This is a genomic window from Brevibacillus sp. JB24b (genome assembly GCF_051713385.1).
Lineage (GTDB): Bacteria > Bacillota > Bacilli > Brevibacillales > Brevibacillaceae > Brevibacillus_B > Brevibacillus_B laterosporus.
The window spans coordinates 752,501-861,997 of record NZ_JBNVQV010000001.1 but is presented as its reverse complement, the minus strand read 5'-3'; the positions used below and the strand labels follow the sequence as shown (position 1 = coordinate 861,997).

Genomic DNA, 109,497 nt, shown 5'->3' with positions numbered 1-109,497 from the left:
CATCCAAACGATTCAAACATCAGATGGGGTTCTTGAGAAAAGAGGAAAAATACCAATAAAAGGAATGGGTATGTCACTTATTATTCTTCTTGGTATTTTCCTTATGCAAGTGGAGCAAGCGAAATTTCTTGCTGTAAAAGATATTCTGTTAGGCATTATACCTGTAATTGTTGCTTCTTTTGCTTATCCACTCGGTAATCGTAAAATGATGGAGATTTGTGGAGACCGTCTGGATGCTTATCAACGTGTACTCGGAATGACATTAGCTAGCTTACCTTTTTGGTTTTTACTATCCTTGTATGGACTTTTTACAACAGGGGCACCTAGTAAAGAGCAAACGATACAATCTATCTTAGTTGCCATTTGTTCAGGTGTAATTGCAACAATTTTATTTTTCAAAGCAACTGATATGGTAAGAGGAGATATGCAAAAACTAGCTGCTGTTGAAGCAACACAATCTATGGAAGTACTTTTTGCTGTTATCGGAGAATTAGTTTTATTACATTCTTCATTTCCTTCCATTTTATCTTGGGCTGGTATGTTTATAATAATGTTAGGAATGATATCACACAGCTATGTATCTCATAAAGGTGAAATGACACACAATCAAGATAGTAGTGCCTAAATCAATAAAAACCAGTATAACGCTGTAAAGTGTATATTGGTTTTTATTGATTCCTTTTCTTATTTTTGATCATTAAATTTCAAATTAATGGATATATGAAGGCTCTCCTTTTGAATATAGGAAAATGCATTTTTTAGGTATAAATTCTTCGTTCTAGGACTTATTAAAATCATAATTTAATGACAATGAGGTACTGTCAAGAGAGCGAAAAAAGTCCGTTTTTAAACCTTTTTTTGGGTTTATATCGGACTTTTTTGTATTAAATGAAATTTAATTATCATAAGTGATACAACATAAGTTCTATTATTAATTATTTATTCACGATGCTTAAGTATACTTTTATTACGGGAATAACTAAAATAAATAAGTAAGCCTACTGCTATCCAAGAAAAATAATAAATCCATGTTTTTACTGATAAATTAAAAGCTAAAAATAAGCAAAAAAGGATTGCCAGTATTGGGAGAATTGGTACAAAAGGCATTTTAAAATTACGTTTTAAATTTGGTTGAGTTTTTCTTAATACAATGACTGACAGTGCTACGAGTGCAAAGTTTAAAATGGCAGCCATATTGGCGATATCTGCTAATTCTTTTAAATCAATTAATCCTGACACTATTGCCCCTAATAAACAAATCATCCATGTAGAGGATGTAGGAACGTGAGTTTTACTATTGACTGTCGAAAATAATTTAGGTAATAATCCATCACGACTCATTGAAAGTAGAACACGTGGCACTGCAAACATATATGCAAATAAAACAGCTATAATTCCAATTACTGCGCCAACAGATAAAATAACAGCTGCCCAACCTTGACCTACACTTTCAAGTGCATAAGCCAAAGCGTCTCCAACATTTAACTCTTTATAGGATACCATTCCTGTTAAAATAGATCCTAAAATAACATAAATAATTGTACAAGCTAGTAAAGATCCTAAAATTCCCCGAGGTAAGTTTCTTTGAGGATCTTTCACTTCCTCAGCTGATGTTGAAATAGCATCAAAACCAGTGAATGCGAAAAATACTGAGGCTGCTCCAGCAAATACACCACCCATTCCAAATGGCATAAAAGGGTTCCAATTTTCAGGTTCGATGAAAAATGCGCCAATAATAATAAACAGTAAAACAATAGAAATTTTGATACCCACTGCAATATTATTTACTTTTTTACTTTCTGTTAGGCCTCTTGTTAATAAATAAGACATACATATTACGATAAATACTGCCGGTAAATTTATAAGCCCTCCTTCGCTAGGGGTAGTGATTAGCTTACTCGGAAGGTAAATTCCTACCTGTGTTAATGCACTATTAAAATAAGCTGACCATCCCCCGGCAACAGATGCTATTGACACTGTATATCCTCCCACAATAGACCATCCTACCAAGTAAGCTACTATCTCTCCTAGTGCTACATAGGTGTAGGCATAGGCACTTCCTGAACTTGGAATAGCCGATGCAAACTCCGCATAACATAAAGCTACTAGACCACATACAATTGCAGAGAGAATAAAAGAAAGAGATATGGCGGGACCTGAATTTCTTGCAGCTACTAACCCTGTAATAACTAAGACACCTGTCCCAATGGTTGCTCCCATCCCCATTAATATTAAATCAAAGGCACCAAGTGACCTTTTTAATTTTTTTGATTGGTTTGTATTTGAAATGTCCTCAATATCTTTTTTTCTGAATAAGTAGTTCATAATTTGTCTCTCTTTCTATTAATAGGAATACTTGAGTAATGTTGTTGAAATCAAATTCATGTTGTAACCTATTTTTAAAGGTCATCCATCTAAATTTCTGGTTTAAAAAAATGAATATTATATTAAGTATCGCCAACTCATACAAGTTTTTAATTATATATTATATATTACTTTTTTTGTTGTAGCAAAAGTAACATTAAACCAATAGAAATGAGAATGATACCTGTACCTTGCTGTAACGAGATAACCTCACCCAAAATGCAATAAGCTAGTATACAAGTTCTAATTATTTCTCTTAAAATAGGTTAACTTTTTATATAAAAAAAAGAGGATGCATCCCCTCTTTTTTACTAATCATTACTTTTTGTACCTTATCTACAGCTACTTCTATTTCCCCTAAATTAGAAATTAAGCACTATATTGTGTAAAAGTGAAACTTTGCGTATTCAGAGGGTAATCCCGCCTCAAAGGCTTTATTAAATTTGTTTTTCTTGTGTCAGTTGAACTCCTTTTTGATAGTACAATTTCATTACCTCTTTAGGAACCATACTACCACCTGTTCCCCAGACAATATGTGTCCCCTTACTCATTTTTTGTATCAAATTATTCTTCTGTAGATATTGAATTCTTGCTTTATATAATTGACTAGGTCCTAATATACCAGCTAGCGCAGATGGTTCAAGATAAATTCCTTCTGTATCAGCTAATCCCTTTAATAACTTATAAAGCTGATTGTCGCTAACTGTATAAGATCCACTTAAAAAAGGTTCTATGATTTTCCCCACGAATCCAGATGCTCTTCCGACTGCCAGTCCATCTGCATCTGTTACATTATCAATGCCGAAGTCTTGTACAGATATACCATCATGCAGTCCAGTCATTAAACCTAGTAGCATACACGGAGAATGGGTAGGTTCTGCGAAAAAAACGTGCACATTATCTTGGTATAATAATTTCAAACCAAATGCTACTCCTCCCGGACCTCCGCCTACCCCACATGGCAGATAAACAAATAACGGGTGATTTTCGTCCACTTTTATTTGAAGGTTATCTAATTGTTTTTGTAAACGGGAGGCTGCTACTGCATATCCTAAAAATAAGTGTCTTGAATTTTCATCGTCAATAAAATAACACATAGGATTCTCAGCTGCTTGCTTTCTACCTTCTTCTACAGCCTTACTATAATCAGCTGTGTATTCAATAACTGTAACATCTTTACTTCGGAGTAAATCTTTTTTCCACTGTTTTGCATCTGCTGACATATGAACTGTTACATTAAATCCTAATTTTGCACTCATGATACCAATGCTTAATCCTAGATTTCCTGTTGAACCCACTGCAATAGAATAGTTTGAAAAGAAATTACGAAACTTATTACTCTCAAGAATTAAATAATCATCTTGTACAGTTAATAAGTTATGTTCAAGCGCCAAATCTTCAGCGTGTTTAAGAACTTCATATACTCCTCCCCTTGCTTTAATAGACCCTGATATAGGAAGGTGACTATCACACTTTAGTAATAATTGACCTAATATTTCCTGTTCATACTCCTGTTCTAAATGTCGTTGCATAGAAGGAATTCTCACTAATGGAGATTCAATAATACCGTTCATCCCTTTTGTTTCGGGGAAAACGTTTGCAATATATGGAGCAAATCTCTTTAATCTATCTTCGGCATCTTTAACATCATCTTTAGTTAAAACGGTGTTTTTAATTCCTACTTCAAAATCTTTCTTATTTGGATTAATCCAAAATATTTCCTCGGTTGAAATTAGTTTTTTTATTAATGGGTATTTTTCATTCAAACTTTCTTTAGTTTTTGTTGAAATGTCGCTCATTTATAAAGCCTCCTTATTGTTCATATAATAAATGTAACTGTTTTATAATTAAGGTATATTTATTATAATTAAGTATAGATTAACACGAAATTAAACAAAATCAAATTCAGTTTAATTTTATTTAATTACATTTAATAAAGAACTCTAAGGAGAATACGTATATGAACGAAATAAGTGTTGCTCGAAAAATCACTGAATTCAGGAAGAGAAAAGGATTAACTAGTAAAGAATTAGCAAAATTAGCTGATATAACACCTTCAATGCTAAGCCAAATTGAAAAAGGCATAGCGAATCCATCTCTCCAGACTCTTAAACTAATTTCTGCAGCATTAAACATTCCTTTGTTTAATTTTTTCTTAGAAGATACAAATACTGAAGAATTGGTTGTAAGAGCTAATCAAAGAAAGAAAATCTCTTTCCCAGAAAGTGGGGATGTATCGTATGAATTATTATCCCCTAGTTTAAATGGTGCTCTAGAGTTGGCCCTTATGAATTTATTACCTCAAACCGCATCTTCCAAAGAGCCGATAGAACATAAAGGTGAAGAAGTAGCGTTCGTTATAGAAGGAGTTGTTAATCTTTATTTAAACAACGAAATGTTGACCCTTAATAAAGGAGATAGTGTAAAAATACCATCGTATGGCAAACATAAATGGGAAAATGTATCTTCTGAAAACGTCATTGTAATATTTGGAGTAACTCCTCCTTCTTTTTAATTTCTAATTTTTTTGTAGTTAATTGTAATCAAATGCAAACTAGTAGTTGCTTGATATATTGAATCTACAGATAAAGAATCCTGAATCTGTTATATATAGAAAGACTAATTATTTAAGGTAGTATACCTGTTGAATACAAGCTAAGAATCTTGTGAGTAAAAACAATTTCATAAGCAAACTAGATAACAAGTAAAATGAACCCTATTAATGGGATATAAACAACACCCTCCTACTTAATTCGCATATTAAATACAAATTAAGTAGGGGGGTTGTTTATTTAAAGAGAGGTACCGCCCCATCGCCATCAAGTAAAGAAATTGGGTTGTTCCCAAAATCAAAAAAATGAGCTGAATTGTCATAAATAACTGTAAAGATATAAATTTTTCGTTTTGGGGATACTTCACTTGATGGGCATGTGGTGCTACCCCTATTTCCCTTGATAATCTAGAATATATTTTATTTATTTAAATATTTACAAAAATTAGAAAATATATTAATATATGGTTACACCGAATATTAGGGGGGATTTAACATTGAAAAATAAATTTATAGTTTTAGCTTCTGCAATTACATTAGCTTTTAGTGGTCAAATTGCTTCAGCAGAAGAAGCGACTTCTTCTCCGAACCGAGTTGATACTGTTGATTCATCCATTTCTATTGCTTCTCAAGTTCCAATAACCTACTTTATGTATTGGAATGCATATGATGGAGCTAGCTACTATGAAGTGTCACTAAAAGACGTATCTGAAAATACTAAGCCTGTAAAGCTCGAACAAATTAAAGATCGTAAATTTAATCTTCCAGTATTAAAGTCTAATCATGATTATTCATTCTGGGTTGCAGCATACAACAGCAGTGGTAAGAAAATTGCACAAGGTACAAAAGACTTTAAGATGGGAAAAGTATACGCTGATAAAGATGAAGCAGTTGGTTATCAGGTAACACTGAATAAAAACTAGTAAAAGTAAGGATTTAACCTAATAAAGATAACAAGTAATATATCATAGAATCATCAAGAAACGTTACGAATATTCCTATAATTCTAGATATTAGAAATGCCGGTTACACCCTTAACGTTGTGAAAACCGGATTTTTCTGTGTTCGGAATTCCTTACCGTTGTAAATCAGCATTTTGTTGGCGGTACCTCTATAGGGAATGAGTGTAATGGCATCTTACCTACGTGGGGAATGCCTATTACAGCCCGTTCTGAATCAAATTGGTATGAAACAAGCTGAGTTAGCAGGACAAACAGGTTTTTCAGCTAGAATGATCTCGCATTATGCCACAAACACAAAACCAATGTCTTCAGAGGCTATGTAAACCATTACTACTATCATTCAAATGTACTTGCCAAACTTTCGCATGGAACACCTCTATGATTGGGAACGGGAACAATAGGCATTGATGAGTAGAGTCTCTACTCTCTCCTACAATTTTCAGGAACCTATAGGTACTTAATACTTTTAAAAACATTACTCATTTACTTTCATTTTTATTTACAATATTATCTAATTAAAGTATCATATGGGAAGTTACATTTTTTCCTTATATTTCCAACATTAAATAAGGGGATAGGTTAATGCAAGCTTTGGAATACAATTATCAAGAGGCACAAATAGAACTACGTCAGCATTTGCAAATGCACTTGATAAAAAGGAATGGAAACAAAAAGATTTGATTCTCGCCACTGGAATTGATTCAGTTACTTTGAGTCTAATAATGAACAACAAAAGGGGATTGACATTACCTCAATTAGACTCTATTACAGAAGCTTTAGGATTACCGAAAGATACCTTCTATGAGTATTTTATTGGGGAATGCTTTAACGAATCAGGAAAATTGTCACCTGTTAAAACTGCTGATTTTTTCACAAGTTGTATCAACGTAGAACGATATGACATTACAAAGAGGATCATAGAATTGATCAAAGATGATACAGATAGAAGAAGGCTTCTTGATAACACCTTTAAGATGGCAGAGCATATTTTTTCATCCGATCAAAGAAACTACAGTTTGCCCTTGTATGATATCGTGATCGCGAACAGTACAACACGTAATGAACGAGCAGCCATTTCTTATTTTAAACGATTTGTAATAGCTAGAGATATAGACCTTACTGTCTCTGGATATAAAACTCTTCGCCAACTTTTAGAATACCTTCCTCTACTTCCAGAAGAATATAAACTAGAAGCGTATTATAAAATATTAACGTTCTATAACACCGTGGAAAAATGGAATGAGCTACTAAAGTTTTCAACCGAATTAAAATCCTTAGCAATGAAAGAAGAAAACAAAGAATACATTGCCGTTGCTTTATTATATGAATTTTCAAGCTTAAAGGTATGAATGATCTGATAAATGGAATCCGTGTCATTAGGGAGTACGGTTCCTATGGTGATGCTATGTTAGCTCAAATTAATGAAACTCTACTTCTCATTGAAATGGGACATGTAGAATTTATAGACGAACATTTAAACCTAATTTCCTCTGATCCTCAAAAATTATTTGCATTTTTACCTGTAGCTATAGAGGTCTATCTTCAAAAGGAAATGCTTCAAGATATTCAGGTCCTTTTACAAAAGTACAAAAAGGAAATCGAACAGCTATCCTGCAAGACAGATAAACTTAGTCAAAAATATAAATTAAGGTTATTTCAAGCGTTCGCGACATATTATCTTATGAAAGGAGAAACCGACTTAGGGTTTAATTATAATATTGAGGCGTTAGAACTGGCACTCATGTTCAAAAATGTTGAGCGATTAAAAAGCATCATGCTCATGCATTATGAGTATAACCCTTCTGAAGAGCATAAAGAAAAGTTTATTAACATTATGGCAAGGGAAAACATCCATTATGAAAAGAATTTTAATGTCTTCACTCATGATTCTGTCCTTATTAAGTTTTATCGGAATGAATTTTGAAATACCAGCGTCACTTGTAACGGATAAAAGTTTATCAAGTACTTACACATACGGTGAAGGTTGGTAATTAGAGAGGGCATCCTCTCTTTTTTTTGAATGAATTGCGAAGCGAATCAAAAATAGACTTAATTAATTAACAGAAATTTCTATTAGGAAAATTTGTTCATACTGATATATAATTAAGTCAACAAATGGTAATTCATGAAAAATATAGAAAATTATATTATTTTTATTATTTTTGTGGTTGCCAGAGAAAGGAGGATAGCAAACAAGAAATACTCATAGAAAGGAGTTGAAAGATGTTAGCATGGGACGACGATAGACGTCGAGAGAAGGAATTTAAACAGGTAATAAAAACGGGATGTTCCCATAGGCCCGACGAAAGCTTTGGAACACCCCATAACAAGCATTTAAAAAATGCTCCATTCAAGTTTATCATGCCCTTGCGTTCAAAGGGGAAAAAATATTTTTTATTGGAAAAGTAGTTGTCGCACACATGTGAATAAGCTGTACTGAAAACCTTGTATAACAAAATAAAGCCGTGATTCAGCTATTCTTTGAAGACTGATAGAAGATATTGAATGACTCTTATCAAGATTTTGTTTATAAGCTAGGAGAAGGAATAACAAATAATTCGGAGGCTTAAATATGTTTAAAAAAAGATTACTTATGTCGTTGATGTCAGTCTCACTAATATTACTGGAGCTTTAGGTGTGTCAGCTTCTGAAATAGAAAGACAGAAAATCAATAAGCCAGAGGATGTTCCAGTCGAAGCAACTTATCCGAATTCAAGAGTTGAGATTATGCCAGGGGATATTCTTATAACAAACAATACCAGTTCTAAAGGACTTACTGGTCATGCTGCTATTGTTGTAGATACAGAAAATGTTGTTATACTAGGGCCAGGGTTTAATCCAGAAAAAAATCCAATTAAAAGGTTTTTTAGAAAAAATGTAAGTAAAAAATATGGGACGAAAGTAGTTCGATACAATCGAACCAAGATTCGAAATAAGGCAGCTGATTGGGCAGAGTGGTATGTAAATAAATATGACGATGCAGATTATGCCATCTCTGATTTATACAATTATAAGTACAAAACATATTGTTCAAAAATTGTATGGAATGCATACTATTTTGGTGCTGGTGTTCGATTGAATACATCTACGACATATGTACCTGGACCAGGGGGAACATCTCCAATTGAACTAGAAATCGCTGCTCCTTACGATCTGGAAGACAGTTCAGATGTGACCACTGTACTTACTCAAGGCAATTTCTAAAAAAGAGTACAAAAAGTTACCTGCCATTTGACAGGTAACTTTTTTATGGTTCCTTATGTTTTGGTTCCTTATGTTTTGTTTCATCACTTAAATCATCTTTTTTATACTTAGAAGCTCCATAACCAGTTTGCATGACCTCTCCATCAATTATGCTATAGCCATAGGTTTTATCTTTCTCATCGCTAAAAATGACTCTAGCACCATACGTACCGAACTTACTTAGATAATCAACCCTAATTTCTGTAATATCACTTTTTTTGTACTTTTTTTCATTTATAAGGTAGGCTTCTATTTGACTTTTCATTTCTTCTTTCTTGTATGAGTAACCGCCAATAAGCCACTCAAAATTATAAATAACTAAAAATGCAATCACTAAGGTTATAACAGACAAAAATATTTTTTTCAAACTCCACCCTCCTTCTTACACTACAACACCACCTGCTTATTATACCATTAAAGATAATTTTATCCAAATATTCTTTCAACTCAAATTACATCTATCAATGTTCATATTATGGTCATCACTTATGGCATAGACAAATTTATACACCTTCCTTATATTGTGAAGTTTTGTTGTTTATTAGCCACTTATCCCTTTTCATAAAAGATAAATTACTTATTCTGCGGCTCCTGTCCACTCGCAACCCTTACCCGATCGCTCCCCAAGGTACTCCGTTTGCTCTTTCATCCCCATTGCATCACTAACTTTCCATTGTGTTTTCAATACCAAAATAATTTCATCTGCTAGTACTCTATCCATAGTTGTTTCCTCCTTCATAATTGCATCCCAAAAATCTTTTTCCATACAGTTGATGTCCACGTTACCTTTAATACCAGCCACTTTCCCACAATCGGAATACTGGAATACCGCCCAGCGGCTCCATGTAGGGTTTTGCATAGGTTGGTTTGTATTGTAATGGGCCACCCATAATGGATAGCTAGCAAGAGCTTTATCAAGGTAACGTTTAGCAAAATAAGCACCTGTATAAATCATAGGCGTTTTTCCTGTGTGGCCCTTAACATGGTTAAGAAACGAAAGGCAGAACGTTGTAATCTGTGCAGGTGTTAACCCTTTGTCCGTCTCGATATCAAGCACTAGCGGCATATCACACGGTAGCCCTTTGACCGTTTGTACAAAATGTTCTGCTTATACTTGGGGCAGACCGGGCACATAAAAAGCGAGCCAACGCATCTACATCAAGATAGTCATGATGCCGATATGCAGCAGCTCGCTTGCAATCTTTTTAAATTCTTTTTTCAAGTCTTTCGGTAGGTAGCTAGGTGGCTTAACTTTGTCGTTTGCCTCCTTTATTTCTTGGGCCTTACGCTGATCTACTTCTGCTTTTGTAAGGTTTTTTTTCCTTAAACGATCTATACGTGTGCAGGTTCAGGTATTTCTACGTGAAGAGGTGGAGGAATTAACCAACCTTTTTCTTTGTTTATCCGTAGTAATCTTACACCATATTGTGCTTTTGTAATATGGAATTGTCCAAACATCACGCCAATGTCTTCTCTAATCGACTGCCCCATAACTTGACTACATGCAACTAATCCAGCCGCTATATCCTTAGTTACAGACGCAGCAATTTCAGGATCACTAAACCTAGCACCAACAGGAATACTTTCTAATGATGCTGATGGTCTTTCTGGTGGAGAAGGGGGTAGAACAATACCATTAACTTTTAACAAATTTTCGACTTGTTCAATTTCTTGCTTCATGGTTTGGATAGTATCTTCAAGAAATTTTTTAAGATCACTATCGCCAGTATGGTTAATGAATAGTTGGTAACCAGCTAATAAGCCCTTTGTAACAGATAGATAACTCCAAACACCAAACACTTCACCGTAGTGCATTGGTTCATTTTGTGGATTACCACTTAAAATTCCCATGATTGTCCTCCCTAGTTGAAAAATATCCATTAAGTGACCTTCCTTTCTTAACAATTGGTCACATCCTTATAGTTCCTAAAAAAAATTGACTCTATTCATCATTTCTAACGGTAAAAGGAATATGGTAATTTTAACCTAGTGGAATATTTTTTTGTTTTCACTAGACATCTTCTATCGAAGGATCATGCTTTCTCAAAAATCCTATTCTTGCTTTTCTCCACTTGGCATCATAACCACGTTGCTTAGCTGATCCACGTTCCCTATCATATTGCTGGACTGCAAAGGGCAATAAGCCTCGCGAGTTAATGTTGGACATCTGAAATACAAACAGGTCTTTGATGGCTTGCTGGGCATTGTTTCACCTTCCTTGTTAAATAGAAAAAATATCAATCAAAATGTAAACAAAAACCCCTATTACTGTTGCAGTAACTATAGTTCAAACAGAGTTATTGCAACCCGATATAAACAATATGTACGCAAAGAAATTTTATAGTTATCAAGAAAAAAAGCATCGAGATAGATGCTTTTACAGTTTAATTATTAAAGTTCTCTTTTTCATACCCCTTAATGATGTGAGGCATAGCCAAGTCTATCTCATAATCCCCCAATTGTTTTAAATATTTCTACATAAGTAGCTTGGATATTATTTTCATTTCTAACATTATTGTATAAATAATAGTGCCACGTTTCCTCTCGATTTTCTTCACCACCTATATATAGATAAGCTATTGCATACGATGTTGTTTCTAAATTAGGAGCTGTTTTAAATAACGGAAGAAATAAGTTTCTAAACCCCTAAAAAGTACCGCTTCAATAGAAACGGCGATATTACTACATTTATCTTTTAGTTAATTACGGGTCACTCATACTACCACTAGTATCCATCATAGCCAAAATTACAGCATTGGAATGGGGCTTCACAATCTCTTCCCAGGTTTTAAATCGTAAATCATCCATCGAGATACCTAGTTCCAGATCGGCATACCCAGCTAATGCATTCCGACGAATGGCGGAAATTAAGGTGCGTTTTTTATCAATATTACCCATCAAACCTTTTTTACGAACATCGTTAAATTGAATATCTTCTATGGTAATTTTCTGTTCGTCTTTTGTTTGAAGGTTAGGTAACTCCAACTCCGAAAACAGCATTTCCTGCAACTCTTCAACTGTAATCTCCGCTTCATAATAATCATTACCAGGTTGATCGCCAGCTCCTTGACCTTGACCTGCCCTAGCATCAGTCGGGTCACCGTCTTTAGCTATTACATCTCCTATCTTGGAATTGCCTTTACCTTGGCCTGTATGTTGTCCTTTATTAAAATTGTAACGAAAGCGATACTCATCAAGCGATCTGATTGGTATTTTAATAATTTCTCGACCATTAGACATTATGATATTTTCTTCGCTTACTAAATCAGACAGGTTTTTCTTGATCGCCTCTTTTACTTTTTCCTGATGTCTGCTCTGGTCCTGATGACCTTTTCTGTGCAGAGACCAGTCTTCTTTGGAGACGATAAACGATGAATCGTTCATCAAGCTCCCCCCTAGCGATTCAGCAAACTACCCACGTAACGCAGCAGTTCATTTGCTGAAATTGGCGTATATCCGTGTTCTTCTACTAAGCGACGTGTTACTTCATTAATTTTTTTCAATTGGTGCTCATCTGGCGTTTTTGTAGAGGTGGTTATTTTGACCACATCTTTTAAATCCGCGAATAATTTTTTCTCAATCGCTTCACGCAGACGATCATGCGTATTGTAGTCAAATCGTTTACCTTTACGTGCATAAGCTGATATCCGAATAAGAATCTCTTCACGGAATGCACGTTTGGCATTTTCAGAAATACCAATTTGCTCTTCAATCGATCTCATGAGGCGCTCATCTGGTTCCAATTCCTCACCTGTTACTGGATCACGCAAGCGATTAGAATTGCAATACGCCTCAACATTATCCAAGTAATTATCCATCATCGTTTTTGCTGATTCCTCATAGCTGTACACAAATGCCTTCTGTACTTCCTTTTTCGCAATATCATCATACTCTTTCCGTGCAATAGAGATGAAATTTAAGTAACGCTCTCGCTGTTCCTTACTGATGGAAGCATGCTGATCGAGCCCTTCTTTTAATGCCCGCAAAATATCCAGAGCATTAATAGACTCCGTATCACGACGTATGAGTGCGCTGGAGATCCTATTTATGACATAACGAGGATCTATCCCAAACATGCCTTCATCGGCATACTCATTCCGTAATTCCTCAATGTCCGAGCCTTTGAATCCTTCTACGGATTCTCCATTGTACAAACGTAATTTTTTTAAAAGATCGGCACCTTGTTTTTTGGACTCTTTTAAACGGGTTAAAATAGAAAAAATAGCTGCTGTATATAACGCATGTGGAGCAATATGAACATGGCCTAAATCGGATTGCTTAATTAATTTATCATAAATTTTTTCTTCTTCTTTGACTCGAAGATTATACGGAACAGGCATCACAATCATTCGAGACTGTAATGCTTCATTCTTTTTATTCCCGATAAAGGTTTTGTATTCCGTTTCGTTTGTATGAGCAATTATCAGCTCACTAGTTATTATCTCATACACCCAAAATAAAAAGGTCTATATTCATGCACTTCTTTCGATATCAATATACTGAACAAAAAAGAAGAGGCTCCTATTCGGAGACCTCCTTTTTTCTTTTGGCTGATTGAACTATTATGTTTGCTATTTCCCTATGTAGTTCAACCCATTCTTTGCGTGTTGGTTTTTCTTTAGGGGCTATAATGCCAATTCTGCCATGTTTACCATCAATCCATAGCGTAACCCGTTCTCTAATGTCTTTTAAAACTGCTGGATTTTCTGACTTAACAGAATGCATCTAACTCCCCCTTTTTATCTAGTTGTATATTTTATTCAAATTGTCTCCTTGACTTAACCGTTATAATGAAGAACTTTTTTCGACTTGGATATTTAATACCATAGCCAGTTTACGAAATGCTTTCTTTCGAATTTTTCTATAGGTGTCCTTACTAATGGGTGGATCAAACTTAAAATTATATACATTGTAGTCAGTGATATACTCAGCTTCTCTACACATGTACCTTTCTTCTATTAAATAACGTTCCTTACGTGGCAAGTTATTTACTGCACGTTCCACTAAACTACAATAGGCCTTTCTTGCGTTCAGAGTATCAACATTGTGTATTGCTATAGAAGCCGTTTGATCGCTGGTTACATTCGTTGGGCCATGAAACCTTTCTGTATATCCTGCTGTGGTATTTGCTTCTCGCTCTTCAAACATCAAATATTTATTTAACCGATATTGTTCAAATGCAGACTCTACAGCCCTATGAGTTTCTTTCTGGTCTATTTCTGCAAAAAAGCTCATCTGCATCGTATCTCCCCTTAATGCCTGGATTGAAAGATTTTGCCCCTGTTAGCAGCAGGGGCCAGGAACAATTTAGAATGGTAAGTCATCGTCATTTTCATTATTTGTGGAATTTACGTTAGATTCTTCTTGTTTCGTCTCTTCTAGCGGTTCCTTTTCTTCATTGTCATGAGCTTCTTTTGCCTTGTTAAACTCATCTATTGGAGTAGGAACGTCTTCAATGGTCAATTGCTCTTCCGTTACCTCAACGTTTCCTCCCGTATCTACGTTGTACCAAATGCCCTCATGTACGTTTGATTCACTGTCGTAATCGTAAATATCGAGCTGGTCGCTTGAAATATCCAGGAACACAATATTGCCTTTTAATTTATGCAAGCTTACAATTTGTGCATCTGTCAGATCGCCTTTAATCTCAAATTTTAAAATATCCTTTTTGGAACCTGCATTAAAATCTTGGAAGGTGGCTTTAATCTGTGTTTTCATATTCTATTCGCTCCTTGGTTTGTTATTTTATATTTGAATGGCGTAGTCTGTACTTTCTTACGGACTCCCGATATTGATGAAGAGCAATTCTAGCTAACACATAAGCGTCAATAACGTTATCACTTGCGTGACTATATCCGAACATTTCCTCGACAGCTACAGTCACCGCATCTTTTTTTGCCTTGCCTTGCAAGCGGACTTTACTGCCTGTTTCCCCAGTCCATCCCGTAACGCCGACAAAACTTTTTACGGTATTGGGAGCTATGTCTTTATAGTCGATTCCGTGTTTATCAAGTGCCATTCGAATACCCCAACCAATCCCACCGTTCTGTACGGCTTGCTGTGAGGCGTACCCGAATCCCTCTATGCAAATCAAGTCGCATGAGTGAATGTGGCACATTAAATCTTCAATCATGGTTCGCATACGGTAAGGGTCTTTACTTCCGGCCCCAGTAATCTCCTTAGCTCGCAATACTTTTCCTTGCTCATCTAAAGCAACAAATCCGGTCTTTGTTGATGGGTCAATGCCGACAAATCTCATTATTTCCCCCCATATTTTGTGTTATAGTTCAAGATTTATTGAACAATAATGTTTAGCTATGTTGTGATTTATGCTCATCTCTTATTTCATGTAAGATGGTCTACCGCCACCTATAGCATTTTCATTCGTTCTGCCAACTGAATTAGAAAGAGTAACAAAATCACTCACTTTTTTGTGAATCATTAAATCATTGCGCCACGGATGATTTTTTCTAGGTTTATGGGCCTTTTTGGGATTTACCGACACGTTATGCCTCCTATTCATTTAACCAATCAGATAGGTTCACTTTTTGTGCTTTCTCTGTTGGATAAAGCAGCTTTTCCAGGTCACGTTTGCGATATTCTATAACCTTTTCACTCACATAATCGTACTTGGCTATCAGCTCGGCTTTTGTCTTCTCATCCATTAGGGGGTGTTCTATTTGATACGCTTTTTCTACTAGCCATTCTACTGATTTCATAAACTGCTCATCATTTTTTATTTTTCTTACCACTGCCGCCGCCCCCTGTTAAGTTAGGAAGCCACTTAAAGCGCTGTATCCATCCCTTGAATAACAGTCTAAAGTCATTTACTCCGGTATCCCGTCCTTTAGCAATATAGGATTGAATTACCTTACCGCCAGTATCTACGTCATTCGGATCATGCCATAGAAATTCCACAACATCTGCATCCTGTTCAATGCTGCTTGATTCTTTTAGATGGGACAATTGGGGCTTAACTGCACTTTCTGAATCCCTTGTCATTTGTGAAAGCATGATAAAGCAACAATCTAATTCTCTTGCTATCCGTTTTGCTGTTGTTGTTACACGTCCAATCGCCTGATCTCTACGCTCCCCGTTTTTCTGAGGAATAGACATTATTTGTAGATAATCAACTGCAACGGCTGCAAGCTTGCCGCCTCTTCTAACAAAATTTTTAGCGGTTGAATATACTTCATCAATCGTTACACCCGAACTATCTTGGACGTAAATTGGTAGTTTTTCTAAGTAGTTGTAAGCTGAATTTATTTTCTCTTTGTCACCTGGTTCGAATTTCTTGCTAATGAAACGTTTATAGTTAATTTCACATGTGCTTGAAACTAATCTATCCATTATTTGTGTACGTCCCATTTCTTGTGACCATAGAAAAACTGCACCTTTTTCCTCTTCCGCAATGTTTTGTAACATCTGTAGCAACTTAGCTGTTTTACCCGCCGATGGCCTCCCTGCAAGGACGTACAGCCATCCTCTACGTACACCGCCAGCCCAATCATCAAAACCTATGAATCCACTTTTCAAGGAATCGGGTTCCTTAGAAAGATGCTCAAAATATTCGCCCCGAAAATCTTTTACATGCTGCATCTTCCCCGTGTCATTTGGTCTAAGATTAGACAAAACCGACTCTACCGCCGAATAATATTCCTCGTCCGACTCGTAATTCTCTTCTGAAAGTAGTAACGCCTTATTTAATGCCTGTTTACCTCTTCTTCGAATAGCTTTGGATTTAAGGAGCTTGGCATAGTGTTTTACATTAGTAGCAGTTGGGCAAGCTCCAGCAAGCTCCGTGATGTATGTTACAAAATTGGGGTCTGCTAGTTTGTTTAAATTGAGATATTCTGTAGTAACGGTAACGATATCAATTGGAATACTATTTGAATCCATGTAACGCATAACTTCAAAAAGCTTTTGGTGACTGTCTATTGAAAAATCTCGTGGTTCCAAGAAGGTGATTTCATCTAATGCACTTTGCTTTAGAAGAACTGCACCCAATATACTTTGCTCGGCCATGATATCAACGTTTGTATCATTCCCATTCAAAATCATCAGGATTGTTCCCCCTCTGTATCCATTGTTGCAATGCTGTTTCTTTATCCAAAGTTACTGTACTTTTATAAATGCCTTGGGTTGTTTGTACGAGATGATCTTTCCATCTATCATTTCGTAGAAACGTTGCAGCATGTTTGATAAATTGAATTTCTTTCCCTTGGCACTCCTGGGCATATTTCTTGGTGGCTGCCATTATGTCATCTATACTTGCACCAGACTTGATTAAGGCTGCCCATGCTTTTATAGCGTCTTGCTTTGAGGCCTTTTTAGGGTACAAACTCCAAAATTCATCAAATTGAGGAGGGATTGTTGTTTCTTTCGGTTTCTTTTCCTTCCTTTGCTTTTGTGTACTTTCTGTTGGCATAATGTCGTTTTTATCAGGGTTATTGTCAGCAGAAACTACTTTTTTTGTTGCAGAATCCTCTTCTATCAATTTATGTTCTTCCGCTATCTCAGTTCCTTTTCTCCTACCTGCTGCTAATAGATATCGTTTCTGAAAGCCCTTAGACGTTAAGATACCTTGCTGTTCGAACATTTCTTTATGAAAGAACCCCCATTTCAGACACTCATTTACTACCTCAACAACTACCTCTGCTGGTTCCCGTAGTTTCATAGAGAGAACAAGTTGTTCTCTCTCGCTCCATGGGTAGTAATAACCATTTCGGTAAATCTCCATCATCAATCTGATAAGGATACCGAAACCTTGCATACCAAGCTTTGCTACAACAACAATTATTTTCTCGTCTTGGTCAATGTCAGTATCTAGTGGAAAATACTCTAGTCCTTTCTTAGTTGGCCTCGCCATTAAACCACCTACTTATAAATTCAATTCCCTTTTTACCAGAGCATAGACTCGTTGCCCTAAGTCTTTTCCGTCTTCTTCATCATTGATGGATGGTACTGTAGTCCATTGATTATAAATTGCTTGTATCCCTCGTTTAATCCGTTCTTCTTTGGTTTCCTCGATCGTATAGCCTTCTACGAGAGCTGTAGCAAGATCGAGAAATTTATCGGGACGAAAATATCTTCTAATGATTTTCCCATTGTGATTTAAACTATGTGTTTTAGTAACAACGATGTTGAAAAATCCCCATTGTTTTTGGTCTTTTGATGCTTTCCCGAACTCCCTTTCTATCGCTTCTGCAACTTCTCGCGGCAATTTTATTTTCTTAGAACGGGTTAGATTGTTAATCTCACCTTGTAGCAATTCTTTTTCTTCTGTAAGAATTTTTACTTGGTTAGAAAGTCTATCAATTTCCCTGTGCAATACTGCGATCGGGTTTCTCATATATAAACATCTCCTATAATTTTTATTAGAACGGCAAATCTTCATCTTTTATTTGAACTTTCTGACCGGTACTATAGAACGGATCGCTTGGTTGAGCTGCGGCTCCCTGTCTATCTTGTTCGCCTTTGCTTCCACCTAAAAACTGCACATGCTCTGCTACAATCTCCGTGACGTAGACTCTCTTTCCTTCCTTGTTGTCATAGCTTCTTGTCTGTATTCGTCCATCAACGGCACATTGTCTGCCTTTAGCTAGATAGTTAGCGCATAGATCGGCTAATTGTTTCCAAGCCACAATCCCAATGAAATCCGCTTCTTTCCGTCCATCAGTACCAGCAAAATTCCGGTCAACTGCTAGGGTAAATGTAGCTACTGCAACACCATTGGGCGTATATCTCAACTCAGGGTCTTTTGTAAGTCTCCCAATAAGAAAAACCTTATTCATGAAACCACCTCAACGTTATATTGTTGGCCTATTACTAGGCCCTTTTTCTTCAAAAATTGTTTTACTGTCAACTCTGCTAGAGACGGTAAATTATTTTTACTAGATAAATGCACCAGATAGATTTTCTCACCGTTTCCCTGTACTAATCTCTGTAATGCTTTTGCTGTTTGCTCGTTGCTTAAATGTCCATTATCAGAAAGGATACGTGCTTTTACTTGGGTAGGATATTGACCTACTTCAACCATGTCTGGATCATGATTCGACTCGATAATGTAAATGTCTGAATCTCTCATAGCTTCTAGCATTTCCTTATCTACCTTGCCAGTATCTAAGCACACACTAACTTTCGTTTGACCGTCCGTAATAGAGAACCCTACAGGCTCGTATGCATCGTGATGAGTGGGAAAGGGGCAAATGCTCGCCCCCTGTATATTTATTGCGTGGTAAGCTCCGTAAATCGTTTCTATTGGTTTTTGTAGCTCCACATCAACTTTTGAAATACTTCTCCATTCGCCATAAGTGGCGAACACTGGAATATGGTACTTGTTCGCAAATGGTAAGCCTTTGATATGATCGCCATGTGCATGTGTAATGAATATAGCTTGTACAGCATTAGGATAGATACCCTGTTCTAGTAAAGCTTTTTCTATCTTTGTCTTAGCAACTCCGGCATCAATAAGAATGCACTTTTCACCGTACTGAATCGCTATGCAGTTTCCATTTGAACCGGAAGCAAGGATTCTAACTTTCACTAAAATTCCCCCTATTCCAGTTCATCATAGTTGTTGTTCATTTCTTCGATATGCTGATCCATGATTTTTAGTAGGCCCGTTAACTCTGCTAAAGTAGGAACGTTTCCATTGTTTGGGCAATGCTGTTGCATGTATGAATTTATTTCATCTTTGCTGGTAATGCCCAGAATTTCGAATTTAGCCTTTAGCTCCTTTTTGATCTTTTTAATTTGATCTTCTTCATGTTTTTCAGTAGTAGTAGATACACTGTCACTCTTATTTCTAACTTCTTCCCCACTCACTTCAACCACAACTTCACGTTGTTTAGGTTCGTAGTTAGGAGTATCAGAAATTGTATCTTTCAAGGTATCTTCTGTATCCCCAAAACTCTTTCCAAAGGCGGCTTTTAATGCTCGCTTGACCATGTGTTTTTTAAACATGTCATTAAAGTTTTTTGTCCACATAGTTTTCTGCATACCTATTGGTGATGATTTATAATGTTCTACTTCTCCTACTTCCATTGTTACGGTGAAAGGCTTCAAACCTTCTTTATAGGCGATAGCATAACCGCCTATTACCCTACCCCTAGGCATTGTCCAAGAGTGTTCATCAATGACGACATAGTACCGTCCATCCTCTGAACGTTCTTGATGCATTTTAAATTCATCATGTTCATGGATTAGCTGAACATCGTATCCTAGATATCCCTCTACCTCTCTTGCTTTTCTTACGTGAAAATCAATTCCAAATTGTACAGTTAATTTCCCACCGAATACACTAGGATGAATTTCACCTAGAATCGGATTAGCATTTGAACTTTTAGCAATTGCCATGAATAATTTAAACTGAGATTCATTGCAATCTTTCGCAATCGTTTCATGTATCGTTTTTACGTCACTTTCGGTTAATTCGCCAAAAGCAAATGGTTGATATTCCGCTAATTGTGTTGTCATGTCTAGTTATCCCCCGTCTCGATGATTAATTCTTGATCGGCTATTACTCTGGATGTAATTAACTGCCCTAAAGGTCTAGTAAAGCGTGTGATAGATTCTGCATTATCCACAAAGCAAGGGGCAACAATTCCTGATTGCCTACTTAACACGTCCCGTAACTCCAAGCCAGCTAGGATAGTTTCAGAAAGAGAAAGTTTTCGGTATGATTTTCCGTCCATTTCAATTTCAAAATCTGGTTTATATTCACAGTCACCTTTGTTTTGTTTAAAGAGGCGAACGGATAGGGTAGTAAATAATTCTTGTACCTTCACCGCCTGTAACTCTGCGACTTTAGCTTCATAAGCCTTGATTGCATCCAACACTAGAATGGAATCACTTCGACTTTCATGCGTTTCAGCTTCCGCACTCTCAGCCTGTTTAATCTGGTCTAGTAGCTGTTCTCTTTGATCTTGTGCAGCAATGTTAGCAAGTAATGACTTTTGTTTCTTTTCTAACTCCCGAATTTTTTCAATCTGTTCCGACACGTCAATAAATTCAAGTTGTGCAAGTTGAGATTGAAGTTCGTTTCTTTTCGTCACCAGCGACTTGTGGTTAGCCTTGTACTGTTCTACTCGCTTTCCTTTATCTGTCTCTACTGCTTCGATCGCTTCTGCATCTAATAGCCGCTTGCATGTGCGGCATGTATCCGCTATAGCCTCGTCACGTAATGAGGGCCACTTGGAAGCTGAGTCACTAATTTGTTCTTGTAGAGACTGGATTCGAGCATTCAGAGAATTGTATTGTTGATTGTTCTCACTTGCCGAAAATGTAGTCGCTTCTATCTCTTTGATTTGATCAGTGAGCCTTTCAATTTCTGTTTTCGTATCTTCCACATTAATATCAAGTTGAGGTACATGTTTCAGTTGTTTTTGCAAAGTTCTAGTACGACTTTCTTCTGATATAAGAGCCTTATCCATCTTGTTTTTATTGTCCCGATGAATCTTTTCTAAGTCTGATAATGTGTGTTTTCTTAATTGGTCAGACAGCTTTTTGGCTTGTGCTTTTGGTAGTTGTGCGAACACTTCTTTGTTTAGTGGTGGAGTAACGTATTGAAGCAACATACTTCGCTGTTTTTCCCAGTGAAGAGATGGGAAATAGAATGGATTAAATAGAGCTAAGAATAACTCTTTATCAAATAGAGACTTGACCAGTTCGTCAAACTCTGTGGATTTTGTGGGTACTTCATTTACATACAGTTTGTTCTTTCCTTTTTCGATCGAACGAGCAAGTAAAATTTGCTTGTTATCAACAGATAGTAATAACTCTGTGGATATGTGATCGTACTTATAATTGGTAGGTGTTGGATCGCTCTTGCTACCTAGTGTGTCTGTGCCGTACAATGTCCATGAGATGGATTCTAAAATACTAGATTTCCCTCTCGCGTTGTCACCTGTGATCTTGGTAAGGTCGCCAAACTCTACGACAAGATCACGGTGACTTTTAAAATTGTGCAGTTTAATAGATATAAACTTAATTTCCACGGTTTTTCTCCTCTCGTTGTGCGTTTCGTAGAATGATAGAACATTGCTTCTCGTTGTCTTTCCAAATTTCTGCTAACTCTCTAAGTGTCACAGAAAGCAGCCCCTTTCTAATGGATAACATTAGCCAGACAAATTAAACCCAATATGTTACTACTAATTAAAATTGTTTCATCATCTGAAACCGCACCAAGCAATATTTGATAATCATTTATGTGTTTGAAAAAAATGTACTCATCTAAATCCAAATTAAGCTCAGTGCCTCCTAAAGTAATCGCTAGATAGTCCTCTTTTGCTCCTTGAAGATATCTGTAATCAATTTCAGAATTAGAGATTTCAATAAACGGATTAGCCGTTACATTTTTATAGATTTCTAAGCCGCACTTAACACCAGACTCTTTCATTGTCTGTAGAAGGTGTATCATTTCATTTAAACTTGCTGTAGCCATTTGCATTTTCATTGTCTGCCGCCCTTTCTTATACAAAACTTAATTGATTGTTCGCCTCTTCGATCTCGCGCAACAGCTTCCCAGCGGGTTTCCATGTCTGAATGTACTCACGGGCCTTTTGATAATCCAAAGGAGAAGTATTGCGGTAAGACTCAACACTAAAATAGTTTTTATAATCTCTCCAGATCGATTTGAAAACTTTAGAACGTAGGTTTTTATCCTTATAAGCATTACTCTCATGACCGTTAATGATGTGCATAACTCGGCTTCTGCAAGTATTACTAATTTCTAGTTGTTGCCCGTAATCAATCGTTGACGTTTGCTCTAAATGTGTCACTCGTCTTTCAATCTCCTGATTTTTTTTATCCAGGAAGAAGATTGCTTGCAGCTCCTTGCTTAACCCAGTAACGTTGCTGCCATTTAGCTGTTTTTCCATTTCTTCAAATCGAGTAACATATTCGGCAGTAAAGAGAACACCTTTTTCGCCAGTCATTTTATTGGCTACCATGTCGCAACCTTTACGGGTTAGGAGATAGCATTTGTATCGTTTCCCTGTTCCAGATGTGTAGCTACTTTCAATGAAAAAATGGTCAGTCCCCAAATTTGGGTTTTGATCCAAAACAGCTACATACCCCTCAATATCTCTAATCAAATGATCGTGCCGTTTCCCTACCATTTCAGCCACTTCTCGGCTGTCCGCTAATAGTTGTCCATTTTGATTAATCACCCGTAGTTGTTTCATTTGATATCCCCTCTCTTATATGAAGTAATTGCTTATGGTCTTGTAAGAACTTAAAAACTGTATTTTTTTATATTGGTTCTATTGCGTTATTTAAAAACACAGTATATAATGATCTATGTGCATAAGATGCACATGTTAATCAAAAAAATATACATCACTAAACTACCCAATCATTAACTACCAAATCGCTAAACAAATCATCTACAGTTGTATTAAAGTATTTAGCGAGTCTGAATGCGAAACCAATCTCAGGATTACAACGACCGTGTTCAATATTACGAATAAAGCTCTCACTAACATTAAAATCAATTGAAACAGCACGTTGTGTTTTACCGTGTTTTAATCGAAGCTCTTTAAATCTAGTACGTTTAATAATTGGGCGTGGGTCTGCCTTTCTTCTGGACAAAACACACCACTCCTTTCACATATGTTATTTTTTGTCGTGTGCATTTAGGACACATGAAAATACTACCATGTGCATTATTTAAACGTCAACTACTTTTTTAAAAAAAGGAGATTAAATAATGAATAAGGTAACAGGAAACAGCGTAGATACTGACCTAAAGAAAAAAATCGGTGAAAGAATAAAAGCAAAAAGAACAGAGGCAGGACTATATCAATCACATTTAGCAGAAAGAGTTGGGGTTGATCGGGTTAGTATATCCAACTATGAAACAGGTAGAGCTATGCCTCCCTGGGATATAATTATTGCACTTGCAGAGGTTTTTAATTGCACGACTGATTATCTTTTATGCAAGACAGATATTAACTTAAATAACTGTACTCCCTTTGATAATCACTCAAGAGTAGCAGAGACAGTAGCAGTGTATTTACCCGACACAGAACGGCAAAAAAAAGAGAACCCTGATCCGTATAAAAACGAAAAAGGGTTCTTAGCGAATATTGATCTTTCCGATGAAGAATTACTAAAAACGTTCAAAGTAGTTGTGGATGGTCGGGAGTTGACCGAGAAGGAATGGAAAAAGTTAATTGCTTTTCTCCGTGTTGAACGTGAGTACCAATAATATTGGGTGTAGCATTATTTATCACATTCCGTAAATTGATCTTTATTACATTTGCTAATTTGTCTATATCTACAATCACGCGATCACGTACCATTGATCAATCCACCATCCTATTACTTTTTGTTTATATTCATAGTTGTTAAAACTTGTTAAACTATTATAACACAAAACAAGAACAATTGTTCCGATTTCAATAAATAAAATATTAACATCAGAAATATATTAAGCAAGGAGAACAGCTTATAAATTGACATCCTACAAGCCCTATACAATGAACATATAAAACATCTTTCAACCTTTTACGGGAATGAAGGGTGTTTTATTTTTTGTAGCTAGGAACATATAGAACTTAATATTTTTAAAAATAATACTCTTATACTTTTATTTTTATTTACAATATTATCTAATTAAAGTATGATGTAATGGAATATTTTTACTTATTTTTCCAAATACAAGAGGGGGATAGGTTAAATGTACGCCTTTGAATACAATCATCAAGTAGCACAAATTGAATTACGCCAACGTTTACAAGAATCACTTGATAGTAAAGGATGGAAACAAAAAGACCTTGTACAAGCTACCGGAATTGATTCAGTAACAATAAGCCAATTAATGAATAACAAGCGAAGAATGACATTACCTCAATTGGAAACAATTACAAAGGCTTTAAAAATACAGATGGGCACTTTCTATGAGTATTTTTTAGGTGAATGCTTCAACGAAACCGGAAAACTGTCACCAGCTAAAACGGCAGAATTTTTTATCGGTTGCATCAAAGCAGAAAGATATGATATTACCAAAAAAATTATGGATTTTATCAACGAGGATACAGATAGAAAACGGCTTGTTGATAATACATTTAAAATGGCGGAACACATTTTTTCATCTGAACAACGAAATTACAGTCTACCGCTATATGACATTGTGATAACCAACAGTACCACACGTAGTGAACAGTTAGCCATTGCTTATTTTAGACGATTTATCATAGCAAGAGATGTAGACCTTACTGTCTCTGGATATGAAACGTTGCATCAACTCCAAGAATATCTTCCTTTACTTCCAGAGGAATATAAATTTGATGCTTATTATAAAATATTGACGTTCTATAATGTCGTAGAAAAATGGGATAAGTTATTGAACTACGCAAAAGAATTAAAAGAATTAGCTACTGCTGAAAACCAAAAAAAATATATTACAGAGGCTTTACTATACGAAGTTGCTGGCTATGAAGGCTTGAAAGATTATAAAACAGCAATTCACGTCATAAAGGAATACGCTACCTATGGGAATGAGTATGCAGAACTAGCTCAAATTAATGAGACATTGCTCTTTATTGAAATGGGGTATGTTGAATACATTGATGAACATATAAAGCTAATTTCCTGTGATTTGAATAAATTATGTGTTTTTTTACCTGTAGCAATAGAAACATATCTTCAAAAAGAAATGCTACAAAACATCGAGGAGTTGTTACGTACATTTGAAAAAGAAATTATGGAAATATGTAGCAAAACGCATATACTTATTAAAAGACATAAATTAAAGCTATTTCAAGCTCTATCCGCATATTATTTTATTAAAGGGGAAAAGGATAAGGGATTCAAGTATACTTTGGAAGCCCTCCAATTAGCACTTATGTTTAAAAATGTAGAACGATTACGCAACCTTATTCTGCTCCATTACCAAAACGATCCGTCAGAAGAACAGAAAGAAGAGTTCGTTACCATTATGACAAGGAGGAATAATCAATATGAAGAAAACATGGATTTTATCACTGGTGACTCTGTCCTTATTAGGTTTTATCGGAATCAACTCGGAAACAGCTTTGTCAGCAACATATAATGAACAAAGCCTTTCTAAAACTTTCATTTATGGAGAAGGTTGGTAATGTCGTTAAACTTAATAAATTAATCTACATTTTGAAAAATCATTCATTTTGTTAAGAGGGATACCTCTTTTTTTTTTGAAAAAAATTAAATAAAAATATTTTTAGGAAATTTGTTTATCTTAATATATAATCAACCCAACAACTGGTAATCTATATAAAATTTAGGAAATTTCATTAGTTTTATATTTTGTGGATGCCAGAAGAAAGGAGGATAGCAAAGAAGGAATCTTCAAAGAAGGAGTTGACAGATGTTAGTATGGGGCGATCGCAGAGGTAGATGTCGAAAGAAGGATTTTAAACAGGTAATAAAAACGGGATGTTCCCAAATGCCCAACGAAAGCTTAGGAACACCCCCACAATCAGAGCATATTAATGATGCTCCATTCGAGTTTACCACGCCTTTGCGTTTAAATGGAAAAAAATATTTTTTTTCGAAAAAGTAATTGTCTTACATGTGAATAAGCTGTACGGGAAACTTTGTATAACAAAATAAAGCCGTGGTTCAGTTATTCCTTATAGGCAATTATATTGATCGAGAATAAGGAATTTTTGTAGGATCGAATGTAAAAATATCCCTTTATTGATAATATTCAGAAAAGAGGTTATACTTTATGATGAACAAAAAGTTAATTAAAGGAATTGCGATTTTATCTACTGTTGGTTTTCTAGGGACTGCTATCGCTCCGGCGACCAGCGTGTTTGCCCAAGAAAAAGTATCACAATCAGCTTCTTATCAAACTCCAATGTCGCAACAAGAAATGGATAAGATCATCAAAGAAACTGCTAAGGAAATTTTAGAAACTGCACCAAGAGTAGTAGTAGAAAAAGGGCCTGCCCAAGTTGAGGCACAAGGTTTTGTTTCTCTTGGAACAAAGCTAATGAAATATTTTGGTAAAGGGTATGTAAAAAGGGAGTTACCGAAAAAAATATATGCTAAATTCCCAGACATAGCAAAAGAAAAACTTACAGAGGAAAAATGGATTTTCGCTTGGAACACCTATATTTTAATGGGGCCGTTGGATGAAGTGAAAGATACTGTAACTAAAGCTTTGGAGCCATATGTCTGGGGTTGGGTTGCAAAATCTTGCGGAATTATTGCACAAGGTATCGTGTACGCTATACTTTAAAAACAGAAAGGAGATAAAATGAACTCAAAGACTTTAAAGTTCATTCTAACTATTTTTTCTGTATATGGTACTATGCAAGTTACAAAAGAAATGAATATAGCTGATAGTTGGCTTATTACAGAGTTTGTTCGTTTCTTAATTTTTGTAGTAGTATTCTTCGTTGTTTCTATCCTTTTGGATAAAATATACAAAGATAAAGAGGAATAGCCGTCCCTTTTAATCTTAACTGAAAAATCATTATGTAGAAACGTCCGAATCTCCCTCGTATTCGGACGTTTTCTCGTTCTCTAGTAACTGTTTACTTTTTTCTATTTATTCTGCGGCTCTTGCCCACTTGCAACCCTTACCCGATCGGCAAGCTCCCCAAGATATTTCACTTGCTCCTTCATTCCCATTGCATCACTAACTTTCCATTGTGTTTTCAATACTAAAATGATTTCATCTGCTAGCACTCTATCCATAGTTGTTTCCTCCTTCATCATTGCATTCCAAAAATCTTTTTCCATACAGTTCATGTCCACATTACCGTTAATACCAGCCACTTTCCCGCAATCGGAATACTGGAATACCGCCCATCGGCTCCATGTAGGGTTTAGCATAGGTTGGTTTGTATTGTAATGGGCTACCCATAATGGATAGCTAGCGAGAGCTTTATCAAGGTAACGTTTAGCAAAATAAGCACCTGTATAAATCATAGGCGTTTTTCCTGTGTGGCCCTTAACATGGGTAAGAAACCCAAGGCAAAACGTTGTAATCTGTTCAGGTGTTAACCCCTTGTCCGTCTCGATATCAAGAACTAGCGGCATATCACATGGTAGCCCTTTGACCGTTTGAACAAAATGTTCCGCTTGTGCTTGGGCAGATAAATCAGGGTGGGCAAAATGATAATACCCTACCTTGATTCCGGCTCTATTGGCTCCCTGAGCGTTTTCTTTCAGCTTCCTATCAACTAGGCTCGTCCCTTCCGTTGCCTTGATAAAAGCGTACCTCACTCCGTCAGATGCAACTTGATTCCAATTAATTTCACCTTGCCATTTAGACACGTCTATTCCCTTGATATTGGTTTCATTTTTTGCTTGCATTATTTACCCTCTCCTTTATCTTTTAGAACCTCTACAGCTCGTTTAACCACGTCTGGTACTGGTAAGCCGATACGTCCAGCGTTCTCTAAAATGGACAGCAGTTCATTAGCCATATAAAAAAAGATCGTTGCGCTACGGATTACATGCTGATCCCCTAAGGCAGTATCCAGCATGTGAGCTATAGCGATGATCCCAAAAATAAAAAGTTTTCTTGCTATCCCGATGAGTCCAATTTTGCTTTTTAGTTTCCCTTCCGCCGCTCCTGCCGCTATACCGCTTGCGTAGTCAATACATACAAAAAAAATTAATACCGTGAGTAGGTATGACCACCCACCAAAAAGAAACGTAACGACTGCACCTCCTACGGCTGAAAGAACTTTGAGTAAGTTTTCCATGTATCTATCCCTTTCAAATTAAGATAGGGAGCCGTGGCCCCCTGTTGTTTTTGGATATAAAAAACGCCTCTCTCAGATGAGAAAGACGTTTTACATTTCTGCTTGTTCAGCTAAATACTCGGCAACAGGGATTTGATATTCCTCTGGTATAGATTCAATTTCTCGGCGTCCAGCCTTCACCAGCAAGCCATATACAGGAATCATATATTGTTTAGTCATGTTTGTTCTCTCCTTCAAGTTTTAGAATTTTGCCTTCCAACAAGGCTATTTTTTCGTCTAACTTTGCTATAGCTTCATAGGCAGCAAGCAACTCCGGTGTAACATTATTCATGTCTTTTTCTTCTTTGATTTGCGAAAGCGGCTTTGCGTTTTGTAGCTCGATATTCATTAATCAAATGCACCTCCGAATCCTTGGAATGAAATAGGTTTTGTAGCCTCTCCTTTTTCAATATGGAATCGAATGTCAATTCCCCATTTGTCGGCTGTTTTCTTATCATTTGTATACAGATACCCACGCCCAAGCTTTACAACCAATGTGCAATCCTCCCATGTAGGGGATTCATCAAAAGCGTTATTGCACGTTTCTACCTTAACGACAGTTCCAAATGGAATAACCCAATCTGGAGTAACCAACACACGCTTGGCAGCAATATCTGTAGTAAATGGTACGGCAAACCCGTCAATCACAATTTTATTTTCGAATCTCTTGAATGTGTAGGATCGAGTGTACATCATGCCTTGCTTGTCTGTAGCTGTAACTGTAAGAGTGTGTACTACATCAGGCTGTAGAGTGAGCCATATATCAGGTGGAATTGTGGCCGTTTCTTCTTTACCTGCTATGCCTGGAAACGAACGGATCACAGTTCCATTTATCTTTTCAACAACAGTGAAACTGTCTCCTTCTGGATCGGTAACGCTATACGTTTCAGAAGGGGCTGCCTCAATTATTCCTAAGTCCTTATTCTGACCAGTAATAATGGGTGGTCGGTTGTGAACAACTCGAAATTTCCGTGTAAACTCAGTTGATTTACCGCCTTGGTCGTCCTCTGCCCAGATGGTTAGGGTATGGTCAATGTTTTCTGCTAAATCCAAACCCACGATATCTGTAGCCCCATCATAAAGCCGTTTGCTCTTAAATGTTAAAGTCTTGGCAAAAGAAATAGGCGTGCTACCGTTGGATACTCCCGATTGCAACGCCCTTACTGTCCCTTTATTGACTTGGTATTTTACTGTAACTACGTTATCTTTGTCGATATCAGACGCATTTCCTTGAATGCGTAACGTAGCATTTTCCGCAAGCTTTTGATTGTCGATTGGAGAGGATAGGTTCAGTGTTGGATTAGAGTTATCGGAATACTCGATAGTTACCGCATACCGATAGTAATAGGTATAGCTTCTTGTATCATATCCAGGTTTCGTGACAGTGCCACTATATAACTGTGTGTAACTATAAACCGCGGTGGATGGTCTTGTGACAGTGCCAGAATACGTTGCCGTTGCTGTCGTACTCCAGTATTCATCAGGGTTTCTTCCAGATCGTGTACAAGCCCCAAAAGACACGGAACCCGTTTGGTATAAAGTTCCGCTGTACCCACCCTCGTTATATGAAATGGAGCTAGGCAAAGCCCTCTCTGCATACCTTTCTGCTTCTGGGCAAGAGTTACATCTTCCACTTGATGCAGATTTGCTTTTCGATACAGACTTACTATCCCCGATAGAGCCACTTACAAGTGTTTTAGACGGGCTTCCACTCTTACTAAGATTTCCACTAAATCCACTTACTTTATACGACATACTGCTAGGAAAGGAATTTGTTTTGCTTGTTTGTGAAGAAGTTGCCACTCTAGTCTGGGTAGGTACATAGGAGCCTCCTGTTTGAGCTGACCGTGTGTAGGAGCCTCCACCGAAAGTAAACGTTACAGTGTTGCCGTTCACTTTATATGATACCGTCCCTGTATTGACCGTTACAGACTTAATACTTTTTAAACCTGGTATTGTTAAGGTGTGTGTTTGTGAGCTATATGATAATTCATCGAATTGCTTTTCTAATTTTTTTATCGTTGCCATCTACAAAATCACCAACCTTTTATTTCCCTTGTCATACCATCCAGATGAAACCTTGACCTTTTGTATCTCTTTAAAGTTGACAAAGAAAATATTGTTTTTAAAATCGTTCAGTAGTGAATCTTCTAGCGTTTTCGTTCTTGTTTCCAAATTTGAAACGGTATTTTTTAGTTGGTCAATGACTAGATGAGCTGATTCAATCCCTTCCTCCATATTGTTTAATCTATCGGCGCTAATTCCAGGAGAAGCACCATTATTCCAGATGGTTTTATGATATGGCATGTTACGTTATAACCTCCCAATCGTGTCGATCCGCTCGAAACGTAATGTAAATGGTACTGACTCCCTTGATTTATCAAAATCAAAAAGAATACGTGACACCATGATTCCGGTATTTTGGTTTTGGTCAGCATCTTTACCAGCGAATATCCCTAATTCCCGAATATGAAATAATGCTTCATCATCAGGAATGGCACAAACAGACCGCAAGACTCCTGTGCCACCATCTTCCTGAGCAGCAAACGCGATTCTAAATCGTTCATTAGCTAACTTCGTTTGATTCCTCTGTACCGAATCGGATGAATCTCCCAACGCCAGGTACTTTATTTTTAAATCGCTGTGTTTCCCTGCTAGTCCGTCTCTTAAAAAGTTTAATCCAGCGTCTGTAATCATATTTTTTATGTGCAGCTTGGTTTCTGTACCGTCACCTTTACATACAGTTACGTTGTACTCACCAGCCCAACCGCCACGTTCAATCATGTTATTTCCTCCTAACAAGGGTAAAGTTCGTCTGACGGGTAAAGCTCGTCATTCGGGATAGGACAACTAAAGCCAACGTGTGTAATGTTTTCCCCCCACCCTGATAACTCAGTGAAGTTGCTTAACGGTTGAAAATACATTCGTATTCCAGGGCCAGCAAGCTCTGAAAATGCATCCAGAGTTGTCTTGTTTAATTGCTCATATCCTTTGACTTTTACTAGAAAGGCTGCTGGTTCTTTTAGCAGATCACTATTGAATAGTTCTACAACCTTTACATCAGAAACAGGCACTTGCAAAGCATCAGCAAGTACCTGGATAATGGTATTTATTTCACCGCGAGAACGGTTCTTTGCCCTTTTACTTTTGATTAACATTCGATATACTTCGTCAGCAGCTTTTCCCCGTGGTTGTCCTACTTCTTTTCCAATGGTATCTAGCCATTCGCCCGCTGCTTGATTTTCATCCCGATTATCTGCAATTACACTAAATGACTGATCGAGTTGCTGAATTTGCTCCTGGAACAACCGGATGACTTTACCCATGTTGCTATCAGGGTTTTTTGCGTAGTTGTCGGTAAGTCTTGCAAGAAAATCCTTTAGGTTAAACATGGGTTGTCACCTTGATATTCGAGTGATGGACAACAGCTTTTTTATACTTTTCAATAGGGATATTTTGCGTATGAAACGTACTACAATCTGTACTTACTTTTATCTCAACATCCTCAACGCCCTCAACCTTCATTACAGCCCCAATTAACTGATTAATAATGACATTCTGCCCCGATTTCATACCTTCATAATTTATTCCGTCTTCATCCTGTCCACCGATCATTTGAATTATTTCGGTTCGAACTTTCTCAGCTCCATCAAGTAGGAACGCTGAAGAAGTAGTAAGAATAGCTTTGATCCAAACGGGCACGTTTTCGGTGCGACTAAATGTAATGATTTGCTTTTCACCGGATAGGTCTGTGATTTCTTGCGTAATCCCCCCATGAGTTTCTATTCCGGCAGGTTTGTGTTCGAAAATCGCTTGGGCAACCTCCCGATCGTTACCGCCTAAAACAAAAACCTCAAAACTTTTCGGGTTCCGGCCCTCTGCATCCGGTTGCATCGTTTTATTCTCGATGATAGTCACGGATCGCACTCCTGGTACTTTATACAGCGCTCCATTGAGCAAGCCGACTTTTGCTTTTTTCAGCCGCTCCCGATACTCTTTATCTGTTTCCAGGCCTCGACCTTCTCTGGTAGGGGTAGGGTTTGTTACCGTGTTAATATTTGAGTCAGCCAGTAGTAGTCGTGTAATTCGATTAGAAGGTACATTTCCATTACCTCCTGCTTCCACAGCCGTGACTTGCACTGTACCCTTTCCATTGTCGTCAAGGATCAAGCTGTCAATGGTTCGAAACCAAACCTCTTGATCAGTTCCCACTATAGTATCCTCCGGCACTTCGTAGCCTGGTTTCCCTTCGATTTCTATTACACCGATAGCCGCGCTTTCGGGCAGACGGTAGATTCCATCTGCTGCGCCTAATTTATCCAAGCTTACCCCTGTAGCTGTGTCACGGAATCCACTGTGATACACTTCTTCTGCATGTTGCCAGACCAAAGATAAGAACCAAGCGAACAACCGGATAAGGATTCCAAGCGGGGAACGTAAGGTAGTATTGATATCCTCGCCAAATAACGTACGCGCTCGTTCTTCTATCTCTGTAAGTAGGTCGCTGTATCGCTTACGTTTAAATCCCTGTTCATTAAGCATCCCGTGTTAGCACCTCCTTGATCTCTGTACCGTCATGGGCCACTGCTTCGAATGTAATGAAAAGCTTTCGTTCTTTACGGTCAAAATGGATATCGATCTTGGTTACTCGCTCAATCCGTTCCTCCTGGGAAATGGTTTCATACACCGCTTCGCGAATTACATCTTCATTCGGTTTTTTATTATGTAGAACAGCTTGTGTAAAACCATGTTCTCCTTCCAAAAAGAACTCATATTTATTGGTGTTCATGGCAATTTCAACCGCTTGTTTGACCTCTTTTTTTCCACCCACCATGACAAGTTCCCCTTTGTCAAAAACCAGATCGCCGTCCTTCAGAAGAAAAGACCTCATCCTAACACCCCAACAACAACGGCATCTGACAAGCTGTGTCTACGCCTAGCATTTGGTAAGGCATGTTCGCCTTTTAACGCTTGATCCATCGCTCGTTCCGAAAAGACAATGAGCACAATTTGACGAGGCTTCAATATAGGTAGATATTCTTGTTCCATCCCTCCCACTTCAAAGTGCTGCTTTAGCACTGGTACGCCTTCTAATAGAGGGAGGGGAATTGTACCCCTCCCTTTGACCTTTTGTTTCATGAGAGGCTGTACAGAGGCTCTACGCGTTGCCTTATCATACTGGACAACCTTTGCTATTGTGGCAGTGTGTAGTTGTCGCAATTCACTTTCTAACCAATCCTTTAGCACCTCATCCATGAAACACCGCCTCCATTTCTGTAACAAAATTAGTTCCGTCATAGACATGACGACCGCGGGCCACTCTCAGAGAACCCTGAACCACTTTGCTTTGAATGGTGATTAAGCTACTTGTGGTAATTCTGTGTTGCAGCAGACTCTTAGCCCTATATCCTTGTTCCCCTTCGCTGACAAACAGTTGAGGGGAACCAATCAATCCCGTACTTGGTGACAAAATAAAATTCGTCTTGTCCCCTTTATTGTGTGGACGTAAAAAAAGACGCCCTTTGTTGATATAAAATGGCGTCTCGCAATCCTCTGCAATTTTTTTAATTGCTTCTATCACCGATCCTTCAACCGTTATTCCTTCCACATATTTGATATCCTTTTGTAGTGACCAATCACCAATCTGTAAGTTAGCCGTTTTGATTAAATCTCGTAGGACAGTGGAGGCGGACGTTTGTTTTTTATAAGCCTTGCTTTCAATCGTTCGTTCTTTTAACGGCTCACTGTCCAGTACGATTATGGATGTACGTTTATCCGGCCCATTCCAAGATGTTTCAAGATCGACTAATCTACCTACTAGGATCGTTCCTACATCGCCAGCGTATCCAGCATTTACAATGATCTTACTATCAAAATGGGCAATGGCATTTATGGTGTTATCAGATAGGTTGTATATATCAATCCGACTCTCATTCGGCTCTGCGTTATCACTAAACGGCACATCAAAGGCTAGAGTAAGCTCAGACGCTTTAAACGACACGTTACCTACCAGTAACTCAACCACTCGTTTATAAGCTAAACTCAATCATCCTCACCAACCTGTAACAAGACTGTTTCCCCAAAGTTATCCCAGGTAATTTGTTTTTCTCTTCCCGCTGGATCAATAGGGAGGAGTCGGGGAGCTGGAAACCTGTTATCTTCGAATGCTTCAAAAACGGGAACCCCATATACCAGCTTGGCCCCCATGACTAGCAGCTCGTTGTTTTTCATCAGGTCAAGCGTAAAGAAATGAAACCGATCGTTGTAATTGATCTCTATTTCAAATAGCTCAACTCCTAGCTCTATTTCCATCTTGTAAGGAATTAACTCTTTTTCAATTGGTATATACTCCATACGCCCTCAACTCCTAACCTACCGTAATTACCATGCCCTCTTTTAGCCTTACACTCTTTGGGATATGTCCATTCCATTTCCTCATTTTCTTGACATCTACACCGTACTGACTCGCGATACTTTCCCAGGTTTGCCCCTTTCTAACCGTGTGTTTTTTTCCGGTTGGTTGAGAGCTTTTTGCTTTCGTTGCCTTTTTCCCTTTCTTGGTTGTTTTGACTTGTTTTCGTCCCGTAGTAGAAACCAGTTTCACATTGGTAATAGCTTGTTTTGGTAGATTAACACTGAATTTTTGTTCTACGCGCCGTAACTCACGTATTTGCATCGTAAAAGCCATTCCGTTTGCTACCTGGGCGTGATGATCCGTTTCTATCGACTCTATAATACTTTTTGTAAAAATATTTCGTCCCGTGTAGGTTACTGGTTCACCAGCATTCATGAGGTTCACAAGGTTCTGGCGAGTTTGTGCGGCTTCTGGGCCAACCATCAGACCAGTGATAGCGAACTTCTTTAGTGCTGGTTCTACGTGGTCTGTAATGGCTGCACCGTTTTCAACCGGATGCTCGGAAACCTTTACACTGTATGAGGGCTTTTCGTTTATCACATGGATTTCCATTCCAGTAATCGTTGCCATTTCTTATACCTCCACATGCTTGGGATTTCTGCGCCCGAACGATTTGAAAGCCTCATCTACTGCTTTTTTAGCTTCTTGTTTTATTTCTTGAACCGTGCTACTATCCGCATTACCTTGTACGTTAATATTGATTTCAACTTTGGTAGGGCCAGAGGTGTTATTGGTAGTGTGATTGTTATACATAGAGGAATGCACCGCCTGGGCTGTATTAGGCGTTTGGGCCATTCCTCCAACTGTTTCACCTGCTAGAGAAGAAATAGCCCGACTTACATCCGGCAAGCTGTTTTGAATACCGATCCCGTACCCTTCCCCTGTAAAACCACCTAGCTCCATAAACACGCGTGATGGTGAATGTATATCAAGCACAGATTTAAACTGATCGACAGCAGATGTTGCGATACCTGCAATAGATTCCTTAATGTCACCGACCATACTCTTGATCCCATTCACGAATCCCTGGACTACGTTTTTTCCAATCTCAAATAAATCAATGTTTTTAAGAAAATCAACGGCAGCTTTCCAGCCATTGACGATACTGTCTTTTATTCCTGTCACAATAGTTTTTACGCTGTTCCACAGGTTTGTAAAATTGCCTGTTAGGGCAGACACCATGTTACTAACAAGGCTTCTAGCTCCATTCACGCCACTGACAAAGAATGATTTCACTGCCGCCCAACCACCTGATACAATGCCTTTTATCAGCCCAAACCCTGTACGAATAGGGCCAAGTAATCGCCCAAGGAACGTAAGGTTTATAAGGCTCCAAATAAACTGCAAGGCACTGCTTACCAAGCCTTTCACACCTTCCCATAATGCCGACCAGTTTCCAGAGAATAGAGCAGAAAATATTTTTATGGTATTGAGGATAATGCCGACTGCTCCTTGAATAACACCCTTTATGTTGCTCCATACATCTTTAATGACAAATAAAGCTACTTTCCAAATGACGGTTAATACAGGTTGTAAGGCTGTAAATGTATCGGTTAAGAAAATAGAAATACCTTGGGCAGCTTCTGCAAACAACGTACTATTTTCTGCAAAGAAATTTTGAATCTCACCAAAAATACCGACTGCAAACTCTTTAACGGTACGGATAGCCGAATCTACCATATTTCTGAATGGCTCAAATTTCTGGTAAGCAAAATAAACAGCAGCACCGATCCCTACGATAGCTGCAATTACACCCAAGATAGGGCTTGCGATTCCAGACACAATACCTGCGACACCGGAAATAGCGCTGAATCCGGCTAACATAGAAGGCAGAAGCGAGATAAAAATGAGAAATGCCCCACCTAAAAGAGTAGCAGCAGCCGTCACCGCAAGAATGATAGCGATTGTTTTCTTGGTTCCATCACGTAAACCGTTGAACTTATCAACTACGCTGGTTATGCCAGAAGATAGCTGCGTCAGAATAGGGACAAACGCCTCACCAATAGATAACTGAGCGCCTTCTACCGCCGATTTCATTTTCTCAGTAGCGCCTTTAAGGTTATCCATTTGTCTTGTAGCGATTTCAGCAGCCTTTCCAGTTGAATCCTTTAACGTTTGGCTGTATGTGTCCAACCCTTTTGGATCGTCCATCAAAGCAAGCATAGCGCTCATTGCTTCTGTACCAAAAATGGTTTGTACAGCACTCGCCCGCTCTGCATCACTTAAATTCGCAAACGCTGATTTCATTTGACCAAGAATATCCGGTAACCTTCTCATTTTTCCGTTAGCATCTTCCAAACTAATGCCGTAATACTTCATCAAGTCAGCCGCTTCGGTTGTCGGGCCAGCTAATCGAGTGACAGAAGCTCGTAACGCTGTACCAGCCATAGACGCATCAAGACCAACGTTACCCAGATAACCGGAAGCCGCTGCCATATCTTCGAGCGACCACCCCACCGCATGTGCCGCCGGTGCAACATATTTCATCGTTTCCCCGATACCTAGTAACGTTGTATTGGACGTTGTGAAAGCTTTCGTGAGGACATCCGCTGCACGTTGTGACTCGGTAGCAGCAAGCCCAAAGCCTGACATAATGTTTGACGTAATATTTGCTGCATCGCCCAGACTGATTTGCCCTGCCGCCGCCGCATCTAACACACCAGGCATAGCCTCAATGATTTCATTACTCTTGAAACCTGCCATCGCTAGATACTGCATACCTTCAGCCGCTTGGCTACTTGTAAAAACAGTGGACGCCCCAAGCTCTTTGGCTCGCTTGGTCAATGCTTCCATTTGTGTGTCAGTAGCACCTGAAACGGCTCCGACACGGCTCATTGCATATTCAAAATCGGTAGCCGTTTTAATAGCTGAACCTAATCCGGCTGCAATGCCAGCGCCTCCGGCTAGCAAAAAGCCTCCAGCGACTTGTATATCACCAGAGGCTTGATCTATTTTATTCATCACTTTCAGGGAGCCGTTTGAAAAGTCCCCGTATTTCTGTCGCAAACCTTCCATTTCTCTACTCGCGCGTTGTGCCGCTTTTTGTTGCCGATCCAACGCGCGCGTGACACCTTCTGAGGAATGGATTGCGTTTCGACTTGCTTCGGCTGCTGCTATGGTTGCGCGCTTTGCTCTTTCGTCCGCTTGTTGCGCTTTTGTTGCAGAGCTAATCGCCTTTTCTGTTGCAGCTTGCACCCGTTGTAAAGCCCTTGCCTTTGCTTCATCAGATGAGATTGAGCTTTTCGTAATAGCAGTTGCCTTTTCTATGGCCGTCTTTGCTCGTTCAGCCGCTTTTGTGGCCCGTTCATGGGCCGCCGCTGCTCGATCTACTGCCTTGGCTGCTAGTGCATTAGCTTTGTTGGCTCGTTCGGTCGCTTTCGTTGCCTGGTCAGTCGCATGTTGTACCTTGGATACAGTAGAGCCTAACGCCCCTGACCTTTCCGCTACTGCCTTCATAGACTTTCCAGCCTTACCCATGCTTTCATTCATGCTATCGAACGTTCTTGTGCTTGCGCCTGAAAGTTTAGTTAACCGTTTGTCTAGTGCTTCAAGAGGACTAGAGGATATCTTATAACCGACATCAACAAATAGTTTACGTAAAGACACTATTTGCCCCCCTTCCTCTTCCGACCTTTTTTACCAGCTTTGTTTTGTAGCTCCACCATATAATCCAAGGCCGCATTAGCTTCGAAAATGTCGTCCCAATCCATCTGACAAGCATCTTGATAGGAGATACCACCATCTGATAAGACTAAGCGCCAAAAGGCCCAATTATTCTTCGCTTTCGTCTTGTAAACGGGACTTCCGAAAAGAAGAGTAAGAGGTATTTACAAACTCTGACGCTAACGTCATCAGCTCATCAAAATCCTCGCCGTTCTCTTCATCAAAGTAGCTCCATGATACTTTTGGATGTACAATGACATGTTTCATTAGTTCCGCAAAATAATTCTCTTCAATTAACACCCCATGCTTATTTTTGCAACGGTCACGCATTTGGACGGCTGCTCGCATTCCTGGATGTTGTAAGGTGTATTCTGTCTCGTTGATCTTTTCAATGTGTTGTTTTGCCATGTATAATCTCTCCCTTTGGTTATAGTTCGTGTTCTTGCGATATCAGATCCTAAATTTTTGTTTTTATCGTTCGTCTTTTGTCCTTTTAGGATCCAAATATGTGCTGTATATCGTTCGGTTTTTCACAGAAAAAAAGAGCAAGGACTTGTTGATCCTTACTCTTGGGTATAATCTAGCACGACAATTTCAAACTCTCGATCTTCTGCCTCATCGCTGTAACTGACTGCTGCCTGTTTCTTAATGCGTGCTTGCGTGCCACCTGTCTTTTCTTTTGGTTCGCCATTCGAAATAACCCAAATGTCACTCATTTCTTTTTGTTTCGCTAATGTATTTAGAAAAGCCACAGACGGGCTAGTTGCTTGTAACGTGAGCTTAATTGTACCCAATGGGTTATTAATTTCTGAGACAACAACATCGCCTTGTGCCCCTACACTGGTAGAAAAATGATCTTCGTCTTTTTCACACTCCACAAAACTACCATCCGTGAAGCCCGTAATAAATGTACCGTTAACCGTCACCGTAACTTCCATAGCGTCATAGCTAGTTACTGCCATTTCTCATCACCTGCTTTTCTTAATATCGAATGATTCCTTTCACAGTCGTTTCATGGATCGCCCCTGCTAATTCAAAGGCGAAAGAACCCCCTTGATAGGTGCGCTCGGCTCGATCCTGTTCACTGACTTCATTGCGTTTTTTGAAATTCATGCTATACAAGGGAACGCCGTTTTCATCTGCAATAATGCCTTGTTGGTATGCCATCGAAAGCACCTTGGTACCTCGTCCCTCAATCAGTGAAATACCTGCGTTGGTGTATGGGATTTTTGGTGTGTTGTTTAACAAGTGTTGCAGTTCTTTTTCCATCGTGTATTTCACAAAATCTTTGCCGTGGATCGTGTCAATGTACTCGCCATAGACTAGCTTTCCTTCACTTGTTCGTGGCTCTCCAGCTTTCATTACATACGTGTTAGCGCCAGCGTCATGAATCGCTTGTAAGTCACCAGAGGTAAGTTCAACAGGATCAATACCTTTTAGCTCTTTGAACTTCCATGTGACAGAACCAACCTGTGCTGATCCAATGGCACCAACAACAGCAGCATCAATCCATTGGGCAGCGTTAGGATGATACCAAGCCATTGTTCGTTCCAACTTCTTAGCTTGTAAGGCGGCGGCCTCTTCTTTCGTTGTTACGCGAGCAACGCACATTCCGTAATCTAGTAGTTGTAAATGCTCGTTAATCGCCATATAATCGGCTTCGGTTCCAGCCGTCATCAAAACAAAATACCAGCCTTTTCCGCTCAATGATTCAAGCAAGCTGGTATAGGTTTCCTCTTCTTCTGTCCCTTTGGCTACAATGCTAATAAAGGCAGGGGCCTTGTCACCTTGTAGAAAAATTGCTTTTGCCATTTTGTATTCTAGGGTGGTATCAGGAAAATCGGTTTGTACTTCGTCTAGGCCATAATATTTTTTGTAGGCATGACCTCCCTTTTTTTGGCCCAAAATTAATGGGACACCAAAGCCCAAGCGACCTGACGGTTTTTGTAAATCAATAATAACCTTAACGTCTTCTAACGCCATCTGGTATAACCTCCTCGGAAACTTTCGTTTTTTCTATCCATTCGCTATGGGTATACGTAAAGGAATCTATTACTCTAAATTTCGCGTCATACCCTGCTCGATACTCATAAGCAAATTCATACAAGGCGTTACGCTCTTGCGTATCACCAGCAGAAACCACCACAATTCCGTTATCTCGTAACCCTTGCCTTGCCTGTCCAACTACCCACTGTCTAGCCTGGTTCGCTATTTGTAACGCCTCTCGCTGGTCTTTATGGCAGCAGGTGATTGATAACGTCATTTCTACCTGCTTTTGTGCGTGAACCTCTAGCGTATCGGCTGTGGGTACATACTTTTCAATAGGCATAGGTGACTTATCTTTATAAGGAGTCACATACTTGTACGTCATAAATGGATAGGGGGGTTGATCTCCTGAGCCATCGGCTGCAATGACCTTGATTCCCAGGGCTTTTGCCATTCCTGTAATGACGTTTTGTTCAAATTGCTTGTAGTTAATCAAATGGACTCACCCTCTTTAATACATAACGATAACAGTCTGCATACGCGGTAAAGTCGGTTGGTTCTTCTACTCGATAGCTGTTACCAGCATACGTAACTTCACTGTGCAGCTCTATCGGATCAAGGCAATATAAAAGGTGATCGGATTGAGTAAACCGACCACCTTGCTCCATTACAATGCGCATAGGCATAGGAACAATTGCCCCTGTACGCTGCTCATTTTTTTCCGTTCCTTCCACCCAACGCCCCGTGTCGTCATAGTCTCCTTTTGTTTTAACTTCCACTTCAAACGTTGTTGTAAAACGGTTGAGTAAGCCGCTGAATTGAAAAATCCTTTCATTCACCATCTTGTCACCTCAAATTCAAGTGAATCAATCAACTTTTTCTCATCCATGAGGGGATTGTTGCCACCTTTTAACTTTTGTGTGAATGGTGCGTTTTTCTGAAACGATCCAGACTGCATATGATCTTTCACATCGGCGGTTAGCTTCTTGGCAGCCCTCTTCATCGCTTGATCGGCTGTAATCCGGCCCTGTAGAGTATCGTCTAGCAGCTTTTCCATTTCACGTAAAAGAGTAGGTTCACTTTTTTCATAGCCAGCACGCAAAAAGGAGCGCTCAGGAACGATGATATATTTCTTGTCTTTTTTTAATGGCATTCCAAGGGCAATAAAAAGACCTCTGACCTTATCCGTCACAGGTATCTTCGCCCCGTATTCATTAAAAATAGCAATCAACAGTTGTTCTCTATCTTGCAAATATCCTACTTTCGCCCGTGTTCTGGATAGTTCAGCCACTTGTTTTTTAACCTTTCTAATCGTCTTTTTATCCTCACGTACTTTCACATTCACACGCACTATATCCACCTGCTTACATAAGGAGATAATAAGGCGGCCACATGGAGTGGCAATTGGGATAGAGTTGCTTTTTTCTCCGGTCTGTACTTCACCTGCATGACATCTAAGCGTTCCGATTCAATCCCCTGGACTCTTGTAGACTCATGTAATAAGTCCTTTACAAGAAGGATACAAGCCATTTCAATTGCTTCTGGTAACGTCTGTGGGTTGTCTTCTGTTGCTTCCCCTGGCAAGACGTACCCACCGTTATATTCAATTTCAATCCCATATTTGCCAGCAGGAAACCCATAGGGGCAATAAATACTCCCGTGGGCTTCAAGTAGCTTGTACTCCATGGAACCAGAAGGCCCTTTTACATGATGTACGTCATGGATCGGTAGATGCAAAAGGTTAATCGTGTGTTGTCCACCATCATGATATTCTGTGTAGTCTTGTTTCCTAAACTTGCGCTTGCAATAGGCTTCTATTTGCTGAGAGGCAACCGTAATGTAGGTAGATAGGAGCGTATCACCCACAACATTTCCTCTCATACCTAGCATTTGTTTCGTCTTTTCTAGGGTGGTTAGCATTTACACACCTACTTGGTTTCTACTGGTTTTGGTGTTAAATCAAGCTCACCAAATACAGCAGCTTGATCGTCCCATAATTGAACATCATCGCGTTGAATCGCGCGGACATCTAGCGTATTCCGTTTAAATGCGTCCCCACCTGTTTCCGTTGATGCAAGTTCCATTTGCTCGCGTTTGAACAACACGATAGCCTCTTTCAAATCACCAATGATGCAAGGTGCTTTTTTGGCTGTGGTTGGCAAGAATCGGTTAGATACAACAACCACCGATTTTCCAAACAATGTTTTACGGGTAGACTGCGTAGGGTCGGGCTGTAGTAAATACTTTCCTTCGTTGTCTTTGAGTTTGTCCAAATGATTATAACCGTCCTGGTTTGTCAAAATAATAGCACCAGCAGAAATAGCAGGATCAAGGTCAACGTTAAGAACGTCTTTGATGTCGTCCACTTCTTTTAATGTTTTTTTCTTGAGTGCTTTTAACTTCTCTAAAATAAGACTATTTCTCGTTATCTTAGATTTTTTTCCAAGCCATTTTGTTACGTATGCAATAATGTTTTGGTCGCTATCTTGTAGCAAACTACGGGACAGAGGAAGAATACCTGCCCGATCCTTAATCGCATAGTTCAATTTCCCGAACTTAGGGTTGTCCGTTTCGTTAATTAGTCCCATTTCATCGACTTCGGCAAACGGAACCATGTCGGCGTTTTTTTCCAAGACACGGGAACCGGAACGGGTGTTTACTGGCTCGACAGTAACAAACTGCTCTAGAGCATCAAACGAACGCGACAGCTCGTTAATTTTCGTTTGAATGTCCTGCGGAATGATTAAATTTCCATCCTCTTCCGTTAAACCTGACATGGCGCGCTCTTCCATTTTTACCTTTTCAAGTACCTCACGTTCTTCACCAGTAAGACTTTTATTGCGCAACCCCTTCATGAAAACATCGCGGTATTCAATCGCATCTTCTTCGCCGCGTGACTCTTGTACTGGCTCTGTTTTAGGCGGTTTCATGTTGCGTAGTTCCTCCATTAAATCAACCCGTTTCCGTAGTTCCTTGGCTTTGTCTGCATGTTTACGGGCCTCTTCTAACTTGCCTGATTCTGTTGCGCTGCGTGCTTCTTCCAATACATTTGCTAGTTCTTGACGTAGTTCGCGTTCTTTTTCATTCATGTTGTTTATCCCTCGCTTTTTAGAATATAAAAAAGACCTTTATCCGATTGATATAAGGTCAATTTCTAGTAATAATTTTTCTTTTTCATGTTTGCGCTGCTCTTTTGTCGTGATCCCAAATTGCTCCATGCTCCGTTGATTCACTTCGCTAGACTCATAGGCCGGAAAGGGTGTAGGCGAGATTTCAGCAAGGTTTATGTCTGTCAACGTTCGCTCATAGACATCTTCGTCCTTTAGATATGTCCAAGCATCTTTTCTGACATGAAAACCAAATGAAACCCCGTCTACATCTCCGCGCTGGATGGATTCATAAGCATCCTTACCCCAGGTGTTGTTAGGTAGATCAACTTCGAATCGTAGACCAATATCATCTTCATACAATCTGAGAGTTTCATTTTTCGTTGAACCAAGAACGTAATCCGTTCGATGATTCCATAGGGCTTTAATGGTGTTTTCTTCGAGACTTCGAGAGAACGCACCTTGAGCCACTTTTTCGTAAAATTCCCCATAAATCAGCTTGCTGCGCTCGTTAAACTTGACGACATATCCATGAATGGAAAGTTGACCATTTTCTTTATCAGATCGAACTTCGATCGGGTGGAGAATATGCCTCGTTTCTCTCTTATTCATCTGTTTGCTTCCCCCCTTTTCTAGCCTTCGTTTTTTGTAGCTCCTCTAGTTGATCCAACCACGTCATATTCAATGGAATGATAGGTCTATCGCCAATTTCCCCATAGCCGTTCTGGTTTTCCTTCTCCCTTATCTCGTTAAACGTGATACTAGAAATAGATACCATGTCCTTGTAGTATTGGGCACGACTTTGACTATCTCCGCGTAGCTCGCTTTCCACATTAAACTTGGAATAATACTGTTTGCGCTCTTTGCTTGTGAACAACTTATAATCAATTTCTTGCTCCCAATTCGTTATGATGGGCTGCAAGGTGTTTTTTACGTATTCAATGGATTGATGTTCAATGTTGGAAAAGGTAGCCCGATCCAACTGCCCTAACTTATGGGGTGGAATTTTATAGATTTTGGCTATTTCACCAATGCCGAACTTTTGGGTTTCAATAAACTCAGCATCTTTCAACGGCATTCCTAAGCTTTGATAATCCAACCCCCCGTCTAAAATGGCAACCTTGTGAGCGTTATTTAATCCGGAATTTAATTTCTGCCATTCTTCTCTTGTTCGATCCTTCGCCTCCGGCTGTAAAATATCTGGTACTTTTAAAATCCCTCTGCTAGTCGTACCATTCGCATAAAACGCACCAATGAATTTATCTGACGCTTGTTGTATACCAAGCTTTTCGCGGATGACTGAAATAGGGGAAATACCTTTTAATCCTGTCTTACTAATAGCCTTTACATGGAGTACATCAAACCACGGTATTTTACGTTGTTCTCCATTTGTCAAAGTCGTTATATACCATACTTCACCTGTGTTCAGATCGGTGGTTACTTCTGTCAACGATGGATTTAACGGCCATAATGCTTGCGGTCTGCCATCCCATCCCCAATCAATCAGGGCGTAGGCATTCCCCCATAGCATCAGATGTACCTGTAACAACTCTTTAAACGTGTAGGCGCTCATATACGGATTGGGCCGAATGCCTAGTAGGTTCGTGACCGGATGGTTCCTATCTCGTTCAATTCTGCCCCCCTTTCTAGTGAAAATCTGGATTGGTAGCTTACCAATATCGCCGCCTAAAATACTAGCGCATGTGTAGACATTACTGTTTAATAGAGCTGTGTCACCTGTTACGCGTTCCCCACTATACGTAGTGGAACCACCAAGTAGATTCACTAGCCAGTCTTTCGGGTTCTGTAAATCTGATTCATTTTGAAATAAGCTCCTGAATATCATCGGTTTCACCTCCTGCGTTCAGGCACTTTGGACAGTTTCTTGCTGATTAAAAAGCCTAAAAGACATAAAAAAACACCGGATACATAGAGTCCGGCGATACCATTTAGTAAATATGTGGCTGTGGTAATACAAGTACATCCAGAGAGAATGAGAATATCTTCGATAAATAAGTATAGAAACCGGTTGAATTTCATTCTTTCCTCCTCTCTTAGAAACTGAAATTTCCTGATAAGATATGGGCGTTTAAATCCGCTTTAGGGTCTCTACACATTACCCTTACATGTGCATTTATCGCTGACGCTATCGGGTCGATCCGATCCGTAGATTTGGACTTGTCCAACATAATATTCTCCTGGGCGTCCATCTTGGTAACTGCGTTTCCGATTGACCATTCAAGTACTGGGTTCTTGTCGTGTAGAACCTTCTTTTCCAAGACCATTTCTCTGAAATTCTTAGTCGGTTCTGATAGAGTACGTACCCCTTGCCTAATTTCAATCATGGTATAACCTTCGGCCTCCATATCAGTAGCGAATTGCGTTGCATTGTATGGATCGTAACAAATTTCTTTGATTTTCCATTCCTTTTCACGCTCCATACGCTGAATATACGCCTTAATAAACGTGTAATCTACAACAGCACCAGGAGTAGCCGTCACCCATCCTTGCTGGATATATAAATCATAGGGGAATCTATCTGTTTTTCGTTTTACTGCTAACGTATCCTCTGGTATAAACGAATGATTTAAGATAGCAATGTGGTCATTTTTTAGATCAAATTCAAATGACACACTGGTTAAATCAATTTTTTTCGACAGGTCAATACCAACGATACAATCAAATTCAGCAAGATTAGGCAGTTCATCAACGCCACATTTGGCCCAAGCCTTCAATGACATATACCCGTTTTCTTTCTGATCTACCCACCGATTCATATTTTTGGTTAAGTAGTTTCGCATCTTCTCCGGTACGTCTAAAGCAGTTTTCAGCTCACCACGTAAATAAGCCATACCCTCTTCATATGAATATAAGATCGGGTTGGCTTTTATCCAGACAGATTCATCCTTGATATCATCGTCCTTGTCAAGCTCGTTGACCATTACGAAATACTCATCATTTTCTATGGATGAATGAGGATCAAGGATATTCGAAATATACTTGTATTCCACGCTGTAGCAAGGGTGGTGCAGGTTAAATCCTGCTGTTGTAATAATCATCATTAACGGTTGACTGCGTGCGCCCATACCAGATACAAGCACGTCATAAATTTCGGAAGTAGGGTGGGCGTGATACTCATCAATAATGCCAGCTTGTACGTTAAAACCGTCACCCGTTTTTCCTGCATCTTTTGATAGAGCAGCGATAAAAGATTCACTTTTGATGTGCTGTATTTTTCCGTAGGCGACCTTGAATTTGCCTTTTAGATCGGGACAACCATCAATTTGCGTTCGTGATTCATTCCAGACAATTTTACTTTGCTCGGCTTTGGTAGCTCCGATGTATACCTCTGACATGTTTTCACCGAAAGCAGAGGCTTCATAGCTTGCCACAGCTCCCAAAGATTGCGATTTAGCATTTTTCCTACCTACCTGCCAATACGATTTCCGAAAACGCCGTAAACCTGTATCCTTATGCACCCATCCATAAATGTTCCCAAAGACAAACACCTGGATTTCATGAGGGGTTATTCGCTTACCAGCAAGTTTTCCTTTCGTATGTCGAAATAAAGACATCCAATATAAAAAACGATGTGCTTTTTCCTCGTCAAACACATAGGGAAAACGTTCCGTACCCTCATTCTTGATATCGTCTAGGAAACGGCTGCACGCCCATTTGTGTTTCTCACAAGCAACTATTTCTCCAGCTAAGACATCAAGGCTATAGTCAATTAGATATTGTTTGATCATAAATCACCGAATGCCTTTTCGACCTCGCTAGGCTCTTGCTTCTCCTGCTTCGGTATTACAAGCTTGCAACGAGATGCAATGGTAAGGCCCAGGTCGCTTGCTGCTGATCTACATTGCTTGAATAACTTGTCCTGGTTAATCAATAAATCTGAATAAGCTGCGTTTGCTTCCTCCCATTCGTTCATGTCAATTACAGCACCGTCTTTATCATGAATTGCTTGTTTGCGCTGCACTGTCAATTCCGTTTCCAACAAGGCATCTGTAACTTTTATATACATCTTTCGGGCATATAAAAAGCGAGCCAGTGCATCTACATCAAGATTAGTCATGATGCCGATTTGCAGCAGCTCGCTTGCAATCTTTTTAAATTCTTTTTTTAAGTCTTTCGGTAGGTAGCTAGGTGGCTTTACTTTGTCGTTTGCCGCCTTTATTTCTTGGGCTTTACGCTGTTCTATTTCTGCTTTTGTTAGGTTTTTCTTTCCCTTGAATAGCAGCAAGTCAACTGGTTGCCTTGGTCTAGCCATCCCCTCACCTCCTTTCATTCTGAAAATCCATTTAGGGAACTTTTTTTACAGAAGACTACCACGCGGTCTAGAGATGGCACTGTGCAGGTTTTTGATACCCCCCTCCCCAACACCTTCATACAACTTTAAAAGCTCACCTTACCTACTTTATGCGCCTCTGTGAACGTCTAAACTTCTGATGTTAGAAAAATAGTTTCTAAATGATTATCTGATCATAATAAAAACCAGTCCAACACAAGAATAAAAATGTTAGGCTGGTTAATGTTTAATTTACACTCACATTCCGATAAACATATTTCTACTGTAAGGCCCCCAGTTTTCCCCCATATAACCTGTTCTTCCCTCTAAGTTAACAAAACAAGGTAGAACTACATAAAGAACACCCGAGATAGCATTAACCCTAAATGTCATTGAAAATCTCATTCTCGAATTATCAATCGGTGTTATCATTCCCTTTTCAGGGCGTAACGCATTTTCTCTCGTAAGTGCCTCTCCCATTCCGAGACTGGCGATATCAGTGGGATTTGTCACATTACTTCTTATCCAATAATTAGAGATTGTTGTTGCTGATGCTAAATCAGTTGGCTGGTCATACGTAAGTAATAATTGATTAGGAGCGAGTTGTCTTGACTCTACAAGAATAGGATAAGGCATCGGTTGGGTTCCCATAACCGTTGGTACAAACCAATACGGCTGCTCAATATAAGCATTGTCATGCAAAGGTGGGTTACTCATTCATTTTCCTCCATTATGAATTGGAATAGTCAATTGTCCTTAGTTACTGTATGTAAAGCAAAGGTTCTTTGTTAAAACAATCGCTATTCCAATTTGAGGATCATGTCTCGAATGAATTGACAGATTGTCGCCAGGAGCCTCTATCTTCTCTAGCAGTCTTCCGGTTATGACACTGCTCACATAATGGCTGCCAGTTTTTCCGATCCCAAAACAACGTCTTATCTCCCTTGTGTGGAACGATATGGTCAACTACTGTAGCACCAGTGAGTAAGCCTTTATCAAAGCAATGTTTGCAGAGTGAATGCTTTCTTAAAAATCCTATTCTAGCTTTTCTCCACTTGGCATCGTAGCCACGTTGCGTAGATGATCCACGTTCTCGGTCATACTGCTGGACTTGTTTCTTTTGATGCACAGGGCAATAAGCTTCTCTTGTTAGTGTTGGGCATCTGGAATGAAGACAGGTCTTTAATGGTTTGCTAGGCATTGTTTCACCTTCCTTGTTTAATAGAAAAAATATCTATCAAAATGACCTATATATATTTATTTCTTTTCTTTTCTTTTGTGTACTTATTGCATACATCATGCAGCAAAAACTAGAGTTACTGTTACAGAAATGAAGGTTATTGGTTACAGAAACTCAACTGGTTAAAATACCCATTTTCGCAAAATTAGTTATTGTAAACAGAAACCCCTATTAATGTTACAGAAACTACAGTTCAAACAGAGTTATTGCGACATGATGTAAACATTAAGCACGCAAGGAAATCTTAGAGTTATAAAGAAAAAAAGCACCTACATGAGATGCTTTTTACTTCCTGAAAAGTTATAGAGTTGAATTACTAAAATTCTCTTTTTTATACCTCTTAATGATGTGAAGCATGGCCTCGTTTATCTCATTTTTCTTTTGTATACTTTTATTTGTAATAAGAACGGTTAGGTAAATAGCTAGAATAAGGTAAAGTATAATTCCAAAGTACGCTTCAAATATTTGAGAAATCATTTCTTTTGAAAGCAGTATTACTATTAAAGAGCACGAAATTGCTAAAAAAGTAGACATAAGAGAGATAACGATTGAATTATTTGTTTGATTTGATTGAACTCCATCTCTATTACCCCTTATTAGGGAGTTTATATATAAATAAAGTTTTTCAGTCTCCAACTCATTAAGTCCTAATGACCTTAGGTGTTCAAAAGCATTATCATAACAATCTCCATGAATGGAACTAACACCAAATTTCCCCTTTATTTCCTCATATGTTTGATAAATAATTTCATCGTATATTCTTCTCTTTGTAAAAAGTTGATAGTAATAAGTAGACATTAATACTAGTATTATTAAGATTAATATGAATGAAACTATTAATTGAGGTGTTGTCAATAATATTCCTCCAATTATGATTTGATTTATATATCATATCGGAATATCATTCATATTATTTTAAAAAATATTATAATTCCAAATGCAAATTATCCAAAAAAAACAAAGATACCCCTCATTCTTTTACCTACTGGTTTTCCTACTGATTAAAATAAGCAATAACGCTTATGATTGTTACTTAACTTTTTTTCATTGATTTTAAAATACTAACTCTTGTGTTGTAACACTTTTGGTAAAATTGAAGAGCTTGAATCTCTGATAGGCTCTCATTATTATCTATGACTTTTATACGTAAATCATTGATTAGCTTTCCCGCTTTTCTTCTCTCCTTATTCTGGACATCTGTAAGATTATTCTCTTTATCAGCGAGAAGATAAAAAATGTCGCGAGGCTCATCTATTAGGGTCTCTCTCAATTTTTCATATTTATTTTTTTGTTGCTCGCTATCCTTTTCTCTCTTAATACTTTCTCGTAGATCAGTTAGTCTAATACCTAACTTTTCAAGATACAATTCTATGGCATATAAATAATCACTAATATTTTTCGTCTTGTCCTTTTTTCTGAAATAATTTGTTACAGCCCACCCTGTAATTACACCAGTAAGTAGACCTGTAAATATACCCATCACTAACCCAGTTAATAGGTCATCCCAAATTAATTTCATGCCTTTTATTACAAATATTATGTACAATACATGAGCTAACATTACAGACCCCATTACTACCACAAGTGAGCTTTTTTCAAATGTTTTCACATAATCCCTCCTATTTCCATTGTGATAGTGAGAGAAAGTATTGTCTATTATTTTTTTATAAAAAGCTACCCCGCAAGTGACTAACCTTTAAATCTCATGATATAAATTTACAACATCTAAAACCTAATGAAGAGGCTTAATAAGCTTTTTTTATACCTATTTTTTACTATTATTTGTGGTAGTTTTCTTTTACATTTCTTTTGGTTTGTATATAATAGATTGTGATTAACAATGATCAAACCAAAAGGAGGAAAATAAATGTCATTAAAACGTGAGTATTTAATTGAGCTTGGAATCGAAAATATAATTAATTATTTACGTCGATCTCGCCAAGATGAAGAACGCGAAAGACGTACTGGAGAAGATGTTTTGAAAGAACAGAAGGAAATAATGGATCGCATTTTAGAACCATTAGGTATTCCTTTTACTCAAAAAGCTGAAGTTGGTTCGGGAGATAAAATTTCTACTAGACCTGTATTTCAAAATGTAATAGAGGAACTTCGCGCTAAGAAATATCAGGCTATTGCCGTAAAAGAAATATCTCGTATGGGTCGTGGATCATATACAGATATGGGAATCATATATGATTTAATCGTTGATAACCGTATTTTTATTATTACTCCATACAAAACCTACGATCCTCGAAATACTTCAGACCTAAGACAAATTAGATTCGAACTATTTATGTCTAGGGAAGAATTTGAAACTACTAGAGAGCGGCTTTTCGGGGGCCGTGTTAATAACGCAATGGCTGGACGCTGGGTTTCTGGTGCGGCTCCATTTGGTTTTAACTACAATAAGACAACAAAAAAACTAGAAATAAATGAAGAACAAGCGGCAGTTGTTAGAATGATTTTTAATCACTATGTCTATGGTATTCCACAAGAAAACGGTACGCGCCGCGATGTGAGTTTTCGCGCTCTAGCAACTTATTTTAGTAAGAAGACACCTATTAAAACCCCTCAAGGTAAAAGAGAATGGACTTATATGCAATTAAGACAACTAATAACAAATGAAAGATACATAGGAACAATGAAGTTCCGAATGCATCAAACTATTAACGGAAAAAGAGTAGCTCGTCCTGAAGAAGAGCACATAATAGTGCCTAATGCTATCCCAGCAATTATTGATATGGAAACATGGGAACTTGCTCAACAAAAAGTCAAGGATTCATCTCACAAACCTAGGACAAAAATGGATTTTTCACCTTGCGAACTTGCTGGATTATGTATATGCATTCAATGCGGTAAACGTATGGTAAGACAGTACAGTGTACAAAATTATAAAACTAAAGAAGGTACTATAACCACTTATCACAAGGAATTTTTGTGGTGTACTACATCTGGGTGTACCTTTGTAAAATATAGAGCAATTGAGGACGATTTATTGGAAACTCTACGTTACTTCGAAGCTATGGAAGACAATTTGTTAAAAGAAGAAATTTCTACTATGATAACTCAGGATAATAAAACAAATAGCAATGATTTAATTGAAGATATAGCAGGGTATATTGAGCAAAGGACTAAAGAACTAAAAAATAGACTCAGTTTTATTTATGACAAGTATGAAAATGGCATCTATACAGATGAGATGTTTTTGGAACGAAAAGCGGAAATTGATATGGAGATGGAGAAACTAAAAGATATAAAAGAGAACCAACCAGCAGAAAATAATGAACAAAATTTTGATGCTCAGATTATTAAAAAAAATATCGGTTCAATTTTAGAGGCATATAAAACTTACACAAATAAAACAGATAGAAACGGGGTTTTACGGTCTGTTTTTGACCATGTTGTTATTGAAGTAGTTGAAAAAGGACGTGGCAGAAAACCAGCTAAACATGTCATATATCCAGTATTAAAGCATAACTTACTTCAAGTAGATTTTTTGGTACCATGAGATAACAACCGATTCATCGGCTGAAATCAGGGCGAATCTACCCGCTTTAAAATTGCCTTCTTGAGTTAGCGACAATAAATGCCACAGGAATTTTTCATCGCATTTCAACATCTCTTGGAATTCCATGAGGCCGCGATTCGCTTTATTCAATTCACCATCAAACCGATAGGCACGAGGATCAGACTCAGAACCATACTTCGTGATCGTAGAAAAGTCGATCGTTCCCGTTAAATCGGCAATATCCTGCGATTTTGGATCAGATGGGCTAAAGGTACCAATTCCCACCCGTTTTGACTCTGAAAAGAAGATTCTCGTTACTGGAAAATCTTCCATCCGACCACCATACTCTGTTTCTAATCGCATCCTGTTGTATGGAGTAAGCTCTCCTTCAATCTTTACACCAAATTCTTGCTCAAATTCGGGACGTAATTCATTAGGAATCAAATGGAGAGGTTCCCCATGCATACTGTAAGTAACCCATTAATTTTCACTTTATTTCATTAAAAATTTAGTCATTCCCCAACAATTCATTATTATAAATAGTGAATCAAACTTTTTTTTGGTATTATTAAGAAAAAATAGTAATTAAAAAGGAGGTCATCAAGTGGAAAGAAACGTCAAAAAATGGAGAATAATTTCTGTTTCAATTTTGGTAGGAATATATATGGTATTAGGTTTACAACTAATACTAAGTAAACAGCATCTGTTTCATCGAGAGTACTTAGAAATTAATTTAGTACCCTTATCTACACTTTCAAATTACTTCTTTAACTATACAGACTTTAATACTAAAACTTTAATTTCAAACATTTTATTAAAAATATTGGTATTTGTTCCAATTGGGGTATTTGTACCCTTACTATTTAATAAAGTAAGAAATTTTCTTCCTGTAATTACATTGGTCTTTTTCGTAAGCTTGTCTTCAGAATTATTACAGTTGTTACTGCGAATAGGTTTTTTTGATGTGGATGACATCATATTAAACGTATTAGGTGGTGCAATTGGGTTATCAATTATTAAGATAATAGGTCAGTTTACAAAATCTCCTTCATCCTAAAGAGACATTCCCTACCGATGAATAATCATTTGACGCCTGTGTTATAAAGGCGTTATTTTTTTGTTATCTGTCTCCCATCATTTCAAGCATTAACTTTTTTTACATTAAAATCATCTTACACCTTCAACTTTCCATCTAAACCCCCCCTAAAATATTCATTGGATTTATCACTCACGCTTCATCCATTTCTATTTTAGGGGTCTATACTAAGATTACAAAAATGTTTTCTCTAATTTTTTATTAATTAATATCGAGGTAGAACTACTCCGCTTCCTTCTACTTCGATTCCATCTCCAGCTTTCTCAAAATAGATATAGTACTTTCCCTCTCCTACATTTGTAAAAGTAGTTTTATCAGAACCATTTCTTCTCATTTTATCACTACCGATATAACTATCTATTCCTCCACTACGATATAGTTCGAGTGTAAAAGTATTTGCAGAAATATCACTTTCTTCTGCTGTGCTATTTGTGTGAATCACAATATCTCTAGTTTCAGCAGGAACTTTAAATACCCTACTTTCTAGGCTTCGTTTGAATGAGTAGTTAAAACCCCATGGAAAATAATCGGCAGCTCTCTTCATAACTTTTTTCAGACCTTTAGGCTCAGTAGCAGATTTGATACCATTTTGTATTGTACCAGCTTCCACTGCTTCTTGTTTTAACTTTTCAAGTCTATTAATTTCTTCATTTGAAGGCGTAAACATTTCTATGTCTTCAAAATTAATAACAAGAGTGCTATTTGAACTCATTGGCTCATAGTCGGTTTTCTCAGAAGCAAATGCCGATGTAGGAAATACGAGTGTTACAGCTAAGACTGAAACTGTTAGAATCTTATTTAGTTTAAACATTTTAATTCTCCTTCGTTGTCAGATTATGTAATCTCATGTATTATAGTATAAACCAAATCCAAAATTCAACATATTTGTAATCTTATTAAGTACCAAAATCTAAAATAAGATTATAAATGGATTGGCATTTATTTGTTATTCTGTGGTTCCTGTCCACTTGCCACGCGCAATTCATCCGACAACTGCCCAATTCTCACAGCCCTATCCTTCATTCCCATTTGATTATAGAAAGCCCATTGCCCCTGCAAATGGCTAATAATTTCGTTCGCTATCTCTGGTTTCATTTTAACCTCTCCTTTTGATTTAATTAATGCTACAAAGTCTCGCCAGCCATTAGGACGCGCTCTTAAAACATGAGGGCAATTTTTGCCACTCCAATCCCAATGTTGCTTAACCCTATCAATTCCAAGGTTGAACTGCTTTAGTAGATCAGCAGCCAGTTGAGCAGCTAAGTCCTCTGCTTTCCGAATATCTCCATCACTGTTCTCGCAAATCTCAATCCCGATAGATGAAGAATTACCAGGACCATTACCATCACCACAATGCCATGCCATTTCATCTAACGGTAAATGCTGAATGATGCATTTATCATCTACAGTAAAATGCCAAGATGCTTGCCTTTGTGAAGCCGCATCACCTTTGATGTATTTAGCGTGTGAAAGAGCATCAGCGCCTTTTCCTGCATTACCTGTATTGTGAATCGTGATGTATTTCGGAATCATTTTACGCCCCGGACGGTTCTTTTGCCCTGCTGGAACAAAATCTTGTATAGTCTGCATTACTCCACATCCCCCTTCTGAAACGAATTTTTTACTCCTGAATGGATCCCAATAGCAGCCGTTGCCTCGATAAAAGCCATCTTGCCAGCTTCGAGCAAATCTCCACCGAACAACAAAGCATTGATCGCATTATAAGCAACTGCCATGACAACAATAGCAAGAGGAATGTAATCGTTTGGGAACCAACTCCGTGTTTTCAGCCATGCTCCTGACGCCATTACTACCGCAATCACTATTCCTATCTCTATCATCATTAGCCCACCTTTTCTTTTAGTTCTTGTAATTCGTTTTCTAAACCGTTTAGACTGCGTTCGATCTGTTGCAATGTAGCTGTATTACGTTCTAATTGGATTACCATTCGTTCGTTATGTTCCATGAGCTTTGTTTCGCGTGTTTGAGCTTGTTTAATCAATTGAGTTTCGCGGTCTCTTCCCTCTTTTTTTGTAGAAAATAGCAACCATACAAACAAACCAGCAAATGGTCCTTGTGATAATAAAGCGTTAAAAAGTGGCTCCTCCATGACTTCCCTCTCCTTATCACCCCCTTGGGGCAAATAAAATAGGGAGCCGTAGCTCCCATTAAAAAAACGCCCTCTCCAGATCGAAAAAGGCGTTTTATGATTCAGTTTGTTCAGCTAAATGCTCTGCTACAGGAACCCTATAAACTTCCGGTAAAGATTCAAGTTCTCTGCGACCGACTTTAACTAATAGGCTGTACACAGGAATCATATACGCTTTAGCCATTTCTACTTCTCTCCTTCTATTGTTTTTATTTTGGCTTCCATTTTTGTGACTATCTCTTGTAACTGAGCAATAGCTTCATAGGCTGCTATTAACTCTGGCGAGATTTTGCCCTTCTCACGCTCTTGCTCCATTTCGCCCAAATCCATAGGTTTTATTAAAATCAATCGAATGCACCCCCGAAGCCTTTTACAATCACAGGCTCAGTTGCAACTCCTTTAACAAAAACAAAGCGCACACTAACGCCCCATTTTTCTGCTGTTTTTTCCTTGTTAGTGAAGATAAAGCCTCGGTTGAATTTGACATGGTTAGTTGCGTCTTCCCACGTAGGCGACTCGTCAAACGCATTGTTACACACCTCAACTTTAAAATCAGCACCGGCAGGAACCGTCGCGTCAATTGTTATAAGAATACGCTTAGCAGCGATAGTGGTATCGAAAGGTTTCTTTAAAGCGAATATGATTTTGTCAGCTGATCGTCGGAAAGTAAACGTTCTAGTCGATTTCATACCTTTGCTGTCAGTTGCCTCTATCGATAACGTGTGTACCTCTGTTAAAGAGAGCCGTAACCATATGTCCAGTGGGATTGTTGCGGTGTATTCTTTACTAGCAGTCCCAGCGAATGTGCGGATTACCTTGCCGTTGATTTTCTCAGTGATGGTAAACGTGTCACCCTCTGGCTCTGTAACCGTGTATTTTTTCGTTGGAACGGAACTAAGTGTGCCAAGGTCTTCATTTTGTCCGCTAATAACGGGTGGGCGATTGTGGACGATTCGAAATTTACGTATAAACTCGGTTGATTTACCACCTTGGTCGTCCTCTGCCCATACAGTTAGCGTATGATCGGTGTTTTCGGCTAGGTCGGAACCAACAATATCTGTAGCTCCATCATAAAGACGCTTGCTCTTGAATGTTAGCGTTTTGGCAAAAGAAATAGGCGTACTACCGTTGGATACACCGGATTGCAACGCCCTTGTCGTTCCTTTATTGACTTGGTATTTTACTGTAACTACGTTATCCTTGTCGACATCAGATGCATTTCCCTGGATGCTTAACGTAGCATTTTCCGTAAGCATTTGGTTATCAGTTGGAGACGTGAGTGAAAGAGTAGGATTAGAGTTATCGGAATACTCAATGGTTACCGAATACCGATAGTAATAGGAATAGGTCCTCGTGTCACTCCCCGGCTTCGTAACCGTACCGCGATAGTTTTGCGTATAGTTGTATACGTTTGTTGATGGTTCAGACACTGTACCCGAATAATAGCCAATTGCAGCATCTATCCAATAACTGTTTACTCGCCTTTTGCAATTACCGATAGACTTGGAACTAAGTCGTAAGGTCCCGCTATATCCATCTTGATTATAGGATATGCTGTCGGGCAAAGCGCTCACTACGTAACTGTATGCTTCCTCGCAAGAATTTCTTTCTGGACTCGATACATTTCTTTCGGTAGAGACCGTCTTAGTTCTGCCGGGGACGCTACTTACAAGTGTTTGTGTTGGACTCCCATACTTACCTAACGCACCACTAAAACCATCGCTATTATAGGAAATACTGCCTGGAAAGGAATTCGATGAGCTTGTCTGCGAAGTAGTTACCTCTTTACTTTGAGATGGTGTGAGGGAGCCTCCTGTCTGTACCCACCGTGTATAGGAACCTCCAGAGAATGTGAACGTTACAGTGTTGCCACTTACTTTATATGATACCGTCCCCGTATTAACCGTTACTGACTTAATACTATTTAAACCTGGTATGGTTAAGGTATGAGTTTGGGAACTATATGATAATTCGTCAAATTGCTTTTCTAGCTTTTTTATTGTTGCCACTATACCACCAACCTTTTGTTAGCCTCGTCGTACCAGCCTTCCGTTAACGTAACATCATGTAAAGTCACAAAATTTTCAAAGAACACATTGCCTGTGAAATTGTTGAACAACGCATCTTTAACCGTTTGCACCTCGATCTGTAACGCAGCAATCGCTGCTGTGTGTTGATCGAGTAACTTATGTGCATCGTCTATCCCTTTTTCCCACCGGTTAATATCTGTCTCCATAACAGGATCATCACCCTGCCAGTCAAGCTTTGCTTGGAACGGCATTACTCTTTCGCCCCTCTCACTTTAAATTCAAATCGAAATTCCAATGATTGATCGTCCAGCACGTCTATGCTCGCTGTCCTTTCAGTTATGGGATTTCCTAGATCATCTAATAGCTTTAAGGAGGACACCTTGGTTATTCCAATCACTGGTTCCGTTATAACTACAACCTTACTTCCATCCTGCTTAACAGACCTTAATTGGACAGTTTGGTTATTTAATATAAGGGTAGACGCTCTCTTTGCTAAATCCTCTGCAATCCGTTCCAAATAGGCTTTATCCATCAAATGATCACCTCATTCTGGTATTTAAGAGGGGTCATGCCAACTCGAAACTCATGAACCTTGTGATATCTTCTTTTGTTTACTTTGATAGTTTCAACGAACTCAATTCGATCATAGCTAGCTAACTGTGGCATGAACACATGGGGAACCCGCTTTCGTTTATGAATATCATGCACCCATGATGCAATGTCATAAATCGCCCACAGTGGAACCGAGATATAGAAATAACCTGTATCTGGGCTTTCTGTTATCTCAATTCGATCTATTCCATCTGGTGAGATAAATAATTGAGTTATTTCTTTTGCCATAGCAGGAGTAAATGGATTAACCTGTCGGTACTTTGCAATTACTCTCGCCCGTCTCGTCTCATAGGAATCTCCAAACTTTGGAGCAACCTGAAACATGTATTCCCAAAACACCAAACCCCATGTAGCTGTTTGGATATTTGCTTGTTGCTCCAGATCTGCTTTTTTGTCTCTCTGGTAGTCTATCTCCCCGCCAGCTCCATCAAAATGTTGAATAGCAGCCTTGTTTTCATACCAGTATGGCGGCAAACATTCTCTATATCTCTCTGGAATCATTGTCATATAGCTGTCACCGTTACAAATTTGATAATAGGAATCGTAGCAAAAGAGATAGGGATATTAGCCTGCCCTCCGTTTAACTGGACCTCACTATAATCAATGACACCTGGTACTTTAAACAGGCGATATATCTCGGAGTATAATATCTTTGTTTTCTGAGTAGAAACATAAGCACGTATATTACTTTCAATTTGTGCAATAGTGGCGGTAAGATCGGTTGTATGCTCCCATTCGAGCAATTTACCTGAGACAGTAATTTCAATTATTGGAGCAGGCTTTACAATGATTTTATCGTTCATATGATGCTTTTCGGGTAAAGCCAAATGGTTTTGTACAGCTTTAATTAGTTCCTCACTTGCTGGCATCCCGTCTTGACTGATCAAAGCAATGTGAACAGTGTTTGGCGCTTCCCCCCAAATAAACGGATCGCCTACATTAACGACTTCTTTTATCCATCGTTTGTAGTCAGATTCAGCGCCCCTCCCCTCTTCAGAGGCCGCCTTTTCCATTAATCGTTGTAAATACAAATCGTCTGGTTCATTTTCTTTTCTGGATAAGACTAAAAATACTCCCCAAGCATCCAGAAATTCCCCATCAGACCAAGGTAAAAACCACTGCAAGAAACGGTATTCATCTAATTGCTGTTGCTCGGAAATTTCCATAGCCAAAGGATATTGAAAATCGTAGAAAATTTCTCCTTCCTCTTCTGACGGAGGAGTTCCTCCACGAGACAAAGATAGTTCTCTCACTCTGTTATACATCCGTTGATAGATTTCATCTGGCGTTTCTCGGAGTACAGGCATTTCCGGTTTTTCTAACGCTGCCATATGTCAATCACCGCCTTTGTTTTTCCTCTTATTCCTTCGATCTGCACCGAAAAAGCAACCCGTTTTTCCTTTAAGGTAATGTCCGTAACTTCTGCACCTTCGATTTCCGAATGAGCTTCCAAAGCGTCCTCCACATCTCGCCTGATAATAGCCAACGGTACATGTTTGGGTAACTTCCCGATATGTTCAAAAGAATCTACCCCAATTCGATCGCTGTAAATCGCATATTGAAAGCGCTTGGTATGCAGGATTTTTTTTGCAATCTCTTCTACATACTCCGCATAATTACTAGTCTTTACATGGCGACCATCCGCTCCTTTGACGAGCTGCCTAGTAGACCAATCCATTTTATACGTCCATGGAGTCGTCTCTTTTTCCTCTTTCGCTTCCCTGTCTTCTTCAAATACCGGAAACATTACTTCACCTCCCCTAGCACCAGATATTGACCGTTGGTGCATCGCATTATAGCGTACTTTGCTCCCAATTGAAGTTCTGTGAATAACTCATCCTTAAAAAATACTAGATCATCCTCCACCTCTTTTAGGGGCGTAGGGTCCTCATCCAATTTAATAACCACAGGAGCATAGCTTTTTAGAACACCAAATTCAATCTGGGTATCACTTATGCCACTTTTCGCTTGGGTAAATAATCGATTAATCGCTTGTTGCATAGGCTTTACCTGCTTTCCAAATTTAGGTCCATCATATATTCCAATCCTTTGCTTTGGGCACTACTAGACGTTACAATCCACTGTGTTTGTTTGCCATTCCGTTCCAAGACATCCACACGCCAACCAGCTCGTAGTTTAGCAACTGCTGGATCGGTAAAACGCACTGTTATTTCACGGGTCCGTGATACTTCCGATAATCTTTTCAATTGATTGTTAGCTATTGCAGGTAGGTTATCATCCTTGCCAGCTTCAATGATTTTTTGCATGCGACCATATTTTTTGACAGCACCACTATTTTCTTTACTGACACTGCTGGCCAACTTGTCATCCTTATAGCGTTGGACCGTAACAACTGTATAAAGTTCCTCCATGCTTTCGCCTATGCTACTAGCCTCCAGCATTGTTACTTTAAATACAGGGACATAAGGGTTATTTCCCTCAGCTAGAACCTTTAACTTATCTCGCTCGTGCTGAACAAAATATCGTACTCCCGTTTTGTCGTAGGCTTCTTCCGTAAGCTGTGTATACAAAGAGGTATATGACTGTGTACTCATACGCTCCTTTAGCCTGCAACCAAAAGACGGGCACTCAAAAGAGATACCCGCCGCTTTTATGATTCTTCCTAGTTCTTTTCCCGCATCTCCATTGATGTATGGTCTTTGCACGTCATTTTTCTGCAAATACCACGAAAGCTCATATGCTGTAACGCTTACCTCTCCTGTCTTTTCATCTCGATTCCACTCTACAACGGGTCCGTGGAAAAATTGATCACTAACCTTTTGCTCCTTGGAAAACACCATTAAATATCCTGCAACTTCAAGAGGTGGAGCATTACGTATTTTTGCTTGGCATACCTGGGCGATTTGACCTCTTGACGAGGACCATGTAATCTCTGTTACCGCAGGGGTAAGGTCAATCCGATCAGAACCACGACCATAGATCATTTTCATTTTCTTTCACTACCTCATTTCGGTATATTTTTGTTTCGTATACGATCACGATTAATCTGTTGAATAGCAGGACTCATGAAAGATAGATTTTTCTTTCCTTTTTTTCCACTAGTATTAGCTCTCACTTTTTGCTGTTTAGCAAATACCTTGGGTGGAGAAAGTAAATCTTTGTTATTAGACCACTGTAAAAACTCATCTTTAATAAAAATAGGGAATTCAACAGAGCCGTAAAAGTCCCCGTTTATTCCCTTAAATGTCCCGTCTATCGGACCGATATAAACATTCCAAGCTAAATTTAATTCTTCGATTGTGAGAAGAACTTCCTTCCCGTAAATCCGATCTATGCCCGCTAACCATTCTCGCGGTCCTTGATAGCCTTCCACTTCAATTAAGGGTGACTCTATATCACCTGGAAGCCAAAAATCAAAGGATATAGATTTAGCCCGATAAGCAGCTAGTCTATTTTTTGAGACAAGCGAAATACTCGTCGTAGTTTCTGTATCATTCCCATACCCGTTCATTTGCACTTCGGCTGGTGTTACAGGAAATGTTAGCCGATACTTTCCTTGCATGCGAATCATGCTTTCCCTCCTCCCGTCTCTAAGGCATTAACAAAAGCAGTCTCGATGATACGTTTTACTTCATTTGTTACAGATGGGTCGCGCAATAGCTTAATAAGACCTGAAACATCCTGTAGAACACCCGCCGCATTCAAAGTAATAGGTAAGCTAGATACGGTTAATGCTGTTAGCTTCGGTTTTTCTTCCTCCTTCTTAGCAGCAGGCGAATGAGACGGAACGGATAACTTTTGTGCATAGTCTTTAACCTGACCATCCCACCATTTTTTAATGTCTGGCGAATACTTCTCAAATAGTTGGGAGCCGACTTGACCTATTCCAGTACCCATAACCATCTTTTTCATAGAGGTTTCTAGGGGTTTGATAACATCACTAAAAGACTTATCCTCTGGAACAGGCATCCCGTTTTTGATGGCATAATCTTTGACTTGCCCCTTCCACCATGTCTTGATACCAGGAGAGTATTTGTCTGCTAATTGGGAAACCGTTTGACCCATGGCTGTTTTCATAGCCATTCCCTTTAAAGGATCAACAATCGAACCTATAATTTCCTCTTTCGATCTGCTTGGTCCTGTATCAGGCGGTTCCTCTTTCCCGAACCACCAGTCTTTGGCTTTATCGAATAATTCGCCTCCACCCCATGCTCCGATAGCAGAACCAATTAAAGCCCCAGCTCCACCGATGGCTGCACCTACAGCAGTACCGATACCCGGGACAACCGATCCTACAATGGCACCCGTTACAGCACCACCTACCGCCCCCCCAAGTGCTCCACCGCCTATTTCGGCTCCCATTCTGGCTAACGATGTGACCTTATCCTGTTCACTATCATCCGAAGCTAGAATCAAGCCCACACCAGCAGCAGTGCCAATGTACGGCACTTTTCTAGCGATAGAACCGCCAACACTTTTTATCCCGCCTACAGCTTTTCCGCCGAAATTCTTTGCCTTATCCCACATTCCTTGTTTGGCAGGTTCAGTACCGTAAAACGCCAACCTTTTTGCATCTTCGGGTGATAGCCCCCTCGGCACAGACTTATCTCGTTTAAAGGGATTCCAGCTTCTTTTCTTTCCTTTCCCCTTTTCTTTCTTTTTTTTTCGTCCATCCGAATCAAAATCGAAATCTCCACCACCACCAGCAGCTCTTTTTAAAGCCTGTGCCGCCATCATTTGCATCTTAGCTGATCGTATTAACATGTAGCCGCTACCTAGTAAAACGCCACCTGCACCTGCTAATTCTAAACCGATACGTGTGGTATCGCTTAATCCATTAAACTTTTCAGCAGCCCATCCTGCTGCTTTACTTAAACTAGTCAAAGCCGGCGTAGCATCTTTAGCTAATTTTGCTCCAAAGTCCATAACTGCTTGTTTTGCGTTATTTTGAGCCTGCTGGTATTCAAATAAGGGGTTGCTATCAACAGCTAGCTTGTATGCTTTGTCAGCTTCATTGCTGGCTACCTTTGATTTTAGTTCCCCTGTAGAAATTTTACCTGCGACCTGTAAAAGGGGAGCAAAGTGTTTCGCTAAGTCCTCACCTGGTCCCGCTCCCAACTCATTTAATACTTGTTGACGCATATTTTTATCTTCAATCGTTGCTACAGCCATCATCAAACGTCCCATGGCTGACTTGTTATCTGCCTCGTTGTCTGAATGGAGCAGTTCGTTGATTATTTCTGCTTCCGACTCTGCTTTTTTCTGTGCGTCTTCGGACTTCATTCCTCCGGTTTCAAATCCAGTTTTCAATACGTTGGCTAAATCACCTTGGTTTGTAAACTTTAGGGATGATTCTTTTAAAGCGTCCAACGCCTTATCGTCCGACCATACCCCTAGCTTTCCTATCTCGCCTACTAAAGTTGCTAGCTTTTCAGGTGTATCTAAAAATTTGCTGGTTTGAACCGTGTACTCAACTACTGAATCTACAAACTCATCTTTAAAATCAACTAAATTATTGGACATATATTGAATGGCATTTGCCAGTCTTTTCGGATCATCAACTTCCATACTTTTTGACATTACACTTAGCATTTTCAAGTGTTCATCAGATGTATACTTGGTCGTAACACCTAATTTAGCCGCTTCCTCGGCATAGGCTCCGCCTTTTTTCCCGTTTACCTGCTCACTTCTTGATTGAATCGCCATTGATTCTTGGAGATTCAGATTAGGATTTATATTTATTAGTTCCTTTGATCGTTTATCAAAAGCTTTTATCTCTTCTTGGGTTTTCCCTTTGGCGGCGTAAAGCGCCCTTTCTCTAAACGCTGCTTGCAAATCGGTCATGATTCCACCTGCATTTGCCCCAATCGTAATACCTGCTGCCAGTCCGGCCAAACCCATTAATTGTTGTCTTAAATCAGAAATGCCTTGGGTTGCTTGATTGTCCAACTCTACCCTTGGTCTTGCTTTAATACTTTCTAATCGTTTTAAATCGGAACGCAGACTTTGAATCTCCCTCTCCATCCGTTGAGACTCACGTTGGAATCCCTTTCTCATTCCACCAAAAGAACGTCCGGTTCGATCCGTCTCTCTCCTCATCCGAATTAATTCGGGCGAAATCCTATCCCTCGCCTCAAATAGCGCTGTCACTTTTGCCAAGTTGAACACCTCCTGACTTATTTGTTATGGTACAATTTGGATATAAAGGAGGGGTATCATGGAGTTTTGGAAGATTATACCCACGGCTTTCTATCAACTTTTTCGTCTCATCGTTTTTCTTGCGCTACGATTCGGTATGCTACTCTTTTTCTTCATCATCGCTTTCCTTTTATCATTCATTCCTATGTTACTGTTTGGATGGGAACCAGGACCTAGTATTGGTACCATGTTCGGTATCGTATTACTTGTGTACATCGGATACCGCATAAATACATAGAACCTTCTCCCCAGCCCCCATTTGCTCGGGAGAAGGGGAGAAGCTACTTTTCTCCCTCTTCTTGTGAGTGCTCAATCATCTGACAAGCCATAATAAACAGCTTTTGTTTATAACGATCTACTTCGTAATCAACTATTTCCGATGGGAGTCCTCTTCCATTTAAAAAAGCCTTGGCAACATGCCAAGCCTCCGCATCGGACTTAATTAGTTTTTTGCTTCTTCTACTGCATCTGTTTCAGTGTTGCCGCTGCTTATCTTCCGCACAGCTTCTAGGAGAGCACCGTATCCATTTGGATTGCGGTCAAACAGTTTGGCAGGCAACTCAAATTTATTACCTACCCTATATGCTTTCAATAACTCAGGATCATTCCAGTTAAAATCATGTTCGGTTGACTTTACGATACGAGCATCATTGTAGCGATACCAATCGAACTTATCCCCTTTATCTGCTTCGCGTTCACAAATCCGGTTTTCAGTAAGCGTCAACTCTCTTACCCTCCATACATCACCATCAATCACAACCTCTACTTCTTTGCGTAGATCAACCTCAGATGCTTTGGATAAAAACTTCTCTAATTTTGACATGTTCATGTCCTCCTAGTCTTCGATATATTCCGGTAATCTATCAAGGAAATCAGGCTTCTTGTTACTACGCCCCTTTATTTCATAGGTCGCATTATCGTTACCGTCCGCCTTTGCTTCCCACAACGTTATTTCTTCAGGATTTAAGTAAATATCACTGATACGGACCCGTTCAATGTTGTCGTTTTCTTTATCCACAGATTCCCCAAGCAACTGTGGAATAATTGGTGTTTTTCCTTCTGTAATCAAGTCAGCACAAAAGTACTTTAAAGCCGCATTAACCGACGAAACACGGAGAGTCACTTCAATGTGCCAAGAGTCAATCGTCTGTACAGAACCTTTTTGCAGTCGTTTTACGTCTCCGTATTCCATTTTCAAGGTGGCTTTGCCTTCTAATGTCCCATAGATTGGATCGCCGTTCTCATCGTAAATTTGGCAGTTCTTTAATTTAATATCACTTTGGCGCATGAATTATAGCACCTCCCATTCTACGTCAAAGATTTCGATCGCATCTAATGGTTTGGCAGCTAAACGGAATCCGCGCTTATCCCCTACGCCATTCTTTTTGTCTTCGAATATCCACCCTGTGTCAATCGCTCCCTGCGACTCACGAGCTTCGAGATAGGTCTTTACAGCCCCTACGAAAGTGGCCCCGCCAATATCATTGTTATTTAATTTTCCTTTGTACTTCTTGCCCACAGAATTAATATCATTAACAATTTGGTCAATCGTCATGGAGACACGAATTTTTCCATAATCCTCACGTTCATTTGCTTTCAATGTCGTTAAGGTATTGACCGCACTTTCTATCAAGTACACATCACCGTCACGAACGGCAACCAATGTACCAGAGTTAAGTGCGGTTTGAATTTCAGTGTGTCCCCAATCCTTTGCCGCTCTCTTCATAGGTACGAGCTGAGCCGTTAAAGAAATATGTGCTGGAGTAGCTGCAATCATTCCAGCTAGCCATGCGGCCCATTCTAGGCTTCCATACGTCTTGCCGTTATTATGTGTACCAGCAATTGCGCAATTGACAATTCGACGTGAGTTGCTAGCGATAGAACGTTCTATATGAGCGTCCATTCGCGTGTCTTGATCTGCTTTTCCACCAACAACAAGTGTGCTACGTTTTCGCGTAAATTTTTCCCTGTCCAATATATACTGCTTGGCGACGGCCTGTATAGCAGGATCATCAGACGGTAGATAAAGGACATCAAAATTAGCACCGTCAATGGCAAGGAACAGTGAAGTAAAGTCTTTAGGCTGTAAATTCCCCATACCAGACGTGCCACCTGTTAATGTTGTGAGAGCAACGTCTTCTACAGGTTGATCTCCTATCTTTTTCACGCGAATGTAAATGGATTGATCTGTTTTCTTTAGTAGCTCTTCTACAGAAGCAAAGGAGTATTTTTCAGTCGTAATAATCCCCTTCACTTCCAGCTCTTTTTTACCTGGTTCGGCAGATGACGGACTAATTGAAATAGCAATTCTGTTCCCTGTTAACCCTGGATAGCGTGATTCGATGGTAAGGGAATCAGCTTGGGTGTATGTAGCGACTTTTTCAGTCCCATTCGTGATTCGATAGGAAATGATCGTTGCCCCGCCTTCGGCCGCTAATTCAACCGTTTCTACAGAACCAAATAACTCTGAAGTCCTCTCCTCATATCCCTTCATGGTCACCAGTTGATTTGTCGCTCCCCATTCACCTTGATAAGGAACAAGCACCATACCACTTTTGGGCAAGATGCGTTCTTTCGCTTTCGCTTTCAGCTCTATAACGACTCCTGGACGCTCGCGTTCAATTGCCATCTATTTTTCACCTCGATATCTCGCAAGTTTTTCTTTTACCTGATCTTCTGTCAAAGCTTCTGCGTCAGGGACATAAAAAAGAGCACCGACTAGTTCAAAGCGTTCTGCTTTTACCTGTCCTGCGCTCTCGATCCAATCCTGTTTTAATCGTCGGATGGCTGTATCTTCTCGTTGCTCTTTTGCTTTAGCCATGATATCCCTCCTCTACCTCGAAGGTATTAATCTTTTCAACTTTTTCTCTTGGTACAGTGAGTAAATACTCAAAGCGAAAGGTGATTTCTGTACGATCCTTCTTGCTGTTGTTTATTTCCAATGTGCTTGGGTTAATATCAATCAGTAGACCGTCCGTTTTGCCTCGATAACTGTACTTTTCTTTTCGGAGGATCGTTCTCAGTGGTTCGGATGAAATTGTTTTATAGTAGCCATTCTCCTTGGGGTAATGAATTACAATACCAGCGTCTGCTATGACTCGATAAGTAGTTAAACTGTTGGCTTTTTCCGTCACGGATTGCGTTTCGATAAAAGCAACAGGAGGTTCGAAGGAACCGGATAACCACTCTTCGAGATTAACAATGATGGCAAGCTCAGGGTAAGCTTGATTAACTAAATCTACTAATGTAGAAAGGTCTTTTTCCACTATCCGAGCACCTTCTTTAACTCTTTTGATAATAAGTCTTCCATCAATCCTTTAATCCCACCTTGGAAGTTTTGAAGTGTTATATCCAGATAGTTTTTGCCAATGAAGCTACGCGGCTTCATCCATACACCTGTAGGACGTTCTTTTCCGTTTACGGTTTTCTTTGCATTTCGATCATAGATGAATTTACCTCCTTCGAAGCGCCCTGGCACGAAATGCCCCTTCTTAATCGTATACCCGTCACTTAAAAGGCTTGGAACAAAATAACTAGCTCCTAATTCAAGGGTAAATGAGTTTCGGTCAACATCCATAATCCAAATGTTGCCCCTTTTTCCTTTCATAAAGGCTCTCATTGATTCACCGCTATCAACAAGCCCCATCTTTTTGATTTGCTGTCGTAACATCCGCAAAAATACGGTACCGATACGTCGAATGATTTTCTTTTCAATCCTTTTAATATCTTTGTCTTGTAGCATTCTTAATCGCTTTTGTAACTGGTTAAAATCCATTACTCTGCACCTCGTTTATCTTGGTGAGCAGTGATTTCTAAAAAATGTTTACCTTGAATAGCCTCGACAACGAAAAAATCACCTTCGCCGAGTAAGGTTAAGGTGTCTCCTGTTTTGATATCTTCGCTTAAATCACAAATAATCTCGGCTTTTCTGCCCCATTCAATAGGTTCATTTTCATAACGTTTAAAACTATCTTCTATGCCTGTGATACATGCTTGAATGTGATGAGTAATAGAATTATCCATATTGACTATGTTTCGCTCATTTTTTACTGGAGCTTTTCTGAGAACCTTAATTACATCGACGAGAGGAAGTAGTTCTTCGCACATAAGATTTAAAGATTTTTTTCGTTCGTCTGGGTCTAACACAGATTCGATACCAAAACAACGGTCTCGAAACCTGACTCTCATTATGGACGTGATGCCTTTTCTGTACCGAATCTCAATTACATGAGACACACTTTGTTCTATATCTGGACGATTTATCTTTTCTTCTGCATTCAGAGGACGAATTTTGGACCAAGCTTTTATAAACTCTACGTATTTATTATCTTTTCTTACTTCAATTACAATTCTGTGTCGTAATTCTCCAGGATTCATAATTACCCACCAGCTTTATATTTGAGTTGAAATATCATGCTATCTAATGCGTAAGGCATTTGATCACTCTTTCCAATTAGCTGGCGATTCTCAAACCAATGAGATACCAATAACAATACCGTTAGACAATAAAGTTCATCAGAAAAATCTTCTTTTATTCCCGCCCTCTGAAGAAAAATAACTGCTGCGGAGAAAATCATCCGCAGCGTATCATCTTCCTCGTTCCCGTCGATCCTCAGATATCCCTTTACCTTATCTAAATCCATCATGAATCACCCCGAAAACAAGTCTATTAAGTAGCTGGCGTAGAAATATTTAATTCACCGAAAACTACTGCTACTGTGTCCCATAACTTCACATCGTCCCTTTGAATAGCTCGAACATCCAAGGTATTACGACCAAACGCTTTTCCTCCTACCTCTGTAGAAGCTAGTTCCATCTGCTCTCGCTTAAATAATACAATTGCCTCTTTTAGATCACCGATAATGCACGGTGCTTTCTTAGATGTAGTCGGCAAGAATCGGTTCGACACAACAACAACCGTCTTTCCAAACAATGTTTTACGGGTAGACTGAGTAGGATCAGGTTGTAACAAATACTTTCCTTCGTTGTCTTTGAGCTTGTCCATATAATTGTACCCGTCCTGATTTGTCAAAACGATAGCACCAGCAGAAATAGCCGGATCAAGGTCAACATTAAGCACATCTTTTATGTCGTCTACAGTTGCTAATGCCTTTTTCTTTAAAGTTTTAAGTTCATTTAGGATCAAGGTGTTGCGAGTAATTTTCGATTTTTTTCCCAACCAATTTTGTACATAGGTAGTTATGTTTTGGTCGCTATCTTGCAACAAGCTACGAGATAACGGCAGGATACCCGCTCGATCTTTAATCGTATATTCTAACTTACTGAATTTAGGGCTGTCTGTATCAGGGATATCTCCCATTTCATCCACTTCGGCAAACGGAACCATATCAGCATTTTTTTCTAATACACGGGAACCAGAACGAGTATTTACGGACTCCACTGTCACGAATTGTTCCAAGGCATCAAACGAACGAGAAAGCTCATTGATTTTGGTTTGAACGTCTTTTGGGATAACAAGTCCACCATCTTCATCTGTAACACCAGACATATCTCTGACTTCTGCTTCTTTAGCTTCAAGCAACGAGCGTTCTTCAGAATCCAGTGGTTTATTCCGTAAGGCTTTCATGAATATAGAATGGTGATCCAAGCTTCTTTCCTCATCCCCTGCTTGAGGAATGAGATTAGACTTACTAGTTACACTTACAGATTTTTCGATATCTCGCAATTCTTCTAACGTCTTAATTTGTTCCTTAATTGAACGAGCTTCTTCTTTTTTTGCCTTCGCTTCCTCCATCTTGCCACTTTCCATAAGGCTACGAGATTCTAATAAAAGTTCTTCCAAACGTTGGCGTAATTCTCTTTCGCGTTCATCCATCATTCATTACCTCGCTTTTTTTAGATAGAAAAAAGACCTGTCAAATGCTTAACAGGTCTAGCTCCAATAATAGTTTCTCTTTCTCTAACTTGCGTTGTTCTTTTGTGGTGATTCCTAATTCGTTGATACTTCTTTTGCTAACTTCGCTATCCAGATAAGCAGGAAATGGAGTGGGGGATATTTCGAAAAGATTAATGTCTAAAAGTGTACGCTCATAGACATCTTCATCCCTTAAATACAGCCACGAGTCATTTCGGACATACATGCCGAAACTTACACCATCTACATCTCCTCTAGTGATTGATTCAAACGCATCTCTTCCCCAGCTGTTATTAGGTAAATCTAGTTCGAATCTCAAACCAATATCATCTTCAGATAATCGAAGAGTTGAGTTTTTGCTCGAACCAAGCACATAGTCGGTCCGATGATTCCATAAAGCCTTAATGGTGTTTTCTTGGAGACTTCGGGTAAAGGCACCTTTCGCAATTTTTTCATAAAATTCACCCCATATAAGCTGGCTACGAGCATCCCATTTCGCTACATATCCGTCAATTCCCATCGTTGTTTCTTCGCTGACTTCGCTTCGAATCTCCAAATTTTGTACGGTAAGATACCTTATCTCTTTTTTATTCTCCAGTTTTATCATCTCCTTTCCCAAGTCCCGCTTTTAGAAGTTGATACTTCTCTAAATTGTCCAACGTTGTGTAATTAAGAGACACTAAATGCTTATCTCCTAATTCTCCTATGCTGTCTTGTTCTTCTAAAGCTCTGACTTCGTTAATGTTGTAAACACCCATAGCGATCATTTCTTTGTAATACTGAGCACGACTTTGACTATCCCCTCTTAATTCGCTATTCATATTAAATCGAAGGTAATATTTTTTGGATTCAGCCTGAGTAAACAGCTTATACTGAATCTCTTGCTCCCAATTTATTGCAATGGGTTGCAAAGTCGTTTTCACATAATCGAGAGACTGCTGCTCGATATTACTAAATGTTGCCCGATCTAATTGACCTAGTTTGTGAGGAGGCACTTTATAAATCTTTGCAACTTCTGAAATGCCGAATTTTTGTGTCTCGATAAACTGGGCATCTTCCAACGGCATTCCAAGACTTTTATACTCTAAACCACTATCAAGGATAGCGATTCGATGAGCGTTTGATAAGCCGCTGTTTAATTTCGTCCACTCTTCTCTAACTTTGTCTTTTGCATCTTTTTCGAGTTTTGATGGTACTGTCAAAACTCCTTTAGTAGCCGTCCCGTTTGCATAAAATGAACCCAAAAACTTTGTGGACATCTGTTGGATACCAATTTGTTCTCGTATGACGGAAATCGGCGTGATTCCCTTCAAACCATTTCTACTTATGCCCTTCAAATGAAAAATATCATGCCAAGGGATTTTCCTTTGTTCCCCGCTAGGAAGACTTGTCACATACCAAAGTGCCCCTGTTTGATGATCTAGTAAAATATCTGTTTTAGATGGGTCTAAAACCCATAAGGCTTTTGGTTTGCCGTTCCACTCCCATTCAATGTTACAGTAAGCATTTCCCCAAACTACCATGTGAACTTCCAGAAGTTCTTTAAAGGTATAAGCACTCATATAAGGGTTTGGTCTTGTCCCAAGTAAATAAGCCACTGGGTGATCATTTTCCTTCACTATTCTATTTTTTGTTTTTCGGAAAACTTGAAGGGGCAACTTGCCTATATCCCCTCCTAAAATGGAGGCGCAAGTAAATACATTACTGTTAAGCAAAGCGTTATTTCCCGTCACTCTCTCACCACTTGTGGTGGTAGCTCCATTGAACATATTTAGTAGCCAATTTTCCGGATTCGTTAGGTCTGATTCCTCAGCAGTACCTAAAAGACTACGAAGTATCACGTTTTATCACCTCTTTTGCAACCTTCTCAACGGATGCCTACTGATAAGCACTCCAGCAAAAACAAATATCATACCCGTTACATACATTCCTGCGATTATATGAATCATGAAGGTTGCTCGAACAATAAAAAAAAGACCTATCACAAAAAATAGATCATCAATAAATCGCTCCAGATATAACCTTATACTTTTTAGAAATGAAATGGGTATCCACTCCCTTAAAGAGAATAATCTTTGCTCATAATACGGTTATTCAATGCTGTTGAAGCGTCTATAAACATTCCCCTTACATGGGCGTTGATCAACGAGGCAATAGGATCAATACGGTTTGTGGATTTCTCTTTATCCAACATGATATTTTCTTGTGCATCTTTTTTAGTAACTGCATTCCCGATCGCCCATGATAGTACAGGATTGCTGTCATGAATAATTTTTCTTTCCATAACGAGTTCTCTGAAATTTTTTGTTGGTTCTGACAGTGTTTTAACACCTTGACGGATTTCAATCATTTCATATCCGTTTGACTCCATTTCCTGAGCGAACTGTGTTGCATTGTAGGGATCGTAACAATTTTCTTTGGGTATCCAACCTTTTTCCTCTACCATTCTCTTGATATACGCCAAAATGAATCGATAATCAACCACTGCTCCTGGAGTAGTTGTTATCCATCCTTCACGAACCCATTGATCATAAGGAACCTTATCGGTTTTTGTTTTGACTGCTACAGTATCTTCTGGCATAAATGAGTGGGATAAAATAGCGTAATATTCATCCCCCAAAGGAAATTCGAAGCTTACACTTGTCAAATCAATCTTAGAAGAGAGGTCTATTCCTGTATAACACTCATATCCCTTTAGAACAGGGAACTTATCTTTGGTGACTCCACAGGCTTCCCAAGCATCCAAACGCATATATCTATTGATCCCGCCATTAATCCAAACATTCATGTTTTTCGTTAGAAAATCATCCATCTTGTCTTGCTTATCTAAGGCTTCAGTCAATTTTGAACGTATGTTAGCGATTCCCTCAGGATAAGACGCGGCTATCGGATTAGCTTTAACCCATGAACTTTCATCTTTGATGTCGTCAATAATCTTTCCTTTTTCATCCTTATCTAACTCATTCACCATTGCAAAATATTCCTCGTTTTTAATTGGTTCATGAGGATTTAAGAGCCTAGATACATAATCATATTCGCTTCTGTAGCATGGTCCACCGAGATTCGTTCCTGCTGTTGTAATAATCATCAGTAGGGGTTGCGGACGAGATACCATCCCTGAATCCATTACATCGTAAATTTCACTTGTATCATGTGCGTGGTATTCATCAATTATGGCGCATTGCGGATTAAACCCATCACCTGATTTTTTATCTTCTTTTGATAGCGCTCGAATGGTCGAATCTGTTTTTAAATGTACAATCTCTCCATAAGCTTCTTTGAATTTCCCTTGTAGATCAGGGCAACCATTTAACATAGCCTTTGCTTCCTTGTAAACAATTTTAGCTTGTTCTCGTTTGGTGGCCCCAATATATACCTCACTCATACCTTCACCCAAAGCCATAGCTTCGTAGGTGGCTACGCAACCTAAACTTTGTGACTTTGCATTTTTTCTTCCCACTTGCCAATAAGCCTTTTTGAACCTACGATAACCCGTATCTTTATGCACCCAACCATAGATATTAGAGAAAACAAATACTTGAATATCATGTGGTTGAATATGTTTGCCTGCTAAAACCCCTTTAGTATGCTTGAAAAGAGTCATCCATTCTAGAAATCGAATAGATTTTTCCTCATCAAAAATATAAGGGAAATCTCCAGTGCCTTCTCGGTCAATGTCATCAAGGAATCTTTGACAAGCCTGCTTGTGTTTTTGACAAGCGACAATTTCTCCACTTAAAACATCCTTGCAGTAATCAATAAGCCACTGTCTCATTGCTATAAATCACCAAACTTTCTATCAAACTCAGACGGCTTTTTGTCTTCTTTCTTTGGAATTACTAGTTTGCATCGAGATGAGATGGTTAGCCCAAGATCGCTGGAAGCTTGTCTGCACTGTTTGAATAGCCTATCTTGCATTTGTAACAATTCGGAATATGATTCGCTTATTACATCAATTTCATTTACGCCTATTATTTTGCCCTCATCGTCCTTAACTGGTTCCATGAATGTTTTAACAGGACTTCTCGCTAAAATTTCCTCTGTAACTTGGAGATACATTTTTCTTGAAATGAGAAATCTAGCTAAAGCATCAACATCTAAATTACTCATAATTCCTATCTCAAGTAAGACAGAAGAGATTTTATTGAACTCTTTTTTTAACTCTTTTTCTAGATATGCAGGAGCCTTAACTTTATTATTCGGTGCTCTTACTTCTTGTTGCTTTCGCTCCTCTATCTCTTGTTTTGTAAGATTTTTCTTGCCTTTATAAAGCAAAAGGTTAATCGGTTGCCTTGGTCTTGCCATTCTATTCCTCCTCTCTGAAATTTCATTTAGGGAATTTTGTTTACAGAAAAGGGGGACGCGGTCTATAATACGTTACCCTTAGTTTTTTTAGCTAGGGGGTCTCTCCTATTGAGCTAGAAATAGCTCCTTACAAAAATCGCAGAACATATGCCCAATCGTCATTATATTTAATGTAATTTGTCATATTATCAGGAAAAGAAAATACTTCTATGGTAGGATTTTCCGACTTTTTGTCGAAATGAACTTTCTATATCCTATCAACTAACAGGAGATGATTATTTTGAAAAATTGTTTTATTGTGAGTCCAATTGGGCATGAGGGATCAGATACACGTAAACGTTCTGATCAGGTATACAAACATATCTTAACTCCGGTATGTGAACAATGTGGCTATAATGCAATCCGTGTTGATAAAATTAACGATACCGATACAATTAATCAAACAATCATTGAGCATTTAAAAGCTTCCGATCTAGTCATTGCTGATTTAACTGAGCATAACCCAAATGCCTTTTATGAAGCTGGATACCGAGCCGCAATAGGAAAACCCCTTATTCAACTTATTGAAGCGGGTCAGGACTTACCATTTGATGTTTCTGCTATTAGGACTATCTTTTATAAATTATCTGATCCAGATAAACTGGCTGAGGCAAAAGAAAAGCTGATTGAGACTATTAAAACTGTTGGCTTAGAAAGCGAAGATTCCTCCACTAGTCAACTGGCTGAAAGCCCCCAAGTAAGTCAAGTACATCAGGTTAATCAACAAATCTTTTCTCTCCTTTTGGACATTAAAGATGGAGTAGAGAATCTTCATGTAACTATAAAAAACAAAGAGCAATCCGATCTAGAAGGAATAGTTTCGGCAATTCAAAAAAATTCAATGGCTCCTGAAGCTAAAATGATGGAAATCTTACTTCCTGAAATGCTGAATAATCCTGAAAAATTTCAGCATTTAATGAAACTATTCAACCAACAGGCTCCTAAGAAAAAAAGCTATTAATATAATATTTATTCTTTCAAGAGCAACAATAAACATTTATTCTCATGTTTATTGTTGCTCCTGTCCCCTCAAAAACCACTTTTTTACTAATCTCAATAACCCTTTGCTTTGTAACACATTATGACCATCCAAGTTTAGATCAACAATTTTGACCATTTCCAAACCCACCATCTTCTTTCGCTGTCTTTCTGCTATGACAAGAAGCACACAAAGACTGCCAATTTTTTTCATCCCAAAATAGAACCATATCACCCTTGTGTGGAATGATATGGTCTATAACTGTTGCTACTGTTAACTTTCGTTGTTCTTTGCAATGAACGCACAATGAATTGGAAGAAAGGAACGACTTTCTTGCCTTCCTCCATCTACTGTCGTAGCCACGTTGTGATGAAGTACCTCTTTCTCGGTTATACTTCTGTCCTGTATCCTTTTTATGCTTTATGCAGTATTGGCCTTCTGTCAGCTCTGGACATCTCGGAAACATACACGGCTTACTGGATCGTTTTGCCATTGTAACCCCTCGTTATTTGCAGATCATCTTTTATTGCCTTAATACATTCTTCAATCTCGCTTTTATAGCCGAAGGTTGTTTTATCAAGTTCAATAAGTAGATTCAAATAGTTTAGTAACAGCTCAGCTCTTCTAAGTTTCAATTCCATTCCCGTCATCAATATCTCCCTCACTTATAAATTTAATCTTCGATAAACATCATCTATTGCATCCTGAGTGATACCAATGTAATCTAGCGTTATTCTTGGGTCAGAATGGTTGAATATCCGCTGTAGAACCTCTATAGAAACTCCCTCTTGATAAGCGTGGTACCCAAACGTTTTTCTAAGCGAATGGGTACCGACATTATCAGTAATTCCAATCCGCTTTGCCACCGTATTAAGGATTATCCATGCTCGTTGTCTGGTTATCGGTCTATACGTTCCATCCCTTGCCCGTTTTTGACTGACAAATAGTGGTCTGTTCCTATCACCGTCGTAATCCGCAAGATAGTCCTCAATCACTTTCCTGATCTGTTCAGAAAAAGGAAACCGCTTCTTCTTCTTAGTCTTCTTTTCTCTCAGCTCATAGAACTTTGCCGCTCTGCCCTTCTTGTCGATTACATCACATACACACATATTCAAAATATCGCTAATTCGCAAGCCACTATTGATACCCAGGACGAAAAGAAGCAGATCCCGTTTACTCCGATGACCTAGCAAAACTTTCATCGTTTTGATCTGTTCTCTGTCTCTAATGGGCTGTACGGTTTCCACTTCTTTTCCTCCTCTCAACACTTCTTCGTTTTGTCACTTTTTTTGATCACTTTTTGAACTACTGAAAATTACCCTTGAAGCCTTGGTGTCGTTAATCAGAATCAAAATATTACACAATATAGTTGAGTCAATTTTTTTCTCTTACTTATAGGTGGCATTTGCTAGACAAAAAAAGAAGTCTATCCAACTAATTTTTGGATAGACCGTATGATTTTTATTTTTTTAATGCAATATATTTCGATATTTTTAATTGTGCACGAACTATATATTTCGCTACAGTTCCACGTGCTAATTTCATTATTTCTGATATTTCACGGTGAGTATAACCTCGACCGTGTGCCATGATATAACATTCCTTTTCTCTTTCACTCAATATAGAAAGAGCTTCTTCTAATTCTTTTCTCTGACTATCTGTAATATTAGCTGGACTACCAGCAAGCCCATTATTCACATATGACTGCATAGTAATAGGATCAGTTAGAATTTCTTTCTGATAAGCAGCTCTTCGTTCTATCCCTCGTTTCATCCCTGGGCGCTTACCTGTTTCAATCCATTCGATAATAAAATCAACACTACTAATCATTTCGCCAAGCAGTTCTATATCACTGGTGTTTATTTCTTCTTTTGATGCATTTTCTTTTTTTAGTAGTCTTCTTTTAGCTTCCAATTGCATTTTTGTATATTCATACTCTCTCAAAAGGTCCTGCATAAAACAGCGCCTCCTTGGTAGATTAAATTATTTTCGATTTGACTTATCTCGTAAAAACTGAGTGCGAGTGGTGTCTCCCATCAAGCGCTTTAACTCTTTCATAGATAGCTGCTCTTTCTTTGTGCTTTTTTGTTTACAAGGCTTGGTTGTCATACCTATCCCTCCTTAGGCAAAATAAAAAGAGGACACTAAGACAAACCACATGTAGTGGAATATCCTAGTGCCCTCCGCTTCTCGGTCAGGCTTATTTATCTGTATCTTTTTCTTGTTATTTTTTCTGAGTCTAGCACTTTATCGTTTTGGGTAACGATTGTGAGCTTTTGAAACGGCTCTAATTTTAAGTTATCGACTATACTACCATCCTCTACAATTATAATCCGTACCCCTTTTTCTATTGGTACTTGTAAATCAACTGTGCTCATTTTTCGCTCCCCCTTACCATCTGCTCATGGTATAATAGTTTTGACGAACGTATATTCCATGGCTTCCGATGAGGGAGCTTTTTTGTTGTCATAGATTCCCAAATAATTACAAATATGATATATTATTGTCAGAACATTCTATAATCTATTATGTTTGGAGGTGAGAATATGAAAAAGTTTTTAGCTATCGCCTTTACAGTCATGATGGTTATGGCTGTTTCGGGTGCTGTAAGTGCTGCTAGCAAAGATAAACCTTATTGCCCAAATCCAAAGTATCCAGATACTTGCATCCTTCCCTAATTAATAGAATTGCCTCCTAACGGGGGCTTTTCTTATGTCTTAGCGTCAATCTCTCTACTCATTGGCTGCCACCATTCCTTTTCTGGAGCTTACGATAAAATTCTGCGTTTCCGAAACCCGTCACATCCTTGAAGTCAAATAATTGTTGGCATGAAGGGCAATAAGGCAGCATTTTTCCCTTTTGATAAGACCGTTCAAGGTTTTTAAACAAAACTGAATGTGGCTTTTCTTTGAACCATTGCAATCTTTGCTCTTCCATGAGTCTATGCTGATAGTTCAAGTGATCGTAGTGTTTTGCCATATCCAACATTGCTTCAAATGGATCTACAACCATGCCACACTCGCAAGTGATTTCACGATTAACCGTATCCACGGTGTATTTACGGAATTCACAAGTGCATTTTCGTTCTTTATTGCGTTCAAGCCGGATAAAATTGAACTGGATAAGTTTGTCAGATTGGTTCTCACTCACTCTGTTCATTGGCTTCCTCCTTTTCTAATCAATCCTTTGAAAAGTTAATGCTTCCCAACCAAGATCGTTTAGCGTTTTTGCCATTACGTTAACAGCCTTTGCGCGCTTATCTCCCTGACCACCACAAGTAGGTGTGATGAAGTAACCCTTCCCAATCCACTCTCTTTTCCCCAGGCAGTACAATCCTGCCCTTTCGATTGCGTCCAATACTGATATTTTACGGGCTCTTGGGATTATCAAAAATACAGAATCTAGGTTTGCACTACCTCCCTCAGTGACTTGGGCAACAGTTTGGCAAGCGATTTCGTTCGCTTCTTTCAAATCTTTGAATAATTTATCGTAATTGGTTGCCATTACTAATCCTCCTTATGGCAGTTTTACTTCAATCAAATATGGGATGCTTTACCCCAAACCACTCTTTAATCCGTTTTGCTTCTTCAATTGAACAGTAGCCACTTAGATAACCAACGTTGCTATCTGCATGTTCATTTTCGGCTCGATACTGTTGCATAAATTCTTGTGCTTCTTTTGGAGTTTCACACTTTATAATGCCTTTATATAGTAAGTCACCTACCGTATTTAGCTGCTGCCCTTTCCAGTTCATTCCGCATCCTCCCTTATCACAAGTGATGTGAGTTATATCAATCGTTCCAGCAAATGAGCGTCGGCTCTTCATAAACAAAATCTTGTCCAATATAATCTCGAAAGCTCATTAGCTTGCGGCTACCATCCTCTTGTTCGAAGTTACCAACCATATCAAGCGATATCTCTTCAACCTCATCCATCGTTACCGCAGAATCTTTTCCACCACGTTCGTTATGATCATTTAGAGCCTCGTCTGCTGTCTGAGCAACGATGTACTCTGGATATTCTTCGTTAACCCTAAATAGTTTGTATTTTGCCCCACCTCTAAAGTAATTTGTTTGTCCGATTTCAACATGACGTTAAGTACAACGTACTTTTTATCATTTAGCTCTATTACCGTTCCGGTCGATACCAAGTCTCGTTTTCCGAAAATCTCATAGTATTCATAGTTACCAACATGGCTTGTGTTTGTAAAAACTGCGACTGTTCTACCGACATCATTTACTGATTCACTTGAGATATTAAACTCAGAGCAGTGAGTAACAGCATTTAACAAACGCTCTTCTTGGACAGTCAACTCTTCTTCCTCTTTATTTGAAAGGCTAAAAGCCATCCGATAAGCTGCTTCGATTAGTTGTTTCAAATAAATCCGTTTGATTTCATTCATTTTCATCACTCCCTTTCCCTGCTAGTATGAATGTTGTCCCAAAGCCATTGATCAAAGTATTGCTGTACTATCTCCTCTTGTTTAACTTCCGTTAAGCCTTCTAATTCATCGGCCTCGAATCTCACGGTGTGTCTCAGTCAAATAGCATCCCGCTCCCCCGTTCAATAAATCTGACCAATGCTTTAGCTTCTGGATAATCCCATTTCCTTTACAAAACAAGTATCTCTGGTGCACTTAGAATGGCAAACACTTTCTCATTCGGGCTGGATTTATACAACGTGCCAATCTATTTCCCTTCCTTAGCGAGTAATTTATAACGGTACGCCTGTTCTGATCCAATTGCCATTTCATCCTGTTTCTGCTCTTCTCAAAAGTAATGATTGGTGTGTAAGTAGCCCAATCAACATCTTTCCTTTAAACATATGATTATTTATAAATTTTTTTTAAAGGAGGAATGCCATTTGAGTAACCATGGATGCTGTCGGAATTGTGGACATAGACACTGTAGATGTAAGAGAAAACGTTATTCGCCCTGTGGGGATAGCGACTTCGAGTGCAAAACAAAGGTAGATATTAATATACCTAATGGTGCCACTGGTGCTTCTGGTGCTTCCGGGGCCACTGGTGCTTCTGGGGCCACTGGTGCTTCTGGTGCTTCCGGGGCTACTGGGGCCACTGGTGCTTCTGGGGCCACTGGTGCTTCCGGGGCCACTGGTGCTTCCGGGGCTACTGGTGCTTCCGGGGCCACTGGTGCTTCCGGGGCCACTGGTGCCACTGGTGCTTCCGGGGCCACTGGGGCTTCCGGGGCTACTGGGGCCACTGGTGCTTCCGGGGCCACTGGTGCTTCCGGGGCTACTGGGGCCACTGGTGCTTCCGGGGCCACTGGTGCTTCCGGGGCCACTGGGGCCACTGGTGCTTCCGGGGCTACTGGGGCCACTGGTGCTTCCGGGGCCACTGGTGCTTCCGGGGCCACTGGGGCCACTGGTGCTTCCGGGGCTACTGGGGCCACTGGTGCTTCCGGGGCTACTGGTGCCACTGGGGCTACCGGGGCTACCGGGGCTACTGGTGCCACTGGTCCAGGTATTCTAGGTGTCGCAAATATATATGACACAACAGCGCAAACCTTAGCAGCAAATGCTGCGGTCACTTTTAATACAAATGGAAACATCACGCCTCCGGGTTTTGTTACCCACACTGTAGGCACTGCCCCCATTACCATTAATCAAACAGGTACTTACCTCATTATTTATGAGGTATTTCCTCAACAGGGCACTTCCGCATTTGCTTTATTCAATGGCGCAGCACAAATACCAGGCTCAAATTTTGGATCTGGTTCAGGTAACCAAACTTACAGCGGGCTAGTTATCACAACTTTTACAGCAGGCGATATTCTTACCTTACGTAACATTGATGGAGGTACTACATTAAATAATAGTGTATCAGGTGGAGGTCCTGCAGTTGTAAGTGCGTCTATAGCAATTGGGAAAATTTTCTAAAATACAAAATGATCAGTCATTACTCTAATTGAAGGCTATCGAGAAACCTCGATGGCCTCTTTTTTCTTTTTTTAATGATTTGTTAGTCTGCGTTTTAAAAGAATCTAGTTCCATCAATCCCTACTCGCTTTCTCCGCCCACTGCCTCAATGCCTGAGCATCGTCAATATCTATCCATGTAAAGCCGTAATTCATTCGATTTCCATCTCCTTATCCGATCATTTCGTATTGCAAATAATCGTACACGTCCATTTGTTTCATATTGGTGGGAACCGTTTTTTTCTTAACCTTCCTGCCGCACACATCCACCGATAGTAACGATGCTTCATCTTGAACAATCCATTTTATGTTTTGAAGCCTAGTAACTTTGATGTCACACAATCGAGAGGTAATAGGATCAACCGCCGGAACAACTTCACCTACTACGGGTAAGGCTTGTCCTATCGGAACAATCACAGTTGTTTCGATTTTCACACGTATTCACTCCTCTAATTCGTGTTACGAACTCTTTCAAGAGCAACAAATTTCCCGTACTCCTTTAAGAAAGCCAATTCTACTGTTCCCGTCGGACCGTCTCTATGTTTAGCTATAATGACTTCCACAATGTTTTTGTTCTCTGTCTCCTTGTCGTAATAATCATCACGATAGAGAAACATCACCTTGTCTGCGTCCTGTTCAATGGAGCCTGATTCTCTTAAATCGGATAGCATAGGACGCTTGTCTTGCCTTTGTTCGACAGACCGACTTAGCTGCGATAAAGCTACAACATCAGCTTTTAATTCACGTGCCATAATCTTTAACTCCCGCGACATTCCGCTTACCTCTTCAACTCGATTCGATGCCTTTCTATGCCATTTCAACAATTGTAGATAATCAAGCATAATAACCATTGGTTTGTCTGGATTGTCTCTACGTAGTTTCCGGCAAGCAGCCACCATGTCCGGTATGGTGCAATTTGGTTGGTCGAATATTTCTAGTGGCAATCGATCAATGATTGATAAAGCCTCCATGTACTTAGCGTGTTCTTCATCAGACAAAAAACGTTTTGGATCACGAAGTTTCCATGAGTCGATAATAGCTATCTCGCTAACCATGCGTTTGAATAAACTTTCAGCGCTCATCTCAAGAGAGAAAAAGGGAACTATTGCACCTGATCCACTTGCCTTGTTAGCAACATTTAGGGCAAAAGCAGTTTTCCCTACACTCGGTCTAGCAGCAAGAATGATGAGGTCTCCTCCCTTGCGCTTAAAGCCGTTTGTCACCGCGTTAAGGTCTTTGTATCCGTAAGATATTCCTTTTTCAACTGCTTCGTGCAAACGGTCTCCCATCTCCATGAGCATCTTTCGCTTGTTGACTGCACCGAAAGTACCGGACTGTTCCAGATTCGAAAGCCCTTGTATAGCTTCCGAGATTATTTCTACATCTCCGCCCTCATTGGCAAGAAAAGATAGATTTGACCCAATCTCCTTAGCTTGTCTGATCTTCCACGCATCCCTTACGATTCGTATGTAATGAGATAGGTTGTGTATGGTTGGAACGCTAGATTGAATATCCGTCAAATATGTAGGTCCACCAAACACTATAAGCTGGTCATATAGTTCTTTTGTTAAGGTAACAATGTCGATTGCACTACCTTTTGCATCTAGCGAAATCATCCCTTTGAAAATAATTTGGTGTTGCGGATGAAAAAATTGATCCGGTGTTAGTGCGACCTCCTTGATTAAACGACCATCAATCAAGATACAACCGAGTACGCTTTGTTCTGCTTCTAATCCCATCTTTCAACAGCTCCTCGTCAAACTTATTCATTCGTTTTTCCCTACCGTCTGTACCTGATTTCCGAACTACTTATCTCATTCGTGCCCACAACTTGTCATAATGCCTTCGGAGTTTGCCTGCTGAAAAGATATTAATTTGCCAGAAAGCGTCGTCTGTAGCCCATTGAATAACTAACTGGATGTCCTTTTTGTCGCGCTTGTCCAACTCCATGAGCTTACGCATATCATCTGCCCAATTCATTAAGCCCTCAGGCGATTCGCTCGGAACCTTTGCGTTTGGGTACCATTGGAGAATACGATCCCGTAGATATTTAGCTAAAATATAAGCATCTGATCCCTCGTCATAAATGCGATTGCGTTTAGGACTAGAATCTTTTAAGTTCTTTACATTCACGCTTTGTTCTACTTCTAATCCCATGCTTTCAACAACTCCTCGTCAAACTTTTCGTATGCAGGGCTTTTATGTGCTTTGTTCCCACCATCCGTAGAAGGCATCCGAACTACCTTTTGTTTCATCCTTGCCTCTAGTTGGTCATACTGTTTCCGTAGCTTAGTTGCTGAAAGGATGTTCGTCTGCCAGAAAGTGTCGTCTGTAGCCCATTGGATAACTAACTGGATGTCCTTTTTGTCGCGCTTGTCCAACTCCATGAGTTTCCGAAACTCATCTGCCCATTTCACCAAACCTTCTGGTGACTCGTTCGGAACCTTTGCATCTGGCTTCCATCGGAGAATACGGTCCCGTAGATATTTAGCTAAAATATAAGCATCTGATTCTTCGTCATAAATTCGTTTAGGACTAGAATCTTTTAAGTTCTTTACATTCTTTTCTTTCTTGTTTGTGGACATTTGCTGGTCATTTGCTGGATAATTGTTGGACATTTGCTGGACATTATCATTACGTTTTTCTAAGTCATTACCTTGATAAAGCTCCCAATTAACTAGCTTCACAACCGTATATTTGTTGGTCGTTTTGATGGACAAAAAACCAGCTTTTTCAAAGTTTTCAATCCATCTCATGAGAGTCTTTCCTGACTTATGATTTTTCTTAGGAAGCCCTTGATTATATAGTTCTTCAATATGATTTCTTCCGGTTACAAACTCGCCTGGATTAATGTGTAGCGCTTGCTTGTCCCATAGTAAATCTTGCTCTTTATGACTGGCCTCCGTTAAACAAATAAGGAACATCCTTAGTAACTCAAAGTTGTTAAAAATTGAGTTTTTCCTAATTTTACGATGCAATTTGATCCATCCGCCGTTGGACAAATAACGCACCTCCTTTATGACACTCTCCGGTCCCCTACGACCTCTAAGAACGATATAGGCATGTCCCATTCTCGTTTGTGCTTATCTAGACATCTCAGGGAAACCCATTGTTCCTTGTTCTTGCTGAAAGAGTTCACAACTTGCCAACGCATACCACGTAATTGATATATTTGGTCAAGCAGTTCAGCTCACTCCTCTTGATTTTTTATGGTTACTCCGCTACGCTAGGTATAACGAATCCAAGCAAGCGTTTCACCCAAAGACTCCGTTGGCGCGGGGTCTTATTTATTGTCTGGTACATGATTTAAAATCGTTAATTCACTGTAAGTGGCAACGTGCCCGCACGGATTGCTCCACACATCACATACATACCACTCGCCATCCTCATGAAAGCTATGAGGATGTGGTTCCCCCATTGGTTCCCCACAATAAGGGCAAACCCAAGCTACATATACTGATCTAATCCAAGGATAAGGTCCACATCTACCCCAATTGGAGCGATCAACAATCCTTACTCGTTTAACCTCCATCGGCTTCACTCTCCTTTAATTCTGCTAGAACCTTCTTGCCAGCAATCTGAATTGGTTTCCACTTAGGAAAATTCCGTTTCATATAGGCAATAACAAATCTCTCAGCAGTTTTTTGCTTCTTGATCGACCAGTATAATTCAGGTACTGGAAACCAATGTTTTATAGGCTTTTTATCCGTAGAATCACCTCTTTTCTAAGGTCGCCATCGCCCATTGACCTTTTATGTAATTTTTTAGGCATATCGTCTGCCCATGCGACTTACAACTCATTGCAAGCCCCATGCGGAGACGATCTCCGCTTATGTCCAAATTTGTAGGATTTTCCACTTTTCTGTCGAATTAGTTAATTGTCAGTTCACAAAAATACGAAAGAAGGGGAGATAATGTATTCTTTACCGCAATTACAAGCGTTAGATTATTTGCTTAAAAACATCACAAGCAACGATTTGTATCCTCTATACCAAAAAAATTTAAAATTTGTTGTTAATATCAACAATTCCCTTTGGTGCGGTGATTTCGTTGAAACAAAAGGCAATTACGTTAGTCAAAAATTCATAGATGAATCTGGAGATGTTGAAACTGTCAGATTTACACCTTTTGGAAGTAACGCCACTACATTTTTAAAGCTAATTCAGGATTCATATGTGGATGATTGTAGAGATCAGCCACAGTATTTTAGGAGTGATCCCTTTAAAAGGATAAATAGTCTGCCTTTGCTGTTTGATTCACTAATTAAAATACTTTATAAAGCTAATATTTCTGAAGAAACAAGCCCGCTATTCCCTTATTTACTTAATGCCCAATCTTTGGACAATAAGCTCAGTTTGCCTTTTATCAATTTAGAAGGAGAAAAAATTAAACTAGTATCCATCATCGAAATTAAAAATTAAAATCCTCCCTAAATTTTTCGATCGCTTTCAAAATTTTCTTCTCCTTCTCAGCTTCTGACAGATTGCCATCATTGAGTAATTGAGAAATCCTCTTTTTGAAAAAGTAAAGAGGGTTTCTCTCGACCACTCTATGTGGTAACTCAATGCTTGCTTTTTCGATCCAATCCCCAAAATCTTCAATAGACATTTCTTCAATTTCTTGTGAAGTAGGTAAAAAAACCGCAATTTCTCTTTCCGGAAGAAGTTCTAATTCTTCACGTGCCTGATTTGGTGTTATCTTCCCTTCGCGCACATATCTTCTTAACTCTTCTTCTCGATTCTTTATTGAATTTTGTTCACTCAACCTATCTCACTCCTTTCTATTAGGCATATCGTCTGCCCATGCGACTTACAACTCATTGCAAGCCCCATGCGGAGACGATCTCCGCAAAATATTGATTTATGCTTGTCCAACATTTATGTCTGTGTTATCTTATAGGTACCATGTTTAATCCTTAAACAGTCTGTTCCCGCAGGCTGTTTTTTTGTGTAGCCAGCTCCAAAACTTCCTCGATTGTTACCACTGATCTCCCTTTTGATTGGTCAGCATCGCAAATCATTTCAATAACCTCTAAAGCAAATTCAGGCGAAATTCTATTGACCAACATTACTCACACAACCTTCCACTTTGAATTCTTTTAAACGTTCCAAATACTCATCGCTGTAAAGATTTGTCCCAGTCAAAAGAGTCATTAAATTAGCGTCATAAGGATACGTCCGTTCTAAAACATCCAATAGCCTGTTATTCCACTCGTAATTCATTCCAATCACCCTTTCACGATTTTTAGAAAACCACGGGCAACTAGCTTAGTTGTATGCTTCGTCCATTGTCCGATCCATGATATCTTTGTTTCTTTGCAAATGATGGCTGTCATGTTAGTGCATGAGGTGTTCACATCGAGCGTTTCCTGTAGCATTGCTTCGATCTGCATACGTTCTTCTACTGTGTACTGGTTAGGTGGTTTAATTAGAATGGGCTTAACGGCTTTAATTGCTACCAAGAGTTCCTCTAGCTCCTCAACCGTTTTTATCAAGCAAGTGTGTCGATTCATTTCAACGTTGTTTCCGTTTAAGATAGGTGCGCTTGTCCCACCACTACTTTCATGTGCGGCGGCAATCGCTAGAAAAGGGTTGTCCGTTATATGTACAGATTTAGCTTTGATGTCAGATGGAGCATTGGCCCTTTCGTTTTTATAAGCAGATACCGTTTCTCTGCTCACGTTTGCTTCTTCTGCAAATTTTTGTTGTGTCATATCTAGTTCCATCAACGAATTGCCAAGCTGAAAACCATAGCTATTAATGTCACGTTCCATTATTCATTGTTCCTCCTGTTTAGTTTTGCTACTTTAACGCTCATTTGTTCGCCTTCCTTTTACCATCACAATTTTGATTTTTGTGTACAATTAAAGTGTGCTCGCTATTCCTTGCAATCCCTTGGGCTGCTCACCTGGGGGATTTTGATTATGTAATCGAAAGTATTCACGTAATCACCCTAGCTTGTCCGCCATAGAAACCCCGCTACTGTGCGGGAATAATTAACTGATCGTCAATATTTTCTTGCTGTTCTTCTTGTTTCAATTTCATCAGCTTTTCTTTTTTAATCAGTTCAATTACTTCCGGCATGATTGCATCGAAAAAGCGTTTCGTTTGTTCGTGATTCAGCATGATCTTCATATACAACAACACCTCTTTTGTTTGTTTTTAGATGTATATGAGTGAGGAAGTTTGTCCTATCCGCTTCTTATTTCGGATTGGGAGAATAATACACCCACTATCTGTGGGTATAATTACCGCATAAATAATCCACAGTTGTTTCAAAGAAAGTAGCGATAGCATTCAATGTTTCATAACTACCAAAACGTTCGCCGTTTTCAATCTTCGAAAACATACTAAATGAAATCCCTATTTTTTGTGCAGCTTCCTTTTGGGTAAGCTTCTTCTCCTTTCTCAATTGCTGCAAGATCGTCTTTCTATGATGCTTCATTTTCATTTCACCTCTCAACATTTGTGATCTTTAATTAGACTATAACCCACTATCTGTGGGTATGTCAACGTTTTTTCCCACTTTTAGTGATCTAATATAGTTAAACCCACATTTCGTGGTAAAATCAAGCTAGGTGGTGGTAAGTTTGTCTATTGTATTCGGAAAGAGAATAGCTGAATTAAGAAAAAAAAGAGGATATTCTCAAGTGAACTTCGCAACCAAAATCAGCGTTAGTAAAAGTACCGTTGGTATGTGGGAAACCGGAGATAGAGAACCTGACAGTGATACTTTAGGAAAACTTGCTAATTTTTTTGATGTTTCTATCGACTATCTTCTAGGTAGAACTGATAATCCTAAAAGCACTCTCACTGATAATGTCCGTTTATTTGTTGATAGCTTGGAGTTAACAGATGAACAAATTTTAGACAAAATAAGTCTGTTGAATGTAGATGGTAATCCTCTGACTAAAGAGGAAGCTTTAGAGTTCATTGCTTTCGTTCGAGCAAAAAGGTCAATTAATAATAAAGAGTAGCCCCTCCTCATTTAGATAATGTGGAGGGTTTTTTTGTATCTAAAAAAATCTGCTCTAATATTTCATTTATTGTAACTTCAACCTTTGTGTCAGTTGCTTTCCCTTGACTTCTCTCCACCACATTAACTCCTCCTTCAAGACTTGTCATCATCTCTTGTTTTAGTCATATTACATACTCCCAGCAAAATATTAAACGGGACTATCTTTCATTAAATTCGACACTAATTTAAACAATTTCATATATTACCTTTTAGGAAAATGAGTTATATAATTTAATCTTAGTAAAATTTTAACATGTAAAATGTAGTAAATTTACTTATTTTCATACGTACGAAAAATTGTTGACAAATCAAAAAAATCATTTTTTTATAACAAAAAAAGAGCCATACGGCTCTCTTGATCTTTATTTTTTATTCCTAAGAATTTCTGTTACTTTATTAATATAAGTCCGTGAGACAGTTGAATACACTTGATTCTCTTTAATGTTGTATGGGGGATTAAAAAATACATATTGATTTTTTTGGGATTCAATTTTATTCATATTTACAATATTCCCTCTGTCTATCCATTCAAATCCCTCAGGCTTTAAAAATAAGCTCCAATCATCTAATACGTGGAATTCACGATACTGATTGTTTCCTTCTGCAAATATAATATTTCCGTCTCTAGCAAACTTCACAAGTAAAACATCATTTGTATCTAAATAAACGATACAATTATTCTTTCTGTCAACAACAGGGAAACTAGGCATTAGTTTCAACCTTTATTTTTAAGTAATTCTTTGGGAGGTTTTGGTTGATGTACCATAAAAGCCGATGCAGTACTAACGAAAAAGTTTGCCATCGAAGTCAGTATTACAGAAACAGAACGAGCTAGTCTTATTCTCATGTCATTTACCTTCCTCTGTTAATCAATGTAATGGATTGTATAAAAAACGCTTTTGATAAAATGGGAGAAAGAAATATAAAGTTACTTAATATAATAATAACAGATAAAATTTTTAACTGTGAATATTTTTCCTTCGGTATTCTTGAGTGCCCCTCTATGTTGCTAGGAGCATACAATACAATTAATAAGAGACTTAAAACTAATAAAATATAATTCATTCCTGGGGCGATTGGTATATGAGGCAAAATAACAGCGAATAAAGTTGAAGTAACTATGCATAGTTTTGCTGATTTAAAATGGAATCCCCCAGATACAATCCTTAAAAGTGAAAACGATAATATAGTTAACCCTGTTTCTACAATCTTTCCTGTTAATTGTCCAATTAGTAAAGAAATAAAAATAACAATAGAAGTATTTAGTATAATGATTAATGCAAATTTCATCACTTCCTCACTTACTTTATCATCTTTACTCGCAATTTTTATATTTTTAGCTAGTTTCTCTGCTAAAGAATCAATCATTTTTGATATCCCTTTCTTTTGATAAATAAAGTAATACTCCTAATATACCTAAAAAGATTAGTGATATAAGTGCGAATTTCCCTCTAGCAAATATCCAATAATTAAAAAAGCCAAATAGTACAACACTAATGCAGACAGTTATTAGTAGCGCCAAATTATATCCTCGAAATTTAATTCGTACAAACCCAGTCGGTATAAAACCAAACCCCAAATTCATTCTCCGTAATCCAAAGCTAACTAATAAGGTTGGAATGATAGTTGTTATCTGTAGCAGATAACCAGCTTCAGAATTTAATCTAATCTCTTCTAAAGATAGTACAATAAATGTGCTCAGTATCATAAATGTTATATACTGAAACACCCCATACATCAGATAGGATGTTACAACCATTACAGAAGCATAGAAAATAGGTATTCGACCTATTACCCAAAATAAAACAACTAACACTAACAAAAGAACAATTGGAGCAAAATCATTTATTTGTAAAAATGCCCTCAGATAATGCGAAAAGAACGTCATAATAAAACTTAGTACTACCATTTCAGTTAGATATTCTTTCAATTCAAATCTGAATAAAGCAAACATCAAAGTAAATATCGCCAGATACTCAAATAAAGAAAATAAATAAAAAAGAACTATGTCAATCATATTTCCCTCTACGCACCCTTCTGATATTTAGTGCAAAACTACTATGATTGTAACAGTCCTCAGCGTTCAATATCATCTATTTTCTTCTTGTTTTTTACAGTCAGATATGAAAGTAGCCAAATTTTCGCCTTAGAAGGTAATATTATTTTAATCAAAGATATTTATAAACACCTATAATATGGTATTATAAGAGTATAAGTGTGCATATAATAAAAAGACCGCAGGTGTTGGTAGCACCTACGGTCATACAATAGACCTATCCCTTCAAAGGGGTGGCTCATTTACAGAATGAAGTAGATCATTGAGTTGTCTGGCTCAAGGGTGATCTACTTCTTTTTATGGAAGGACAGTAGAGCAACAATTAATAACCCAAATGTGAGCATTAAAGAAATTGCTTCAAATACCATCATAGCTTCACCCCCTTCCATCCTGGAATAGGAGTGAGCCGACCGCCAACGAGGAGCACCGATCTATTGTAATCCCATTAGTTTACTATGAGTTTCCAACATAATCCATAGTCTTATTTAGGTACCTATCTATTAACGTTAGGAGAAAGCCGTTTCTATTGTCTAACAGGAAAAATTAGTTCGTGGTATAATAAAAAAGACCGTAAGTGCTACCAACACCTACGGTCAACGTTTCAAAATGGGTCAAATTTACTTGAAGATGATCTCCTAGCTCGTTAGCTAAAGGAGATCATTTTCTTTTTTTAGAGAAAATCATTGTTAATCCAGCCCTTTTACATTTAATTATCTAAAATAACTTGAGTATGACGGAACTCAGTTGGAACTGTGATTCTACCAATATGTCTGTCACGCACAGTAGTTTTATTATTAGGATATTTAACTGCCTTCCAATCAGCAGTAATATCGTATACTTTTCCTACTGCATATATATTTACAACATATTCTCCTGGTTCATCAAACTCGGCATTCAGTTTTTGCCCTTTTTCAATTACATGAGTTACTTTCGAGACATACTCGTATCCTAAATCCGCTTTTACTACTTTGATTGGAAATTCTACACCACCTTTAAAATTATGTTCACTTTCAACAACTTCTTTAACATTCGAAGTATATTCATGCTTAATTTTAACCCCTCTAACAAAGCTTACATATTCTTTGTGAATCAATTCAAATTTTTTATCATCTTTATAATATTTTGCTTTAGCTGTACCCTTAACATACCCGTCCGCATAATATGTAATACCAGTATCTCTCTTAACTCTAGTAGACTCTGGCTCACTGTAAGAGCCCACCTCACGATATTTATCTGGATGATTACTATCTTTTTCATAGGTAGTAATGTCTTCTGCAAATACAGTAGAGGCTACATTAGTTGATAATAAAGCCGCCCCTAAAGCCAATAATGGTAATACCTTACTCTTCTTCATAAAAATAATCCTCCTAAAAATGAATTATATATTTCATAGCAAATTTGCTATAAAACCATAGTTAAGGTTGTTTGCTTAAAAACTCCATAAAAGAATTGAGGAAATCACCAGAAAGGTCAATTCCATTTGGTACTTTTATTTTGTCTGAAATAGAAACTATGCTTAAATTCAGCCCTTTTCCCGTGAAAATATAAGTATTAACCTCGGTATTGGGATACACATCACTATAATGATCTGAGATCCCATAATCTTTTTTTTGAGAGTTATAAAAATTCGGTGCATATCTAATTGCGTTTTTCCACTCAAAAGCTTCGGTGTTACTAGGCGTTAAACCCATTTGAACAATAATTCCTTCTTTTTCGTTTTTATATACTAAAGTTTTATTATTTTCTTGAAATACATCATGCTGCTTTTCAGATTCTCCCACTAGTGTTGGAACCATAGTTGAAATTTTCCAATCACCAGTAATTTCAACATACCCTTCTGGTTTAAAATTATTTTTAATATTCTCATACATGTTGTTAAATTTATTGCTATCAAGAACTACCGAATTTTTTTTATCGTCACATGAGATTAATATCAGTGAAAATGCAAGTATATAACAAGCTAAAAAAAAGTAATGTATCCCTTTTTTTGCAAACATCATATCACCTTCTAATATTTGTAATTTTTATCCCCACTAGATATTACCATAATGTAAAATAAAGTCAAATTTTTTAAACATTTCTTAATAATAGAATTTATATTGTTGGAATGCTTTTTATAAAGACCTAGAATATGGTATTATAAGTGTACAAGTACGCATATAATAAAAAAGACCGCAGGTGCTCCAACACCTACGGTCATACAATAGACTATCCCTTCAAAGGGGTGGCTCATTTACAGAATGAAGTAGATCATTGAGCTGGGAAACTCAAGGGTGATCTACTTCTTTTTATGGAAGGACAGTATTAACACGACCAGAGTTGCAAAAGAAATCATCAGTGTCAATGCATGAAATACCGTCATAGCTTCACCCCCTTCCACCTGGAATAGGAGTGAGCCGACCACCCTTGAGAGAGCCGATTCTATTGTACCTAGACATTATAGCATGAAAATTTTTCCTATTCCCTAATTATTTCTACTGTTTATCGGTTCCCTTAATGTGGTATTATAAGGATACAAACACATATAATAAAAAGACCGCAGGTGCTGGTAACACCTACGGTTTGTTCAATAGACCATCCCCTCTAAGGGATTGGCTCAAGTGTTAGAAGTGAGAATGATCTCCCAGCCTTCCAAGCTCAAGGGAGGTCATTTCTTTTTTAAGTAGGTTAACAAAGCAAGGATGAACATGCCAAACATGAACATCAGTGATAACGCTTGATATACCTCCATATTCTCACCCCCTTCCCTGTTAGGGTAAAAGAGAGTGAGCCAACCGCCCTTGAGGAGCCGATTCTATTGTACCTAGTCATTATATCATGGAAAATTTTCCTATTGTCTAATTATTCTACTGTTTATCTCTTCTCTTAATGTGGTATTATAAGGATACAAACACATATAATAAAAAAGACCGCAGGTGTTGGTAGCACCTACGGTTTGTACAATAAGCTGTCTCCCAATGGGGCTGGCTCAGGTCACAAAGTAAGATCGTCAAGCTTTTGCGGGCTCAATGGCGATCTTACTTTTTTGTCATTTTGACAAATAGCCCAATTAAAGCAATGATAAATGTTCCAAATGCAAACATTACCATAAGTGCTTCGTATACGGACATGAGCATCACCCCCTTGCTACTGTGACATGGGGATGAGCCAAGATCGCCATTGAGAGAGCCGATTCTATTGTACCTAGCCATTATATCATGAAAATTTTTCCTTTCACTGATAAATTTGCATTTTTTACTATTAGTCATAAACTGATAATATAAATTTGAATAGCAAATCGAAAGGAGATAGTCATTTGAGGGTTGGCACATATCGTCGAGTTTCTACAGAAATGCAACGCGAAGACGGAGTATCGCTCCAAACGCAGGATGAACGACTTAAAGCGTTCATACAAAGCCAAGGCTGGTCACTAGTGGAAGATTATGCGGATGAGGGATACTCTGCTAAGAACATGGATCGGCCAGCTCTAAAACGGCTTATAGAAGATATTAAACGTCAAAAGATAGATGTTGTCCTGGTTTATAGATTGGATCGTTTTGTTCGGTCGGTATCCGACTTGCATCATCTATTACAAGTTATGGACAAGCATGACGTTAAGTTTAAAAGTTGTACAGAAGTATTTGATACTACAAGCGCTACCGGAAGAATGTTTATTACCATAATCGCAACTCTAGCGCAGTGGGAAAGAGAAACAATTGCAGAACGTGTATTTGATAATATGTTACATCGGAGCGAACAAGGAAAAAGAAATGGTGCCCCTGCTCCCTATGGATATACTCTTGAAGATGGCATTTTAACACCAGATGAAAATGAGGCGACATGGGTACGATATATTTTTCAAAAATATAAAACTAATGGTTCACAAAATATTGCAAAATACCTTAATGTACGAGGAATTCGTACGAAAAAAGGTGAGGTTTGGAGCGATTATTCAGTCCGCTATATTTTAAAAAATCCAATATATGCAGGTTATGTGCGTTGGAATCTCAGAAGTGCAGCGAAAGGGAAAAATACTGAGACAGTAATTGCAAAGTACGAACAAGAAAACTTTGAACCTTTAATTTCAAAAAGTGATTGGGATGATATACAAGGGCTAATGAAGGAACGTAGTTTTATGGCGTTTAGGTCTGATAACCACTATCCCTTTTCCAGCATAGCTAAGTGTGAAGAGTGTGGACATTCTTTTACTGGAGCATTTAAAAAACGTAAAAGTGGTGGAGTGCACCGTTTTTACAAATGCGCTGGACGATTCCGTACAGGCACATGTAAAGTAACAGTCATTGCTGAAGAAGCAATTGAAAAGGCTTTTTTAGAAACAATGTATTTTTCTATGTACGACGAAAAAGAGTACCTTGCAGAAAAGGAACCCGAAATAGACGCACAACAAATACAAAAGGAACTTGTCCATATCCAAGGGAAAAAAGCACGTATTAAAGAACTATACGTAGATGGAGACATTGCGAAAGAGGATTATAAGAAGAAAATTGCAGAGTTGCAGGAAAGAGAAAATGATCTTTTGCTACAGTTAGAGACAGAAGATGTTAGGGCTTCTGAGGAAGAAGTGAGAATGTGGATTAGTAGCGTTAAGGCTAATTGGAACACGCTTTCCTATGAATCTAAAAAGGCTGCGGTTCATGCCATCTTTCGTAGTATGACAATAAGAGTGATTGAGCCACCGAAGGTCGGAAAAGTTGCAGCTCCTCCTGTTGTGGAGATAGTGAATTTTGAGTTAAGATAAGAAATAATTTAATGGGTTACTTGTCAGTGGTGTGGTTCTTCTTGCATAGGGCAGCCGTCTAGCGCATAAATTGCACCTTCATCTGTACGGGAATACTCCTCCAAACCACGCTTCAGCATCGTTACGATTGTCGATTTCCCCCCGCTGACTGGCCCCATTAGCAACAGGATTCTTTTTCTGACGTCCAATCTTCTTGCTGCAGAATGGAAGTACTCCTCCACCAGTCGCTCAACACTACGATCTAAACCATAGATTTCACGTCCGAAAAATTTGTAACTCCTGCTACCACCTTCATTTTCTTCAATACCATGGCTTTTAATCATGTTGTAGACACGTGAATGAGCAGTCTGTGCAATTTGTGGATGTTTGCGGACAAGCTCAAGATATTCAGCAAACGTGCCTTTCCACGTTAACTTTCCTTCACGGGCCCGGTGCTCTGCAATTCTTTTTAAAATATCCATGCAAGTCACTCCTCCCTAAACCGGCCAATTCTCAACTCGCAACTGTAGGTTATCTTTACAACTATATGTCCCGATATTTTTCAGCATTCTTGAAAAACCTCCAAATATCAGGTGAAAATTAAGTTCTCTCCTATGAATATGCAGATGTGCCCATCATGTTTCTTTTAAAGTAGCTAGAAGTTTTTGTGAAAGATGAAACAATTCTGTCAAGTCATGCAATAGGCAAAAAAGTCAGTCTACGTTATAATGGATGTACTACAGTAAAGAAAGGAGCTCTACTCTATGGGTACGTTTATTGTTGGGGGAGTATTCGTCGTCTTTCTATTCTTCATCTTGACGGCAGGATATAACGAAGATAAGACCTGGAATATGTAAAGTAAAAGTTCGTACGATTCTGTGGTTTTGTTCGTTTTGAGAATTTGATGCGCTTCCAAATTCTTATACGTTTCTAAATATCTCAACGCTTTGATAACCAGACGAGCCACACATTCCTGTGAACTTGAGCTGGTTATTTTTAATAGGTAAAGAAAAGAAAGGTGAAGCGAACATGCTCCTCGTCAGCTCCTGTCTAGCTGGCCTCAATTGCCGTTATAACGGTAGCCACAGCCTTAACGAGAAGGTGAAGGAATTAGTCGATCAAAACAAAGCAGTAATGGTTTGCCCTGAACTACTCGGCGGTTTTATTACACCACGAGAGTCAGCTGAAATTATCGGGGGTAATGGGAGCGATGTCTTACGCGGCACAGCAAAAGTCGTGGAGAAATCTGGACGTGATGTAACCCATTTATATATAGAAGGAGCTTATCAAACTCTCCAGCTTGCTAAACAATACCAAGCAACTCATATCATTCTAAAAGAAAATAGTCCATCTTGTGGAAGCCACAGGATTTATAACGGGCAATTTTCCAATCAGCGTATTCCTGGTCAAGGAGTAACATCAGCCTTACTACGCCAAGAAGGCTATATTGTTATTTCAGAAAATGAAGGAAACAATGTTCCAGAACTTTGAAAGAAATAGTCATACAAAAAAGCTGCCGATTGTCTGGCAGCTTAGTTTTTCTTTTGATTTCCTTGTTCTCTGATTCCTTTTTCGTTCCCTTTTCTTTTGAACACTTCTATTGATGATCGTTAAGCTTAAGCAAAAACACCTTGACGATTTATAATTGCTTGATATAATTCCTCAATCGTTCCCCGCTGATCTACCTGATAGGTAGGCTCCCCTCGATCTTCCATGTAATTGGTCACCAAAAAGGTTTTTAGACCTAGCTGACTTGCTACCATGTCTTCCTGCATATGATTACCTACCATGATACACTCTTCTGGCTCTACTTGTAGACGCTCACAAACTTCACGATAATACTCCACATTTGGCTTCGTGAAGTGAGAGGTCTCATACACCGTTACCCATTCAAAGTCTTCAGGAGTTAATTCAAGCCAAGCTAATCTCCCATATATAGCTTCTTTAGGAAAAACAGGGTTGGTTGTAACAGCAACACGATAACCTGCCTCTTTAGCTGCTTGCACTAATTTTTTTCCCCAAGGTGATGGATTTGTGTAGTGTGATAAATTTGGAAATAGCTCCAGATAAAATTTTTCAAAGATAGGCCATACATCTTCTTTTTTCGCTCCGCTATGTTTCACAAAATTCTCAATGAATATCTGTTCGTTGGTTTTATCTGCTTCCTTATTAATAATCATTGCTTTTGTAGACTCCCATAGCCACCCAATCAACTGCTTTGATTCAAAGGCATCTCCAACAAACATCGCTAACTCTTTTAAATAGTTCTCCACGAATTGATCTGTATGCATTTCTAATAATGTTCCATCTAAATCAAAAAAAACTGTGGTTGCCTGTGACATGTGTTCCTCCCTTTGAATACCCTACCTTATATTTATCTTCAAAAAAACAACGAGCTAGCTTAATCCAATCCTGGAAATCCAATCTGCCGTAGCCCTTCAAAAGTAACAATGGCAGCACAGTTGGATAAATTCATAGATCTGGTTGCGCCTCCCATAGGAATACGAACAATTTGACTAGGATTGTATCTATCCATAATTTCTTGTGGGATGCCACTAGTTTCTTTACCTAAGATAATAAAATCACCAGGTTGAAAATCGATATCGCTATAAGACCTCGTCCCATTTGTCTCTACGAAGAAAAAGCGATCTGTTTTATGCTCATGAACTTGGGCAAAATGTTCAAAATTATCGTAGTAACTGATATTTACGGCATGCCAATAATCCAATCCTGCTCGTTTAAGAGCTTTGTCATCAGTTGAAAAGCCAAGTGGACGTATGAGATGCAAATGAACACCAGTTGCTGCGCAAGTTCTAGCAATATTCCCTGTATTGGCTGGAATTAATGGTTCATGTAGTACGATGTGTAAAGACATAGACGCTATCTCTCCTCTAACAAGCTCACTATCATCTTATCGCAAAAAAGATCATTTCGATATGTTTGAAAAAACATTAGTAAGAAAACCCTAAAGAACAGTCTCCTCATCTAAAAAGAAGCAAACTACTCTTTAAGGTTTTTGATCATTTTTAGTGATTTTACCAACAATAAATGATTTGGTTCAAATTCCCCAGTTTGTGGCTTTACTTAATCTTAACTCTTGTATGGTAGTAACAACAAGCGATGTTTCAATTTTCTACAGCCATCACATGAAAGAAGCGGTATTTAATAGCAGGCGTATAAGCAGTAGAATCTAGGTACTCCCAAAAACGATACTGAGCATTAAACGTGTGTGCATTCACTAACGGAAGTCCCTGTTCATCTTTTGCTACTACAATTGTATTATGATCCCATCTACCATCCCCAGTAAAATCATAACAAATGATGTCGCCAATCTCCAATTCCTGCGGAGTTCCTCTTTGTTGAGCGTAAAAAGGAGCCCCCCCTTTAGCCAACAATGATTCTAGGCTATTTGCAATGGCCCAACTAAAACTCCACCCCTCTTTGCGATGACGATACCACCATCCTTTTGCTCTACTATTAGTAAATATCATTGGAATTCCACCTGCATGCAAGCATTGAGAAATAAAGTTGGTACAATCATCTTGAAAATAAGGATATGCTGGGTTGGGAGTTTCCCAAAACTGATTTGCATAAGCAACAGCAGCTTCACGATTATAACTATAGGATAGAACAACCGGATGGATCTCTGAATCCACTTCAGGATTAGGTAAATTGTTATGTGAGGGATTACGTTTCTCTTTGCTATTCATGGAATTCGTCAAGTCGGAATCACTGCCATGAAATAACGGCATTGGCATTCCCCATACCTGTTCAAAATTCCACAGGCTACCATCATCAGAGATTAATTTAATCTGTTCGGTGGTCTGCATTTCATAAAACTCAAGAGGTGCAGATGGGGCCGGTCTGAAATAGATCCTTCTATGAAGAAGTCCTGATACCATAACATTGGAAGAGCACACAGCCTCATAAATTGGTGTTAACTTTGTATGAACAGCCTGTAATGACCAGCTGTCTGAATCGTGTTGTACACTCTTCCATCGAAGCCAAGCTGATTGCCAATACCTAATAGCCGTCTTTGCTTCTTCGGTAATTTTCAATTGTTGGGACGAAATAGAAAAATCTAGGCTTAGAAGTGCCCTGTCTACTTCTCCGAGATATTGGTTTACTTCCTTCCTCCAAGCTTCTCCAACCATACGTATGCTCCCTTCCATTTCGGGATGTACGCTTCTGATCAAGTATTCCCCATGCTTATAGCAATCTTGATCGAGCAACTAGCATCTATTGCTAATTATATGGATAAGAGCCTTGACCCATGAACATGCATGAAAACAGACATGCAGCTAGTAAACCTATTTCATTTTTGGCTATTTAGCAATTGGTAATACACCTTCTAAAGTAAGCAATTGTTCCTTTATTGATAAACCTCCGCCGTATCCGACCAGTGCGCCATTCGCCCCAATTACTCGATGGCATGGAACAAGCAATGAGACTGGATTTTTGTTATTAGCCCCGCCTACTGCCCTAACCGCCTTATCTGAACCAATACTACAAGCAATATCTTTATATGAACGTGTCTCACCATAAGGAATAGTAAGTAATGCATTCCAAACTTTTTTCTGAAACATTGTTCCATGCAGATCTATTGGAAAGGAAAATATTTTACGTTTTCCTCGGAAATAATCATGCAATTGTTGATGAAGTTCATGATGTTTTTCTGGAGTGGGCTGATCAGCTAAGGTATATTTCCATTTTTTTGCCCAGCTTTGGATGGCATGCATGCTTGTCTCATCTTGTCCAAATTGGATATAACAGACACCTATTTGATTAGTAACTAAAATTAATCCCCCAATGGGTGCATCCATATAAGAGTAATGCAATACATTCATCCCTTACTCTCTCCTTTATATTCAGCATTGATATGCGCTAGATACTACGGACGTAACCCTCCAGATATGATTACTTGTTGTCACGTTCTTTATCTTCTAGCTTTTTTAATGCTTTTTGTATCTCTTGCATAACAGACTCATCTTGTTCCTTGAGATTGGCTAATTCTAATGCGTCCATTGCTAGCTCTCCACCAATTCGCCCCAATGCCCACGCAGAAGTTCCTCGGATAACTGGACGTGAATCTTTATTCAAAAGCTCGATTAAGTCTGGTATTGCTGACTTATCTCTAAAATGCGCTAAACCTAAAATGGCATTTCTTTGTATAGGCTTTTTACCACGCCAAGCAGCTGAAGATGTTCCAAATCTCGCCTTAAATTCTTTGTTTCCAATTGTAAGTAAAGGCTTTAGCAAAGGTTTTACTAGCTCTGGGTCTGGTAAAGTCTCTGGATGATGTGTAAAGTTCATACCTTTGTTTTTAGGACATATCGTCTGACAGGTATCACAACCATATAATCTATTTCCTATTTTTTCTCGGAATTCTTCTGGGATTTCATTCTTCACTTGAGTTAGAAAAGCTACACATCTCTGTGAATTTAGTTGTCCACCTTGAACTAAGGCTTGAGTAGGGCAAGTATCCAAACAAAGTGTACATTCTCCACACTGATCCTCCATTGGCTGATCCGATGGTAACGGAAGGTTCGTAATCATCTCTCCCAGATAGACATAAGAGCCGAATTCCGGGGTAATAATGGAGCAATTTTTCCCTACCCATCCTATTCCCGCTCTTTCAGCCACAGCCCGATCAGATAGGACACCCGTATCTACCATAGATTCTAAACGTGCATCTGGTTCCAACGTTTGAATAAAATCAGCAAGTTGGTTCAATTTATCACGTAGAACGTGATGGTAATCTAATCCCCATGCAGAGCGTGCTAGAATTCCTCTATACGCCTCAGGCTCTGATTTGGGAAAATTGGTCATCTTGGAAGGATAGGCAATCGCAATAGCGATGATAGAACGTGCTCCCTCAAGAGTAAGCTCAGGATACACACGCTTATCAATATCCTTCTCTTCAAATCCTGACTCATATCCTTTCTCACGATGAACTATCAGTCTGTCTTTTAATTCCAAAAAAGGATCTGCCGAGGTAAATCCAATTTTATCAATGCCTATTTCTGCCGCATAACGTTGAATGGTTTCTTTTATTTGTTGCCAATATGTTGTGTCTAGAAGAGATGGCTTCACCGGTGTTTAATCGCTCCTGTGGCCAATTCATCACAACGATTATTCCATTCATTGTCAGCATGACCCTTTACTTTTACATAATCGACCTGGTGTATTTCCATGAGTGACAGAAGCTCTTTCCATAGCTCCTGATTCTCTACAGGTTGGTTTTTACTATTTTTCCATCCTCGCTGCACCCAACCTACATGCCACCGCTGTTGAAAGCAATTTACAACATAGGCACTATCACTATATATAGTAACTTTGCAGGGCTCCTTGAGAATCTTCAGAGCTTCGATAACCGCCTGCAATTCCATTCGATTATTCGTCGTTTGTTCAGCTGATCCTGACATCTCTTTTTTATGCTCACCATAAAACAGAACCGCACCCCAACCACCTGGACCAGGATTACCCGAGCATGCTCCGTCTGTATAAATTGTTACTTCCTTCATCGTCGTTCTGTTCCCTCCTTGGTTTCTATTTCTATTTTACAAAAGGACAGAGCCCTCTACAAAAATATTTTCATTGAAATCTCTTTCTCATGTTACGTGATCTGTTACATAAAAACAAATAATTTACCCTTTATTTTCCATGTTTGTTATTGGTTTTACTGCTATAGAGGAATTTTATAAGTCTATAAACAGTGATATACTATTTTTATAAGGTTGTATTTGAAAGGAGCCTTTTTCATGTACATAACCATTGATGCCACTCTGTTAGAAAAGCTTCCGGGTTTTTCTTTGGGGATGATTCATTATTCGGGAATGTCACTTTCTAGTTCTCCTAAGATGCTAATGGGTCGTATGAATTATTTTATCGAATCTCTTCGAATAGAGCATTCTCTTGAAACCATGAAGAATATTCCTAATCTCAGCTACTGGCGTGCAGGGTTTAAAGCATTAGGTATTGACCCTAGTCGATATCGTCCTTCTTCTGAGGCATTGTTACGCCGAATTTTGCAAGGAAATCCTTTTCACTGGGTAAATTCGGCAGTGGATATCAATAACTTTTTGTCAATTATGCATTTTCTTCCTTTTGGTCTATATGATGTTCACAAGTTACAACTTCCGATACGTTGTCAATTAGGCACAGAAAATGATGTATATTCAGCCCTAAATGGACGGAATGTTACCATGAACGGAAAAATTATTTTAGCTGATGGAAATGGAGCCTTTGGGAGCCCTATTGTTGATTCTCTTCGAACCAGTGTATCAACAGACAGTACAGAGCTACTACAGATTATCTTTATTCCACCAAATGTATCACCAAATGAACAGGAAAAAATTATTGGTTCCTCTGCTAGAATGATGATCGAAATAAATGGCGGTGAAGTTGTGGAATCCGCTATTGTTTCAACAAAGTAACCCAAAAAAGACGAATTGCCTAGGAAGCAGATTCGTCTTTTTTTGTATCTACAGTTTGTACAGCACGATTAGGATAAATAATGTGTTCTAATAATAAAACTAACAGCACACCTACCAGTAGTCCATTACTACATAAAAAACTCAGCATAGGATGTAGAGTTTTCCACGCATCGGGAGCAACAAACATGATACCTAAGCCCAATAATAAAGAACATCCTACCACAATAATCGTTCGTTCATTAAAAGGAACTTTTTTAAAATCTCTCAAACCAAACCCTAGAATTTGAGCATACGCAACAAACATAGCAGCATATGCAACTGGTGTTGGCAATGTTGCTAGTATATTAGAAATAGAAGGGAGAAGCCCGATTATCATCATAAAAGTCATGGCTAAAATAAATGGTAATCTGGATGCAATTTTTGTAGTTTGTATAAACGCCGCAGCAAGTGTAAGTGGTATCATACCCACAACTCCTGCCAAACCAGAAATGAGATGGGACACACCTGTAAATACCCCACCTTTATCAAAGTGTCTCTTTTCTGCCTTTTCTTCCGTTGTTTCCCCAATTACTGCAATACTAGTAATCAAATTAGTTAAAAGAATTAAAGTGGTAAGTACACACGTTACTACAATTCCTAAATCCCAATGAAAAGGTCCCCAAAAAAATAAACGTGGTACAGTTATCAAAGCCGATGATTCTCTAATAGGATCTGTCCACCCCATTAAAGCATATGTTCCCCAGCCTGCCAACATCCCGATTAATACTGCAAAGCTAGCAACAGCTTTTATTTTTTGACATAGTAACACAATCATAATAATAACAATAGAGGTTAAAGCGATGTTAGGAAGTACGGTAGTTGCACCATGATAACCTACCCCTAGCATCCCTTTAATAAAATTACTAGCTAGTGATATTGCTAGTAAAATCATATAGGTACCTGTTACAGCAGGGGTAAACAGTTTTTGCAATTTACTTATAGAACGTGTGAGACCTAAAATTAAAAAGATCAAACCAGAGATGACCATTCCTACTTGAAAGGATTGTCCGATTTCCATTGGAGCTAATCCCATCGTGGCACCTATTTGAGCCAGCATAAGAAAAATACTCCACCATAACCCTGCAGGCGCCTCCATCATAGGATATCTATGCCCAATCCAAGCCTGAATAAGAGAGGCTAATCCAATATAAAACAAAGTCTGTTGAATAAATAAAGCTGTTTGAACCTCACTTAAACCATAAACTTCACCAATCACAATAGGTACTGCAATGCTACACGACAGAGTTACAATAAACCACTGCACAGCTGCTGGTATTGTTACCTTCCAAGGTGGTGTACTATTTAAACCGTACTTCACACCGTCTTCCCCCTTACCATCTTCCTATCGAATGACTCTGTGTTTATTGTTTGAATCAAAATAGCTTATGTTGCAACTAGAAATATAGTAATAAAAACAAAAATGCTTTCTTCAAAAAAGAAGAAAGCATTTCCTTACGTATGGTGCCGGTAGAGGGACTTGAACCCCCACGGTTTCCCTCACGATTTTGAGTCGCGCGCGTCTGCCAATTCCGCCATACCGGCATGTTTTATTAAAAATAACCATTTCAATTTCCTAATTTATAATTCTATCATACTTTTCTATAAAATTAAACATAGATTGTTAATATTTATAAAAAAATACCTAATAGTTTGAAATGGAGGAGGTACCCGGATTTGAACCGGGGATGAGGGTTTTGCAGACCCGTGCCTTACCACTTGGCTATACCTCCATATATGGAGCGGACGACGGGTCTCGAACCCGCGACCTTCGCCTTGGCAAGGCGACGCTCTACCAATTGAGCTACGTCCGCATAAAAAAAGGGCGATCGATGGGAATCGAACCCACGAGTGTCGGAGCCACAATCCGATGCGTTAACCACTTCGCCACGACCGCCATACTAAAATTATAATGGCAGGGGCAGTAGGAATCGAACCCACGCCAAAAGTTTTGGAGACTTTTGTTCTACCATTAAACTATGCCCCTACATAATAAAGGTGGCTCGGGACGGAATCGAACCGCCGACACGAGGATTTTCAGTCCTCTGCTCTACCGACTGAGCTACCGAGCCAAACATACTTGCCATATCCTGAATAAGAAATGGCGGAGCTGACGGGACTCGAACCCGCGACCTCCGGTGTGACAGACCGGCGTGAACTCCAACTTCACCACAGCTCCATACTTTGGTTGCGGGGACAGGATTTGAACCTGCGACCTTCGGGTTATGAGCCCGACGAGCTACCGAGCTGCTCCACCCCGCGACAATATGAAAATAAAAATGGTGGAGGATGACGGGATCGAACCGCCGACCCTCTGCTTGTAAGGCAGATGCTCTCCCAGCTGAGCTAATCCTCCAGATAAATGAATGGTGACCCGTAGGGGATTCGAACCCCTGTATGACAGCGTGAAAGGCTGCTGTGTTAAACCGCTTCACCAACGGGCCTTAAATTATGGCGGATGGAGTGGGATTTGAACCCACGAGACGAGTTGACCCCGCCTACACGATTTCCAATCGTGCTCCTTCGGCCGCTCGGACATCCATCCATATGGCTCCTCAGGACGGACTCGAACCGCCAGCCTACCGGTTAACAGCCGGTTGCTCCACCATTGAGCTACTGAGGAACAGTATGAAAGAGTTGTTCTTTCAAAACTAGATAATGAAGTCAGCATAAAGGCAATGTGGATAAGTCCTCGACCGATTAGTATTCGTCAGCTCCATGCATTACTGCACTTCCACACCGAACCTATCAACCTCATCGTCTATGAGGGGTCTTACTAGCTTGCGCTATGGGAAGTCTCATCTTGAAGGGGGCTTCACGCTTAGATGCTTTCAGCGCTTATCCCGTCCGCACATAGCTACCCAGCTGTGCCACTGGCGTGACAACTGGTGCACCAGAGGTGCGTCCATCCCGGTCCTCTCGTACTAAGGACAGCTCTCCTCAAACTTCCTACGCCCGCGACAGATAGGGACCGAACTGTCTCACGACGTTCTGAACCCAGCTCGCGTACCGCTTTAATGGGCGAACAGCCCAACCCTTGGGACCTACTTCAGCCCCAGGATGCGATGAGCCGACATCGAGGTGCCAAACCTCCCCGTCGATGTGGACTCTTGGGGGAGATAAGCCTGTTATCCCCAGGGTAGCTTTTATCCGTTGAGCGATGGCCCTTCCATGCGGAACCACCGGATCACTAAGCCCGACTTTCGTCCCTGCTCGACTTGTAGGTCTCGCAGTCAAGCTCCCTTGTGCCTTTACACTCTACGAATGATTTCCGACCATTCTGAGGGAACCTTTGGGCGCCTCCGTTACTCTTTAGGAGGCGACCGCCCCAGTCAAACTGCCCACCTGGCATGGTCCTTCCACCCGATAAGGGCGGCAAGTTAGAAACTCCGTACATCAAGGGTGGTATCCCAACGACAGCTCCACGAAGGCTGGCGCCCTCGCTTCACAGCTTCCCACCTATTCTGTACATGATGCACAAAGTTTCAATACCAGGCTACAGTAAAGCTCCATGGGGTCTTTCCGTCTTGTCGCGGGTAACCTGCATCTTCACAGGTATTATGATTTCACCGGGTCTCTTGCCGAGACAGCGCCCAAGTCGTTACGCCTTTCGTGCGGGTCGGAACTTACCCGACAAGGAATTTCGCTACCTTAGGACCGTTATAGTTACGGCCGCCGTTTACTGGGGCTTCGGTTCAAAGCTTCGCTTGCGCTAACCCATCCCCTTAACCTTCCAGCACCGGGCAGGCGTCAGCCCCTATACTTCGCCTTGCGGCTTCGCAGAGACCTGTGTTTTTGCTAAACAGTCGCTTGGGCCTTTTCACTGCGGCCTCCTCGGGCTATAAACCCTACCGAGGCGCCCCTTCTCCCGAAGTTACGGGGCCATTTTGCCGAGTTCCTTAGCAAGAGTTATCCCGCGCACCTTAGGATTCTCTCCTCGCCTACCTGTGTCGGTTTGCGGTACGGGCACCTTGTTCCTCGCTAGACGCTTTTCTTGGCAGTGTGAAATCAGGGACTTCGGTACTTATATTTCCCTCGCCATCACAGCTTGTGCTTATTGGTGTGCGGATTTGCCTACACACCACACTTACTGCTTAGACGGCCATCCAATAGGCCGCTCACCCTATCCTCCTGCGTCACGCCATTGCTCAAACGGAACAGAGGTGGTACTGGAATATCAACCAGTTGTCCATCGCCTACGCCTTTCGGCCTCAGCTTAGGTCCCGACTAACCCTGGGAGGACGAGCCTTCCCCAGGAAACCTTAGGCTTTCGGTGGACAAGATTCTCACTTGTCTTTTCGCTACTTACACCGGCATTCTCACTTCCAAGCGCTCCACCGCTCCTCACGATACGGCTTCACTGCTGCTTGGAACGCTCCCCTACCCAGTCCATAAGGACTGCCATAGCTTCGGCGGTATGTTTAGCCCCGTTACATTTTCCGCGCAGAGTCACTCGACCAGTGAGCTATTACGCACTCTTTAAATGGTGGCTGCTTCTAAGCCAACATCCTGGTTGTCTGGGCAACTCCACATCGTTTCCCACTTAACATACACTTGGGGGCCTTAGCTGATGGTCTGGGCTGTTTCCCTTTTGACGATGGATCTTAGCACTCACCGTCTGACTCCCGGATATAAGTACTTGGCATTCGGAGTTTGACTGAATTCGGTAACCCGATGAGGGCCCCTAGTCCAATCAGTGCTCTACCTCCAAGACTCTAAATCCGAGGCTAGCCCTAAAGCTATTTCGGGGAGAACCAGCTATCTCCGAGTTCGATTGGAATTTCACCGCTAGCCACACCTCATCCCCGCACTTTTCAACGTGCGTGGGTTCGGGCCTCCAGTAGGTGTTACCCTACCTTCACCCTGGACATGGCTAGATCACACGGTTTCGGGTCTACGACAACGTACTTTCGCCCTATTCAGACTCGCTTTCGCTGCGGCTCCGTCTCTTCGACTTAACCTCGCACGCTATCGTAACTCGCCGGTTCATTCTACAAAAGGCACGCCGTCACACATAGAAAGTGCTCCGACTATTTGTAAGCACACGGTTTCAGGTACTATTTCACTCCCCTCCCGGGGTGCTTTTCACCTTTCCCTCACGGTACTGGTTCACTATCGGTCGTTAGGTAGTATTTAGCCTTAGCAGATGGTCCTGCCAGATTCACACGGGATTTCACGTGTCCCGCGCTACTCGGGGTTGGTCTCGGAGAGACAGATGTTTGGGTTACGCGACTATCACGCTCTTTGGTCAGTCTTCCCAAACTGTTCACCTACATCTGTCTTTTGTAACTCCTATATGAAACGCCCCACAACCCCGTAGGATAAATCCTACGGTTTAGGCTCTTCCGCGTTCGCTCGCCACTACTGACGGAATCACTATTGTTTTCTCTTCCTCCGGCTACTTAGATGTTTCAGTTCACCGGGTCTGCCTTCTCATCACCTATGTATTCAGTGAAGGATACCATCCCATTACAGATGGTGGGTTCCCCCATTCGGAAATCCCCGGATCAAAGTGTGCTTACCACTCCCCGAGGCTTATCGCAGTTCGCTGCGTCCTTCTTCGGCTCCTAACGCCAAGGCATCCACCGTGTGCCCTTATTAACTTAACCACGACGCACAGGATGTGCTAGTGTCTACGTTGCCACATGACGTGGCGTCTTTAGTAGACCATCCATGGCGGTTTGCACTAATGTTATTGCATGTTCCTACTAAAAGTAAGAACGTTTGCCTTGTATGCTTTCTATCATTATCCAGTTTTCAAAGAACAAAATAATTGTTTCAGTAACCTTGAAGGTTACCGGCCTGGCAACGTCCTACTCTCCCGGCTCGAATGAGCAAGTACCATCGGCGCTAGAGGGCTTAACGGTCGTGTTCGGAATGGGAACGTGTGTGACCCCTCTGCCATCATCACCAGACATTGAGAGAATGCTCTCTCAAAACTGAACAGTAAAGTTGTTTGCTAGCCGATTTGCTACCGTAT

Annotated in this window: 142 protein-coding genes, 12 tRNA genes, 2 rRNA genes and 5 pseudogenes (1 of these 161 running past the window's edge); 21 read left to right on the top strand and 140 right to left on the bottom strand. The window is 39.3% G+C overall.

The genetic code is table 11. The features are described from left to right. On the top strand, positions 1-625 hold the 3' portion of the coding sequence (locus tag ACQV1I_RS04720; protein WP_094700715.1) for a DMT family transporter. The gene continues 344 nt to the left of window position 1, outside the view; 625 of the gene's 969 nt are visible here — the last part of the coding sequence; its start codon lies off the left edge, out of view; it ends in the stop codon at positions 623-625. Between the two features lie 314 nt (positions 626-939). Here ACQV1I_RS04720 and ACQV1I_RS04715 read toward each other — a convergent pair whose 3' ends face one another. Together ACQV1I_RS04715 and ACQV1I_RS04710 are read right to left on the bottom strand one after the other, a co-directional pair. Next, positions 940-2,325, bottom strand: a complete 1,386-nt coding sequence (locus ACQV1I_RS04715; RefSeq protein ID WP_116335330.1) for an APC family permease — start codon at positions 2,323-2,325, stop codon at positions 940-942. Between the two features lie 476 nt (positions 2,326-2,801). Next, complete coding sequence (locus ACQV1I_RS04710) at positions 2,802-4,163, bottom strand: D-serine ammonia-lyase (protein WP_116335329.1); 1,362 nt, start codon at positions 4,161-4,163, stop codon at positions 2,802-2,804. A 161-nt stretch (positions 4,164-4,324) separates the two neighbouring features. Between ACQV1I_RS04710 and ACQV1I_RS04705 the strand changes: the two genes are divergently transcribed. The 6 genes from ACQV1I_RS04705 (at position 4,325) to ACQV1I_RS04680 (ending at position 9,081) form a co-directional block, all read left to right on the top strand. Next, positions 4,325-4,879 (top strand): helix-turn-helix domain-containing protein, encoded by a 555-nt coding sequence (locus ACQV1I_RS04705; RefSeq protein ID WP_116335328.1) that lies wholly within the window; start codon positions 4,325-4,327, stop codon positions 4,877-4,879. Between the two features lie 533 nt (positions 4,880-5,412). Next, positions 5,413-5,838: a fibronectin type III domain-containing protein gene (locus ACQV1I_RS04700; RefSeq protein ID WP_116335327.1), complete on the top strand. Its 426-nt coding sequence runs from the start codon at positions 5,413-5,415 to the stop codon at positions 5,836-5,838. A 206-nt stretch (positions 5,839-6,044) separates the two neighbouring features. Next, complete coding sequence (locus tag ACQV1I_RS04695; RefSeq protein ID WP_236645934.1) at positions 6,045-6,200, top strand: XRE family transcriptional regulator; 156 nt, start codon at positions 6,045-6,047, stop codon at positions 6,198-6,200. 399 nt (positions 6,201-6,599) lie between these two features. After that, complete coding sequence (locus ACQV1I_RS04690; RefSeq protein ID WP_236645933.1) at positions 6,600-7,226, top strand: hypothetical protein; 627 nt, start codon at positions 6,600-6,602, stop codon at positions 7,224-7,226. 56 nt (positions 7,227-7,282) lie between these two features. Continuing rightward, complete coding sequence (locus ACQV1I_RS04685; protein WP_236645932.1) at positions 7,283-7,801, top strand: hypothetical protein; 519 nt, start codon at positions 7,283-7,285, stop codon at positions 7,799-7,801. Positions 7,802-8,514: 713 nt separating this feature from the next. Continuing rightward, entirely contained in the window at positions 8,515-9,081 is a 567-nt protein-coding gene (locus ACQV1I_RS04680; RefSeq protein ID WP_236645931.1) for a YiiX/YebB-like N1pC/P60 family cysteine hydrolase, read from the top strand. 43 nt (positions 9,082-9,124) lie between these two features. Here ACQV1I_RS04680 and ACQV1I_RS04675 read toward each other — a convergent pair whose 3' ends face one another. From ACQV1I_RS04675 to ACQV1I_RS04570, 22 genes and pseudogenes are all read right to left on the bottom strand, one after another. Further along, on the bottom strand, positions 9,125-9,487 hold the full coding sequence (locus ACQV1I_RS04675; protein ID WP_116335326.1) for a DUF3139 domain-containing protein: 363 nt from the start codon (positions 9,485-9,487) through the stop codon (positions 9,125-9,127). Positions 9,488-9,697: 210 nt separating this feature from the next. Beyond that, the gene (locus tag ACQV1I_RS04670) at positions 9,698-10,186 is read right to left on the bottom strand and encodes a GH25 family lysozyme (protein WP_116335325.1); all 489 of its coding nucleotides are present in this window, start codon (positions 10,184-10,186) and stop codon (positions 9,698-9,700) included. Positions 10,187-10,244: 58 nt separating this feature from the next. After that, positions 10,245-10,456 (bottom strand): annotated as a pseudogene (locus tag ACQV1I_RS04665) (phage terminase small subunit P27 family); the annotation flags it as partial. Then, complete coding sequence (locus ACQV1I_RS04660; RefSeq protein ID WP_236645930.1) at positions 10,453-10,971, bottom strand: DUF3231 family protein; 519 nt, start codon at positions 10,969-10,971, stop codon at positions 10,453-10,455. The pseudogene ACQV1I_RS04665 and the gene ACQV1I_RS04660, both read right to left, overlap by 4 nt. Positions 10,972-11,835: 864 nt before the next feature. Continuing rightward, positions 11,836-12,504: pseudogene (locus ACQV1I_RS04655) on the bottom strand (DUF444 family protein); the annotation flags it as partial. An 11-nt stretch (positions 12,505-12,515) separates the two neighbouring features. Beyond that, positions 12,516-13,550, bottom strand: a pseudogene (locus ACQV1I_RS04650) (protein prkA); the annotation flags it as partial. Positions 13,551-13,641: 91 nt separating this feature from the next. Then, on the bottom strand, positions 13,642-13,845 hold the full coding sequence (locus tag ACQV1I_RS04645) for a hypothetical protein (RefSeq protein ID WP_239210433.1): 204 nt from the start codon (positions 13,843-13,845) through the stop codon (positions 13,642-13,644). 60 nt (positions 13,846-13,905) lie between these two features. After that, entirely contained in the window at positions 13,906-14,361 is a 456-nt protein-coding gene (locus ACQV1I_RS04640; RefSeq protein WP_438769112.1) for an ArpU family phage packaging/lysis transcriptional regulator, read from the bottom strand. Positions 14,362-14,427: 66 nt separating this feature from the next. Beyond that, entirely contained in the window at positions 14,428-14,838 is a 411-nt protein-coding gene (locus ACQV1I_RS04635; RefSeq protein ID WP_438769111.1) for a hypothetical protein, read from the bottom strand. A gap of 22 nt (positions 14,839-14,860) precedes the next feature. Next, positions 14,861-15,379: a hypothetical protein gene (locus ACQV1I_RS04630; protein WP_438769110.1), complete on the bottom strand. Its 519-nt coding sequence runs from the start codon at positions 15,377-15,379 to the stop codon at positions 14,861-14,863. Positions 15,380-15,460: 81 nt separating this feature from the next. After that, entirely contained in the window at positions 15,461-15,625 is a 165-nt protein-coding gene (locus tag ACQV1I_RS04625) for a hypothetical protein (protein ID WP_278429811.1), read from the bottom strand. A gap of 10 nt (positions 15,626-15,635) precedes the next feature. Continuing rightward, positions 15,636-15,872 carry a hypothetical protein gene (locus ACQV1I_RS04620; protein WP_278429812.1) on the bottom strand — a complete coding sequence of 79 codons (237 nt, stop codon included), beginning with the start codon at positions 15,870-15,872 and terminating at the stop codon, positions 15,636-15,638. Then, complete coding sequence (locus tag ACQV1I_RS04615; RefSeq protein WP_438769109.1) at positions 15,850-17,181, bottom strand: replicative DNA helicase; 1,332 nt, start codon at positions 17,179-17,181, stop codon at positions 15,850-15,852. The genes ACQV1I_RS04620 and ACQV1I_RS04615 overlap by 23 nt, the downstream gene beginning before the upstream one ends. Continuing rightward, positions 17,162-17,989, bottom strand: coding sequence for a DUF4373 domain-containing protein (locus ACQV1I_RS04610; protein ID WP_438769108.1), 828 nt, complete (start codon positions 17,987-17,989; stop codon positions 17,162-17,164). The genes ACQV1I_RS04615 and ACQV1I_RS04610 overlap by 20 nt, the downstream gene beginning before the upstream one ends. Positions 17,990-18,001: 12 nt before the next feature. Continuing rightward, positions 18,002-18,472: a hypothetical protein gene (locus ACQV1I_RS04605; protein WP_438769107.1), complete on the bottom strand. Its 471-nt coding sequence runs from the start codon at positions 18,470-18,472 to the stop codon at positions 18,002-18,004. A 25-nt stretch (positions 18,473-18,497) separates the two neighbouring features. Then, the gene (locus ACQV1I_RS04600) at positions 18,498-18,914 is read right to left on the bottom strand and encodes a single-stranded DNA-binding protein (RefSeq protein WP_438769106.1); all 417 of its coding nucleotides are present in this window, start codon (positions 18,912-18,914) and stop codon (positions 18,498-18,500) included. Continuing rightward, positions 18,911-19,666 carry an MBL fold metallo-hydrolase gene (locus ACQV1I_RS04595; protein ID WP_438769105.1) on the bottom strand — a complete coding sequence of 252 codons (756 nt, stop codon included), beginning with the start codon at positions 19,664-19,666 and terminating at the stop codon, positions 18,911-18,913. The genes ACQV1I_RS04600 and ACQV1I_RS04595 overlap by 4 nt, the downstream gene beginning before the upstream one ends. Positions 19,667-19,677: 11 nt before the next feature. Then, positions 19,678-20,598 (bottom strand): RecT family recombinase, encoded by a 921-nt coding sequence (locus ACQV1I_RS04590; RefSeq protein ID WP_438769104.1) that lies wholly within the window; start codon positions 20,596-20,598, stop codon positions 19,678-19,680. Between the two features lie 2 nt (positions 20,599-20,600). Then, the gene (locus ACQV1I_RS04585; protein WP_438769103.1) at positions 20,601-22,118 is read right to left on the bottom strand and encodes an AAA family ATPase; all 1,518 of its coding nucleotides are present in this window, start codon (positions 22,116-22,118) and stop codon (positions 20,601-20,603) included. A gap of 107 nt (positions 22,119-22,225) precedes the next feature. After that, entirely contained in the window at positions 22,226-22,576 is a 351-nt protein-coding gene (locus tag ACQV1I_RS04580; RefSeq protein ID WP_438769102.1) for a hypothetical protein, read from the bottom strand. A gap of 16 nt (positions 22,577-22,592) precedes the next feature. Continuing rightward, positions 22,593-23,306: an ORF6C domain-containing protein gene (locus ACQV1I_RS04575; RefSeq protein ID WP_438769101.1), complete on the bottom strand. Its 714-nt coding sequence runs from the start codon at positions 23,304-23,306 to the stop codon at positions 22,593-22,595. Between the two features lie 157 nt (positions 23,307-23,463). Then, positions 23,464-23,712 (bottom strand): helix-turn-helix transcriptional regulator, encoded by a 249-nt coding sequence (locus ACQV1I_RS04570; protein WP_438769100.1) that lies wholly within the window; start codon positions 23,710-23,712, stop codon positions 23,464-23,466. A 118-nt stretch (positions 23,713-23,830) separates the two neighbouring features. On the opposite strand from ACQV1I_RS04570, the gene ACQV1I_RS04565 reads away from it, so the two are divergent. The 3 genes from ACQV1I_RS04565 to ACQV1I_RS04555 all read left to right on the top strand — a co-directional run bounded on the left by ACQV1I_RS04565 (position 23,831) and on the right by ACQV1I_RS04555 (position 27,349). Then, positions 23,831-24,331, top strand: a complete 501-nt coding sequence (locus ACQV1I_RS04565) for a helix-turn-helix domain-containing protein (protein ID WP_438769099.1) — start codon at positions 23,831-23,833, stop codon at positions 24,329-24,331. Positions 24,332-24,802: 471 nt separating this feature from the next. After that, a complete protein-coding gene (locus tag ACQV1I_RS04560; RefSeq protein ID WP_438769098.1) occupies positions 24,803-26,176 on the top strand; it encodes a helix-turn-helix domain-containing protein in 1,374 nt (457 codons plus the stop codon). 657 nt (positions 26,177-26,833) lie between these two features. Then, entirely contained in the window at positions 26,834-27,349 is a 516-nt protein-coding gene (locus ACQV1I_RS04555) for a hypothetical protein (RefSeq protein ID WP_438769097.1), read from the top strand. 308 nt (positions 27,350-27,657) lie between these two features. Here the strand turns inward: ACQV1I_RS04555 and ACQV1I_RS04550 are convergent, their stop codons facing one another. The 31 genes from ACQV1I_RS04550 to ACQV1I_RS04400 form a co-directional block, all read right to left on the bottom strand. Then, positions 27,658-28,431, bottom strand: a complete 774-nt coding sequence (locus tag ACQV1I_RS04550) for a glycoside hydrolase family 25 protein (protein WP_438769096.1) — start codon at positions 28,429-28,431, stop codon at positions 27,658-27,660. Then, the gene (locus tag ACQV1I_RS04545) at positions 28,431-28,826 is read right to left on the bottom strand and encodes a phage holin family protein (protein ID WP_438769095.1); all 396 of its coding nucleotides are present in this window, start codon (positions 28,824-28,826) and stop codon (positions 28,431-28,433) included. The genes ACQV1I_RS04550 and ACQV1I_RS04545 overlap by 1 nt, the downstream gene beginning before the upstream one ends. A gap of 90 nt (positions 28,827-28,916) precedes the next feature. Next, on the bottom strand, positions 28,917-29,045 hold the full coding sequence (locus tag ACQV1I_RS04540; RefSeq protein ID WP_429826506.1) for a CD1375 family protein: 129 nt from the start codon (positions 29,043-29,045) through the stop codon (positions 28,917-28,919). Next, positions 29,038-29,214, bottom strand: coding sequence for a hypothetical protein (locus tag ACQV1I_RS04535; RefSeq protein WP_438769094.1), 177 nt, complete (start codon positions 29,212-29,214; stop codon positions 29,038-29,040). Before ACQV1I_RS04535 ends, ACQV1I_RS04540 begins: the two co-directional genes overlap by 8 nt. Next, the gene (locus ACQV1I_RS04530; protein ID WP_438769093.1) at positions 29,214-30,893 is read right to left on the bottom strand and encodes an Ig-like domain-containing protein; all 1,680 of its coding nucleotides are present in this window, start codon (positions 30,891-30,893) and stop codon (positions 29,214-29,216) included. The genes ACQV1I_RS04535 and ACQV1I_RS04530 overlap by 1 nt, the downstream gene beginning before the upstream one ends. Next, on the bottom strand, positions 30,894-31,172 hold the full coding sequence (locus ACQV1I_RS04525; protein ID WP_258417593.1) for a hypothetical protein: 279 nt from the start codon (positions 31,170-31,172) through the stop codon (positions 30,894-30,896). Between the two features lie 6 nt (positions 31,173-31,178). Continuing rightward, positions 31,179-31,649 carry a hypothetical protein gene (locus ACQV1I_RS04520; protein WP_438769092.1) on the bottom strand — a complete coding sequence of 157 codons (471 nt, stop codon included), beginning with the start codon at positions 31,647-31,649 and terminating at the stop codon, positions 31,179-31,181. Between the two features lie 11 nt (positions 31,650-31,660). Then, positions 31,661-32,257, bottom strand: coding sequence for a hypothetical protein (locus tag ACQV1I_RS04515; protein ID WP_438769091.1), 597 nt, complete (start codon positions 32,255-32,257; stop codon positions 31,661-31,663). Further along, positions 32,250-33,407 (bottom strand): baseplate J/gp47 family protein, encoded by a 1,158-nt coding sequence (locus ACQV1I_RS04510; RefSeq protein WP_438769090.1) that lies wholly within the window; start codon positions 33,405-33,407, stop codon positions 32,250-32,252. Before ACQV1I_RS04510 ends, ACQV1I_RS04515 begins: the two co-directional genes overlap by 8 nt. After that, positions 33,400-33,756 carry a DUF2634 domain-containing protein gene (locus ACQV1I_RS04505; RefSeq protein ID WP_438769089.1) on the bottom strand — a complete coding sequence of 119 codons (357 nt, stop codon included), beginning with the start codon at positions 33,754-33,756 and terminating at the stop codon, positions 33,400-33,402. The genes ACQV1I_RS04510 and ACQV1I_RS04505 overlap by 8 nt, the downstream gene beginning before the upstream one ends. Continuing rightward, entirely contained in the window at positions 33,753-34,121 is a 369-nt protein-coding gene (locus ACQV1I_RS04500) for a Gp138 family membrane-puncturing spike protein (protein WP_438769088.1), read from the bottom strand. The genes ACQV1I_RS04505 and ACQV1I_RS04500 overlap by 4 nt, the downstream gene beginning before the upstream one ends. After that, positions 34,114-34,911: a phage protein gene (locus ACQV1I_RS04495; RefSeq protein ID WP_438769087.1), complete on the bottom strand. Its 798-nt coding sequence runs from the start codon at positions 34,909-34,911 to the stop codon at positions 34,114-34,116. Before ACQV1I_RS04495 ends, ACQV1I_RS04500 begins: the two co-directional genes overlap by 8 nt. After that, positions 34,908-35,219, bottom strand: a complete 312-nt coding sequence (locus ACQV1I_RS04490; protein ID WP_438769086.1) for a phage baseplate plug family protein — start codon at positions 35,217-35,219, stop codon at positions 34,908-34,910. The genes ACQV1I_RS04495 and ACQV1I_RS04490 overlap by 4 nt, the downstream gene beginning before the upstream one ends. 13 nt (positions 35,220-35,232) lie before the next feature. Then, positions 35,233-35,850: a LysM peptidoglycan-binding domain-containing protein gene (locus ACQV1I_RS04485; RefSeq protein WP_438769085.1), complete on the bottom strand. Its 618-nt coding sequence runs from the start codon at positions 35,848-35,850 to the stop codon at positions 35,233-35,235. A gap of 3 nt (positions 35,851-35,853) precedes the next feature. Continuing rightward, positions 35,854-38,886 carry a phage tail tape measure protein gene (locus ACQV1I_RS04480; protein WP_438769084.1) on the bottom strand — a complete coding sequence of 1,011 codons (3,033 nt, stop codon included), beginning with the start codon at positions 38,884-38,886 and terminating at the stop codon, positions 35,854-35,856. 165 nt (positions 38,887-39,051) lie between these two features. Continuing rightward, positions 39,052-39,351, bottom strand: a complete 300-nt coding sequence (locus ACQV1I_RS04475; protein ID WP_116334762.1) for a hypothetical protein — start codon at positions 39,349-39,351, stop codon at positions 39,052-39,054. Positions 39,352-39,506: 155 nt separating this feature from the next. Beyond that, positions 39,507-39,905, bottom strand: coding sequence for a phage structural protein (locus ACQV1I_RS04470; RefSeq protein WP_116334763.1), 399 nt, complete (start codon positions 39,903-39,905; stop codon positions 39,507-39,509). 19 nt (positions 39,906-39,924) lie between these two features. Continuing rightward, entirely contained in the window at positions 39,925-40,926 is a 1,002-nt protein-coding gene (locus tag ACQV1I_RS04465) for a DUF3383 family protein (RefSeq protein ID WP_438769083.1), read from the bottom strand. After that, positions 40,907-41,425 (bottom strand): phage neck terminator protein, encoded by a 519-nt coding sequence (locus ACQV1I_RS04460; RefSeq protein WP_438769082.1) that lies wholly within the window; start codon positions 41,423-41,425, stop codon positions 40,907-40,909. Before ACQV1I_RS04460 ends, ACQV1I_RS04465 begins: the two co-directional genes overlap by 20 nt. Continuing rightward, entirely contained in the window at positions 41,418-41,768 is a 351-nt protein-coding gene (locus ACQV1I_RS04455) for a hypothetical protein (protein ID WP_438769081.1), read from the bottom strand. Before ACQV1I_RS04455 ends, ACQV1I_RS04460 begins: the two co-directional genes overlap by 8 nt. Continuing rightward, positions 41,765-42,274: a hypothetical protein gene (locus tag ACQV1I_RS04450; protein WP_438769080.1), complete on the bottom strand. Its 510-nt coding sequence runs from the start codon at positions 42,272-42,274 to the stop codon at positions 41,765-41,767. Before ACQV1I_RS04450 ends, ACQV1I_RS04455 begins: the two co-directional genes overlap by 4 nt. A gap of 5 nt (positions 42,275-42,279) precedes the next feature. Next, positions 42,280-42,849, bottom strand: coding sequence for a phage head-tail connector protein (locus ACQV1I_RS04445; protein ID WP_438769079.1), 570 nt, complete (start codon positions 42,847-42,849; stop codon positions 42,280-42,282). 8 nt (positions 42,850-42,857) lie between these two features. Next, entirely contained in the window at positions 42,858-44,018 is a 1,161-nt protein-coding gene (locus tag ACQV1I_RS04440) for a phage major capsid protein (RefSeq protein ID WP_438769078.1), read from the bottom strand. Positions 44,019-44,057: 39 nt separating this feature from the next. Beyond that, complete coding sequence (locus ACQV1I_RS04435) at positions 44,058-44,648, bottom strand: HK97 family phage prohead protease (RefSeq protein WP_438769077.1); 591 nt, start codon at positions 44,646-44,648, stop codon at positions 44,058-44,060. Then, positions 44,641-45,882, bottom strand: a complete 1,242-nt coding sequence (locus ACQV1I_RS04430; RefSeq protein WP_438769076.1) for a phage portal protein — start codon at positions 45,880-45,882, stop codon at positions 44,641-44,643. The genes ACQV1I_RS04435 and ACQV1I_RS04430 overlap by 8 nt, the downstream gene beginning before the upstream one ends. Positions 45,883-46,090: 208 nt before the next feature. Next, positions 46,091-47,785 (bottom strand): terminase large subunit, encoded by a 1,695-nt coding sequence (locus ACQV1I_RS04425; RefSeq protein WP_438769075.1) that lies wholly within the window; start codon positions 47,783-47,785, stop codon positions 46,091-46,093. Beyond that, on the bottom strand, positions 47,782-48,309 hold the full coding sequence (locus ACQV1I_RS04420) for a phage terminase small subunit P27 family (protein ID WP_438769074.1): 528 nt from the start codon (positions 48,307-48,309) through the stop codon (positions 47,782-47,784). Before ACQV1I_RS04420 ends, ACQV1I_RS04425 begins: the two co-directional genes overlap by 4 nt. Before the next feature lie 276 nt (positions 48,310-48,585). Continuing rightward, positions 48,586-49,044, bottom strand: a complete 459-nt coding sequence (locus ACQV1I_RS04415; RefSeq protein ID WP_438769073.1) for a hypothetical protein — start codon at positions 49,042-49,044, stop codon at positions 48,586-48,588. 100 nt (positions 49,045-49,144) lie between these two features. Continuing rightward, a complete protein-coding gene (locus tag ACQV1I_RS04410; protein WP_438769072.1) occupies positions 49,145-49,528 on the bottom strand; it encodes an HNH endonuclease signature motif containing protein in 384 nt (127 codons plus the stop codon). A 339-nt stretch (positions 49,529-49,867) separates the two neighbouring features. Continuing rightward, on the bottom strand, positions 49,868-50,422 hold the full coding sequence (locus tag ACQV1I_RS04405) for a hypothetical protein (RefSeq protein WP_438769071.1): 555 nt from the start codon (positions 50,420-50,422) through the stop codon (positions 49,868-49,870). A 178-nt stretch (positions 50,423-50,600) separates the two neighbouring features. Beyond that, positions 50,601-51,176 (bottom strand): hypothetical protein, encoded by a 576-nt coding sequence (locus ACQV1I_RS04400; protein ID WP_438769070.1) that lies wholly within the window; start codon positions 51,174-51,176, stop codon positions 50,601-50,603. Positions 51,177-51,434: 258 nt separating this feature from the next. On the opposite strand from ACQV1I_RS04400, the gene ACQV1I_RS04395 reads away from it, so the two are divergent. Then, positions 51,435-53,075: a recombinase family protein gene (locus tag ACQV1I_RS04395; RefSeq protein ID WP_438769069.1), complete on the top strand. Its 1,641-nt coding sequence runs from the start codon at positions 51,435-51,437 to the stop codon at positions 53,073-53,075. Between the two features lie 3 nt (positions 53,076-53,078). On the opposite strand, the pseudogene ACQV1I_RS04390 reads toward ACQV1I_RS04395, so the two are convergent. Next, positions 53,079-53,540, bottom strand: a pseudogene (locus tag ACQV1I_RS04390) (protein prkA); the annotation flags it as partial. 139 nt (positions 53,541-53,679) lie between these two features. Here ACQV1I_RS04390 and ACQV1I_RS04385 point away from each other — a divergent pair. Beyond that, complete coding sequence (locus ACQV1I_RS04385) at positions 53,680-54,132, top strand: VanZ family protein (protein WP_116335324.1); 453 nt, start codon at positions 53,680-53,682, stop codon at positions 54,130-54,132. A 244-nt stretch (positions 54,133-54,376) separates the two neighbouring features. On the opposite strand, the gene ACQV1I_RS04380 is transcribed toward ACQV1I_RS04385, so the two are convergent. From ACQV1I_RS04380 to ACQV1I_RS04305, 16 genes are all read right to left on the bottom strand, one after another. Then, entirely contained in the window at positions 54,377-54,982 is a 606-nt protein-coding gene (locus tag ACQV1I_RS04380; protein WP_116335323.1) for a hypothetical protein, read from the bottom strand. Positions 54,983-55,110: 128 nt separating this feature from the next. Further along, the gene (locus tag ACQV1I_RS04375; protein WP_116335322.1) at positions 55,111-55,761 is read right to left on the bottom strand and encodes a peptidoglycan recognition protein family protein; all 651 of its coding nucleotides are present in this window, start codon (positions 55,759-55,761) and stop codon (positions 55,111-55,113) included. Beyond that, positions 55,761-56,012 carry a hypothetical protein gene (locus ACQV1I_RS04370; protein ID WP_116335321.1) on the bottom strand — a complete coding sequence of 84 codons (252 nt, stop codon included), beginning with the start codon at positions 56,010-56,012 and terminating at the stop codon, positions 55,761-55,763. Before ACQV1I_RS04370 ends, ACQV1I_RS04375 begins: the two co-directional genes overlap by 1 nt. Positions 56,013-56,014: 2 nt before the next feature. Continuing rightward, positions 56,015-56,281: a BhlA/UviB family holin-like peptide gene (locus ACQV1I_RS04365; RefSeq protein WP_116334216.1), complete on the bottom strand. Its 267-nt coding sequence runs from the start codon at positions 56,279-56,281 to the stop codon at positions 56,015-56,017. A 94-nt stretch (positions 56,282-56,375) separates the two neighbouring features. Continuing rightward, a complete protein-coding gene (locus ACQV1I_RS04360; protein ID WP_268878089.1) occupies positions 56,376-56,504 on the bottom strand; it encodes a CD1375 family protein in 129 nt (42 codons plus the stop codon). A gap of 2 nt (positions 56,505-56,506) precedes the next feature. Continuing rightward, complete coding sequence (locus tag ACQV1I_RS04355; protein ID WP_161555145.1) at positions 56,507-56,668, bottom strand: hypothetical protein; 162 nt, start codon at positions 56,666-56,668, stop codon at positions 56,507-56,509. Then, on the bottom strand, positions 56,665-58,329 hold the full coding sequence (locus tag ACQV1I_RS04350; protein ID WP_236645929.1) for an Ig-like domain-containing protein: 1,665 nt from the start codon (positions 58,327-58,329) through the stop codon (positions 56,665-56,667). The genes ACQV1I_RS04355 and ACQV1I_RS04350 overlap by 4 nt, the downstream gene beginning before the upstream one ends. Then, a complete protein-coding gene (locus ACQV1I_RS04345) occupies positions 58,329-58,601 on the bottom strand; it encodes a hypothetical protein (RefSeq protein WP_116335320.1) in 273 nt (90 codons plus the stop codon). Before ACQV1I_RS04345 ends, ACQV1I_RS04350 begins: the two co-directional genes overlap by 1 nt. After that, positions 58,601-58,882 carry a hypothetical protein gene (locus ACQV1I_RS04340; RefSeq protein WP_116335319.1) on the bottom strand — a complete coding sequence of 94 codons (282 nt, stop codon included), beginning with the start codon at positions 58,880-58,882 and terminating at the stop codon, positions 58,601-58,603. Before ACQV1I_RS04340 ends, ACQV1I_RS04345 begins: the two co-directional genes overlap by 1 nt. Next, positions 58,882-59,469 carry a putative phage tail protein gene (locus ACQV1I_RS04335; protein ID WP_438769068.1) on the bottom strand — a complete coding sequence of 196 codons (588 nt, stop codon included), beginning with the start codon at positions 59,467-59,469 and terminating at the stop codon, positions 58,882-58,884. Before ACQV1I_RS04335 ends, ACQV1I_RS04340 begins: the two co-directional genes overlap by 1 nt. Beyond that, a complete protein-coding gene (locus ACQV1I_RS04330; RefSeq protein WP_116335317.1) occupies positions 59,466-60,293 on the bottom strand; it encodes a baseplate J/gp47 family protein in 828 nt (275 codons plus the stop codon). Before ACQV1I_RS04330 ends, ACQV1I_RS04335 begins: the two co-directional genes overlap by 4 nt. Continuing rightward, entirely contained in the window at positions 60,281-60,709 is a 429-nt protein-coding gene (locus ACQV1I_RS04325) for a DUF2634 domain-containing protein (RefSeq protein ID WP_116335316.1), read from the bottom strand. Before ACQV1I_RS04325 ends, ACQV1I_RS04330 begins: the two co-directional genes overlap by 13 nt. Continuing rightward, the gene (locus ACQV1I_RS04320; protein ID WP_116335315.1) at positions 60,709-60,963 is read right to left on the bottom strand and encodes a hypothetical protein; all 255 of its coding nucleotides are present in this window, start codon (positions 60,961-60,963) and stop codon (positions 60,709-60,711) included. Before ACQV1I_RS04320 ends, ACQV1I_RS04325 begins: the two co-directional genes overlap by 1 nt. Positions 60,964-60,968: 5 nt before the next feature. Beyond that, positions 60,969-61,913: an XkdQ/YqbQ family protein gene (locus tag ACQV1I_RS04315; RefSeq protein WP_116335314.1), complete on the bottom strand. Its 945-nt coding sequence runs from the start codon at positions 61,911-61,913 to the stop codon at positions 60,969-60,971. Between the two features lie 14 nt (positions 61,914-61,927). Further along, positions 61,928-62,494, bottom strand: a complete 567-nt coding sequence (locus ACQV1I_RS04310; RefSeq protein ID WP_116335313.1) for a hypothetical protein — start codon at positions 62,492-62,494, stop codon at positions 61,928-61,930. Continuing rightward, on the bottom strand, positions 62,491-65,073 hold the full coding sequence (locus ACQV1I_RS04305; RefSeq protein ID WP_438769946.1) for a hypothetical protein: 2,583 nt from the start codon (positions 65,071-65,073) through the stop codon (positions 62,491-62,493). The genes ACQV1I_RS04310 and ACQV1I_RS04305 overlap by 4 nt, the downstream gene beginning before the upstream one ends. A 67-nt stretch (positions 65,074-65,140) precedes the next feature. Between ACQV1I_RS04305 and ACQV1I_RS04300 the strand changes: the two genes are divergently transcribed. Continuing rightward, positions 65,141-65,359, top strand: a complete 219-nt coding sequence (locus ACQV1I_RS04300) for a hypothetical protein (RefSeq protein WP_116335311.1) — start codon at positions 65,141-65,143, stop codon at positions 65,357-65,359. Positions 65,360-65,563: 204 nt separating this feature from the next. Here ACQV1I_RS04300 and ACQV1I_RS04295 read toward each other — a convergent pair whose 3' ends face one another. The 13 genes from ACQV1I_RS04295 to ACQV1I_RS04235 all read right to left on the bottom strand — a co-directional run bounded on the left by ACQV1I_RS04295 (position 65,564) and on the right by ACQV1I_RS04235 (position 75,301). Then, positions 65,564-65,944: a phage tail assembly chaperone gene (locus tag ACQV1I_RS04295; protein ID WP_116335484.1), complete on the bottom strand. Its 381-nt coding sequence runs from the start codon at positions 65,942-65,944 to the stop codon at positions 65,564-65,566. 12 nt (positions 65,945-65,956) lie between these two features. Further along, a complete protein-coding gene (locus tag ACQV1I_RS04290; protein WP_104067458.1) occupies positions 65,957-66,409 on the bottom strand; it encodes a hypothetical protein in 453 nt (150 codons plus the stop codon). Positions 66,410-66,412: 3 nt separating this feature from the next. Continuing rightward, positions 66,413-67,750 carry a phage tail sheath subtilisin-like domain-containing protein gene (locus tag ACQV1I_RS04285; protein WP_116335476.1) on the bottom strand — a complete coding sequence of 446 codons (1,338 nt, stop codon included), beginning with the start codon at positions 67,748-67,750 and terminating at the stop codon, positions 66,413-66,415. Continuing rightward, positions 67,751-67,942 carry a hypothetical protein gene (locus ACQV1I_RS04280; RefSeq protein ID WP_116335475.1) on the bottom strand — a complete coding sequence of 64 codons (192 nt, stop codon included), beginning with the start codon at positions 67,940-67,942 and terminating at the stop codon, positions 67,751-67,753. It lies immediately after the preceding gene. Next, complete coding sequence (locus ACQV1I_RS04275; protein ID WP_328207633.1) at positions 67,935-68,387, bottom strand: hypothetical protein; 453 nt, start codon at positions 68,385-68,387, stop codon at positions 67,935-67,937. Before ACQV1I_RS04275 ends, ACQV1I_RS04280 begins: the two co-directional genes overlap by 8 nt. Continuing rightward, positions 68,387-68,896: an HK97 gp10 family phage protein gene (locus tag ACQV1I_RS04270; protein WP_116335434.1), complete on the bottom strand. Its 510-nt coding sequence runs from the start codon at positions 68,894-68,896 to the stop codon at positions 68,387-68,389. Before ACQV1I_RS04270 ends, ACQV1I_RS04275 begins: the two co-directional genes overlap by 1 nt. Then, the gene (locus tag ACQV1I_RS04265) at positions 68,896-69,498 is read right to left on the bottom strand and encodes a phage head closure protein (protein WP_116335435.1); all 603 of its coding nucleotides are present in this window, start codon (positions 69,496-69,498) and stop codon (positions 68,896-68,898) included. The genes ACQV1I_RS04270 and ACQV1I_RS04265 overlap by 1 nt, the downstream gene beginning before the upstream one ends. A gap of 2 nt (positions 69,499-69,500) precedes the next feature. After that, positions 69,501-69,764 carry a head-tail connector protein gene (locus ACQV1I_RS04260; RefSeq protein WP_161555176.1) on the bottom strand — a complete coding sequence of 88 codons (264 nt, stop codon included), beginning with the start codon at positions 69,762-69,764 and terminating at the stop codon, positions 69,501-69,503. A gap of 26 nt (positions 69,765-69,790) precedes the next feature. Next, positions 69,791-70,957, bottom strand: coding sequence for a phage major capsid protein (locus ACQV1I_RS04255; protein ID WP_116335440.1), 1,167 nt, complete (start codon positions 70,955-70,957; stop codon positions 69,791-69,793). 40 nt (positions 70,958-70,997) lie between these two features. After that, the gene (locus ACQV1I_RS04250; RefSeq protein ID WP_116335437.1) at positions 70,998-71,603 is read right to left on the bottom strand and encodes an HK97 family phage prohead protease; all 606 of its coding nucleotides are present in this window, start codon (positions 71,601-71,603) and stop codon (positions 70,998-71,000) included. Then, entirely contained in the window at positions 71,584-72,765 is a 1,182-nt protein-coding gene (locus ACQV1I_RS04245) for a phage portal protein (protein WP_116335441.1), read from the bottom strand. The genes ACQV1I_RS04250 and ACQV1I_RS04245 overlap by 20 nt, the downstream gene beginning before the upstream one ends. 290 nt (positions 72,766-73,055) lie before the next feature. Beyond that, positions 73,056-74,771, bottom strand: a complete 1,716-nt coding sequence (locus ACQV1I_RS04240) for a terminase large subunit (RefSeq protein WP_438769067.1) — start codon at positions 74,769-74,771, stop codon at positions 73,056-73,058. A gap of 2 nt (positions 74,772-74,773) precedes the next feature. Continuing rightward, positions 74,774-75,301 carry a phage terminase small subunit P27 family gene (locus tag ACQV1I_RS04235; protein ID WP_116335439.1) on the bottom strand — a complete coding sequence of 176 codons (528 nt, stop codon included), beginning with the start codon at positions 75,299-75,301 and terminating at the stop codon, positions 74,774-74,776. Positions 75,302-75,581: 280 nt separating this feature from the next. On the opposite strand from ACQV1I_RS04235, the gene ACQV1I_RS04230 reads away from it, so the two are divergent. Further along, a complete protein-coding gene (locus ACQV1I_RS04230; RefSeq protein ID WP_116335403.1) occupies positions 75,582-76,301 on the top strand; it encodes a hypothetical protein in 720 nt (239 codons plus the stop codon). Between the two features lie 139 nt (positions 76,302-76,440). Here the strand turns inward: ACQV1I_RS04230 and ACQV1I_RS04225 are convergent, their stop codons facing one another. From ACQV1I_RS04225 to ACQV1I_RS04200, 6 genes are all read right to left on the bottom strand, one after another. Beyond that, positions 76,441-76,812, bottom strand: a complete 372-nt coding sequence (locus ACQV1I_RS04225) for an HNH endonuclease (protein ID WP_116335404.1) — start codon at positions 76,810-76,812, stop codon at positions 76,441-76,443. Beyond that, the gene (locus ACQV1I_RS04220) at positions 76,793-76,969 is read right to left on the bottom strand and encodes a hypothetical protein (protein WP_161555168.1); all 177 of its coding nucleotides are present in this window, start codon (positions 76,967-76,969) and stop codon (positions 76,793-76,795) included. The genes ACQV1I_RS04225 and ACQV1I_RS04220 overlap by 20 nt, the downstream gene beginning before the upstream one ends. A gap of 15 nt (positions 76,970-76,984) precedes the next feature. Beyond that, the gene (locus ACQV1I_RS04215) at positions 76,985-77,566 is read right to left on the bottom strand and encodes a tyrosine-type recombinase/integrase (RefSeq protein WP_201747456.1); all 582 of its coding nucleotides are present in this window, start codon (positions 77,564-77,566) and stop codon (positions 76,985-76,987) included. A gap of 214 nt (positions 77,567-77,780) precedes the next feature. Next, positions 77,781-78,275, bottom strand: a complete 495-nt coding sequence (locus ACQV1I_RS04210; protein WP_116335405.1) for a sigma factor-like helix-turn-helix DNA-binding protein — start codon at positions 78,273-78,275, stop codon at positions 77,781-77,783. Positions 78,276-78,302: 27 nt separating this feature from the next. Continuing rightward, complete coding sequence (locus ACQV1I_RS04205; protein ID WP_268878091.1) at positions 78,303-78,428, bottom strand: hypothetical protein; 126 nt, start codon at positions 78,426-78,428, stop codon at positions 78,303-78,305. Between the two features lie 95 nt (positions 78,429-78,523). Beyond that, the gene (locus tag ACQV1I_RS04200) at positions 78,524-78,697 is read right to left on the bottom strand and encodes a hypothetical protein (RefSeq protein ID WP_161555170.1); all 174 of its coding nucleotides are present in this window, start codon (positions 78,695-78,697) and stop codon (positions 78,524-78,526) included. A gap of 168 nt (positions 78,698-78,865) precedes the next feature. On the opposite strand from ACQV1I_RS04200, the gene ACQV1I_RS04195 reads away from it, so the two are divergent. Further along, positions 78,866-78,997, top strand: coding sequence for a hypothetical protein (locus tag ACQV1I_RS04195; RefSeq protein WP_268878092.1), 132 nt, complete (start codon positions 78,866-78,868; stop codon positions 78,995-78,997). Positions 78,998-79,055: 58 nt separating this feature from the next. Here ACQV1I_RS04195 and ACQV1I_RS04190 read toward each other — a convergent pair whose 3' ends face one another. Genes ACQV1I_RS04190 through ACQV1I_RS04165 form a run of 6 tightly spaced genes read right to left on the bottom strand, consistent with a single transcriptional unit; the run spans position 79,056 to position 80,846 of the window. Then, complete coding sequence (locus ACQV1I_RS04190) at positions 79,056-79,478, bottom strand: hypothetical protein (RefSeq protein ID WP_438769066.1); 423 nt, start codon at positions 79,476-79,478, stop codon at positions 79,056-79,058. 15 nt (positions 79,479-79,493) lie between these two features. Next, positions 79,494-79,823: a hypothetical protein gene (locus ACQV1I_RS04185; protein WP_116335407.1), complete on the bottom strand. Its 330-nt coding sequence runs from the start codon at positions 79,821-79,823 to the stop codon at positions 79,494-79,496. Positions 79,824-79,851: 28 nt separating this feature from the next. Continuing rightward, on the bottom strand, positions 79,852-80,073 hold the full coding sequence (locus ACQV1I_RS04180) for a hypothetical protein (RefSeq protein ID WP_116335408.1): 222 nt from the start codon (positions 80,071-80,073) through the stop codon (positions 79,852-79,854). A gap of 37 nt (positions 80,074-80,110) precedes the next feature. Continuing rightward, positions 80,111-80,254, bottom strand: coding sequence for a hypothetical protein (locus ACQV1I_RS04175; RefSeq protein ID WP_161555172.1), 144 nt, complete (start codon positions 80,252-80,254; stop codon positions 80,111-80,113). 41 nt (positions 80,255-80,295) lie between these two features. Beyond that, entirely contained in the window at positions 80,296-80,721 is a 426-nt protein-coding gene (locus ACQV1I_RS04170) for a hypothetical protein (RefSeq protein ID WP_147304289.1), read from the bottom strand. Between the two features lie 5 nt (positions 80,722-80,726). Further along, positions 80,727-80,846 (bottom strand): DUF7167 family protein, encoded by a 120-nt coding sequence (locus ACQV1I_RS04165; protein WP_438769065.1) that lies wholly within the window; start codon positions 80,844-80,846, stop codon positions 80,727-80,729. Between the two features lie 336 nt (positions 80,847-81,182). Between ACQV1I_RS04165 and ACQV1I_RS04160 the strand changes: the two genes are divergently transcribed. After that, a complete protein-coding gene (locus ACQV1I_RS04160; RefSeq protein ID WP_201747457.1) occupies positions 81,183-82,217 on the top strand; it encodes a collagen-like protein in 1,035 nt (344 codons plus the stop codon). A 209-nt stretch (positions 82,218-82,426) separates the two neighbouring features. On the opposite strand, the gene ACQV1I_RS04155 is transcribed toward ACQV1I_RS04160, so the two are convergent. The 5 genes from ACQV1I_RS04155 to ACQV1I_RS04135 all read right to left on the bottom strand — a co-directional run bounded on the left by ACQV1I_RS04155 (position 82,427) and on the right by ACQV1I_RS04135 (position 85,787). Beyond that, positions 82,427-82,690 (bottom strand): hypothetical protein, encoded by a 264-nt coding sequence (locus ACQV1I_RS04155; RefSeq protein ID WP_116335410.1) that lies wholly within the window; start codon positions 82,688-82,690, stop codon positions 82,427-82,429. Between the two features lie 14 nt (positions 82,691-82,704). Then, the gene (gene dnaB, locus ACQV1I_RS04150) at positions 82,705-83,994 is read right to left on the bottom strand and encodes a replicative DNA helicase (protein ID WP_116335411.1); all 1,290 of its coding nucleotides are present in this window, start codon (positions 83,992-83,994) and stop codon (positions 82,705-82,707) included. Positions 83,995-84,064: 70 nt separating this feature from the next. Next, the gene (locus ACQV1I_RS04145; protein WP_116335412.1) at positions 84,065-84,412 is read right to left on the bottom strand and encodes a hypothetical protein; all 348 of its coding nucleotides are present in this window, start codon (positions 84,410-84,412) and stop codon (positions 84,065-84,067) included. Then, a complete protein-coding gene (locus ACQV1I_RS04140) occupies positions 84,403-85,257 on the bottom strand; it encodes a hypothetical protein (RefSeq protein ID WP_116335413.1) in 855 nt (284 codons plus the stop codon). The genes ACQV1I_RS04145 and ACQV1I_RS04140 overlap by 10 nt, the downstream gene beginning before the upstream one ends. Positions 85,258-85,538: 281 nt before the next feature. After that, the gene (locus ACQV1I_RS04135) at positions 85,539-85,787 is read right to left on the bottom strand and encodes a hypothetical protein (RefSeq protein WP_438769064.1); all 249 of its coding nucleotides are present in this window, start codon (positions 85,785-85,787) and stop codon (positions 85,539-85,541) included. A gap of 382 nt (positions 85,788-86,169) precedes the next feature. Between ACQV1I_RS04135 and ACQV1I_RS04130 the strand changes: the two genes are divergently transcribed. Next, positions 86,170-86,676 carry a hypothetical protein gene (locus ACQV1I_RS04130; RefSeq protein ID WP_116335372.1) on the top strand — a complete coding sequence of 169 codons (507 nt, stop codon included), beginning with the start codon at positions 86,170-86,172 and terminating at the stop codon, positions 86,674-86,676. Here the strand turns inward: ACQV1I_RS04130 and ACQV1I_RS04125 are convergent. The 6 genes from ACQV1I_RS04125 to ACQV1I_RS04100 all read right to left on the bottom strand — a co-directional run bounded on the left by ACQV1I_RS04125 (position 86,666) and on the right by ACQV1I_RS04100 (position 88,699). After that, positions 86,666-87,019 (bottom strand): hypothetical protein, encoded by a 354-nt coding sequence (locus ACQV1I_RS04125; protein WP_116335373.1) that lies wholly within the window; start codon positions 87,017-87,019, stop codon positions 86,666-86,668. The genes ACQV1I_RS04130 and ACQV1I_RS04125 overlap by 11 nt on opposite strands. 151 nt (positions 87,020-87,170) lie before the next feature. Next, positions 87,171-87,323, bottom strand: a complete 153-nt coding sequence (locus ACQV1I_RS04120; RefSeq protein WP_161555154.1) for a hypothetical protein — start codon at positions 87,321-87,323, stop codon at positions 87,171-87,173. Beyond that, positions 87,310-87,477, bottom strand: a complete 168-nt coding sequence (locus ACQV1I_RS04115; protein ID WP_161555156.1) for a hypothetical protein — start codon at positions 87,475-87,477, stop codon at positions 87,310-87,312. Before ACQV1I_RS04115 ends, ACQV1I_RS04120 begins: the two co-directional genes overlap by 14 nt. 5 nt (positions 87,478-87,482) lie before the next feature. Next, positions 87,483-88,028 carry a helix-turn-helix domain-containing protein gene (locus ACQV1I_RS04110; RefSeq protein WP_116335374.1) on the bottom strand — a complete coding sequence of 182 codons (546 nt, stop codon included), beginning with the start codon at positions 88,026-88,028 and terminating at the stop codon, positions 87,483-87,485. Between the two features lie 205 nt (positions 88,029-88,233). Further along, a complete protein-coding gene (locus tag ACQV1I_RS04105; protein WP_161555158.1) occupies positions 88,234-88,389 on the bottom strand; it encodes a hypothetical protein in 156 nt (51 codons plus the stop codon). Between the two features lie 97 nt (positions 88,390-88,486). Then, the gene (locus ACQV1I_RS04100; RefSeq protein WP_104150090.1) at positions 88,487-88,699 is read right to left on the bottom strand and encodes a helix-turn-helix domain-containing protein; all 213 of its coding nucleotides are present in this window, start codon (positions 88,697-88,699) and stop codon (positions 88,487-88,489) included. 145 nt (positions 88,700-88,844) lie between these two features. Between ACQV1I_RS04100 and ACQV1I_RS04095 the strand changes: the two genes are divergently transcribed. Next, positions 88,845-89,231: a helix-turn-helix domain-containing protein gene (locus ACQV1I_RS04095; protein ID WP_308471752.1), complete on the top strand. Its 387-nt coding sequence runs from the start codon at positions 88,845-88,847 to the stop codon at positions 89,229-89,231. A gap of 403 nt (positions 89,232-89,634) precedes the next feature. On the opposite strand, the gene ACQV1I_RS04090 is transcribed toward ACQV1I_RS04095, so the two are convergent. From ACQV1I_RS04090 to ACQV1I_RS04045, 10 genes are all read right to left on the bottom strand, one after another. Then, positions 89,635-89,982, bottom strand: a complete 348-nt coding sequence (locus tag ACQV1I_RS04090; protein WP_116335375.1) for a LytTR family transcriptional regulator DNA-binding domain-containing protein — start codon at positions 89,980-89,982, stop codon at positions 89,635-89,637. Positions 89,983-89,987: 5 nt separating this feature from the next. Beyond that, positions 89,988-90,119, bottom strand: a complete 132-nt coding sequence (locus tag ACQV1I_RS04085; protein ID WP_104150092.1) for a cyclic lactone autoinducer peptide — start codon at positions 90,117-90,119, stop codon at positions 89,988-89,990. 5 nt (positions 90,120-90,124) lie between these two features. Next, positions 90,125-90,640 carry an accessory gene regulator ArgB-like protein gene (locus ACQV1I_RS04080; protein WP_116335376.1) on the bottom strand — a complete coding sequence of 172 codons (516 nt, stop codon included), beginning with the start codon at positions 90,638-90,640 and terminating at the stop codon, positions 90,125-90,127. Next, the gene (locus tag ACQV1I_RS04075; protein ID WP_104150094.1) at positions 90,633-91,289 is read right to left on the bottom strand and encodes a hypothetical protein; all 657 of its coding nucleotides are present in this window, start codon (positions 91,287-91,289) and stop codon (positions 90,633-90,635) included. The genes ACQV1I_RS04080 and ACQV1I_RS04075 overlap by 8 nt, the downstream gene beginning before the upstream one ends. Positions 91,290-91,615: 326 nt before the next feature. Then, positions 91,616-91,696 (bottom strand): putative holin-like toxin, encoded by an 81-nt coding sequence (locus ACQV1I_RS04070; protein WP_438769944.1) that lies wholly within the window; start codon positions 91,694-91,696, stop codon positions 91,616-91,618. Between the two features lie 338 nt (positions 91,697-92,034). After that, the gene (locus ACQV1I_RS04065; RefSeq protein WP_116335377.1) at positions 92,035-92,682 is read right to left on the bottom strand and encodes a hypothetical protein; all 648 of its coding nucleotides are present in this window, start codon (positions 92,680-92,682) and stop codon (positions 92,035-92,037) included. A 61-nt stretch (positions 92,683-92,743) separates the two neighbouring features. After that, entirely contained in the window at positions 92,744-93,325 is a 582-nt protein-coding gene (locus tag ACQV1I_RS04060) for a hypothetical protein (RefSeq protein WP_116335378.1), read from the bottom strand. 281 nt (positions 93,326-93,606) lie between these two features. Continuing rightward, a complete protein-coding gene (locus tag ACQV1I_RS04055) occupies positions 93,607-93,690 on the bottom strand; it encodes a putative holin-like toxin (protein ID WP_438769943.1) in 84 nt (27 codons plus the stop codon). A 285-nt stretch (positions 93,691-93,975) separates the two neighbouring features. Continuing rightward, positions 93,976-94,059 carry a putative holin-like toxin gene (locus ACQV1I_RS04050; protein ID WP_116335379.1) on the bottom strand — a complete coding sequence of 28 codons (84 nt, stop codon included), beginning with the start codon at positions 94,057-94,059 and terminating at the stop codon, positions 93,976-93,978. A 286-nt stretch (positions 94,060-94,345) separates the two neighbouring features. Continuing rightward, positions 94,346-94,438: a putative holin-like toxin gene (locus tag ACQV1I_RS04045; protein ID WP_161555160.1), complete on the bottom strand. Its 93-nt coding sequence runs from the start codon at positions 94,436-94,438 to the stop codon at positions 94,346-94,348. Positions 94,439-94,623: 185 nt separating this feature from the next. On the opposite strand from ACQV1I_RS04045, the gene ACQV1I_RS04040 reads away from it, so the two are divergent. Continuing rightward, positions 94,624-96,066 (top strand): recombinase family protein, encoded by a 1,443-nt coding sequence (locus ACQV1I_RS04040; RefSeq protein WP_116335381.1) that lies wholly within the window; start codon positions 94,624-94,626, stop codon positions 96,064-96,066. Positions 96,067-96,092: 26 nt separating this feature from the next. Here ACQV1I_RS04040 and ACQV1I_RS04035 read toward each other — a convergent pair. After that, positions 96,093-96,527: pseudogene (locus ACQV1I_RS04035) on the bottom strand (protein prkA); the annotation flags it as partial. 547 nt (positions 96,528-97,074) lie between these two features. On the opposite strand from ACQV1I_RS04035, the gene ACQV1I_RS04030 reads away from it, so the two are divergent. Then, entirely contained in the window at positions 97,075-97,536 is a 462-nt protein-coding gene (locus ACQV1I_RS04030) for a DUF523 domain-containing protein (RefSeq protein WP_116335382.1), read from the top strand. A 125-nt stretch (positions 97,537-97,661) separates the two neighbouring features. Here the strand turns inward: ACQV1I_RS04030 and ACQV1I_RS04025 are convergent, their stop codons facing one another. The 6 genes from ACQV1I_RS04025 to rnhA all read right to left on the bottom strand — a co-directional run bounded on the left by ACQV1I_RS04025 (position 97,662) and on the right by rnhA (position 102,569). Next, the gene (locus tag ACQV1I_RS04025) at positions 97,662-98,387 is read right to left on the bottom strand and encodes an HAD family hydrolase (RefSeq protein ID WP_094702613.1); all 726 of its coding nucleotides are present in this window, start codon (positions 98,385-98,387) and stop codon (positions 97,662-97,664) included. A gap of 59 nt (positions 98,388-98,446) precedes the next feature. After that, positions 98,447-98,920 carry a tRNA (cytidine(34)-2'-O)-methyltransferase gene (locus ACQV1I_RS04020; protein ID WP_094702611.1) on the bottom strand — a complete coding sequence of 158 codons (474 nt, stop codon included), beginning with the start codon at positions 98,918-98,920 and terminating at the stop codon, positions 98,447-98,449. Between the two features lie 250 nt (positions 98,921-99,170). Next, a complete protein-coding gene (locus ACQV1I_RS04015) occupies positions 99,171-100,241 on the bottom strand; it encodes an amidase domain-containing protein (protein ID WP_236645939.1) in 1,071 nt (356 codons plus the stop codon). 129 nt (positions 100,242-100,370) lie between these two features. After that, the gene (locus tag ACQV1I_RS04010) at positions 100,371-100,892 is read right to left on the bottom strand and encodes a methylated-DNA--[protein]-cysteine S-methyltransferase (RefSeq protein WP_094702607.1); all 522 of its coding nucleotides are present in this window, start codon (positions 100,890-100,892) and stop codon (positions 100,371-100,373) included. A gap of 70 nt (positions 100,893-100,962) precedes the next feature. Further along, positions 100,963-102,138, bottom strand: a complete 1,176-nt coding sequence (gene queG, locus ACQV1I_RS04005) for a tRNA epoxyqueuosine(34) reductase QueG (RefSeq protein WP_116335383.1) — start codon at positions 102,136-102,138, stop codon at positions 100,963-100,965. Then, positions 102,135-102,569 carry a ribonuclease HI gene (gene rnhA / locus ACQV1I_RS04000; RefSeq protein WP_018673318.1) on the bottom strand — a complete coding sequence of 145 codons (435 nt, stop codon included), beginning with the start codon at positions 102,567-102,569 and terminating at the stop codon, positions 102,135-102,137. Before rnhA ends, queG begins: the two co-directional genes overlap by 4 nt. 237 nt (positions 102,570-102,806) lie before the next feature. Between rnhA and ACQV1I_RS03995 the strand changes: the two genes are divergently transcribed. Then, entirely contained in the window at positions 102,807-103,481 is a 675-nt protein-coding gene (locus ACQV1I_RS03995; protein ID WP_116335384.1) for a B3/B4 domain-containing protein, read from the top strand. 19 nt (positions 103,482-103,500) lie between these two features. On the opposite strand, the gene ACQV1I_RS03990 is transcribed toward ACQV1I_RS03995, so the two are convergent. The 15 genes from ACQV1I_RS03990 to rrf all read right to left on the bottom strand — a co-directional run bounded on the left by ACQV1I_RS03990 (position 103,501) and on the right by rrf (position 109,432). After that, positions 103,501-104,838: a purine/pyrimidine permease gene (locus tag ACQV1I_RS03990; protein ID WP_116335385.1), complete on the bottom strand. Its 1,338-nt coding sequence runs from the start codon at positions 104,836-104,838 to the stop codon at positions 103,501-103,503. Positions 104,839-104,979: 141 nt separating this feature from the next. Beyond that, positions 104,980-105,062 (bottom strand) — tRNA-Leu (locus tag ACQV1I_RS03985). Between the two features lie 114 nt (positions 105,063-105,176). Further along, positions 105,177-105,250: transfer RNA gene (locus tag ACQV1I_RS03980), tRNA-Cys, on the bottom strand. A gap of 5 nt (positions 105,251-105,255) precedes the next feature. Next, positions 105,256-105,331: transfer RNA gene (locus ACQV1I_RS03975), tRNA-Gly, on the bottom strand. Positions 105,332-105,341: 10 nt separating this feature from the next. Continuing rightward, positions 105,342-105,414: transfer RNA gene (locus tag ACQV1I_RS03970), tRNA-His, on the bottom strand. A 16-nt stretch (positions 105,415-105,430) separates the two neighbouring features. Beyond that, positions 105,431-105,504, bottom strand: a tRNA-Trp gene (locus ACQV1I_RS03965). 12 nt (positions 105,505-105,516) lie between these two features. After that, a tRNA-Phe gene (locus ACQV1I_RS03960) sits at positions 105,517-105,589 on the bottom strand. Between the two features lie 30 nt (positions 105,590-105,619). Continuing rightward, positions 105,620-105,696 (bottom strand) — tRNA-Asp (locus ACQV1I_RS03955). Positions 105,697-105,702: 6 nt separating this feature from the next. Further along, positions 105,703-105,779, bottom strand: a tRNA-Met gene (locus ACQV1I_RS03950). Positions 105,780-105,797: 18 nt separating this feature from the next. Further along, positions 105,798-105,873 (bottom strand) — tRNA-Val (locus ACQV1I_RS03945). 11 nt (positions 105,874-105,884) lie between these two features. After that, positions 105,885-105,961 (bottom strand) — tRNA-Glu (locus tag ACQV1I_RS03940). 8 nt (positions 105,962-105,969) lie between these two features. Then, a tRNA-Ser gene (locus ACQV1I_RS03935) sits at positions 105,970-106,062 on the bottom strand. Positions 106,063-106,065: 3 nt separating this feature from the next. After that, positions 106,066-106,140: transfer RNA gene (locus tag ACQV1I_RS03930), tRNA-Asn, on the bottom strand. A gap of 57 nt (positions 106,141-106,197) precedes the next feature. Continuing rightward, positions 106,198-109,126 (bottom strand): 23S ribosomal RNA (locus ACQV1I_RS03925). Between the two features lie 191 nt (positions 109,127-109,317). Then, positions 109,318-109,432, bottom strand: a 5S ribosomal RNA gene (gene rrf, locus ACQV1I_RS03920). Positions 109,433-109,497 lie beyond the last annotated feature (65 nt).

What these genes read in the sequence shown, in the direction of transcription:
- ACQV1I_RS04715 (WP_116335330.1), bottom strand. Translation starts at nt 2,325, where the DNA reads ATGAACTACTTATTCAGAAAAAAAGATATTGAGGACATTTCAAATACA.
- ACQV1I_RS04710 (WP_116335329.1), bottom strand. Translation starts at nt 4,163, where the DNA reads ATGAGCGACATTTCAACAAAAACTAAAGAAAGTTTGAATGAAAAATAC.
- ACQV1I_RS04705 (WP_116335328.1), top strand. Translation starts at nt 4,325, where the DNA reads ATGAACGAAATAAGTGTTGCTCGAAAAATCACTGAATTCAGGAAGAGA.
- ACQV1I_RS04695 (WP_236645934.1), top strand. Translation starts at nt 6,045, where the DNA reads ATGGCATCTTACCTACGTGGGGAATGCCTATTACAGCCCGTTCTGAAT.
- ACQV1I_RS04690 (WP_236645933.1), top strand. Translation starts at nt 6,600, where the DNA reads ATGAACAACAAAAGGGGATTGACATTACCTCAATTAGACTCTATTACA.
- ACQV1I_RS04685 (WP_236645932.1), top strand. Translation starts at nt 7,283, where the DNA reads ATGTTAGCTCAAATTAATGAAACTCTACTTCTCATTGAAATGGGACAT.
- ACQV1I_RS04670 (WP_116335325.1), bottom strand. Translation starts at nt 10,186, where the DNA reads ATGCCGCTAGTGCTTGATATCGAGACGGACAAAGGGTTAACACCTGCA.
- ACQV1I_RS04660 (WP_236645930.1), bottom strand. Translation starts at nt 10,971, where the DNA reads ATGGGAATTTTAAGTGGTAATCCACAAAATGAACCAATGCACTACGGT.
- ACQV1I_RS04645 (WP_239210433.1), bottom strand. Translation starts at nt 13,845, where the DNA reads ATGCATTCTGTTAAGTCAGAAAATCCAGCAGTTTTAAAAGACATTAGA.
- ACQV1I_RS04640 (WP_438769112.1), bottom strand. Translation starts at nt 14,361, where the DNA reads ATGCAGATGAGCTTTTTTGCAGAAATAGACCAGAAAGAAACTCATAGG.
- ACQV1I_RS04635 (WP_438769111.1), bottom strand. Translation starts at nt 14,838, where the DNA reads ATGAAAACACAGATTAAAGCCACCTTCCAAGATTTTAATGCAGGTTCC.
- ACQV1I_RS04630 (WP_438769110.1), bottom strand. Translation starts at nt 15,379, where the DNA reads ATGAGATTTGTCGGCATTGACCCATCAACAAAGACCGGATTTGTTGCT.
- ACQV1I_RS04615 (WP_438769109.1), bottom strand. Translation starts at nt 17,181, where the DNA reads ATGATTTTGAATGGGAATGATACAAACGTTGATATCATGGCCGAGCAA.
- ACQV1I_RS04610 (WP_438769108.1), bottom strand. Translation starts at nt 17,989, where the DNA reads ATGGCGAGGCCAACTAAGAAAGGACTAGAGTATTTTCCACTAGATACT.
- ACQV1I_RS04605 (WP_438769107.1), bottom strand. Translation starts at nt 18,472, where the DNA reads ATGAGAAACCCGATCGCAGTATTGCACAGGGAAATTGATAGACTTTCT.
- ACQV1I_RS04600 (WP_438769106.1), bottom strand. Translation starts at nt 18,914, where the DNA reads ATGAATAAGGTTTTTCTTATTGGGAGACTTACAAAAGACCCTGAGTTG.
- ACQV1I_RS04590 (WP_438769104.1), bottom strand. Translation starts at nt 20,598, where the DNA reads ATGACAACACAATTAGCGGAATATCAACCATTTGCTTTTGGCGAATTA.
- ACQV1I_RS04580 (WP_438769102.1), bottom strand. Translation starts at nt 22,576, where the DNA reads ATGAAAATGCAAATGGCTACAGCAAGTTTAAATGAAATGATACACCTT.
- ACQV1I_RS04575 (WP_438769101.1), bottom strand. Translation starts at nt 23,306, where the DNA reads ATGAAACAACTACGGGTGATTAATCAAAATGGACAACTATTAGCGGAC.
- ACQV1I_RS04565 (WP_438769099.1), top strand. Translation starts at nt 23,831, where the DNA reads ATGAATAAGGTAACAGGAAACAGCGTAGATACTGACCTAAAGAAAAAA.
- ACQV1I_RS04560 (WP_438769098.1), top strand. Translation starts at nt 24,803, where the DNA reads ATGTACGCCTTTGAATACAATCATCAAGTAGCACAAATTGAATTACGC.
- ACQV1I_RS04555 (WP_438769097.1), top strand. Translation starts at nt 26,834, where the DNA reads ATGATGAACAAAAAGTTAATTAAAGGAATTGCGATTTTATCTACTGTT.
- ACQV1I_RS04550 (WP_438769096.1), bottom strand. Translation starts at nt 28,431, where the DNA reads ATGCAAGCAAAAAATGAAACCAATATCAAGGGAATAGACGTGTCTAAA.
- ACQV1I_RS04545 (WP_438769095.1), bottom strand. Translation starts at nt 28,826, where the DNA reads ATGGAAAACTTACTCAAAGTTCTTTCAGCCGTAGGAGGTGCAGTCGTT.
- ACQV1I_RS04540 (WP_429826506.1), bottom strand. Translation starts at nt 29,045, where the DNA reads ATGACTAAACAATATATGATTCCTGTATATGGCTTGCTGGTGAAGGCT.
- ACQV1I_RS04535 (WP_438769094.1), bottom strand. Translation starts at nt 29,214, where the DNA reads ATGAATATCGAGCTACAAAACGCAAAGCCGCTTTCGCAAATCAAAGAA.
- ACQV1I_RS04530 (WP_438769093.1), bottom strand. Translation starts at nt 30,893, where the DNA reads ATGGCAACGATAAAAAAATTAGAAAAGCAATTCGATGAATTATCATAT.
- ACQV1I_RS04525 (WP_258417593.1), bottom strand. Translation starts at nt 31,172, where the DNA reads ATGCCATATCATAAAACCATCTGGAATAATGGTGCTTCTCCTGGAATT.
- ACQV1I_RS04520 (WP_438769092.1), bottom strand. Translation starts at nt 31,649, where the DNA reads ATGATTGAACGTGGCGGTTGGGCTGGTGAGTACAACGTAACTGTATGT.
- ACQV1I_RS04515 (WP_438769091.1), bottom strand. Translation starts at nt 32,257, where the DNA reads ATGTTTAACCTAAAGGATTTTCTTGCAAGACTTACCGACAACTACGCA.
- ACQV1I_RS04510 (WP_438769090.1), bottom strand. Translation starts at nt 33,407, where the DNA reads ATGCTTAATGAACAGGGATTTAAACGTAAGCGATACAGCGACCTACTT.
- ACQV1I_RS04505 (WP_438769089.1), bottom strand. Translation starts at nt 33,756, where the DNA reads ATGAGGTCTTTTCTTCTGAAGGACGGCGATCTGGTTTTTGACAAAGGG.
- ACQV1I_RS04500 (WP_438769088.1), bottom strand. Translation starts at nt 34,121, where the DNA reads ATGGATGAGGTGCTAAAGGATTGGTTAGAAAGTGAATTGCGACAACTA.
- ACQV1I_RS04490 (WP_438769086.1), bottom strand. Translation starts at nt 35,219, where the DNA reads ATGGAGTATATACCAATTGAAAAAGAGTTAATTCCTTACAAGATGGAA.
- ACQV1I_RS04485 (WP_438769085.1), bottom strand. Translation starts at nt 35,850, where the DNA reads ATGGCAACGATTACTGGAATGGAAATCCATGTGATAAACGAAAAGCCC.
- ACQV1I_RS04475 (WP_116334762.1), bottom strand. Translation starts at nt 39,351, where the DNA reads ATGGCAAAACAACACATTGAAAAGATCAACGAGACAGAATACACCTTA.
- ACQV1I_RS04470 (WP_116334763.1), bottom strand. Translation starts at nt 39,905, where the DNA reads ATGGCAGTAACTAGCTATGACGCTATGGAAGTTACGGTGACGGTTAAC.
- ACQV1I_RS04465 (WP_438769083.1), bottom strand. Translation starts at nt 40,926, where the DNA reads ATGGCGTTAGAAGACGTTAAGGTTATTATTGATTTACAAAAACCGTCA.
- ACQV1I_RS04445 (WP_438769079.1), bottom strand. Translation starts at nt 42,849, where the DNA reads ATGCTAACCACCCTAGAAAAGACGAAACAAATGCTAGGTATGAGAGGA.
- ACQV1I_RS04440 (WP_438769078.1), bottom strand. Translation starts at nt 44,018, where the DNA reads ATGAATGAAAAAGAACGCGAACTACGTCAAGAACTAGCAAATGTATTG.
- ACQV1I_RS04435 (WP_438769077.1), bottom strand. Translation starts at nt 44,648, where the DNA reads ATGAATAAGAGAGAAACGAGGCATATTCTCCACCCGATCGAAGTTCGA.
- ACQV1I_RS04430 (WP_438769076.1), bottom strand. Translation starts at nt 45,882, where the DNA reads ATGATATTCAGGAGCTTATTTCAAAATGAATCAGATTTACAGAACCCG.
- ACQV1I_RS04425 (WP_438769075.1), bottom strand. Translation starts at nt 47,785, where the DNA reads ATGATCAAACAATATCTAATTGACTATAGCCTTGATGTCTTAGCTGGA.
- ACQV1I_RS04420 (WP_438769074.1), bottom strand. Translation starts at nt 48,309, where the DNA reads ATGGCTAGACCAAGGCAACCAGTTGACTTGCTGCTATTCAAGGGAAAG.
- ACQV1I_RS04415 (WP_438769073.1), bottom strand. Translation starts at nt 49,044, where the DNA reads ATGAGTAACCCACCTTTGCATGACAATGCTTATATTGAGCAGCCGTAT.
- ACQV1I_RS04410 (WP_438769072.1), bottom strand. Translation starts at nt 49,528, where the DNA reads ATGCCTAGCAAACCATTAAAGACCTGTCTTCATTCCAGATGCCCAACA.
- ACQV1I_RS04395 (WP_438769069.1), top strand. Translation starts at nt 51,435, where the DNA reads ATGTCATTAAAACGTGAGTATTTAATTGAGCTTGGAATCGAAAATATA.
- ACQV1I_RS04380 (WP_116335323.1), bottom strand. Translation starts at nt 54,982, where the DNA reads ATGTTTAAACTAAATAAGATTCTAACAGTTTCAGTCTTAGCTGTAACA.
- ACQV1I_RS04375 (WP_116335322.1), bottom strand. Translation starts at nt 55,761, where the DNA reads ATGCAGACTATACAAGATTTTGTTCCAGCAGGGCAAAAGAACCGTCCG.
- ACQV1I_RS04370 (WP_116335321.1), bottom strand. Translation starts at nt 56,012, where the DNA reads ATGATAGAGATAGGAATAGTGATTGCGGTAGTAATGGCGTCAGGAGCA.
- ACQV1I_RS04365 (WP_116334216.1), bottom strand. Translation starts at nt 56,281, where the DNA reads ATGGAGGAGCCACTTTTTAACGCTTTATTATCACAAGGACCATTTGCT.
- ACQV1I_RS04360 (WP_268878089.1), bottom strand. Translation starts at nt 56,504, where the DNA reads ATGGCTAAAGCGTATATGATTCCTGTGTACAGCCTATTAGTTAAAGTC.
- ACQV1I_RS04345 (WP_116335320.1), bottom strand. Translation starts at nt 58,601, where the DNA reads ATGCCGTTCCAAGCAAAGCTTGACTGGCAGGGTGATGATCCTGTTATG.
- ACQV1I_RS04340 (WP_116335319.1), bottom strand. Translation starts at nt 58,882, where the DNA reads ATGGATAAAGCCTATTTGGAACGGATTGCAGAGGATTTAGCAAAGAGA.
- ACQV1I_RS04335 (WP_438769068.1), bottom strand. Translation starts at nt 59,469, where the DNA reads ATGACAATGATTCCAGAGAGATATAGAGAATGTTTGCCGCCATACTGG.
- ACQV1I_RS04330 (WP_116335317.1), bottom strand. Translation starts at nt 60,293, where the DNA reads ATGGCAGCGTTAGAAAAACCGGAAATGCCTGTACTCCGAGAAACGCCA.
- ACQV1I_RS04325 (WP_116335316.1), bottom strand. Translation starts at nt 60,709, where the DNA reads ATGTTTCCGGTATTTGAAGAAGACAGGGAAGCGAAAGAGGAAAAAGAG.
- ACQV1I_RS04320 (WP_116335315.1), bottom strand. Translation starts at nt 60,963, where the DNA reads ATGCAACAAGCGATTAATCGATTATTTACCCAAGCGAAAAGTGGCATA.
- ACQV1I_RS04315 (WP_116335314.1), bottom strand. Translation starts at nt 61,913, where the DNA reads ATGAAAATGATCTATGGTCGTGGTTCTGATCGGATTGACCTTACCCCT.
- ACQV1I_RS04310 (WP_116335313.1), bottom strand. Translation starts at nt 62,494, where the DNA reads ATGATTCGCATGCAAGGAAAGTATCGGCTAACATTTCCTGTAACACCA.
- ACQV1I_RS04300 (WP_116335311.1), top strand. Translation starts at nt 65,141, where the DNA reads ATGGAGTTTTGGAAGATTATACCCACGGCTTTCTATCAACTTTTTCGT.
- ACQV1I_RS04295 (WP_116335484.1), bottom strand. Translation starts at nt 65,944, where the DNA reads ATGTCAAAATTAGAGAAGTTTTTATCCAAAGCATCTGAGGTTGATCTA.
- ACQV1I_RS04290 (WP_104067458.1), bottom strand. Translation starts at nt 66,409, where the DNA reads ATGCGCCAAAGTGATATTAAATTAAAGAACTGCCAAATTTACGATGAG.
- ACQV1I_RS04285 (WP_116335476.1), bottom strand. Translation starts at nt 67,750, where the DNA reads ATGGCAATTGAACGCGAGCGTCCAGGAGTCGTTATAGAGCTGAAAGCG.
- ACQV1I_RS04280 (WP_116335475.1), bottom strand. Translation starts at nt 67,942, where the DNA reads ATGGCTAAAGCAAAAGAGCAACGAGAAGATACAGCCATCCGACGATTA.
- ACQV1I_RS04270 (WP_116335434.1), bottom strand. Translation starts at nt 68,896, where the DNA reads ATGGATTTTAACCAGTTACAAAAGCGATTAAGAATGCTACAAGACAAA.
- ACQV1I_RS04265 (WP_116335435.1), bottom strand. Translation starts at nt 69,498, where the DNA reads ATGAATCCTGGAGAATTACGACACAGAATTGTAATTGAAGTAAGAAAA.
- ACQV1I_RS04260 (WP_161555176.1), bottom strand. Translation starts at nt 69,764, where the DNA reads ATGGATTTAGATAAGGTAAAGGGATATCTGAGGATCGACGGGAACGAG.
- ACQV1I_RS04255 (WP_116335440.1), bottom strand. Translation starts at nt 70,957, where the DNA reads ATGGATGAACGCGAAAGAGAATTACGCCAACGTTTGGAAGAACTTTTA.
- ACQV1I_RS04250 (WP_116335437.1), bottom strand. Translation starts at nt 71,603, where the DNA reads ATGATAAAACTGGAGAATAAAAAAGAGATAAGGTATCTTACCGTACAA.
- ACQV1I_RS04245 (WP_116335441.1), bottom strand. Translation starts at nt 72,765, where the DNA reads ATGTTCAATGGAGCTACCACCACAAGTGGTGAGAGAGTGACGGGAAAT.
- ACQV1I_RS04240 (WP_438769067.1), bottom strand. Translation starts at nt 74,771, where the DNA reads ATGAGACAGTGGCTTATTGATTACTGCAAGGATGTTTTAAGTGGAGAA.
- ACQV1I_RS04235 (WP_116335439.1), bottom strand. Translation starts at nt 75,301, where the DNA reads ATGGCAAGACCAAGGCAACCGATTAACCTTTTGCTTTATAAAGGCAAG.
- ACQV1I_RS04225 (WP_116335404.1), bottom strand. Translation starts at nt 76,812, where the DNA reads ATGGCAAAACGATCCAGTAAGCCGTGTATGTTTCCGAGATGTCCAGAG.
- ACQV1I_RS04220 (WP_161555168.1), bottom strand. Translation starts at nt 76,969, where the DNA reads ATGACGGGAATGGAATTGAAACTTAGAAGAGCTGAGCTGTTACTAAAC.
- ACQV1I_RS04210 (WP_116335405.1), bottom strand. Translation starts at nt 78,275, where the DNA reads ATGCAGGACCTTTTGAGAGAGTATGAATATACAAAAATGCAATTGGAA.
- ACQV1I_RS04205 (WP_268878091.1), bottom strand. Translation starts at nt 78,428, where the DNA reads ATGACAACCAAGCCTTGTAAACAAAAAAGCACAAAGAAAGAGCAGCTA.
- ACQV1I_RS04200 (WP_161555170.1), bottom strand. Translation starts at nt 78,697, where the DNA reads ATGAGCACAGTTGATTTACAAGTACCAATAGAAAAAGGGGTACGGATT.
- ACQV1I_RS04195 (WP_268878092.1), top strand. Translation starts at nt 78,866, where the DNA reads ATGAAAAAGTTTTTAGCTATCGCCTTTACAGTCATGATGGTTATGGCT.
- ACQV1I_RS04190 (WP_438769066.1), bottom strand. Translation starts at nt 79,478, where the DNA reads ATGAACAGAGTGAGTGAGAACCAATCTGACAAACTTATCCAGTTCAAT.
- ACQV1I_RS04185 (WP_116335407.1), bottom strand. Translation starts at nt 79,823, where the DNA reads ATGGCAACCAATTACGATAAATTATTCAAAGATTTGAAAGAAGCGAAC.
- ACQV1I_RS04180 (WP_116335408.1), bottom strand. Translation starts at nt 80,073, where the DNA reads ATGAACTGGAAAGGGCAGCAGCTAAATACGGTAGGTGACTTACTATAT.
- ACQV1I_RS04175 (WP_161555172.1), bottom strand. Translation starts at nt 80,254, where the DNA reads ATGGATGAGGTTGAAGAGATATCGCTTGATATGGTTGGTAACTTCGAA.
- ACQV1I_RS04170 (WP_147304289.1), bottom strand. Translation starts at nt 80,721, where the DNA reads ATGAATGAAATCAAACGGATTTATTTGAAACAACTAATCGAAGCAGCT.
- dnaB (WP_116335411.1), bottom strand. Translation starts at nt 83,994, where the DNA reads ATGGGATTAGAAGCAGAACAAAGCGTACTCGGTTGTATCTTGATTGAT.
- ACQV1I_RS04145 (WP_116335412.1), bottom strand. Translation starts at nt 84,412, where the DNA reads ATGGGATTAGAAGTAGAACAAAGCGTGAATGTAAAGAACTTAAAAGAT.
- ACQV1I_RS04135 (WP_438769064.1), bottom strand. Translation starts at nt 85,787, where the DNA reads ATGGAGGTTAAACGAGTAAGGATTGTTGATCGCTCCAATTGGGGTAGA.
- ACQV1I_RS04130 (WP_116335372.1), top strand. Translation starts at nt 86,170, where the DNA reads ATGTATTCTTTACCGCAATTACAAGCGTTAGATTATTTGCTTAAAAAC.
- ACQV1I_RS04120 (WP_161555154.1), bottom strand. Translation starts at nt 87,323, where the DNA reads ATGTTGGTCAATAGAATTTCGCCTGAATTTGCTTTAGAGGTTATTGAA.
- ACQV1I_RS04115 (WP_161555156.1), bottom strand. Translation starts at nt 87,477, where the DNA reads ATGAATTACGAGTGGAATAACAGGCTATTGGATGTTTTAGAACGGACG.
- ACQV1I_RS04110 (WP_116335374.1), bottom strand. Translation starts at nt 88,028, where the DNA reads ATGGAACGTGACATTAATAGCTATGGTTTTCAGCTTGGCAATTCGTTG.
- ACQV1I_RS04105 (WP_161555158.1), bottom strand. Translation starts at nt 88,389, where the DNA reads ATGAAGATCATGCTGAATCACGAACAAACGAAACGCTTTTTCGATGCA.
- ACQV1I_RS04100 (WP_104150090.1), bottom strand. Translation starts at nt 88,699, where the DNA reads ATGAAGCATCATAGAAAGACGATCTTGCAGCAATTGAGAAAGGAGAAG.
- ACQV1I_RS04090 (WP_116335375.1), bottom strand. Translation starts at nt 89,982, where the DNA reads ATGCCTAGTTTCCCTGTTGTTGACAGAAAGAATAATTGTATCGTTTAT.
- ACQV1I_RS04085 (WP_104150092.1), bottom strand. Translation starts at nt 90,119, where the DNA reads ATGAGAATAAGACTAGCTCGTTCTGTTTCTGTAATACTGACTTCGATG.
- ACQV1I_RS04080 (WP_116335376.1), bottom strand. Translation starts at nt 90,640, where the DNA reads ATGATTGATTCTTTAGCAGAGAAACTAGCTAAAAATATAAAAATTGCG.
- ACQV1I_RS04075 (WP_104150094.1), bottom strand. Translation starts at nt 91,289, where the DNA reads ATGATTGACATAGTTCTTTTTTATTTATTTTCTTTATTTGAGTATCTG.
- ACQV1I_RS04070 (WP_438769944.1), bottom strand. Translation starts at nt 91,696, where the DNA reads ATGGTATTTGAAGCAATTTCTTTAATGCTCACATTTGGGTTATTAATT.
- ACQV1I_RS04065 (WP_116335377.1), bottom strand. Translation starts at nt 92,682, where the DNA reads ATGAAGAAGAGTAAGGTATTACCATTATTGGCTTTAGGGGCGGCTTTA.
- ACQV1I_RS04060 (WP_116335378.1), bottom strand. Translation starts at nt 93,325, where the DNA reads ATGTTTGCAAAAAAAGGGATACATTACTTTTTTTTAGCTTGTTATATA.
- ACQV1I_RS04055 (WP_438769943.1), bottom strand. Translation starts at nt 93,690, where the DNA reads ATGACGGTATTTCATGCATTGACACTGATGATTTCTTTTGCAACTCTG.
- ACQV1I_RS04050 (WP_116335379.1), bottom strand. Translation starts at nt 94,059, where the DNA reads ATGGAGGTATATCAAGCGTTATCACTGATGTTCATGTTTGGCATGTTC.
- ACQV1I_RS04045 (WP_161555160.1), bottom strand. Translation starts at nt 94,438, where the DNA reads ATGTCCGTATACGAAGCACTTATGGTAATGTTTGCATTTGGAACATTT.
- ACQV1I_RS04030 (WP_116335382.1), top strand. Translation starts at nt 97,075, where the DNA reads ATGCTCCTCGTCAGCTCCTGTCTAGCTGGCCTCAATTGCCGTTATAAC.
- ACQV1I_RS04025 (WP_094702613.1), bottom strand. Translation starts at nt 98,387, where the DNA reads ATGTCACAGGCAACCACAGTTTTTTTTGATTTAGATGGAACATTATTA.
- ACQV1I_RS04020 (WP_094702611.1), bottom strand. Translation starts at nt 98,920, where the DNA reads ATGTCTTTACACATCGTACTACATGAACCATTAATTCCAGCCAATACA.
- ACQV1I_RS04010 (WP_094702607.1), bottom strand. Translation starts at nt 100,892, where the DNA reads ATGAATGTATTGCATTACTCTTATATGGATGCACCCATTGGGGGATTA.
- rnhA (WP_018673318.1), bottom strand. Translation starts at nt 102,569, where the DNA reads ATGAAGGAAGTAACAATTTATACAGACGGAGCATGCTCGGGTAATCCT.
- ACQV1I_RS03995 (WP_116335384.1), top strand. Translation starts at nt 102,807, where the DNA reads ATGTACATAACCATTGATGCCACTCTGTTAGAAAAGCTTCCGGGTTTT.